Origin of the sequence: Sorangium sp. So ce131 (genome assembly GCF_051519095.1) — a bacterium.
Taxonomy (GTDB): Bacteria; Myxococcota_A; Polyangia; order Polyangiales; family Polyangiaceae; genus Sorangium.
In genome coordinates, this window is the sequence record NZ_CP150455.1 from 11,221,396 (window position 1) to 11,336,461 (window position 115,066).

Below are 115,066 nucleotides of genomic sequence, written 5' to 3' on the forward strand. Positions count from 1 at the left end.
GGCGATCGTCGTCCAGGACACCGGCCCCGGCATCCCGCCGGAGGAGACGACGGCGGTCTTCGAGGAGTACCGGCAGACGGGCGACGTGCGCTCGCGCCGCGCAGGAACGGGGCTCGGGCTCTCGATCGCGCGGCGCCTCGTGCTGATGCACGGCGGGACGATCCAGCTGGAGAGCGAGCTCGGCCGGGGGTCGACCTTCACGATCACCCTGCCGATCTGGGTGGAGCCGCAGGTGGCGCCGGAGCGGCCCGCGCACGACGTGACGCCGGCGCCCGACGGCGGGCGCGGCGACGCCCCGCGGGGAGGGAGGATCGCGTGATCGAGGAGCGCCCGCGGGACGACGCGCTCCACTTCGAGCGCCGCGTGCTGGTCCGCCAGGCGCTCGTCGGCGTCGCCGCCTTCGGGGCGATCGCGGCGCTCGCGCCGAAGCTGCTCATCCTGGAGCAGGACGTCGCCGCGAGCGTGCTCTCGGTCGGCGCGAAGATCGCGCTCGCCGCCGTCGTCGCGACCACCTTCCTGACCCTGCTCCGGCTGCGCACCCACCGGGAGCTCCTGCGCTCGCTCGTCGTCGGCGCGCGCGAGATCGACCACGAGGAGCTCGAGCGGTTCGCCGAGCTGCCGCCGGCCCTGGCGATGCGCTTCGTGCTGGCGAGCTCGGCGATCTCGAGCCTGACGATGATCCCGGGGATCAGGCCGGAGAAGCTCGACGACGGCCGCGCGGTCAGCCTGCTCATCCTCGCGATCACGATCCTGTGCGCGTCCGGGATCCCGCACTACGTGCTGACCCGCGCGGCGACGTTCAGCCTCTTCGAGATCAGCCCGGTCGAGGCGGTCGGCGCCCTGCTCGAGACGTCCGAGCTCTACCAGACGCCGCGCCGGCGGGTGACGTACAAGCTGCTCCTCTCGGTCGCCGCGCCGGTGCTGCTCGTCGGCGTCGGGGCGGTGCTCATCGCGAACGCGCACCTCCAGACGTTCGTCGAGCGGAGCCGGCGCACGACCGCGGGGCTCATCGCGCGCACCGCGCTCGATCCGGCGCTCGGCGCGCTCGAGGAGGCCGACCGCAACGACGTCGTGGCCGCCGCGGCGGAGTTCGGGTTCCTCGCGCGCGTGGAGGGCTGCTCCATCGCGGAGCCTTCGTTCGGCCGCGAGGCCGACGGGCAGATCGCCGTGATCACGCCGATCGACGGCGGCTGCGCGAACATCCGGTTCTCCGCCGACCTCGAGCCCTCCGTCGCGACCTGGGGCGCGCTCGTGGCGCTGCTCGCGATGCTCGTCGCCGGCGCGCTCGGCAACGTGTTCGGCCGCGTGCTCGCGGCGGACCTCGTCCACGCCACGAAGCAGGTGCGCCTGCTCGGCACCGACAGCGTGCTCCGCGGCGCGACGCAGATCGCGCGCCCGGCCCGGTTCGCCGTCGTCGCCCGGCTCGGGCTCGCGATCGAGGATCTCGCCGAGCGCTTCCGCGTCTTCGCCGCGGCGCAGGAGCGCGCGCTCGAGGCCCGCGAGGCGGCGCAGCGCATGCGCGGCCTCCTGTTCGCCAGCGTGAGCCACGACCTCAAGAGCCCGCTGAACGCCATCCTCGGGTTCGCCGAGCTCGTCGGGCAGGAGGACCTGACGGCGGCGCAGCGCGAGAGCCTGGAGCTCATCGCCACGCGCGGCCGGGAGCTCCTCGGCCTCATCGAGTCGATCCTCGACGCCGCCCGCGTCGAGGCCGGGCAGCTCACGCTCGAGCCCCAGCCGACGTCCGTCGGCGCGCTGATCGCGGGCGCGCTCCGCAAGGCGCGCGAGCTCTCGAGCGACGCCGACGGCGAGGTCGTCGTGGAGGTCGGCGACACCCTGCCGCTGATCCCGGTCGATCAGGCGTACGCGACGCGCGCGATCGCGGTCATCGTCGCGCACGCGCTCCGGACGGGCGCGGCCGATCCGTCGGCGCGCCTCGTGCGCCTCACCGCGACGCTGGGCGGAGATTTCAACAGCGAGGTCCGCATCGACATCGAGTACGGCAGCCGGGACGTGCCGCCGGACGAGCTGGAGGCCCTGTTCAGCCGGCAGACAACGGCGCGCGGGCGCGGCCTGACGCTCGGCCTGAGCCACGCCCGCTCGGTGATCGAGCTCCACGGCGGCTCGCTCGAGGTGGACGGCGCCCCCGACGGCCGCCCGGTGTGCCGCGCCCGGCTGCCGCGCATCCCGCCCCCGCGCCGCCCGCGCCTCTCCTCGGTGCCCGCGCTCGGTTGACCCCGCCCGCACCCCGCCCGCACCCCGCCCGCACCCCGCCCGCGCGGCCGCGAGCCCGCGGCCCCGCGTCCCCGCGGCGCTTCCCTTCGCCCCATGCCCGCGGTACTCCCCGACGCATGGCTGAACGGGCGCTCTCTCCTGCCGAGACAGGCGACGACGATCGCTTCGACCGCCTCTTTCGGCCCGCGTCGCTCGCCGAGTACGTCGGCCAGGCGAAGCACACCGAGAACCTCAAGGTGTTCGTCGAGGCCGCCCGCAGGCGGCGCGAGCCGCTGGATCACATGCTCTTCTGCGGCCCACCCGGGCTCGGGAAGACCACGCTCGCCCACATCATCGCCCGCGAGATGGGCGTCACGCTCCACGTCACCAGCGGCCCGGCGATCGAGCACAAGGGCGCGCTGGCCGGGCTCCTCACGAAGCTGGAGCGCAACGACGTGCTGTTCATCGACGAGATCCACCGGCTCACCCCGGCGGTCGAGGAGAGCCTCTACCCCGCGATCGAGTCGTTCAAGATCGACATCATGACCGGCGACGGCCCGTACGCGACGACGATCCAGCTCGCGCTGAAGCCCTTCACGCTGGTCGGCGCGACCACGCGCACCGGGCTGCTCACCGCGCCGCTCCTCTCGCGCTTCGGCCACGTGGTCCGCCTCGACTTCTACTCCGTGGAAGACCTCGAGCGCATCGTGCAGCGCAGCGCGGGCCTGATCGACGTGCCGATCGACGCCGGGGGGGCGCGCGAGATCGCGGCGCGCGCGCGGGGGACGCCGCGCGTGGCCAACCGCCTGCTGCGCCGCGTCCGCGACTTCGCCGAGGTGCTCGGCGACGGCGCGATCACCCAGGCGATCGCGCGGAAGACGGCGGAGCGCCTCGAGATCGACGCGGCCGGCCTCGACGAGATGGATCGCCGGCTGCTGCGCGTCATCGTCGATCACTACGACGGCGGCCCGGTGGGCATCGACACCCTGGCCGCGGCGCTCAGCGAGCCGCGCGACACGATCGAGGACGTGTACGAGCCCTTCCTTCTGCAGCAGGGCTTCCTCGGCCGCACGCCGCGGGGCCGGATCGCGACCCGCCGCGCGTACGAGCACCTCGGCCTCTCGGCTCCTGCAGCGAAGCAGGGCGATCTCTTCTCCTGAGCCCGCGCCGCGGGGGACGGCGCGCGGCCAGGCGGGCGCGGTGGCGCGCGGAGCACCCACGCGCACGGCCCCGCTCGTTGCGCCGCGGGCGAACCGCGGGCCGGCGCCGGCCGGAAATTCTCTCAGCGCCGCAGCCTGGAATCGATAAGCTCTGCACGTGGCTCGTCGCGATCCAGTGCTCGTCGTCGACGACGACGCCGTCAGCCGGCAGATGTTGCTGCACGCGCTGGCCGACGCGGGCATCGAGACCATCGCCCTGCCGTCCGGCGCGGAGGCGCTCGCGTGGCTGAAGACGGGCGTGCCTGCGCTCGTGCTGCTCGACCTCGTGATGCCGCCGCCCGACGGCTACGTCGTCCTCAGCACCGTCCGGGACGACCCGCGGACGCAGGACGTGCCCGTCGTCGTGCTCACGGCGCTCGACGCCGACGAGGACGTCGCCCGCGCCTTCGAGCTCGGCGCGGACGACTTCATCCGCAAGCCGTTCAGGCCCGCCGAGCTCATCGCCCGCATCCGCGGGCAGCTCCGGATCCGCGACTACGTCGACGCGCTCGCGCGCAAGGAGCACGACGCGAAGGTCGTCCTGGAGCTCACGCAGGCGCTCTCGTCGACGCTCGATTTCCGCAACATCCTCTTCACGGTCGTGCGCCGCATCGCCGAGGTGGCGCGCGTCGACCGCTGCAGCATCGTGCTCGTGCGCGATCAGGGCGACGTCGGCTACGTGGTCGCCGCGAGCGACGACAAGGAGCTCCGGGATCTGCCGATCGATCTCGGGAAGTACCCGGAGATCCAGCGGGTGATGCGCACGGGCGACGTGCTCGTGATCGACGACGCGAAGGCGCACCCGCTGTTCGACATCGTGCGCGCGGAGCTCCCCGAGAACGGGTTCCGCTCGCTCGCGCTGCTGCCGATCCTGTTCGAGGACAAACCGCTCGGCGTGCTCTTCTTGCGGGGGCGGCAGCCGGTGGCGCCCCACGATCACGAGCTGTCGCTCGCCCGCACCGTCGCGAGCGCCACCGCGATCGCCCTGCGCAACGCCCGCATCCTGCAGTCGCTCCGCGACCAGACCCAGCAGAGCACCTTCGCGCGCTTCGAAGCGGAGCGGCGGCTCAAGGCGCTCCAGCGCTACGCGGATTTCTTCTACTCGACCGCGGACGGGATCATCGTCGTCGATCCCGACGGCCACATCCTCTTCTCCAACCCGCGCGCGCAGACGATCACCGGCCGCACGGCGGAGGACCTCGCGAAGGCCAACCTGGCCGACCTCGTCGACCCCCGCGAGCACCCGCTGCTCGAGGAGATCCGGGCCGGCTTCGTCAAGGGCTCGTTCCCGCACCGGGTGGACTTCACCGTGAAGCGGGCGGAGCCCGAGTACGAGAAGCTCATCCTCAGCTTCAGCTTCAGCAGCGTGCTCCGGGAGGAGAGCGGCGCCGTCCTGGTCAGCTTCCGCGACGTCACCGCCGAGCGCGCGACCGAGGCCGAGCTCACGAAGACCAAGGAGTTCCTCGAGCGCGTCATCGAGAGCTCCGTCGACGCGATCGTCTCGGCCGACATGGGGGGCGTCGTCCTGCTCTTCAACCGCGCGGCCGAGCGGATCTACGGCTACGACGCGAAGGAGGTCGTCGGCGCGAAGAACGTCCGCGACCTCTACCCGGACAACAACGCCGAGCAGATCATGAGGCTCATCCACGCAAAGGAGCACGGCGGCCCCGGCCGGCTCGAGGGTTACCGGACCGAGGTGCTGGCCAAGGACGGCTCGCGCGTCCCGGTGCACCTCTCCGCGGCGCTGATCTTCGAGAACGGCGTCCCCGTCGGCTCCGTCGGCATCTTCACGGACCTCCGCGAGCGCATGCGGATGGAGGCCCGCCTCACCGAGGCCCAGGAGGAGCTCCGCGCCCGCGAGAAGCAGGCGATCGTCGCCGAGCTCGCGGGCGCGGCCGCGCACGAGCTGAACCAGCCGCTCACCAGCGTGCTCGGCTACGCGGACCTCATCTGCCGCCGCATCGACGACGCGTCCCCCATCAAGGGCGCCGCGGCCACGATCCTCAGCGAGGCCGAACGGATGGCGGAGATCGTCCGCAAGATCGGCAAGATCACCCGCTACGAGACGAAGTCCTACGTCGGCGCCGCGAAGATCATCGATCTCGATCGGTCGAGCGGCGACGACCCGAACAGGGTGATCGGGTGAAGGCCAAGACCGCGGAGCGCCTGGGAGAGCACCCGGCGTCGGAGGCCCCCGTCTCGCTCCGGAAGCCCCTCACCCGGGACATCCCGCTCGAGTGGGTCGACGATCTGCTCGTCGCGGCGAGCGAGATCGACCCCGCCTCCTCCGTCGAGCAGCGCGCCTCGGCGCTGCTCGGCGCCGCCACCCGGATGCTCGCGCGCTGCGCGCTCGGCGCCTGCCTCCCCGGCGCGGCGGGCGCGCAGGCCGTCGTCCGGGTGTCCCCGCGCCCCCGCCGCGAGGAGGGCCGCGATCCGGCGCGGCTCTTCCCCGAGTTCGCGTTCGAGCGCGTCGTGGCCATCGAGCCCGAGGGCCGCTCGACGATGCACGTCGCGGCCGACGACAGCGGGCTGCTCGAGAGCGCGCCCGTCGAGGCGCTGGTCGATCGGCTCGTGCTCCTCCTCGGCGCGTCGATCCGCGAGGCGCGCGCGCAGGAGTCGCTGCGGAGCCAGATCATCCAGGCGGAGAAGCTGGCCTCCCTCGGGAAGATCGCCGCCAGCGTCGTGCACGAGCTCAACAACCCGCTCACCTCGATCCTCGCCTACTCCGAGTACCTGCGCCGCAAGGGCGAGCGCAGCGGCGGCGACCCCTCGGATCTCGAGCGGCTCGCGAGGATCAACGAAGCGGCGGACCGCATCCTGCGCTTCTCGCGGGACCTGATCGCGTACTCGAGGCCGTCCGCGGAGAAGCCGGGCGCGGTCTCCCTGCACGACATCATCGAGCGCGCCCTCGTCTTCTGCGAGCACCTCCTCGACCAGACGGGCGTCACCGTCGAGAAGAACTTCGGCGAGATCCCCCCCGTGCGAGGCGTCATCGACCCGCTGACCCAGGTGTTCGTGAACCTGTTCACGAACGCGGCGCACGCGATGCACGAGCGCGGCGGCTGCCTCAGCATCGCCACCGCGACGTCGCCGCAGGACGGCTACATCACGGTGACCATCCAGGACGACGGGCACGGGATCGAGGACGACCACCTGCCGAGGATCTTCGACCCCTTCTTCACGACCAAGACCGACGGGACCGGCACCGGGCTCGGCCTGAGCATCGTGCGGAACATCGTCCTCTCGCACGGCGGCGCCATCCGCGCGAACACGCGCGCGCCGCGGGGGACGACGTTCCACGTCGACCTGCCGATCGCGCTGCCTTCGTCGGCGCGCCGCTGAGCGCGGCGGCGCGCCGCGGAGCGCGGCGGCCCACGTCGGCTCAGCTCAGGGCGCGACCTTGATGCCGAGCACGAGCACGCCGCCCTGGTGCTGCTGGCCCGCCACGAAGAAGTTCTCGCCGGCCTTGGCGTTCACCTCGAGCAGCGGCAGGAACGTGTTGCCGCCCGGCTTCTGGATGCTCGCGCTGACCACGAAGCGCTTCGGCTCGTCCTGCTTCTTCGCGGCCACCACGTCCTTCAGCGACACCATGAGCACGCTGCCGTTCGGCAGCTTGGTCGTGGTCGGCGCGCCCTTCTGCAGGTTGATCTTCAGCCGATCGAGCAGCTTGTAGCTGTTGTACGCCGAGAACGGCGGCTTCCCGAGCTCGGGCATCTTGCCGATCTTCGGATCGATCCCGCTCCCGTCGTTCGTCGCGTGGAGGACCACGACCTCGGTCGTGATCGCGGCCTCCGGCGACGCCGCCGGCGCGGGGGGCGCCTGCCCTTGCGCGGCAGCAGGGGCAGGGCTCAAGCCGAGCGAAAGGGCCAACACCGCGGTGATCGCACTCGCAAGGAATCTCATTGTTGTCCTCCCGGACCTTCATCGGAGAGCCAAACCACCGTGGTCGTCGGGCCTGATGCCACGGCCTCTCGCGGGACGTAGAAGATCGTGCCCATGCGCGCCCCGAAGTCGACCGCGGCGATCTCGACGCCGGGCTCGGCCTCGCCCTCGGCGCTCGGCGCGGCGGCGGGCTCGGGGCTCGGCGCGGCCGTCCGCAGGGCGGGGACCTCGACCGGAGGCGGCGCCGGCAGCGCTGCGCTGGACGTCGGCGGCGCTTCGGAGCGACCCCAGATCATCAGCGCGGCGGCGGCCGCCGCGGCGAGCGCGGTGAGCGCGAAGATCCCCCGCGCGTTGTCGTTGGCCGGCGCCCGCGCAAGGCGCGGCGCGCCCGCCGGGGAGGCCGCCGGCGACGCGGGTGATCGCAGCGCGGCGACGCCGACGTCCGGCGCGACGTCCACCTGCGCGGCCGCGATCTTCGCCATGACCCCGTCCGCGATCCCGTCGGCCGCGCTGGAGGAGAGCGCGCTGTCCCGGATCACGTCGGCCGCGGCGACGAGCCCTGCGACCTTCGCGCTGCAGCGCGGGTCGTGGAGCACATACGCCTCCACCTGGCGGTGGCGGTCCTCGTCGAGCTCGCCGTCGACGTAGAGCATCAGCTCCAGATCCGTCGGCGGGGAGCCCGCCTCCCCGTGGTTCGCCTTGCTGCTGTTGGCGGTGCTCACGCGATGTCCTCCGGCTCTTCCGCGGCGGCCTTGGCCTTGCCCTCTTCCTCGGCGTAACAGTCAGCGAGGGCGCGCTGAAGCTTCTGGCGGGCATGGAACAGGCGGCTCATGATCGTACCCTTCGAGACGCCCATGGCCTGGGCCATCTCCTCGTAGGACATCCCCTCGACCTCCCGCATCAGGATGACCCCTCGGTGGTAAGGCGGCAGCGCGTCGAGCGCCGCCTGGATGCGCCCCGCGATCTCCCGGCGCCGGACGACGTTGAGCGGGTCGGCGCCGTCGATCCGGGCGACCAGCGGGAAGTCGGCGTCCTCGTCGGCTGCCTGGTTCTCCTGGAGCTCGAGGTCGCGGCGCCCCGGCTTCCGCATGAGGTCAATCGCCAGGTTGGTGACGATCCGGTAGAGCCAGGTGAAGAACGAGGAGCCGCCCTGGAAGGATCCGAGGCCCTTGTAGACCCGGAGGAAGGCGTCCTGGACCAGCTCTCGGGCGTCGTTCTCGTCGCGGACGAGCCCCATCGCGATCGCGAACGCCCGGCGCTGGTGCCGTTCCACGAGCGCGCGAAAGGCCGCCTGGTCCCCCTTCTGCGCTCGTTCGATGAGCTCACGATCCTCCTCCGCTTCCCTGCGCCGCGCCTCGCGATTGGACGCGCGCGCCGAGGCGCTATTCAGGCGGGCGTGGAGCTGCGCGTCGCGGGGGATGCCGTCGGCGGGCGGCTCGGCGACTTCCAGGTCGCCCGGCGCATCGCCGGGACCGCCGGGAGGCGCGAGCCGCTCCAGCTCGTCCGGGTGGGAGGGTGCAGAGGCCACGGGGTCAGCTTACCTGAGGTGGTTGGAGGACGAGGATCGCCGCGCAGCCGACCGCCCCTTGCGGCGCGCGGCGCCCGGCGGGCGTGCCGGACGGGAGACGGGAGCTGGCCAGCTCACGGATCATCGGGCTCTTCGGTGGGTTCGGGGAGCTCGCCCAGCGTGAGGCGCACATCGAAGACCCGCTCGAGCCGGGCGACGCGCAGCGTAACGACCTTGTTGACGCCGGCGATGCTCGCCATCCAGCGGAGCTCGTTCGGGTCGGAAATCGGCTTGCCTTCGAAGGCGAGGATTACGTCGTCCGGCGCGATGCCCGCCCGGTCCGCGGGCCCCCCTGCCACCACCGTCTTCACCCAGGCGCCCTTCCGGTCGGGGCGCTTGAGCCGCGCCGCCTCGATCGAGTTGAGGAAATCGACGAACACCCCGACCTGGCTCCGCCGGATCTTCCCGTCGCGCAGCAGCATCGGCAGGAGCTGCCGCACCATGTTGATCGGGATCGCGAAGCCGATGTTGTTCGCGTTGGCGCGCACGGCCGCGTTGATGCCGACCACCTCGCCCTTGAGGTTCAGGAGCGGACCGCCGGAGTTGCCCGGGTTGATGCTCGCGTCGGTCTGGAGGAAGTTGAAGTAGCCGCTCGGGTCGAGCCCCTTCACGTCGTCGCGGGTGCGGCCCTTGGCGGAGAGGATGCCGGCCGAGACGGTGTGGGAGAGCCCGAAGGGGTTGCCGATCGCGACGACCCAGTCGCCGACCTCGATGTGATCCGAGTCGCCGAGCGGCAGCGACGGCAGCCCCTTCTCCTCGACCTTCAGCACGGCGATGTCCGTGTGTTTGTCGCGGCCGACCACGGTCGCCTTGATGTCGCGGCCGTCGACGAAGCTCACGAGGATGTCGGTCGCGCCCTCGATGACGTGGTTGTTCGTGAGCAGGAAGCCCTCGGGATCGTGGACGAAGGCGGTCCCGAGCCCCTCGGCGACGGTCCGGCGGCGGCCCCCGGGGTGCTGCTGCCGCTCGACGCGCGCCTTGACGGTCGCGACCGCGGGATCCGCCTTGCGCGCGAGCGGCGCGAAGGAGCCGGGCATGCCCTCGGAGCGGACGATCGGGGGCTCCGGCGCCGCAGGGGGAGGCGGCGGGGCGTTCGCCACCGCCACCACGCCCGTCGGGAGGGCGGCGCTGCCTGCGCTGGAGGGTTGGCCAGGGGTGCCGTTGCTGCACGCGGCGACCAGCCAGGAGAGGAGGACCCACGAGAGAGCCCTGGCCCCCGCGGTCACGACCGTTTCGAGACCTCGAGGTAACGCATCCGCAGGTCGTAGAGCGCCTGCTCCAGCAGCCGCTCCTCGTCCCCCGTGAGATTCCCCTTCGTCTTCTCCTGGAGCAGGCTGAGCAGATCGATGTCCTGGTGCGCGAGGACCAGGTTCTGCTCGAGCCCGCCGTCCGGGCTGGGCGCGTCGCCCAGGTGCACGTAGGCGGAGCCGATGATCGACAGCACGAACGTGGAGAAGTCGAGCGTCGGCAGCTCCGGGGCGCCCTCGTTAGGGGAATCCCCCTGTTCGTTCGTGTCGCTCACTCGGACCCTTCGTCGTCGAGCTCAGGCTCGACCCGCGGCGTGTGGGTTGAAGGGCCGAGCGCCGGCTGATCGATGGCCATCGACTCGGACTGCTCCTCCAGATCCGGCAAGCTCGAGAGGTGCCCCTCGATCGTCTCGGCGCTGAGCCGCCCGCTCGCCAGCAGGCGCTCGCGCACCCGGCGATCGAGGTCGAGCTCCGTCAGCTTGCCCTTCTCACCTACGGTCATGATGTGATCTCCTCAGACAGGCCCACCCGTCCGCGGCGGGCCTAGGACGACTTCTTCGAGAGCGTGACGAGCGCCTCGCCACCCCCGTGATGGTGGTGGCCGTGCTCGTGGTCGTGGTCATGGTCGTGGTCGCAGCACGCGCCCTCCGACTCCTCGATGCGCTCCTCCAGCTCGGCCTGGGCCTGCGCGATCTCTTCCTCGCTGGCGGCGCGGACGTCGCTGACCTGGACCTTGAAGCGCACGGTCTGCCCGGCCAGGGGGTGGTTCGTGTCGACGCGGAACCCCTCGGGGAGCACGTCGACGACCCGGAGCGCCACCGGCTCTCCGTCCGGCCCCTGGGCGATGAACTCGTCGCCGACGGCGACCGCCTCCGCGTCGGGGAAATCGGCCTTGTCCACCTCGAACACGCCGGCCTCTTCGCGCTCGCCGAAGGCCTCTTCCGGCTGGACGGTGATCTCGCGCTGCTCGCCGGCGCGCAGCCCTTCCAGGGCGCGCTCCAGGCCGGGAACGATCTGGGCGTATCCGTGCACGTAGACGAGCGGCTCGGAAGGAGTCGCCTGGTCGACCGTCTCGCCGTTTTCGTTCAGAAGGACATAGGACAGCGTGACGACCGTGTCCGTTGCGATGGGTAGCGACTCCATAGGAGTCGCTGGTCTGCCACGGCGGTTCCGCGGTTTCAAGCGAACCGCGCCTGCGCAGCGGCGTGCTATGAGGACGGTCCGATGGCCGATTCGATAGCTCGGGCGACCGGTCGCGACCCCCTCGACGCGTCGGCCTCAGCAGCGCCGATCGGGCCCGAAGGGGAGCGCGCGCAGCCGAGCGACGCGCCGCCGGGCGGGGCGCGGCCGGCCGCGGCCGCCCCCGCGCCCCGCGGCGGCGCCTCGGTCCGGTCGCCGCGCGCTGCTGGTGGACCGTCGACCGGGGCCGGACGGCAGAGCCTGGAGCAGGAGCTCTCCCGCGTCGGCGCGAAGCGCTGGCTCGGGCGGCTCGGCGCCGTGGCGGCGATCGCCGCGATCATCGCGGCCGTCGTCGTGTGGCGGATCCGGACGAGGCCGCCGCCGCCGCCCCGCTACGTCGCGGCCGAGGTCACGACCGGCGACGTGCTCGAGGTGGTCCAGTCGACGGGGCAGGTCAAGCCGCTCACCGAGGTGCAGGTCGGGGCGCAGGTCTCGGGGCGGATCACCAAGGTGTACGTGGACTTCAACAGCCTCGTGAAGGCCGGCGACGTGCTGGCCGAGATCGATCCGACCCTCTTCGGGGCGCAGATCGACTCGAACCAGGCGCAGCTCGAGGCGGCGAACGCGAGCGTCGTGCGCGCCGAGGCCTCGCTCGCGACCTCGAAGCAGCGGCTCGACCGCGCGAAGAAGCTGGTCGCGGAGGGGGTGGGCTCGCAGGCCGACCTGGACACGGCGCAGGGCGCCTACGACGTGGCGCTCGCGGATCTCGCCGCCTCGAAGGCGCAGGTCGCCCAGCTCCGGGCCGTCCTGCGCTCCTCCACGACGAACCTCCAGTACACGCGCATCTTCTCGCCCATCGACGGGGTCGTCATCAACCGGGCGATCGATCCTGGGCAGACCGTGGCGGCGAGCTTCCAGGCGCCCACGCTCTTCGTGATCGCGCAGGATCTCCGCAAGATGCGCGTGCTCGCCGACATCGACGAGGCGGACGTCGGGCGGCTCCGCGAGGGCATGGAGGCGGACGTCAGCGTCGACGCGTTCCCGGGCGAGACGTTCCGCGGGAAGGTGAGCCAGGTGCGCTACAGCCCGCTGAACCAGTCGGGCGTGGTGACGTACGCGGCGGTGGTCGAGGTCGACAACCCGGAGGTCAAGCTGCGGCCGGGGATGACGGCGACGGTGAGCGTACGGTCCGCCGAGGCCAGGGGGGTGCGGCGGCTGCCGAACGCGGCGCTCCGGTTCAAGCCGGCGCCGGAGCGGGACAAGGACGGCAAGGAGATCAAGGCGCCGCCGCTCGAGGCGCTCCCGCCGAAGAAGGGCCGCGTCTACGTGCTGACCGACGCGACGCCGGGCGCGGAGAAGATCGAGCCGCGCGTCGTCGACGTCGGGATCACCGACGGCGTCTTCACCGCGCTGACGACCGATCTCGGCCCGCTCAAGGTCGTCACCGACGAGACGGACGACCCGTCGCGGAGCGGCAGGGGGCGCGGCCCCCGGCTGTTCTGAGGCGCGATGCGCTCGGACGACGCGATGCTCCCGCAATCCCAAGGCGTCGCCGCGGTGCTCCGGGACGAGCCGCTCATCGAGCTCGCGAGCGTCGGCAAGGACTACACGACCGAGGCCGTCGTGGTGCGGGCGCTCCGCCACGTGGACCTGACCATCCAGCACGGCGATTTCGTCGCCATCGTCGGGCAGAGCGGCTCGGGCAAGAGCACCTTGATGAACATCATCGGGTGCCTGGACCGGCCGACCCGCGGCGCCTACCGGCTGGACGGGCTCGACGTCACCCGGCGCAGCAACGACGCGCGCGCGATCGTGCGAAACCGCCTGATCGGGTTCGTCTTCCAGGGCTTCAACCTGCTGCCGCGCACCACGGCGCTCGAGAACGTCGAGCTGCCGCTCGTCTACCGGGGCGTCGGCCTGGCGGAGCGGCGCAAGCGGGCGCTCGAGGCGCTCGGCGCGGTGGGGCTGGCCGATCGCCTGCACCACACGCCGAACCAGCTCTCGGGCGGCCAGCAGCAGCGCGTCGCCATCGCGCGGGCGCTCGTCACCTCCCCGCCGCTGCTCCTCGCCGACGAGCCCACGGGCAACCTCGACACCCGCACGAGCTACGAGGTGCTCGGGCTGCTCCAGCGGCTCAACCTCGAGGGGATCACCATCGTCCTCGTCACGCACGAGCCGGACATCGCCGCCTGCGCGAGCCGGGTGATCACGATGCGCGACGGCGAGGTCCGCAGCGACGTCAGGAACGAGCGCCCCGTCGACGCGGCGGCGGCCCTGGCCGCGCTGCCGCCACAGGAGACGTCCGACCCGGAGCAGGCGCCGTGAGGGGCTACCTCGCCGCCGTCCGGCTCGCGCTGCGCGCCATCGTCCGCTCGAAGCTCCGCGCCGCGCTGACCGTGCTCGGCATCCTGATCGGCGTCGCGGCCGTGGTGGTCGTGGTGGCGCTCGGGACGGGCGTGCGCAACCGGATCCTCGGGGAGATCTCGGGCCTCGGCGCGAGCTCGATCTACATCTTCCCGCAGTCGACGCAGGCCTCGGGGCTGAGGCGCCGCGAGAGCGTGAGGATGTCCGAGGCCGACGGGATGGCGATCCTGAAGGAGGCGATCAGCGTGGCCGCGCTGAGCCCCTTCAGCTCGACGTCGATGCAGGTCGTCGCCGGGGAGGCCAACGTCGCGACCCAGGTGATGGGCGTCACGCGGAGCTACCTCTCGATCCTCTCGTACAACGTCGAGAAGGGCGAGGGCTGGACCGAGGCCGACGAGCAGCTCAAGACGAAGGTCTGCGTCATCGGCGAGACCGTCCGGGAGAACCTGTTCGGCTCGGGCGAGGCCGTGGGGCAGTACATCCGGATCGGCAAGCACCCGTTCCGGGTGATCGGGGTGCTCGCCAAGAAGGGGCAGTCGCCGTTCGGCGAGGACCAGGACGACCGGCTGCTCATGCCGATCGGCAGCTTCCGGTCGCGCGTCGTGCCGAGCGCGCCGGGCCGGGTGCAGATGCTGCTCGCGGCCGCGACGAGCGAGCGGACCGTCGATCGCGCGGTGGAGCAGATCGAGCGGATCCTCCGGCAGCGGCACGAGATCGCGCCGGACGACGAGCCGGACTTCGTGATCCGCACGCAGGCGGAGTTCCGCGCGTCGCAGGAGCGGATCCTGGACACCTTGACGATGCTCCTGTCGTCGATCGCCGCGGTCTCGCTCCTCGTCGGCGGCATCGGCGTCATGAACATCATGCTGGTCAGTGTGACCGAGCGGACGCGCGAGATCGGCATCCGCATGGCGATCGGCGCCTCGGAGGGCGACATCCTGATCCAGTTCCTGGTCGAGGCGATCACCCTGTCGGTCATCGGCGGCGTGATGGGGCTCGGCGCGGGGCTCGGGCTCATCCAGATCCTCGCCGGGGCGCTCGGCTGGAACATGACGCTGCCGGCGAGCGCGATCGTCGTCGCCGTGGGGACGAGCGCGACGATCGGGGTCGTCTTCGGGTTCTTCCCGGCGCGCAGCGCGGCGCGGCTGGATCCGATCGCCGCCCTGAGGCACGAATGAGGGCGACGCTCACGCGCGTCTTCTCGGCGGTCGTCATCGCGCTGCGCGCCGTCCGCCGGAACAAGCTCCGCGCGGGGCTCACGATCCTGGGGATCACGATCGGCGTCGCCGCCGTGGTCACCGTGACCGCGCTGGCGAGCGGCGCGCGCGCCAACGTCAACGCGCAGATCTCGAACCTCGGCTCGAACTCGCTCATCGTCTTCGCGCGCTCCGCCCGCGCGTCGGGCGTCCGCAGCACCGCGGGCACGAGGCTCTCGGAGCTCGACGCCCAGGCGCTCGTGCGCGAGTCGACGAGCATCCGGCTCGCGGCGCCGTTCCTCAGGGCGAGCGCCCAGGTGATCTACGAGGGCCAGAACGCGAGCCCGACGCTCGTCGGCACGCGCCTCGGCTACTTCGAGATCCGGAACTGGAAGGTGGCGCAGGGAGAGGCGTGGAGCCCCGCCTCGGAGAACCTCTCGGAGAAGGTCGTCGTGATCGGGGCCCAGACGGCGAGGGATCTGTTCGGATCGCTCGACCCGGTCGGCCGCACGGTGCGGCTCGGGCGCCACGCCTACCGCGTGGTCGGCGTGCTGGAGGAGAAGGGAGCGTCGCCGTTCGGGCAGAGCCAGGACGAGATCGTGCTGATGCCCATCACCACGATGCGCTCGCACGTCGTCGCCACGCGCCCCGGGGAGGTGCACGCGATCCTGCTGAGCGCGACGTCCGCCGAGACGTCCGAGCGCGCCAGGCTGCAGGCGGAGGCGATCCTCCGCCAGCGGCACCGCATCGGCGAGGGCGACGAGGACGACTTCGCGGTCCGGAGCCAGGCGGAGTTCCAGGCGATGCAGGACGCGATCTTCGCGGCGCTCTCGGCGCTGCTCGTCAGCATCGCGGCGGTGTCGCTCGTCGTCGGCGGCATCGGCGTCATGAACATCATGCTCGTGTCGGTCACCGAGCGGACCCGGGAGATCGGCATCCGCATGGCGATCGGCGCGCGCGAGATCGACATCCTCTTGCAGTTCCTGCTCGAGGCGCTCGTGCTCGCCACGCTGGGCGGCCTCGTCGGCAGCGCGCTCGGGTACGGCGTCATCCTCGGGTTCGCGAGCGCCCTCGGCTGGCCCATGAAGCTCGAGCCCGTGGCCCTCGGCGTCGCGCTCGGGGTGAGCACGGCGATCGGGATCGTGTTCGGGTTCTTCCCGGCGCGGCGCGCGGCGCGCATGGATCCCGTGAACGCGCTCGGCCGCGAGTAGCGGCGTCCGGCGCGCGGCCGCCGCGGAGGCTGCACGGGAGCGCGGCCGTCTCGAAAGGAAGATGCTGTCGCTCTGGAGGGGAGACGCGACCGCCGCGGCGGAGCCGGCGCGCCGCCGCGGCGGGCGGCGCGCCTCGGGATCAGCTCTTCTTCATCAGGTCGGCGAAGGTGCCGAACTTGGCCTCGCGCGCGACGCCGGCGCGGTACTGCTGGTAGGCCTGCTTCTCGGCGTCCTCCTTGAGGGCGCGGATCGACAGCTTGGCCTCTCCCCTTCGCGGATCCACCTCGATGACCTTCGCCTCGAGCTGGGTCCCGATGGGGAACTCCTTGCGGAGATCGGTGCCGCGCTGCGTGCCGGTGTGGCCGGCCGGGATGAAGCCGCGGGCCGCCCGCCCCGTGGTGCCGAGCACCCGGACGACGAGCCCGCCGTCGGTCACCTGCGTGACCGCCACCTTCACCGACCTGCCCTGCTGCACGCGCTGGCGCGGCTCGCTCTCCTCGCCCTCGGGCGGGGCGGGGTGCAGCCCGATCCGCCGCGCCGCCGCGTCGCAGCTCGCGACCACCACGTCGACGTCCTGGCCGACCTTCACCACCTCTTCCGGGTGCTGGATCGGCTTCATCGAGAGGTCGGCCGTGTGGATGAGGCCGTCGATGCCCGGCTCGAGCTCGATGAACGCGCCGAACGGCTGCAGCCGGGCGACCTTGCCCTTGTGCCGCGTGCCCACCGCGTACTTGTCCTTCACGGCGTCCCAGGGGTCGACCGTGGCGGCCTTGCGGCTCAGCCACAGCTTGCCCTTGTCGTCGACGCGCAGGACCTTCACGTCGATCTCGGCGCCGGGCTTGAACAGGTCGGCCAGCTTGGCGCCCCGGTCGTGGCTCGCCTCGCTCATGTGGACCAGCCCCTCGACGCCGCCCGCGTCGGGCAACGCGACGAACACGCCCCACGCCACGACCTTGCGCACCACGCCCTTGTGCAGGGACCCGGGCTCGATCGACGTGAGCGCCTCGGTGCGCGCCCGGCGGCTCTCCTCCTCGAGCATCTTGCGGCGGGACACGACGATGTCGCGCCCCTTCTTCGCGAACTGCGTCACGATGAAATCGAGCCGCTGGCCCACGAGGTAGTTGAGGTCGGCGCCGTGGCGCAGATCGACGTGCGAGGCCGGCGCGAAGGCGCGGAGGCCGCCGAGGTCGACCTCGAGCCCGCCCTTGACCGCGCCGGTCACGAACCCCTCGATCGGCTCGCCGCTCTGCAGCGACGCCTCGGCGCGCGCGCGCGCCTGGTCGAGCTGCACGGGCGCCCTCGACAGGAGGAGCATGCCGCCGCGCACGCCGGTGCTCGCGACCGTCGCGATGAACTGATCGCCGTCGACCGGAGGCTCCTCGTCGAGGATCTCGCGCCGGTCGAACAGCCCCGTGGCCTTCCCGGCGATGTCGATCCAGATGGCGTGGTCGGTGATCTTGCTGACCTTTCCGAACACTTCCTCGCCGATGCTGAAGGCCGGGCGCTCGCGCGGCGGCGGCGCGCCCTGCCCCTTGCGCCGCTTGCGCTTCTCGCCGCCGGGCTGCGGCTGACCCGCAGCCTCGCCGGCCGCCTGCTCCTCGTCGCCCTCGTCGTCGGCGCCGGCCTCGTCGTCGGCGCCGGCTTCGGCGTCGGTCGCCTCGGCGGCCTCGGCCACCTCGGCGGCCTCGGCCCCGGGCTGGCCGCCCTCCTCCGCGCCCTTCTTGCGGCGGCGGCGGCGGCGCTTCTTCCCGGCGCCCCCCTCCCCCGGCGCGGCCGCGCCGGCCTCGCCGGCCTCGCCGGCCGCCGCGGGCTTCGGCCCCTGCGGGGGCTTCGGCCCCTGCGGGGGCTTCGGCCCCTGCGCGGGCTTCGGCCCCTGCGCGGGCTTCGCGGCCGCCGGGGGGTTCCGCCTGCCCGGGGCTCCCGGCTTGCGGTTGCCGATGTCGTCTCTCGGCAGGCCGGGGACGCGGTTGCCGATGTCATCACCCGGCTGCTCTTCCCACTCGTCGTCCTCGTCCGTGGCGCGCGCCGCCGCGGCGGCGGGTGCCGCCTCGGCCGGTGCCGCCTCGGCAGGTGCCGCCTCGGCGGCTGCTGCCTCGGCAGGTGCCGCCTCGGCGGCTGCTGCTTCGGCAGGTGCCGCTTCGGACGAGGTCGAGCTCGCTTGTGACGCTGTTTCTGCGCCGGCCTCGCTCGTTTCGGGCGGGGAGGTGGTCCCCGCATCATGAGCTTGTGCGGCCTGCTCGGGCGCGGCGTTCGACGCGTCGAGCGGGCCGCCCTGGTCGGCCGGAGCTGCCGGCGCGTCCGCCGGCGTGGTGGTATTTTCGTGGGTATTCATCCGCGCCTCGCGCGACTGCGCATGCCGATGGGGGCGAAACGTGCTCGCGTTCTCTCCAGCGGCCCCCTCGGTTCAATGGGGGGAAGGGGCCGGAACCATAACGTACCCGGGACGTTTACGCGAGAGCCTACCGCATGATGGGCAGGTGCTTGTTCGTCCCCCCGCTCCGGTCGATGCGGAGGCCGCCCCCGCTCGCGAGGTTGTGGGCGCTGATCTGGCTGGTCAGCCGCTCCGCCACCTCCAGGAAGGCGCGCGCGATCGGGCTCTCGGGCGCCGCCTGGACGACCGGCGTGCCGGCGTCGCCCCACTCCCGGACGGCGGGGTCCAGCGGGATCTGGCCGAGCAGCGGCGCCTCGGCGAACTCGGCGATCTTCTGCCCGCCGCCGGCGCCGAAGAGCTCGTGCCGCTTGTCGCAGCCGTCGCACACGAAGTAGCTCTCGTTCTCCACCACGCCGAGCAGGGCGATCCCGACCTTCTGGGCCATCGAGACGGACTTGTACACGTCCTGGAGGGCGACCTCCTGCGGCGTCGTCACGACGATCGCGCCCGTGGTCCTCATCTTCTGGGAGATCGTCAGCGCGATGTCGCCGGTGCCCGGCGGCAGGTCCAGCACGAGGTAGTCGAGCTCGCCCCACTCCACGTCGCGCATGAACTGGATCAGGGCGTTCTGGAGCATCGGCCCGCGCCAGACGACGGCCGACCTCGGGTCCTCGAGCAGGAAGCCGATCGACATGAGCTTCACCCCGAAGCGCTCGAGCGGCAGGAACTTCTGGCCGTCGGCGGACGTCGGGCGGCCCATCACGCCGAGCATGGTCGGGACGCTCGGCCCGTACATGTCCGCGTCGAGCAGGCCGACCTTCGCCCCGGCGCGGTTCAGGGCGAGGGTCAGGTTCGCGGCGACCGTGCTCTTGCCCACGCCGCCCTTGCCGCTCATCACGAGGACGATGTTCCGTACGCCGGGGCAGGGGTCGTCCTGGAGGATGGTGCGCGTCGGGATGTTGACGTCCCACGCGATCCGGACCTCCTTCGCGCCGGCTGCCTTGAGCGCCGCCTCGATGTCGGCCGCGAGCCGCTGCTTGAAGTAGCCGGTCAGCTCGACGGTGAGCGAGACCGCCGCCCCGTCGATCGAGAGATCCCGGACGCGCCCGAGCTCCGTGATCGGGCGCTTCACGTCGGGGCCGATGACGTTTCCTAGCGCGGCGAGCGCGGCATCCTTCGTGATGGACATAGGGCGGAGCAGTTAAAACCGCTGCAGATGCCCGTCAACGGGCGAGCGCGGGGTCGGGCTCGGGGCCGCTCGCCCGTTGCCCTCGCGCCCCCGCCGAGGCGGGCGACCGGCCGCCCCGGCCCTCTCTACGCGGAGCGCAGCGCGGAGCGCGCGTCCGAGCGCAGGCAGGGCCGGCAGCGGCCGCCGGGGCGCGTTCACCAGCAGCTCTGGACGACCGAGCCCTCGTCGCGGGGATCCCTCAGGTACAGGGGGAGGCTGCAGGTGCCGTCGGCGAGGCAGGAGCCGTGCCGCCCGCTGGGCGACTCGGGGCAGTCATCGTCGGAGGTGCACGGCTCGGGGAGCGGCGAGAAGTCCAGGCACGCGCGCTGCCCGCGGAGCGTGCTGACGCACGCCGTCAAGTCGCCGACGCCGCCGCAGTCGTTGTCGTTCCGGCACGGCTCGCAGAAGTTGCCGTCGCCCACGCAGGCGCCGAAGCGGGGGAGGCAGGCCCCTTCCGTGCACTGGTAATCGAGGTCGCAGTCTTCATCGTTGTTGCAGGTCCGCGCGCAGCGGTCCTCGCCGCCGATGGAGACGCAGCGCTGGCCGGCGATCAGCGAGCAGTCGAGATCGCTCGCGCAGGGGGCGCACTGCGCCCGCTTGATGCAGGTCGTCCGCAGGAGGCAGACGGACCCTTCGACGTACTGGTTGCCGTTCGCGTTGAACGCGGCGGGATCGACGCACTCCTCCTCGGTCTCCCCGCAAAACGCGTTGTTCCCCTTGTCCTTACCGCAGATCGCGTGAGGGTCCCGGGTGAGGGCGCACTCGTAGCCGGCCGCGCAGTCCGCGTCGCTGGCGCAATGCGGCTGCGTGCAGTAGGCCTCGGCGTCGCCCTCGCCCTGCCCCCTGCACTCCAGGCCCAGCGAGGTGCACGCCGCGGCGTCGCAGGTCGGCAGGACGCAGGGCTTCCCGTTGCTGCACTTGCCGATGGTGCAGTTGGGATCGTCCCCGCCGCACGCCTCGGTGTCGCGCCGGCAGTCGGCGAGGTTGTTGTCGCACTGCGCCAGGTTGCACGCCGAGCCGTCGGGGCAGCTTCCGTACTGGCCGCACTCGTTGCCGAACGGGCAAGGTGCGCCGTAGCCCTGGGCCTTGCCGTGCGGCTGGCACACGGAAATCGCGTCGTCCGTGTCATCTTCCGTGGCGGGCCCGCAGACCTGGTCTCGGCGGCAGTCCAGGTGGCTGCTGCACTCGAGCACGCAGCGGTTGCCCACACAGGTATTCCCAGGCAGGCAGAGCGAGGGCTCGCACTTACCCTCGCATTTCCCGTTGACGATCACCCCGCCGAAACATTCGTCCCGCGGCTCGTCCGATGAGCAGGCGCTGCCCGCGATGACTGCTCCGACCGCCAGCCAGCCGAGCGTCAGGAACGCGTGGATACGACGGAGACGGGGCTGACGGGCGCTCTGCGATGCGACGACCTGCTGCATAGAACCTCAGCGCGGGCGGTGCCCGCGGGTCGGGGCCGGCACGGCGGGCCTGCCGGGAAATTGCGGAGGGAGCCCTCCGGGAACGAGGCGGCCGCGCCAGGTTGCCCTTGACGCGTCCCGCGCCGCCCAGAAGAATGAGCTCGTACTACACCATACTTCAGGCGGTGGCATCATGCGAATCGACGCAGTTCTCGGTTGGATGGGCCTTTTCGTCGTGACGGCCCTGGGGCTCGCGGGCTGCGGGGGTGAGGATCCTATTCCGGCTCCTGAGTTTCCTGAAGGGACGGGGCAGCCTGCGGCCAATGCGGTCAGTTATCCCCCAGGACCGTATGGGATCAACCCCGGCAAGGTGATCGCGAATTACCAGTTCGTCGGGTTCGCCAACGCCGACAAGAACAACAGCGAGATGCAGGCGATTCAGCTCGCCGACTTCTACAATCCGAGCGGGGAGGATCGCTTCCCCGAGGGTTCACCGTACGGCGCCGGGGAGCTGAAGCCGAAGGTGCTGCTGATCGACGTCTCGTCCGTGTGGTGTGAGCCGTGCCAGATTGAGGCGGAGTCGGTTCTGCCCCGGCTCTACGCCGAGTATCAGCCGAAGGGCGGCGAGTTCCTGGTCCAGCTCGCGGACGGAAGGAATCGGGGCGAGGCGGCCGTGGTAGGCGACCTGTATCGCTGGACGACGCGCTACGAGGTGGCGTACCCGTCGGCGATCGACCCCTCGTACAAGCTCGGCGCGCTCTTCCAGGCGGACGCCTTCCCCGCGAACATGATCGTCAAGACCAAGGACATGACGATCATCGAGGTCGTCGCTGGCGTGCCCGAGGAGGGCAGCAGTTTCTGGCGTACCTACGAGAAGGTCATGAACGGCGAGAGGTGAACAAGCCTCCGCGCGGGCGTGTCGTCGAGCCGCTGGACGGCACGCCCACGCGAGAAACGGAGCCAGGGCGCGCCCTGAAGCGCCCGCGACATGGTGCCCTCACGCCGGCCGTCCCGCCCACGCCGGCCCAACCGATACCCACGCGGAAGCCTCTATGCCCCGAACTACCCGCTGCGCGCTCACGTTGGCGTTCACCGTCCTCGGCCTCGCGGCCGCCGGCTGCGGAGCGGCCGCCCGCCCCTCCTCGGCGAGCCCGGCGCCCGATTTCTCGCTGCCCGCCCTCGACGGCAAGACGGTCCGGCTCTCGGACTACACCGGCAAGAGCGTTGTGCTGATCGACTTCTGGTCGACCACCTGCGACCCCTGCCTCGCGGAGATGCCGCACCTCGTCGAGCTCTACAAGAAGCACAAGGACAAAGGATTCGTGGTCCTCGCCGTGTCGCTCGACGGACCGGAGTCCCGCGCTCAGGTGAGCAGCACGGTCCACGACAGGGAGATGATCTTCCCCGTGCTGCTCGACGAGGAGACGACGGTCACCGCCAAGTACAATCCGAAGCGCGAGCTTCCGTTCTCCGTGCTCGTCGGCAAAGACGGATCGATCCTCCAGAAGCGCAGCGGCTACCAGCCCGGCGACGAGGCGGCGCTCGCGGGCGACGTCGAGAAGGCGCTCGGCCAGCAGTAGCCGGACGGACCGGCGCGCGGCCGAGGGCGACAGGGCGCTCCACGGGCCGGAAGTCCGTGGTAGGAACGCGAGGTGCGCTCACCTCTCCACGCCTCCTGCGCTTGCCTGTCCGCAGCGGTGCTCCTCGCCGCGCTCCCGGCCGCGGCGGTCGACCTCCCGAACGTCGGCGGCGAACCGATGGCGGTCGACGTCGTGAACACCGCCGCCGCGGTGTATCACTTCGACAACCGGAACGACAATCCCAACATCCCGTCGCGACACCTCGACGACAATTACGGGGAGCTCCTCGAGCGGCTGGACGCCCAGATCAACTGGTGGCGCCTGCAGCTCGGGGCGCGGATCAACGCCTCTTTCTATCCGATCAGCCCCTCGGCGACGGACATCGATCTGCAGCGGAAGGTGCTGCGCGATGAGGTCAATTTCGGCTTGGACGACGCCGCGCGGGAGCTTCACTCCCGCTACCGGACGACGGTCTATCCGGCGAAGCTCTGGCTCACCTACACGCAGCCGGGCGTCGAGGCCACGGTGGGCGACTTCTACGCCCAGCTCGGGCGCGGGCTCGTCTTCAGCGTGCGCAAGCTGGACGAGCTGGCCATCGACACGACCGTGAGGGGCGGCAGGCTCGTGCTCGACAAGGATTTCCAGCTGCTGCGCCTCGAGGCGACCGCCTTCGCGGGACAGATGAACCCGCTCCGCCTGGACGAGGCGAGCGGGAGGCGGCTCCACGGCGACGGATCGCCGCTCTTCTTCCTGTTCCCCGGCCGGGACGGCGCCGGCGACCTGAGGGATCCGCGCACCCAGGAGGTCACGGCGAAGGCGCGCCCGAACTACCTCGAGGACACCGCGCTCGGCGGGCGCCTCGAGGTGGGGGTGAAGGGCGTGGAGATCGCGGCGAACGGATCGCTGCTCCTGCGGAAATCGTACACCGAGGAGCTCCGCCGCTGCGAGCTCGAGCACGTCGGGGACGAGGGGGACGCGGCGGGCGTATGCGCGGCGGAGTACCCCGAGTTCGAGCTCACCGGCGCGCCTCACGCGCAGCGATTCAACGAGATCCGCACGTTCAGCGGCTCGGTGAGCGTGCCGTCCGTCGCGAACCACGGGGACGTGTATGTCGAGGTGGCCGGGCAACAGCTCCGCGAGCGCCATCGCGACAGCGCGGGCAACGGCCAGGGAGATCTGTCGGGGTACGCGGTCTACGCGGCGGCGAACGCGCGCGGCGGCCCGGTCGCCGTCCTGCTTGAAGGCAAGCACTACCGGCGGTTCTTCTCGCTCGCCTCCAACATCGACACCAACGCGCTGTCGAACGTGGGATTCAACGCGCCGGAGTTCGCGGGAGTCGCCTACAGCCAGCCCCCGACGGCAGAGCCCATCTACACGAAGCCGCTCGGCGCGCCCAACGTCTGCGTCACGGGCGGGCGCGGGCGCGTCGACTATCGCTTCAACCGGACCACGGCCGTTTACGCCTGGCTCGGGCGCTACGTGAGCTTCTCGGAGCGCGAGGAGAACAACGACTGCAACACCGAGGACAGGTACCGGACCAGCACCTGGGACACCGCGGTAGGCGCCGAGATCGATCTCGACTCCGGCCGCTCCCACGTGCGCGCGTGGGCCGGCGGGCGGCAGGTCGACGCGGCCGCCACCGACGGCATTTTCTACAGCGAGAGCTACGTCCGCTACGACGTCGTGAAGCACCTCGCCGGCCCCTTCTCCCTCCAGGTGCAGGGCAACAACCAGCGCCAGTACAAGATCGACGCGTACGGGTTCGAGGGGGAGAACTACATCGCGCTCCAGTGGTCGCCTCACCTGACCGCGATCCTCGGGCACGAGTACACGTCGCCGGAGCTGGGCGGGTGCGAGGCGCCCGAGGGCGGCGGGATCTGCCACTACTTCAACGGAGGGCTGCAGTGGAAATCAGGAGGGAGCGCCACGGCCCTCCAGCGGGTCTTCGATACGGCGCAGCTCTTCGTGGGCCAGCGGCGCGGCGGGTTGCGCTGCGTCTCCGGCGTGTGCCGGGTCTTTCCCTCGTTCGAGGGCGCGCGGCTCGAGCTCGTCTCGAGGTTCTGAGGCGACCGCGCGCCTCACGCGGAGCGCCGTCTCCGTTCAGGACGCGCGGAGCATGGCGCAGGCGATCGCGAGCCTGACGCGGGGCTCGGCGTCGGCGAGGAGCAAGGCCGCGCGGGGCAGCTCGCCCAGCTCGACCAGGCCCACCCCCGCCGCCTCGCGCACCGGGTGTTCCCGGGATCGGAGATCGCGCTCCAGGAGCGGCACGGCCTGCCGGACCCCTGCGCGGGCGAGGACGCCGCGCGCGAGGACCGCGCGGGTCGACGCCCCTCCGACGAGCTTCATCATCCAGGCGACCGCGGCGGCGCGCTCGCGCGGGGGCAGGGCGACGACGTCCGGCGAGGCCTCGACGTAGCGGGCGTTGGCGGCGAAGGCGACCGCGTCCTCGGGGTCGACCTGCGCCTTGGCGAGCGCGGCCCGCACGGCTGCGTCCTCGATCGGCGCAGAGAGGATCGCGTAGACGCGGTCTCTCCCGGGGCCGGAGTCGATCGCCCGCACGAGGACCGAGACGGCCTCGCCGGCGTCGGCGCCGCCAGCGCGCGCCAGCGCGCGCGCGGCGGCGATCGCGGGCGCGCCGCGCTGGGTGGAGATGGCCCAGCGGAGCTGCGCGCGCCCGCCGGCGTCGAGCGCGCGCGGCGCTGCCCACGCCTCGGCGATCGCCTCACGCCGGGGCTCGTCCGAGAGGACCCAGAGATCCCGCAGCGCCAGCGCGATCCCCTCGCCGCCGAGCGCGCCGCTCGCTCGGATCGCGAGCGTCCGCGCGAGCGGGTACGGGTCGAGCCGCGCCGCCTCCAGCAGCGCGCCCCGGTCGCCGGGGTCCGCGGCCGCGATCGCGGCGCGGAGCGCCGAGGCGCGCACCTCCTGATCTCCGTCGAGCATCCGCGCGCGGCGCGCCGCGCCGTCCCCGGGCGCGACGAGGGCGCGCGCCGCGAGCGCGCGGAGCGCCGCGCGCTCTCCAGGCCGCTTCGCCGCGGCCGACTCCGCCGCGTACCGCTTCACGCTCTCGGCATCGGTGAGCCCTGCCTCGAACAGGATCAGCTCGGCGGCGACCGCGACCCCGTCCGAGCCTGCGGCGCGCTCGGCGAGCGCGTCCTCGACGTGGCGCGCGCACGTCCGGATCTCGCCCAGCCGCTCGCCCCCGAGCGGCGGCGCAGCGCGCGCGATCTCTCCCTCGGCGACCGCTCGCGCGATCGCTCGAGCCTCGTCGCTGTCGAGCGAGCCGCGGCGGAGCTCCTCGGCCAAGGCGCGGCGGAGCTCCTCGTAGCTGCCCGCCTCGGCGGCGCGCACCGACGCCGATCGCGCGCAGCCCGCGGCCGCGGCCAGCGAGAGGAGGGCGGCGAGCAGCGACCCGGAGAGCGCGCGGAGCATGAGACGCGTCTTACCGCGCCGAAGTTCGCGCTCGAAGCCCCTTCGGCTCGACCACCCAGGTAATCCGTTCTATACGGGCCGCGCACGCGTCTGTACGGGCGCGCACGCGTTCCGGCACCATGCGTATCGACGTCATCGTCAACACCACAGCGCGTCGGTACCGGGCGAGCCCTTCGCTCATCGACCGCATGGCGGCCGCCTGCGCCGGCGCGGCGGAGCTCCACCCGACCTCGAGCGTCGCGGAGCTCGACGCCGCCTGCGCCCGGATCGCCGAGCGCGGCACCGATCTCGTCGCGCTCTCCGGCGGCGACGGCAGCTTCATGGCGGGCGTCACCGCCCTCGTCCGCGCGTTCGGCGAGGGCGCCTTGCCGGCGCTCGCCTTGTTGCCGGGCGGAACCGTGGCGACCGTCGCTCGGAACTGGGGCATGACGGGCGATCCAGCCGTGCTCCTCGCGCGGATCGTGCGCGACCTCCGCGCCCGCCAGCGCGGCGCCGGCGTCCCGGGGACCCTCCGGCGGCCCACCCTGCGCGTGCGCGCGACGACGCGCGGCGGCGTGGAGGAGCGCATCGGCTTCATCTTCGGCACCGGGCTCGTGGCCAGCTTCTTCGACGTCTACTACGAGCGCGGCGGCGACGGGTACGGCGCCGCCGCGCGCATCGTCGCGCGGGTGTTCCTCGAGTCCTTCTACGGCGGCGCCTGCGCGCGTCGGGTCCTCGACCCGCTGCCTTGCACGATCGACGTGGAGGGCCGGCGGCTCGCCCCCCGCGCCTGGTCGCTGGTCTGCGCGTCCGTGGTACGCGACCTCGGCATTCACATGCAGGTCACCTACCGGGCTGGGGAGGATCTCGACCGCCCGCACCTCGTCGCCAGCGCCCTGCCCCCGCGCGAGCTTGGCCCGCGTGCGCCGCTGGTCCTCGCGGGCCGTCGCATTGGCGGCAGGGACCATTTCGACGACCTCGTCCGCGAGTTCACCGTCCGATTCGGCGGCGCGTCCGGCGCCATGTCGGCCGACGACTTCGGCGCCGCGCCCAGCGCGACGCCGGGCGGCGACGGCCCCTACATCCTTGATGGAGACCCGCTCCGGGCTTGCGAGGTCCGGGTCTCGGCCGGACCGCCCATCGACGTCCTGTCCCTGCGCCGCTGAGCCTTCGCCCGCGGCGTGCCCGGGAGCGCCCGAGCGCCACGCCGCATGACGGAAACATGACCGGCGTCGTGAGCCTCAGTGACGGGCGTGTCCGATGCTCCATCCACCTTGGAAACCATGACGCAAGCTCCCGCATCGAGCCCCACCCGAGTCGTCGTACCGAAGCAGCGGCTTGGCATCGGTCAGTACTTCAACGCGCTGGGGATCATCGCCATCCACATCGGCACCGTGGTCGCCATCGTCCGCGGCGCCACGTGGAAGCTCGCAGCGCTCGCTGCGGCCACGTACTTCGTCCGGATGTTCGCGATCACGGCGGTCTACCACCGGTACTTCTCGCACCGGAGCTACAAGACGAGCCGCGGCCTCCAGTTCCTGCTCGCGCTGCTCGGGACCACGGCGACCCAGAAGGGCCCGCTGTGGTGGGGAGGGACGCACCGCGTTCATCACAAGTACTCGGACACAGAGCGCGACGTCCACAGCCCGCTCCGCAGGGGGTTCTGGTACGCGCACATGGGCTGGTGGCTCGGCCGCGAGCACGAGGAGCTCGATCTGAAGCGCATCCCCGACTTCGCGGGGTTCCCCGAGCTCCGCTGGCTGGATCGCTTCCACGTGGTCGGGCCGCTCGGCATGATCGCGCTGCTCTTCGTGTTCGGCGGCTACGACGCGTTCCTGTGGGGCTACGTCGTCTCGACGTGCGCGCTCATGCACGGGACGTTCACCATCAACTCGCTGGCGCACGTCTTCGGCTCGCGGCGTTACGCGACCACCGACACGAGCCGCAACAATTTCTGGCTCGCGCTCATCACCCTCGGCGAGGGCTGGCACAACAACCACCACCACTACATGAGCAGCGCGAACCAGGGCTTCTTCTGGTGGGAGATCGACGTCAGCTTCTACATCCTGCGCGCGATGGAGAAGCTCGGCCTGATCTGGGAGCTCCGGATCGCGCCCGCGCACGTGATGCAGCGAAACCTGATCAAGGAGGTCGGCGAGCGCTCGCCGCTCCTCGCCCCTCAGACCGCGCCCGTCGAGCCGCGCGACGCTCCGCCGCTGGGTGAGCCCAGCCTCGGCGACGTCTGAGCTGAAGCTCCCCGCCACGGGACCTGCGGACGAACGCTGCCCTGCAGCGCTCGTCCGCGCGCGTTTGTCACGAGCAGCACCGCAACCAGCGCCTGGCTGCGCGCAGAACCTCGTCGGCTCCACGCAGCCAGCGGCCGACGCCGGGCCCCCTCGAGGCTCGCGGAATCGCCGGCCGCCGTTCGCCGTGTAGGGCCGCTCGCCGGGCCTCTCGGACCGCGATCAGTTGACGGACGAAGCTGCCTGCTGGCTGTGCGCGGCGGCGGAGTCGCCGGGCTTCGATTTCTCGGCCTTGTTGCGCTCTCGCTGGCGCTCCAGGCCCGCGCGGACGAAGCGCGCAAAGAGCGGGTGCGCGTTGTGGGGTCGGCTCTTGAACTCGGGGTGGAACTGACAGCCGACGAAATACGGGTGTTCGCGCAGCTCGATCATCTCGACGAGGCGCTGGTCCGGCGACGTCCCGGAGAGCACGAGCCCCTTCTGCACCATCGACTCGCGGTACTTGTTGGCCACCTCGTAGCGATGCCGGTGCCGCTCGCTGATGCTCGTCTGCCCGTACGCCTCTGCGGCGAGCGTCCCCTTGTCCAGCACGCACGGGTACGCGCCGAGGCGCATCGTACCACCCTTCTCCACGACCCCCTTCTGATCGGGCATCAGATCGATCACCGGGTAGGCGGCGTTCCGATCGAACTCCACGGAGTTCGCGCCCGCCATGCCGCACACGTGCCGCGCGAACTCGACCACCGCGAGCTGCATGCCGAGGCAGATCCCGAAGAACGGGATCTTCTCCTCGCGCGCGTAGCGGATCGCCTCGATCTTCCCCTCGGTCCCCCGGTCGCCGAAGCCGCCGGGCACGAGGATCGCATCGAGGTTCGCCAGCAGCTCGGCCGCGCCGCGCGCCTCGATCTGCTCGGAGTCGATGTACTCGAGCTCGACCCGCACGTCGTTGTGGAGCCCGCCGTGGACGAGCGCCTCGTGGAGCGACTTGTACGAGTCGCGCAGGTGCACGTACTTGCCGACGACGCCGATCTTCACGATGCCGCGGGACGGCTTCTTGAAGCGCTCGACGATGCGCTGCCACGCGGACAGATCCGGCTGCCTCGCCCAGATGTTGAGCAGCTCCGTGATCTTCTCGTCGATCCCCTCGGCGTGGAGGACCAGGGGCAGCTCGTAGATGCAGTCGACGTCGACGGCCGCGATCACGCAGTCGACGGCGACGTTCGAGAAGAGCGAGATCTTCTCCTTCATGTTCCGCGGGAGCGGCCGGTCGCAGCGGCACAGGAGGATGTCCGGCTGGATGCCGATCTCGCGCATCTCCTTCACCGAGTGCTGGGTGGGCTTCGTCTTGAGCTCGCCCGCCGTCGCGATGAACGGGACGAGCGTGACATGCACGGAGATCGCGTTCTGCGCGCCCGACTCCACCTTGAGCTGGCGGATCGCCTCGATGAACGGGAGCGACTCGATGTCGCCCACCGTGCCGCCGACCTCGACGATCGCCACGTCGGCACCGTCCGCGGCGGAGCGGATGCGCAGCTTGATCTCGTCGGTGACGTGCGGGATCACCTGCACCGTCGCCCCGAGGTACTCGCCCCGGCGCTCCTTCGAGATGACCGCCTCGTAGATCCGGCCGGTCGTGAAGTTGTGCTGCCGGGTCATGCGGGCGAGCGTGAACCGCTCGTAATGCCCGAGATCCAGATCGGTCTCCGCGCCGTCGTCCGTGACGAAGACCTCGCCGTGCTGGTACGGCGACATCGTGCCGGGATCGACATTGATGTACGGGTCCAGCTTGACGTGGGTGACCTTCAGCCCACGAGACTCCATCAGCGCCCCGATCGAGGCCGCCGCCAGTCCCTTGCCGATCGACGACACGACCCCGCCTGTAACGAAGACGAATTTGGTCCGCTTGCTCATGACCCGTCGCTCCGCTGCGCCGTGTGCGCGCCTGTAACCAGTTCCTCGATCGGCGCTCAAGAGGGAGAGGCCGCCAAGGTTCGGCTGTCCACGGCAAATGCCTTGCCCGGCTTACAAGCCGCACGGCCCCGTCAACAAGACCGAAGCCGGAGGAAACCTCACGAGGAGGGATCCCACACCGGCAACAGAACCTGACCTGCCGTGCGAGCCCGTCAGCAACCGGACGAGCTCACGGCAAGCCTGCGCGACGTGATGCCGCTCTGAATCCGCCGGCATTCTAGGCCGCTCTTCAGGCGCGTCAATGCAAAGGGCAATCCGATTTCCAGGCGGGCCGCGTCCCCTGGGCTCAGGGCCTCGGGGTGGCCACCGCGCCGGGGCCAGGGTCCGCCGACCCGAGAGCTCCGCCGGATCGGGATGGTACGCTCCGGCGGCTCCCCGCGCGACCTCGCCGTGCCATGCGCATCGCTCACGTGTTCCAGCTCGCGACGTCAACCCCGATCGTCGCGCTGGAGCGCGACAGCGCGCTCTACGACGTCGCGGAGCTCGAGCGCCGCTTCGGAACGAGGCTCGCCGACATCCCTGGCGTGTCCGACTTTCACACGCGCGTGGTGGCGCTTCGTTGCGCCGGCCTCCACGCGCTGGACGACCGGCTGCTCAGCGGGGATCGGCCGGCGTCGGCGCAGCTCCTTCCGGGCACCTTCCTCTGGCTTGCTCCGTGCGCCACCGATCGCGCGGCGTACGTCCAGCTCGGCCCCTGCGCGCGCGACGCCGAGCGCCCCTGGTACCGGTTCGGCAACAGCCGCGCGCTGCAGGGGCACGCCGCGGCGATCCCCTTCCCCGCGCTCGAGGACGAGCCCGACTACGAGCTGAACCTGGCGGCGCTCCTCTGCGAGGATCTGCGCCGCGCCACCCCGGAAGAAGCGGAGCGCGCGATCGCGGGCTACGCCGTGCTGAACGACTGGACGGCGCGCGGGCTGGAGGCGCAGGCGCTGGCGAAGGGCATGCCGCCTTCCGATGCGAAGGACTTCGCGACGCAGCTCGGCCCGGTGCTCGTCACGCCGGACGAGCTTGGCCCGATCGACGTGCTGCGGACGCAGGTCCGCGTCGACGCCGAGGTGCGCCTCTGCTCCCGCATCGGCGAGTGGGCGTTCTCGCTCGCGGAGGCGATCGCGTGCGTCAGCGACCGGATCGAGCTGCGCGCCGGCGACGTGATCGGAGCGGGACGGGTCGTCGGCGGGAGCGCCAGGTGCGCTGGCCGGCGCGTGCCGTACGGCGCGCGCGTGGAGCTGATGATCGAGCGGATCGGATGGCTGGCCGGCAAGCCGGTCTGCGGCCCCGAGCCGCTGCCGTGGCGCCGCCGCTGAGCGGCGCCCACGCGCCAGCCCCCCGGCCCGCTCAGAACGTCCCGACGACGCCGAAGGCCACGCCGCTCGCGGTGACGACCGGCGCCGGCCGCACCGTCACCGCCGTGGGCTTCGGCGGCTGCGCCGAGCGCGCCTCGGTGGTCATGAAGATGCCTTCTCCGATGAGGGCGAGCCCCGCGATCTGCGCGAGCCCGTCGATGACCGTGAGCGCCCCGCGAACGTACAGCCGGTACCCGCAGTCCGGGTCGTCCGCGGCGCAGCCGTTCTTGGCGAGCGCCATCCAGGGGCCCGCGATCGGGATCTTCAGCTCGCCCGCCCCGGGGACCTCGGGCCACGACGATGCGGCGACGAACGCTGCGCCGTAGGCGAGCGCCGTCACGGCCGCCCCGCCGACGATGACCTTCACGCGAGCCGATGACGGCGGATACCGCGGCGGCGACGGCTCCTCCGCGCCCGCAGAAGCGGCGGTCAGCGCGAGCGCGGCGGCGACGGCGAGGGCGGCGCTCTTCATGGCGTCTTCGCGCCGGCCGCCGCGGAGCCGCCCTTCTTGGCCGGCAGCTTCACGGTGTACGGGACCTCGAGGGGCTCCCCCTCGAACGGCAGCACGATCTCCCCGACGAAGGCCCGCTTCACGCACGCCTCGGCGGGCGTCCCCGCGAACGGCGGCCCGACCAGCACGTCGGTCACGCGCCCCTTCTGCCCGTCGAAGACGACCTTGACCTCTCCCTCGCCGGTCGGCGCGTTGGCCACGACCTCCGCGCAGTTCGCCGCCTTGTCGCCGCCGCGCCGCAGCGCGATCTCCATCTGCTTCTTCTGATCCTCGTTGAGCGCGCTGCCGCTGTCCTTCGACCCGCTCGCCTCCGCGCCGGAGCTCTCCGCCTCGGCGGGTGGAGCCTCGTCGGAGTACGCCTGGTCGAAGTTGTAGTCTTCCCCTGCCTGCTTGGGTTTGGCGCCCGAGCATGCTGCAGCCGCGAGGATGAAGAGCGGCACGAGCACGCGGGCCGGATGCTGCTGGGACACGGTGTCCTCCCTTCGAACAGAGCGTGAAGAACTGCTTGCGCGCACCGTAGCAAGCTCTCCTTTGCGAGGACAACTCCGTACACGCCCCGTCGAACCGGACTTCACCGGCAGCGGCCGCGCTGCACCGATCGGAGCGCTCAGGGGGAGGCGCCCGTCGCAGAGACATTGTACAGCCGGGGAGCCGCCATGCCTCGATTCCCTCGCGCTGTCTCCGTGGTCGCGCTCGCGCTCCTGTCGACCCTCGCCCGCCCGGGCGGCTCGCAGCCGATCGAGAGCGGCAGCGGCCCCGCGGAGCGCTCGACCGGCGCCGCGAGCTCGACGCAGGGAGCGGGGGGAGCGGCGCCCCCCTCCGGGCCGCCCCTCGCTGCGCCTGGCCCCCGAGGCTTCGACCCGACGCGCGCGCGGGAGCAGCTCGAGAAGCTCACCGCCGACGTGCGCCGCTGGGGAGGGCGCGTCGGCGTGCTCGCGCTCGACGTGGCCACCGGCGCGACGCTCGCCGCGTTCGACGAGCGCGGTCTGTACAATCCCGCGTCGAACGCGAAGCTGTTCACGGCCGCGGCGGCGCTGCGCTTGCTCGGCCCGAGCTACCGCTACCTGACCGGCCTCTACGGCGAGGCGTCGAACGGAGCCGTCCCGGAGCTGGTGTTCCGGGGCTCGGGCGACCCGTCGCTCAGGACGCGGGATCTCTGGGAGATGGCGCGCGATCTGCGCGCGGCCGGCGTCCGGAAGGTCGCTGCGATCGCCGTCGATCAGGGCTACTTCGACGGGCGTTACGTCCCTCCCGCCTTCGAGCAGCAGCCGGAGGAATGGGCGGCCTTCCGCGCCCCGGTCGCCGCAGCCTCGCTGAACGCGAACACCGTGCTCTTCACGATGCGCCCAGCGAAGGCGGGCCAGGCTGCCTCCGTCGCGATCGATCCCCCAGGCTTCGCGGTGCTCCGCGGCAGCGTGACCACCGCGAAGCGCGGCACACCGGAGAAGATCGGGATCCGCCTCGAGCCGAGCGGGCAACGGATCCTCGTGCACCTCAGCGGGCAGATCCCCGAGGGCGGCCGCGCGGTGAGCCTGGCGAGGCGGGTCGACGACCCTCGCTTGGTCGTGGCCTACGCGCTCAAGGAGGTGCTGCAGGAGGTCGGCGTCGAGGTCGGCGGCGAGGTGCGGCTGGGCGGCGAGCACCAGAAGCAGCTCCTCGTGGCCCACCGCTCGGCGCCGCTCGGCGAGCTGCTCTCTGCGCTCGGGAAGGACAGCGACAACTTCTACGCCGAGACGATCTTCAAGACGCTCGCCGCCGAGAGGCGCGGGCGCCCCGGCACGGCCGAGGCCGCGGCGGAGCTGGTCGGCGAGGCGCTCCGTGAGCTCGACGTCTTCGAGGAGGGCACCTTTCTCAGGAACGGCTCCGGCCTGTTCGACGCCGCGCGCGCGTCTCCACGGTCGGTGGTCCGGCTGTTGCGCGCCGCCCTCCTCGACCCGGCGCTCGGCGCTGACTTCACCGCGCAGCTCGCGATCGGCGGCGTGGACGGCACCTTGCGCGGCCGCTTCCGCGCCTGGTCCAAGGAGCGCGCCATCCGCGCGAAGACGGGGACGCTCGCGTCGGTCACCGCCCTCTCCGGCTACATCCTGCCGCCGAGAGGCCGATCCCCGATCGCCTTCTCCGTGCTGGCCTCCGACCTCCCCGGGAAGATCGAGCCGGCGCGGAGGGCCATCGACGGTTTCGTCGGAGCGCTCGCCGAGGAGCTCTGGAAAGGGGCGCGCGCGCCGTGAGGGCGCGCGCTGGAAGATCGAGCGCTCGAGCGACACGGCCGCGCAGCGTGGGCGCTGCGCGGCCGCATCACGGTGGTCGCCGGATCGTCGCTCAGTAGTCGCGCATCTGCTTGCGGATCTTGCCGAGCGCCTGCTCCTGGAGCTGACGGATGCGCTCGCGCGACAGGTTGTACTTGTCGCCGATCTCCTTCAGCGTGAGCTCGTCCTCATCGTCGAGACCGAAGCGCCAGCGGATGATCCGCGACTCGATCGGCGTGAGGGTGGTGAGGAGCCGCCGGACCTCGTCGCTCCACTTCCTGTTCGCCAGGTGATCGAACGGCGACAGCGCGTTCTCCTCCTGGAGGAAGTCGATGAACTTGCGCCCGTCCTCATCGCCCACCGGCCGATCGAGGGAGAACGGCGTCTCCGCGTAGAAGTCCTTCACCTTGTCGAGCTTCTCGCGCGGGACCCCCGTCTCCTTCTCGAGCTCCTCGATGGTCGGCTCATGCCCCGTGCGCGCGATGATGGCCTGCGTCGCGCGCGCCACGCGGTTGTACGTGTCGAGCATGTGCACCGGGATGCGGACGGCGCGCCCCTTGTCGGCGAGGGCGCGGCTGATCGCGTGCCGGATCCACCAGGAGGCGTACGTCGAGAAGCGGTACCCACGGCTGTGATCGAAGCGCTCGACCGCCTTCATCAGGCCGATGTTGCCCTCCTGGATCAGGTCGATGAGCGGCAGGCGCCCGCGGTTGTAGCGGCGCGCGATCGACACGACGAGCCGCAGGTTGGCCTTCACGAAGCGGTTCTTCGCGTCGTGCTGCGCCTGAAAGGTCCGCTCGACCCGATCGAGGTAGCGGCGGTACGAGCTGGACATCGGGAGCCTCGGCCGGGTCGGGCGCGTCTCCTCGGGATCGCTCACGTCGTCCTCGAAGTCGGGCTCGCGCACGAGGTCGCGCGCGATGGTGAAGGCGCGCGCCATCCAGAGGCGGTCCGAGTCCGGCAGGCGGACAGCTGCGGCGAGCTCCTCGGAGAGCTGGTTCCACGGCTTCTCCTGCTCGGGCAGGAGCTTCCCCTTCTGCTTCTTCGCGAGGCGGACGAGCTTCTGCATCTCCGCGATCTGCGGCGCCTTCACCTCGTCCTCGCCGGCCTTCGCGACGTCCTCCTCGAGCGCCGTGAGGATGTACTCGGCCGCCGGCAGGTACGAGAGCAGGGCCACCCAGTGCTCCACCTCGGTGCGCTCGACCGCCCGCGCCGTGTCGAGCTCCTCGTCCGGCCCCATGACGGGGTGCAGCGCCATGTCGCGGAAGTAGCGCGCGAGCATGGAGTCGCCGCCGCCATCCTCGACGTCCTTCAGCTCCCGATCCTGGTTCCTCGCGCGCTCGGGCTGGGGCAGCCGGTCGAGGGGTCCGAGGTCCAGATCGATGAAGTCGGCTGCCCGGTCCTCGTCGAGGATCTCCGTCGGGCGGGGTCGCACGACGGTCTCCTCGCTCTGGTCGTCCTCCATAAGGCTGAGGGCGGCGATTTCCGGCGTCGCCGTCCCACCCTGAGCGAGCGGGTCGCCCTTCACGACAGTGGCGTTGCTCTTGGTCGACCTCATGGCGGCTCCCTCCACGGTGGTGGCTCCTTGCAAGTGCGAGCGCGGCGTCAGGCTGTCCTCGTGCTCTTCGAGCTCGGGGACCCCTGAATCGATGGTCTGCGATGCCGCCCGCCGGGGACCCGGTGCTGTCCCGACCCCCTGCGAGCTCTTGGATGCCGCGGGCCGCGCAGAGGTACCTACACCGGAAGACTTGGTGTTCCTCCGGGTGGTTTCTGGACGGCGGGCGGTCGACGTGCTCATCTTCGTCTTTGTTTCAGCGTTCACTTCTAAACGGCGGTCGTTGCGAAATTGAAAGGCATCGCCACCATTTGACGGCGGGCGAGACGCTTTTGTGCCAAACAAGGAACTGGAGCTGACCGAAGAAGCTCCTGTTGGAGCTGGCAACCGGCGACGCTCTCGTTTGATTCCGGGCGAAATCTTCCCACCAGGGGCGGACTTGCTCTTGCAGAGCGCCCCTCTTGAGTCTGCTCCCTGTGGCAGCCCAACTCGGGAAGCAAAAACAGTGCCTTTTTTGGTGCCCGTTTCGTGTTCTCCCGTTTGAGAGCCCGCGCTGGGTGCGGTATGTAGAGGCAGAGGCGCGGTCCGTGTCGCATCGAGCGAGATGGTTGGCCGTGATCGAGCCGAACGGCTTGGCTGGGTACGCTTTCGGGGACGCAACAGCATCGGCAACCTGTCCTTCTTAGGGAGACACCTCGAGCTCGCCAGCCTCGGGGAATTGGTGGGGCCGTTCCTGCCGTACGGGCAGGGGGGATCCGCTGCCTTTCCGGCAGGTGGAGGCTGGACCGCGCCGCAGAGGCCGTCCTCTCAGTGAGCTTCGATGTTTCCTGAACCTGGGCCTCCCGATGGCGATGTCGAGCCCTCGCCCGACGTCGAAAGGCGGAGAACATTATTTTTCGCGAGAGATCGCCTGGAAATTCAGAAGTTCCAGAAATCGATCGGTAGGGCGGCGGCGGAGAGGACGAAGGGGAACCCCGAGCTGGGAACCGGGAATTCCCGCAGATCCGTAGGTCTGAGGGTGTGCGAGGTGGATCCCAGCGTGACACATTCAGCGCGCTGGCTGTGGCAGGCGGCCTCAGCTTGAGCCAGGGCTTGCCCTGATCGCTCGATCATAGCGTGCCGCCAAAGATGCACAGCTCTCCGTGCAGCATGTGCACACTGCGCGTCTGAGTGGTTCAAAATTGCCCCACCCGCGGTCCGAAGCCCCTCGAGCACCGCTCGGAGCTGAGCGGTTCCCCGGTGATCTCGACGGCTGCTCGGGCGTTCAAGATCCGAGGACGACCTCTGAAGCGCGCTCAACGCGGACGAGTGGGCTTCATGACCTGATGAAAAGTTTGCGGCCCCTCCCCGGAGGGAGCGGCAAGGCGGCTCTGGCCAAACTTGACCGAGCCGCCCTGGGACGTCGCGCGGGGCGAGAAATTCCGCCCCCGGGCGCTCACGTGCGGGCGGGAGACGCAGCGAGCTTGGCTACAGCACCGAAAGAAGCCGGATCGTGGATCGCGATCTCGGACAGGACCTTCCGGTCCAGCGCGATGCCGGCCTTCTTGAGCCCGCTGACGAGCCGGGAGTAGGTCGTGCCGTTGATGCGTGCGGCGGCGTTGATCCTGGTGATCCAGAGGCGGCGGAAATCCCGCTTCTTCAGCTTCCGGCTGATGTAGCCGTACTCCCAGGCGTGGCGGAGGACCTCGACGGCCTGGCGGAAGCGGTTCTTTCGGCCGAGGAAGTAGCCCTCGGTCTGGTTGAGGACGCGGTTACGACGGCGACGGGCTTTGAACCCTCTTTTGACGCGCGGCATCGGAGCTCTACCTCACTGGTTCCAGGGTCAGCCGTAGGGCAGAAGCAGCTTCACGCGCTTCTCCATCGCCGAGTCGACCATGTCGTTCTTGCGGAGGCGACGCAGGCGCTTCTTGCTCTTCTCCTGCATGCAGTGGTTGAGCCCGCCTTTGCTGCGGCGAATCCGGCCGGAGCCGGTCACCTTGAACCGCTTGGCCGCAGCGCGGTTCGTCTTCATCTTCGGCATGACGCCCTCGATCCGAGTGCCTACCGCTCCCGGCGGCCACCCCTCCGAACCACCGGAGAGGCTGTTCTGCGCCGCAGGGATGCGTAGAGGGGGCGCTTTATGGCGAGCCGGCGGGTGGTTGTCAAGCGCGGCGCAGGGCGCAGGCCCCGGCGCACGGCCGCGCCAGGGCGCCCGGCGGCCTCCGGTCACTTGCCGAGCACGACCCGCTGGCCGAAGGCGCGGTCCGCCGTCTCGCAGAACGTCCTGAAGGCCATGTACTCGGACGGCTTGATCCGGGACTTCTTGAGGGCGATGCGGCTGCGGACCACGACCTTGCCGGCGGACTGCTCGACCGAGATGGAGAAGCTGCCGAAGGGGGTGTCCTCATCCTGGGGGAGCGGCGCCCGGGTGACGCGCCATCCCGCGGGGATGTGGAGGGTCCACTCGTCCTCGCTCGTGGTGAGCGCAGGGACGACGACGGCGCGCGTGCGCGTCGAGAGGGAGGCGAACTCGGTCGCGAGGCGCTGCGTGCCCACGGCCGGGACCGACAGGTTGTCGCCCTCCCTGCGCGCGAGGGCGGCGGCCTTCCCGCGGGCCCGGAGCTTCACGGGCTGCTCGATGTCCTCGAGATCGTTCACCTCGACCCCCGCCTTGCCGGGCGCGAGCTCGACAGCGCCGAAGTCCGTGGCGAGATCGCGGCTCGCCCGATCGCGGCGCGTCCCCTCGGCCATGTAGCGGGTGCGCCACTCCGGGGCCAGCGCGCCGGCCACCTGGATCTCGGCGCCGAGCTGAGCGGAGCCATCGGCGCCGAGCGCGATGTCGAAGGTCCGGCGCACGACGGACGCCTCCGGCCCCGGCTCCGGGAGGTGGACGAGCTTCGGCTTGCCCTCGTTGATCTGAAGCGCCATCGCGCCGCGATCCATGATGGGCAGCTCGGTCGAGCCGGAGTGCTCCGCCGTCCCGTCGAGGTAGAGGTCGAGCGACGGCACGTAGGCGATCGCGTGATCGAACGGCGCGAGGCTCGCGGGCTCCGGCTCGATGCCGCCGCGCATGCGCGAGCGCACGAGCACGATCGTCGCCGGGATGCGGAGCTCGCGGAGCATCGTGACGATCAGCGTCGCCTTGTCCTTGCAGTCGCCCCAGCCGCGCGCGAGCGTCTGGGCGCACCTCCTCGGCCGGATGCCCTCGATGCCGAACTCGAGCGCCACGTAGCGCGTCTCGGTCGCGTACTTGTAAATCGCGCGGACCTTGCTCAGGTCGTCGGTGAGGTTCTTCGTGATCTCGCGCACCCGCTTGCGCACCTCGTCGTCCACGTCGAACTGCTCTCGCGCGAGGCCCCAGTACCAGGATCCCACCTCGTCCCAGCTCTTGAAGGTCGAGACGTGGACGTGCGCGAGCATCTCGGCCCACGGCGGCATCGCCGGCTCGGGCGCCACGGGCGGGACGGCGGTCGCGGCGAAGCGGTAGATGCGCCGCTCGGCGTCCTCCTTCGTCTCCCGCACGAGGCCGGGGAGGCTCGACGCGAAGACGTGGAACTGCTTCGTCTTGGGGGTGATCAGCACGTACTCGCTGCTGGCGATCGGCTCGTCGCCCTGGAGGTACTCGATCTCGCCGAAGTGATCGGCGATCTCGTTGCGGGGGCTGACGTCGTCGATCCGGTAGCGCAGCTCCACCACGTCGCCGGCGTTGAGCCGCGGGAAGCTGACGTAGAACGTGCGGGCTGACGTGTACATCGCGAGCGCCGGGTTGTTCGCGCCCGCCTCCCCGCTCTCGATCGCCCCGTCGACCTTGCCGTCGGCGCGGTAGACCTTCGCGGCCCGGAGGCTCACCGTCTGGCGATCGGCCTGGTACTCGAACGCGTACTGCCGGGCGCTCGCCGCGGCCTCGTCCGTGAGCGGCTGGAAGACGATCTGCCGGAACCGGCTGGCGAGGCCGTTCGGGAAGACGGTGGTGACCGTCAGGCTGCGGAGCGTGCGCCGCGGGTACTGCCGGTCCGCGCCGCGCCGCATCGGCAGGAAGCGCTCGGGCGCCCACGCGTACGCCTCGTCCGCGCGCGGCTTCGGCGGCTCGATGTGCTCGATGTACTCGCGCACGTCCTTCACCTGGGGGCTGATGGCCAGGATCTGCTGCAGCATCTCGAGCTGCGCCTCCCGGTTGCCCTCCTCGCCGTACAGATCCGAGAGCGCGCGCAGCGTGCCGATGTCCTCGGGCGCCATGGCGAGGGCGCGCTGGTGAGCGGCGAAGGCGCGGTCGCTCTCGCCGAGCGCGCGGTACGTGCGCGCCGCGACGGAGCGGGCCCACACGGAGTCCGGCTCGCTGCGGAGGAAGCGCTCGAGCCATCGCTCCGCGCCGGCGCGATCGCGGCGCGCGACCGCGAGGTCGAGCTGCTGGTGCAGGAAGCTCGAGTCGTCGAAGCGCAGCGCCGCGTAGCGCGCCTCCATCTCGGCGGCCTCCGTGTCGCGGCCGAGGGCGCGCAGCTGCGCCGCGGTGGCCCGGAGCAGCGAGACGCTGCTCGGCTGGCGCGAGAGCGCGCGCTCCAGCGTGGAGAGCGCGGTCCGCTTCAGCCCGGCCTCCAGGTAGAGATCGACGAGGCCGAGGGTGGCCGCGACGTGATCGGGATCGGAGGCCAGGATGCGCTCGTAGATCGGCGCGGCCTCCCGCCAGCTCGGGCTCGTCTGCGCGAGCCGCGCCTCGGCGAGCAGGACGTCGATGTCGTCGCGGCGAGGCCCCGCGAGCGCGGCGGCGCGCTCGATCCACGCGCGCTGCTGGTTCCGATCCTCGGAGAGCTGGCCGGCGAGCAGGTGACGACGCACGGTCGGCTCGGCCTCGGCGGAGCGGCGCGCAAGATCGCGCGCCCTGTGCTCGCCTTCGGCGTCGCCGCCGGTGAGCGTCAGGTACCGCGCGAACGCCTCCAGGACGGCGGGCAACGGCCTCGCGGCGCCCGCGGCGCGCTCGAACGCCTGCATCGGCCCCTCGACGGACGGCGCCCGCGCGGCGGGCTTCGCCGCGGAGGCGGGCCGCTCGGCCGCCGCCCCTGCGTCGCCCGCGCGCCGCGCGCCGCCCTGCGACGCCGTCACCTGCGTCCCGATGTCGGAGGTCACGTCCAGGTCGAGATCCGGCGCCCCCTTCGCGTCGCCGATGCGCAGCGCGAACTTGGGGGCCGACGCGCCGCCGCAGACCTTGATCGTCAGGCGGTTGTAACCGGAGCTCAACGACACCGACGCGGCGAAGCGATCGATGTCGAGCTCGCGGTACCCCGGGTCGGCGAGGACCTTCTCGCCGTTCCAGAACAGCTTGAACGCGCCGTCCGCCCCGACCCAGATCGAGATCGGCCGGGGCGCGCGTGTGCCTTCCTTCGCGCGGACGAACGTGGTCGCGTAGCCGCAGACCCCCTCCACCGGGCGGATGAAGTCGCCGAAGTCGAACCACCCGTACTGCGGCGCTTCGGGCGGCACGCGCCAGCGGACCGCCCGCGCCTTGCCGTCGTACGTCCTCCCGGCAGCGATCGGCTGATCGAGCTCTTCCTCGGGTCCGAACGCGCGGTCGAAGCCGCCCTTGTTCTCGTTGTCGAACGGACCGATCGTCGCCCAGCGGCCGATGAACCCGAGCTTCTGGACCTTCGCGACCGCTCCGTCGAGATCGCCGCGCCGCCTGCGCGCGTACGCGGAGAGCAGCTCCGCGTAAACACGGGCGGGCGCGCTGGTCGTGCGCGCCTCCGCGATCGACGAGATCGCCTCCTCGACCTGCGTCGGATCCGCGCGGTCCCACGTGCGCCAGAGCTCGCGCAGCGCGCCGTAGACCTCCGGCCCCCTCGCCGCACGGACGGCCGCGTGCGCCGAGAGCACCTCGGGGTGAACCGCGCCGAGCTCGGCGCGCGCATCCGGGCCGATCGACGTCGTGCACACGAGCGCCGTCGCCCACGCGACGATCACGCAAGGGAAGCGCTTCCTCAGCGTCCCCGGGTTGAGCTCGATCCCACGGGGCCCGGTCCGGCTGAGCACGTCGCGCATCCAGGGCGCTATCCCGTGACCGAAGCCGTCGGTCAAGCGCAAGGCACGCGCGATCGCCGCGGCGCAGCTGACCCGGAAGATGGCCTCGGGGCCGGCGCATCGAGCCACGCCTTCATGAGCTCGGCGCCCTGGTCGACGGTGTCCCTCGCCGCTCGTTCTTTTCTGCCCGGCACACAGGCAGCGACATGCGGATGGCTCCGCCCGCGGTCCACGCCGGAGGGGACATCCCGGCGGATGCCTTCTCCAAAAAAGCAAGTTCTTTCCTGCTATTACATCATCCACCGCGCCCGCGCGCCGGTCGCGGACAGCCGGCGGTGGGCCAGCCGTGCCGCCAGCTCGGGCGGGCAGAAACAGGGGGAACCGCGGCCTGGGAGCCTGAACGGGCGCGCGGGCGAGCCGGCCCGAAGGCCAGCGCAGACGCCGGCCCGGAATGCCGGTGCCGGGGGTGGGAGCCGCGCGCCGTCGAGCTCAGGCAGGGTGCGGAGGGGCCCCGGCGCGCGATCCTCCATCTTCCCGAAAGGGCCGCCCTTGCTCCGCCGTACCAGCTTCGGATAGAAACGTCCCAAGATGTACGGGCGCACGGTCGAGGAGCAGTCGCACTGCGCGCCCCGGACCGGTCATGCAAGTCTCCAGGCAGCGAGCATGGCGCCGCGAACGTGGTACCGGTGGTGAAGGAAGGCCCGCACAGCGCGGAGCCGGACGATGACGATGGTCGGGGACCGCACGTGCGGCGCCCGGTGATGACAAGGGCCGCAGAGCCCGCAATGCCCAGGGCCCCATCGCGAGAGCGCTGGCGGAGGAACGATGGTCAACCCTCAGATGGTGATGTACGAGGAGGAATTCAACCAGATCCAGAGCGTGGTGGATCGCCTCGTCAAGGACGCCAATGCGAAGGTCGTCTTCATCGTTGACAAAAACGGGCAACTGATCGCCGCGAGCGGAGACGTCGACAACCTCGACACCACGTCGCTCGCCTCGCTGACGGCGGGGAACATCGCCGCCACCGGCGGAATGGCGAAGCTCCTCAAGGAAAACGAGTTCGCCACTCAGTTCCACGAGGGTGAGAAGGCGAACATCCACATCCAGCTGGTCGGCAACCGCGTCATCCTCGTGGTGATCTTCGACTCAAAGTCGAGCCTCGGGTTGGTGAGGCTCCGGGTGCGAAAAGCGAGCGAGGAGCTCAACCACATCTTCGAATTGCTGCTCAAGAAGGTGCAGGAGCCGGGCGCTGACTCGCCGTTCGCCGAGATCACCGACGAGGACATCGACAACCTCTTCAACGACTAGGAGCGCGGTCGATGAGCTTCATCAATTACATGGCGCGCGAGATCAACTGCAAGATCGTCTATTACGGCCCGGGTCTCTGCGGCAAGACGACGAACCTGCAGTACATCTACGAGCGCACCAATCCGGACGCGAAGGGGAAGATGATCTCCCTCGCCACGGAGACCGACCGGACACTCTTCTTCGACTTCCTCCCGCTCGCGCTGGGCGAGATCCGCGGCTTCAAGACGCGGTTCCACCTGTACACGGTGCCGGGGCAGGTCTTCTACGACGCGAGCCGCAAGCTCATCCTGAAGGGCGTCGACGGCGTGGTCTTCGTGGCCGACTCACAGCTCGGCCGCATCGAGGCGAACCAGGAGTCGGTGGAGAACCTCCGCACGAACCTGGCCGAGCAGGGCTACTCGCTCGACAAGATCCCGTACGTCATCCAGTACAACAAGCGGGATCTGCCGGAGATCGGCACGGTCGAGGAGCTCCGGGCGCTGCTCAACCCGACCAATGTTCCCGATTTCGAAGGGGTCGCGCGGACAGGCGTCGGGGTGTTCGACACACTCAAGGCCGTCGCGAAGCTCGTGCTGACCGAGCTGAAGAAGGGCGGACCCTAGGTCCAAGGGCGACGCAGCGAGCGGGCTAGAGCACCGCTCGCGCTCGCTGCATCCATCAGGCGCGCTGGTAGATACGGTTCCGCCGGTTGCGGTTCTTCGCCTTCAGCTTGGACCGATAGCGCTTCGACTTGGAGCGCGTGGTCTTGCGCGGACCTTTCGACAGCATGAGGAACATGGACAGGCTCCGTTGAGGCGCCCGGCGCGGAGGCGTCGTGCCGCCGCTGCCGGTGCGAAGGGGCGGCAACCTACGGCATCGCGGGGAAAAGTTCAACCCGAGACCATCTCGCCCCGAGGATCGCCCGCTTTCTGCGGCGAATGGCCGGGCGAGACACCCGGGACGAGCTTTTCTGCTATCGGTGGTCGTACCTCGTGCGGTTCAGGATCCTCCTCTGCCTAGCCGCCGCTTCGGCGACCGCGACCGCGTGCGGCGCGAGCATCAACGCCGTCTACGAAGGGGACGTACGCTTCGAGCACTGCATGGCGCTCGATGCGCAGCACGACGTGAAGCCGACGCTGCGGCGCGCGTGCTGGGAGGAGTGGCTGCAGTTCTACACGTTCGGCCAGACGCGCGACCGCGTGGAGTACGCGACCCTCCGGCAGCGGCAGCTCAGCAGGGCGAGCGACTTCGACGAAGGCGACTGGAACCCGCCCAGCAGCCGCGCGGCTGCCGCCGTGCCCGATCCGACCAGCGCGCTCGCGCCGCCGCCGATGCTGCTGACCGCGGGCACCGCCGCGCCGGTGGCGGAGGCGGACGCTGGCGCCGCGGACGCAGGCGACGCCGGGCAGCCTGCGGAGGCCGCAGACGCAGCGCCGCCGGGCGCCGAGTGCAGCGCGGACTGCCAGAAGAGCTGGAGCGAGTGCAAGGTGGGCTGCACGTCCCCCGCCTGCGAGAAAGACTGCTCCGGCAAGTACAAGCGGTGCATGCGCCGCTGCTTCTGACCGGCGCGCGACGCGCGGCGAGCATGCCTCACCTTGTCGCACCAAGTTGGGCTGGAATCTTGACCCGCGATCGAGCGTAGGGCTATCCGCGTACACGATGTCCGCTTCGCACGCGCCCGCAGAGCTGAGCAGCACGACGCCCGATCGCAACGGCAACGCATCGGCCCTCGACGGGCTCGGCTCGATCGCCGGCCCGGTGCGGGTGCTGCGGCCACGGCGCGCGGCGCCAGCGGACGCGGTGCGCCCGACCCGCGCGGAGGTGAACCTCGCGAACCTGCGGCACAACCTGCGGGTGCTCGAGCGAGCGATGAGCGGCGCGAGCAAGCCGCAGATCTGGGGCGTGCTCAAGGCCGACGCGTACGGGCACGGGGCGCCGGCCGTCGCGCGGACGCTCGAGCGGACCGGCATCCCCGGCCTGTGCGTCGCGCTGCTCGAGGAGGCCGTCGAGCTGCGCGACGCAGGGATCCGGGTGCCGATCCTCGTCATGGGCGGCTACTACGGGCCGCGCCGCGAAGGCTTCGAGGAGATCCTCGCGCGCGATCTCGTGCCCGTCGTCTACGACGCGGGGCAGATCGAGCGGCTCGCGAACCTGCTGCGGCTCGAGCAGCGCGGCCGCGTCGGCGTCCACCTCAAGGTCGACACCGGCATGGGGCGGCTCGGCGCCGCGCCCTCGGAGCTCGACGCCGTGCTCGCGACGCTCGCGAAGCACCCCGAGGTGCGGCTCGACGGGCTCATGACCCACCTGGCCTGCGCCGACGCCGACGACCTCGGCGTGACGCTCGATCAGATGCGGCGCTTCGAGGAGATCGAGCAGCGGGCGCGGCGCTTCGGCCTCACGCCGCGGCTGCGGCACGCCTCGAACAGCGCCGCCATGCTCCGCCTGCCCGCCGCGCGGCTCGACGTCGTCCGACCCGGGGTCGCGCTCTTCGGCATCTCGCCGTGCCCGGGGCTCGCGCCCGACCTCAAGCCCGTCATCCGGGTGCGCAGCGAGGTCGTCGCGCTCCGTACGGTCGAGAAGGGAGAGAGGATCGGCTACGGCCACACGTGGGAGGCCGCGCGGCAGAGCGTCGTGGCCACCGTGCCGATGGGGTACGCCGACGGCCTGAGCCGCCAGCTCTCGAACCGCGGGGCCGCGCTCATGCGCGGCCAGCGCGCGCCGATCGCGGGCACCGTGTCGATGGACCTCACCATGCTCGACGTGACGGACATCCCGGGAGCGCGCGTGGGGGACGAGGTCGTGTTCCTCGGAACGCAGGACGGCCCGCTCGGGCGCGCCACGATCAGCGCAGAAGAGATCGCCGGCCTCACGGGGACGATCCCGTGGGAGGTCCTGACGAGCATCTCGCGCCGCGTGCCCAGGTTCTACCGCGAGCCCTGAGCGCGCCCGGCGCCGCCTGCGTGGACGAGGCGCCGGCGCCGCCGGCGCGAGCCGCCGTGGTACGCTGCTCCGGATGGTGACCGCCGCGAAGCAGGGGGCCAGGATCCGCGGCGCGCTCTGCTGCCTCGGGGCCACGCTCGCGATCAGCGCGGCGCCGGCGGCGTGCGAGGAGGACAGCGCGAAGCCGCCGCCGCGCAGCGGCAGCGGTCACAGCGCCGAGGAGCCGGACGACGACGAGCTGAACCCGGGGCCCGACGACCCGAGCGGACCTCCACCCGCCGACGCGGGGGGGCTCTGCGGCAACCGGATCCACGAGGTGGAGATCGCCGACGCGCCGAACCTCTACTTCGTCCTCGACGCCTCCGGCAGCATGCTGAGCCCGGTCTCGTCGCGCGCGACCCGCTACGATCGGGTGCGCGAGGCCGCGGTCGACCTGGTCCGCAACCTGGGTCCGCTGATCAACGTCGGCGCCGCCGTGTTCCCCCTGGACGCGACCGACGGCGCGCCGTGCCGGGCGGGCGGCGAGGTGTTTCCGGTGACGCCCGGGGACCCCTTCGCGGATCGCCAGGAAGGCAGCACGACGACCTCGAGGTTCCGCGCGGCGACGCACGTCACGCCGCTCGGCGGGACGCCGACCGCGGCGACGCTCACGGCGCTCACGCCGAAGCTCGTGGCGCTCGAGGGCAAGACGGTCGTCGTGCTCGCGACCGACGGCGGGCCGAACTGCAACAGCTCCGCGGGGTGCGACGCCGAGGGGTGCATCGCCAACATCGAGCAGCAGTGCCCCGAGGAGAACTGCTGCGCGCCCTCGGGCCCCTCGGGGCCAGAAGGCTGCCTCGACCGCGACGACACCGTCGCCGCGATCGAGCGGCTCGCGTCGAGCGGCGTCGTCGTCTACGTCATCGGCATCCCCGGGAGCGAGTTCTACGGCGACGTCCTCGACGAGATGGCGCTCGCCGGGGGCGCGGCGCAGTTCGTCAGCCCCTTCTATTTCAAGGTCGACGACCTCGACACGCTGGGGAACGTCCTCTCGAGGATCGCCAGCATCGTCGTGTCCTGCGAGCTCGACCTCGTCGACCCGCCCCCCGAGGAAGGGCAGACCAACGTCTACCTGGACGAGGAGCTGGTCCCGTACGACGCGGAGGACGGCTGGCGCTGGAAGTCACCCTCGGTCGTCGAGCTCGTCGGAGGAGCGTGCCAGAAGCTCAAGAGCGGGCGCGTGGGGCAGGTGCAGATCGTCTCCGGGTGCGCGACGGAGGTGGCGCGGTGACGCGTGAAGCGAAGGCGAGCTCGGCCTCGGTTCTCCAGCTGGCGGCCGACGCCGCCGACGGCGTCACGCTCGACGAGATCGACGCGATCGCGTCCGCGGCCTTCGGCCTCTCGCAGTTCTCGGCGCGCGAAGAGCTGCGCCGCCCCTGGACGCGCTGCTGGGTCGCGCGCGAGGGGCAGCGCGCGCTCGCCTTCCTCATCGCGTGGCACGTGGTCGACGAGCTGCACGTGCTCAACATCGCGACGTGCCCGACCGCGCTCCGCCGCGGGCTCGCGACGGCGCTGATGAGCCGGTCCCTCGAGTATGCGCGGCAGGAGCGCGTGCGGCTCGTCCTGCTCGAGGTGCGCCGCTCGAACCGCGCGGCCATCGGGCTCTACCGGAAGCTCGGCTTCACCGTGACGGGCGTACGCCCGCGCTACTACAGCGACAACGATGAGGACGCGGTCGAGATGGCGCTCGCGCTCGACCCGGAGACGGGCGCGGCGCAGCCGGGCCGCGACGAGGTCCACATCGAGCTCTGAGCCCGCTCAGCGCGCGCCGGCGGCAGGCGCGGTCGCGCGAGCGAGCGACGCGAGCGGCGGCAGCCGCGCCGCCACGACCTGCAGCGGGTTCAGCAAGAGCGGGCGCAGGAGCGTCTTGGCTCGCTCGTCGTAAGGCTGGAGCAGCGCCTCGGTCTGCCGTACCGCGTCGACCAGGCGGTCGGTCATGAAGCGCGCGTCGACGTTCGGGTTCTGATCCTCGAGCCGCTGGATCTCGTCGCGCAGGGAGTTGAGCAGCGACACGTACCTCGACAGGGACGTGTCGGTGATCGGGGCCGAGCCGCTCGGGGCGGTGGGGATGCCGAACTCGACGGTCCGCTTGAACTCGATCGAGATCGCGTTCAGCCGATCGCCCACCTTGGACATGTCGATGTTGACCTGGAACCCCGTGTGCTGCTTGACCTTCTGGCTGATCTGCTCGTTCAGACGCTTGTTCAATTTCGGGTTGTTGAACGCGTCACGATCCCGCTTCCACTGGGTGTTGTCCTCGAGCGCGCGGAGGATGCGGAGGTACGGGTAGTCCGACTTGGCGAGCTCCAGGTAGAGCGCCTTCGCCTCCTTCAGGTTGGCCGGGGGCCGCACGTGGATGTCCGCCATCCAGTCGACCCACTGCGCGATGTAACGGCCGTTGTACTCGGCGGCGACGCCCTCGAGGTGCGTCGCGATCGCGGCCTCCTCCCCGGGCGCGAGCGGGACGACCCACGCCTCGCTCTTCAAGAGCCCGGCGCTGCTCGCGAAGTTCCCGACCACCTCGAAGTGACCCTTCTCGGTGTACGGGCCCTCCACCTCTTTCCAGAGCTTCTTCTCGTTGTACAGCTTGCTCCCGATGACCTTCAGCACATCGGGGCGGTCGCTGAACATGTCGCCCAGCGTGTGGGGAGGGAACTTCCGGTTCGCCCGGCTGTTGTCGCCGGTCGGGTCGTACTTCTCCTTGCTGAGCGAGGTGACGAAGAGATCGTAGTAGCGCTTCCGCACCGGAACCGCCTGGAGCGTCGTGCGCGCGCTCGCGACCAGCTCCTCCTGCAGGGGGATCGGCGTGATCTTCCGCTCCTTGATGAGCGACAGGTAGTAGCTCACGTGCCCCGCGAGCTGGGTCGTCAGCTCGGTCTCGGGGATGTTCGACGTCGTCTGGAGCACCTCGGCCCAGAGCTTCGTGAACCTCCCGGCGGCCCACGCGACGTCGAGGTGCTCGACGTCGCTCAGCATCAGGTACAGCTTGAGGTCGTTCCGCTCGTCCAGGTAGTTCTCGCCCTTCACGGCCTTGAGGCGGGCCTCGAGCCGCGCCTTGCAGGGCTTCACGAAGCCCTCCTGGAGGCTCGAGACGTAGACGCTCACCAGGGCGGGGTAGACCGCGTGGCCCTGGTACATCGTCCAGCCCATCCCGTCGGGGGCGCCCTCCTCCCGGGCCTCGTCGATGCTGCGGAGCCGCAGGAGCGCGGGCCGCAGCGCGGCCAGCTTGTCCGAGAGGAGCCGGGAGTCGCCCCACTGGATCGCGCTGACGTTGCGCGCCTCCACCTCGACCTCGCGCAGGAGCTGGCGGTTGTTGCTGAACGAGACGACGCTCGGGATCGCGAGGATGATCCCGAGCGCCGCGGCCGCCGCGCTGATCGCGCTGCGCACGATCCGTTGCCGCCGGACCTCGCTGGCGCTCCTCGCGGCGATGTCGCCGTCCGGGAAGACGACGTTCATGAACACGTCGTGGAGGAAGTAGCTCTTCGACTCCACGTTCTGCTGCGCCACGGCCTCCTGCGGGCGGATCCCCATCGCCTGGCCCATCCGCTGGAGGACCCGGTCGAGCGGCTTGCCCTCCTGCGTGCCGCTCGTGAAGTAGAAGCCGCGGAAGATGGGCGTGCCCTGGAACGCGTTGACCATGAAGATGGTCGAGACGAGATCGGAGAGGTTGCGGCGGATGCCCGAGAACTCGAGCGGGAACTGGTAGACGCGCTCGCGCACCTCGCGGCTGCGCTCCATCACGAGCCGCTTCAGCGCGCGGCCGTGGATCTGCTTCGTGAGGGCGTCGAACTCGGCGTCGAAGAGCCTGCCGGGGGTGCTCTTGTCCGCGGTGAGCTTGAGCGTCGCCCCCCACGCCTGGGCGCGGTCGCTCTTGCGCATGTCGCCGAAGAACTCGGAGAAGCCCGCGATGAGATCGCACTTCGTGAACAGGAGGTAGACGGGCAGGACCATGTGGAGCTGCGTCATCACCTCGTCGATGCGCGCCCGGATCTTCTTCCCCATCTGCTCGATGCTCTGCTCGCTCGCGTCGATGAGGTCCGCCACGCTCACGGCGACGAGGATGCCGTTGAGCGGGCGCCGGGCCCGGTACCTCAGGAGCATCTGCAGGAACGCGATCCACTCGTCGTGATCGTCCTGCTCCGTCGTGTAGCGCCCCGCGGTGTCGAGGAGGATCGCCTCGTTGGTGAACCACCAGTCGCAGTTCCGCGTGCCGCCGACGCCGCGGACGCCGCCGCCGCTGCTCGGGTGCGCGTAGGGGAAGACGAGGCCGGAGTGCTTCAGCGCCGTCGTCTTCCCTGCCCCCGGCGGGCCGATGATGACGTACCAGGGCAGCGAGTAGAGCGCGGCGCTGCCGTTCTTCTTCCCCTTGCCGAGCTTCGAGCTCTTCAGCGCGCTGATGCCGCCCTGGACCTGCCGCTGGAGCTCCTGGATCTCGGCGCGGCGCTCGGGCCGCGCGTTGAGCGCCTGCTGTGCCCCCTGCTGGACGATGGCCCGCTCGAGCGCGGTCGCGGCGCGGCGCGCCCCGACGCGGCGGTACACGAAGAGCGCGACCGCGGCGAGCGCGATGACGACGCTCGCCGCGATCGGGATCGCGGTGGACAGCTGGAACGTGAAGTACGCCGCCCACGTGATGAGGAGCAACAGCCCGAAGAGGACCCACAGCACGCCCGCGACGATATCACCGCTCGCCGCCGCCGGAGCACGTCGCACGCGCCACGCGGCGGAGCGGCGCCGCGCGCTCGGGCGACGATCGCGCGCGCCCCGACGCCCGCGCGCGGCCGCTGCGTCAGTCGTCGCCGCGGTCGTAGTCGCCCGGCTCGAGCGCGGCGTCGGCCTCCTCGCCCGCCGCGAGCCGGCGGGAGCGGATCGCGTCGACGGCGATGTCGATCACCTCGAGCCGCGTCGACGGCGCGTAGTACTCGTCCTCGGAGACCGGCGGCAGCTCCGCCAGCCTGGCCGCGACCGCCTCGCGGTCGTCGTCTTGCAGCTCCAGCCCCGCCGGGTCGCCGCTCGGGGCCTCCTCCGCGAGATCTCGCGCGGGCTCGGCGGCGCCGCCGCGCGTGAGCGCCTCGCGGACGAAGAGCACCGGGCTGAACGCGAGGTAGACCGACTCGAGCTCGATCTGCCAGTACGTCGGATCGTCGCCCTCCATGCGCCACCACGAGGGGTAGCGGCGCCGGATGACCTCGCCGAAGTAGACGCCCGCCATGTGCGCGACCACCGGCAACGTCTCCACCCGCTCCGACGTCGCCCTACGCGCCTGGTCGAGGTAATGATCGAGCAAAGGCAGCGTTTCCGGCCGATAGTCAAGGCGCACGCCGAGGGCGCGCTCCACGAACCGGACGCACCCTTCGGCGAGATCCTCGACGGCCGGCGGCGGAGGCGGCGCGCCGACCCCGGCCGCTTCGACCGGGCGCGTCGGGGAAATCGGTGGGGATCCTGCTCCGTTCTGTTTGGTATTCATGGGCTCCACGCTATTCTCCTCCGATGCGGATGGCCGCTCGTCATCATCGCGCCGGGAACGTCCCAGAAGGACGCCCCAGAGCAGAGAGCGGCCGGCCTCGAGCCCCCTCCAACCGGGGGGCCTGGGGCGCAGCGGCGGGCTGGGTCGGTGTCGTAGCTCCAAGGAACCGACGCGCCCAGCCTGGTCCAGGGCAGATCCTCGGCCAGGCCGAGACCAGGCCGAGACCAGGCCGGGCCAGACCAGGCCAGGCGACAGACGAGACCAGCCGGCTGTGAATCCGCGAAACTGGGGTTGAATTACTAACGTAGCTTCGAGGCCTTCGTGCTAAGCTCCGCCCTCGCGTCGAAATGAGACTCGGGATCTTCAGCGATACGCACGCCAACTACGAGGCGCTCAGCGCTGTGCTCGAGTCGTATCGACACGAACGCATCGACGTCTATTACTGCCTCGGGGACACGGTCGGCTACGGCGGCTCGCCGAACGAGTGCGCCGATCTCGTCCGCAAGGTCGCCAGGAAGACGATCCTCGGCAACCACGACGCGGCCGTCGCAGGTCGGATGGACTACTCGTACTACTACGAGGCCGCCCGGCAGGCGCTGGACACCCACGCCGCGATGCTCTCCCCCGAGAACGCGGCGTGGCTCCGGAGCCTGACGTACCAGGAGAAGTTGACCGACATCAACGTCGACCTGTGCCATGGCTCGCCCGTCCGCCTCGAGGAGTTCGAGTACATCTTCGCCCCGGAGCAGGCGCGCGAGTGCCTCCCGATGTGGAACGAGCTCGGTCACATCACGCTGATCGGCCACTCCCACCTGTGCAAGGTGTTCGCGCTCACGCCGACGAGCGTCGAGGAGCTCCCCGCGGTGGATTTCCACCTCGAGCCGGGGCGCAAGTACATCGTGAGCGTCGGCTCGGTGGGGCAGCCGCGGGACTACGACAACCGCGCGAGCTACACGATCTACGACAGCGACACGAAGCGCTTCGAGTTCAAGCGCGTCGAGTACGACATCGAGACGGCGGCCGAGAAGGTGCTGCGGGCCAAGCTCGAGCGCAACTTCGCCCACCGGCTCTACATCGGCGTCTGAGCCTCGCCGGGCCGTGGCCTGCGGTCGGACGCAGGCCTGGAGGGCGCGCAGCGCGCGTTCGCGGCGACGCTGGCCGCGGCTCCGGCCGCCGCGGCAGGCAGCCGCGAGCCCTGGGCGCGTGCGGCGGACAGCCGGGGGCCGCGCGCCTAGGTGCGGCGGCTGCCTGCCCGAGCGGAGCGCCGGGGCCGGCAGCGGTAGAGCAGCATGCTGGTCTGGTTGTCGGGCGGCGCCGCGGAAAAATCGCTGCGGAGCTCCGCGATCTCGAAGCCGTTGTAGTGGAGCAGGGCTTCGAGCTCCTGCGGATAGAACTGGCGATGGGCGAGCGGCGTCATCCAGCGCTCGCCGCCGCCGACCGGCGAGAACTCCATGGACACGAACAGGATCTGCCGGACCTTGTCGTAGTCGAACCGCTCCGTGTACCGGACGACCTCGCCCGGACCGTCCTTCGCTGGATACCGGAAGCGCGGCGTGGCGTACGCTCGGTCCGGGTCGCGCGCGAGCTCGGCCGGCTCGGGCATCGAGACGTCGAAGACGAGCTCGCCCCGAGGTGCCAGGTGCGCGAGCGCACGCGCGAGAAAGCGCTCGACGTCCGCTCGCGTGTAGAGGTGCAGGAAGGCGTTGAACGGGCAGATCACGAGCGGGAAGCGGCGTCCCAGCCGCAGCGCCCGCATGTCGCCCCGGCGGAGGCTCACGCGCGAGTGGACCTCGCGCGGCTCACGCCCGAGCTGCGCGCGCAGATCGTCCAGCATCGGCGCCGCCAGGTCCACGCCCGTGATCCGGATCCCTGCCCTCGCGACCGGCAACGTGATCCGTCCGTTGCCGCAGCCGTACTCGAGCACCGGCCCGCCGGACGCCACGGCGAGCTCGACGTAGTAACGGACGTCGTCCGTCCGCCGCGCGTACGTCTTCGTGTAATACGCCGGGTCCTCGTAGTGGGCCGACGTTCCCGCTTCGAGCTCCAGGTCGCGACGCAGGCCGGAGCCTGGAGCGCGCCCTGACCGCGTCGTGGTTGCCCCTTTCATGCGAGGCGACCGATCCCGTGCAGCGCGAGCGCGGCGGCGGGCGCGAGCCCCGGAGAGAAAGCCCCTCGGAGAGGCATCACCAGGGCGCGATCACCCGCTGGACGCTCAGCGCTGGCCGCCGGCGTTCATCTGCTGGAGCCACTCGGACACGACCTCGTGGGAGCTCCGGTGGAAGTGCACCTTGCCCGCCGCGATCTCCCGGAGGCTGGTCACGGCGGGTTTGTTCTTTGTCTTCACGAGGGCGTCCGAGCCCTTCATGAGCTGCCGCGTCCGGTTGGCCGCAAGCACGACGAGAGCGAAACGGTTTTCCTCGCGCTCGAGGCAGTCTTCCACAGTCACACGCGCCATAGGGGCGCCGAGAGTAGCGCCAGGCGCCGCCAAACGCAACGTACATGCCGCTCGGCCGGCGCATCCGCTCGAGCGCTGGCGGGCCCGAACGGCCGAGACGCACGTTGCTCGTTGCCCTCCCGGCAGGTCCCGACTACGAGGTGCGACCGTGGCCGCTGAGCAGGATTCCCTCCTTCCCCCTCCCCCCCGCCCGGCCCCCGGGCTGAAGTACCGCCGCATCGTGCTCAAGCTGAGCGGCGAGGCGCTCTGCGGCGAAGAAGGCGGGTTCGGCATCCGCCCCGAGACGCTCCACCACGTCGCCGGCGAGATCGCCGAGCTGCAGCGCATGGGGGTGCAGATCGGGGTCGTGGTGGGCGGCGGCAACATCTTCCGCGGCCTGAAGGGCGCGAGCGCGGGGATGGATCGCTCTCAGAGCGACTACATGGGCATGCTCGCCACCGTGATCAACGCGCTGGCCCTGCAGGACGCCCTCGAGAAGGCCGGCGTTCCGACGCGCGTCATGACCGCGATCGAGATCCGGCAGGTCGCCGAGCCGTACATCCGCCGCCGGGCGATGCGCCACCTGGAGAAGGGCAGCGTCGTCATCTTCGCCGCGGGCACCGGCAACCCGTTCTTCTCGACGGACACGGCCGCCGCGCTGCGGGCCATGGAGATCCAGGCGCAGGCGCTGTTCAAGGCCACCAAGGTCGAGGGCATCTACGACCGCGACCCGGTGCGCCACGAGGGCGCGCAGATGTTCGCGCACCTGAGCTACGACCGCTTCCTCGCGGACAGGATCGGGGTGATGGACTCGACGGCCGTCACGCTCTGCCGCGAGAACAAAATGCCGATCCGGGTGTTCAAGCTGATGACCCGCGGCAACATCCTCCGCGTCTGCAGGGGCGAGGAGATCGGCACGATCGTCGACTGAGCCGGCGCGCCGCGCGGCGCCGCTCGCGGACGCGCGCGCCGCCGCCGCGAGGGCCGCCCGCGCCCCCCTCGAGCCGCGATGAAACCGTGCTACACCCCGAGCCTGCGATGATCCGAGCCACGGCGCGACGATCCCTGCTCGCCCTCTCGCTCGCCGCGCTGGCCGCGTGTGATGAGCCCGCCCTCCAGGTCCCCGCGGACGCAGGCGAGCCGGTGCTCGGGCTCTCCGCGGAGCAGTCGGCGCGCGCGCTCGCGAAGGTCGGGGACAAGGTGATCACCCTGGGCGACTTCGGCAGGACGCTGGAGCGGATGGACCAGTTCGATCGGCTCCGGTACCAGACGAAGGAGCGTCGCCGCGAGCTGCTCAGCGAGATCGTCGACGCGGAGCTGCTCGCGCTCGAGGCGCGGCGGCGGGGCCTCGACAAGGACGCCGCCGTCGAGGACGCGACCCGGCAGATCCTCCGCGACGCGATGATCGCCCAGGCACGCAAGGGGCTGCCCGCGCCGGCCGACATCCCTGCGGCGCAGGTGCGCGCGTACTACGAGGCCAACGCCGACAAGTTCACCGAGCCCGAGCGGCGGCGCGTCGCCGCGATCGTGGTCGGCGACAGGGCGCTCGGGGAGAAGGTCCTCAAGGAGGCGCAGAAGGCCGCGAGCGGCAGCGCGTGGGGCGAGCTCTTCCTCAAGCACTCGCTCTCCGCGCCCAAGGACAAGGCCGCGAGCGCGCCGCTCGACCTCGCGGGGGAGCTCGGCATCGTCAGCGCGCCCGGCGACGAGCGCGGAGGCCACCCTCAAGTGCCAGAGCCGGTGCGCGCGGCCGCGTTCCGCATCGGCAGCGTCGGCGCTGTCGCCGACGAGCTCGTCGAGGCCGACGGCCGGTTCTACATCGTCCGCCTGAGCGGGCTCACGGCCGGGCACCGCCGCGAGCTCGCCGAGGCCGAGCGCTCCATCCGGGTCGCGATCCTCCAGCAGATGATGCAGGACCAGGAGCGCGCGCTCGACGAGGAGCTGCGGAAGAAGTTCCCCGTCGAGATCAACGACGCGGCGCTCGCCTCGGTGAAGCTGCCGGGGCAGCTCCCGGGGCCCGGGAGCGCGCCGCAGGCCGAAACCGCGAAGCCGCCCGCGCCGCAACCGGCGCAGGCGAGCGACGCCGGGACACCGTCGACCGATGCCAGCAAGTAGCGAGCTCGTCACCGCCGCGCAGCTCACCCGGCGGCCCGGCAATCCAGGCGCGGACGCCCGCGCCGCAGCGAGCCCCGAGCGCCCCGCCGCGCCGGCGGCGGACGCCCAGGAGGCGGCGCGCCCGGCCCGCGCGAGGCCGCGAAAGAACGACTGGACCTGGCAGCTGCGCCACGCGCTGTCGAGCGCCGACGAGCTCCACCGGGCGCTCTCGCTGACGCCCGAGGAGCTCGCGGGCGCGCGGCGCGCCGAGAAGGCCGGGCTGCCCATCCGCATCACCCCGTACTACCTCAGCCTCTGCGACAAGGCCGATCCGGCGTGCCCGATCCGCCGGCAGTGCGTGCCGCTCGCCGACGAGGCCGCCGAGGTGCCCGGGGATCTCGTCGACCCGCTCGGCGAGGTCGCGCACGAGGTCGCGCCCCACCTGGTGCAGCGGTACTCGGATCGCGCGCTCTTGCTCGCGACCGATCGCTGCGCGGTCTACTGCCGCTTCTGCACTCGCTCGCGCATGGTCGGCGACGGCGGCGGCACGGTGGCGCTCGAGCGCCTCGCGCCGGCGATGGCCTACCTCGAGGCGCACCCCGAGGTGCGCGACGTGATCGTGAGCGGCGGCGATCCGCTGACCGTCTCGACGGACCGCCTCGTGCGGCTGATCGCCCGGCTGCGCGAGATCCCGAGCGTCGAGACGATCCGCCTCGCCACGCGCGTGCCGGTGACCCTGCCGCAGCGGATCACCGCGGAGCTCGTGCGCGCGCTCAGGCCGTACCATCCGATCTGGGTGATGACGCACTTCAACCACCCGAAGGAGCTCACGCCCGCGGCCGGCCGCGCGTGCCAGCGGCTCGCCGATCACGGCTTCCCCGTCATGAACCAGACCGTGCTGCTGCGCGGGATCAACGACGACGCCGCGACGCTCGCCGCGCTCTTCCGGGGCCTCGTGCGCTGGCGCGTGCGCCCCTACTACCTCCTCCAGATGGACCCGGTGCGCGGCACCGGGCACCTGCGCACGCCGCTCGCGAGCGGCGTCTCCCTCATGGAGCAGCTGCAGGGCCGGCTCACCGGCATCGCGCTGCCGAAGCTGATCGTCGATACGCCCGGCGGGATGGGCAAGGTGCCCATCGGCCCCGAGTACATCGTCGAGCGCCGGCCGGGGCGCACCGTCCTGCGCACGCACCGCGGCGTCGAGGTCGAGTACGTCGATCCCCCGGCCGAGCCCCGCGGCTGAGCCGGCGGCTCAGCGGCCCGCGCCGCGCGAGAGCGGCTTCGCGACCCGGAACGACAGGTTCAAGGCCCGCGCTACGCCGAAGAAGCGGGTGCGCGACGCGCTCCTGCATTGCTGCGAGTCGGCGGCCCAGTTGCCCGACCGGGAGATGCGCCACGGCGGCGCGTCCCCGCCGGCGTCCGCGGCGGCCTCGGGCTCCCCCGACGTCTCCGACCAGGTTCGCTCCCCGTACACGTCGGCGACCCACTCGCGCACGCCGCCGGCCATGTCGCGCACGCCGTAGGGCGACGTGTCGATGGGGAAGGTCCCGACCGGCTCCGGCTGCGACAGGAACGGGCGCGAGGAGCGCATCAGGCAGAACGTCGGATCGAAATGATCGCCCCACGGGTAGAACCGCCCGTCGGTCCCGCGCGCTGCCTTCTCCCACTCCAGCTCGGTGGGGAGCCGGAGCTCGATGCCGTCGCGCTCGCTCCGGTACCGGCAATACGCCGCGGCGTCGAACCAGTCGATGAGGACGACGGGGAGGTTCCAGAGGTGCCCCTCCTCGGCCGGGAACAGCTTCTGCGCGTCGCCCTCGACCACGGTGGGCAAGGGTTCCCAGCCGCCGCCGCTCGCGGGCCGCGCGACGTAGCCCTCGGAGCCGCGCGTCCCGTGCGGCGCGCGCCGGAGCGCGAGGTCGAGATCGCGCGTCTCGATCTCGTTCAGGAACTCGCAGTAGTCGCGGAACGTGACGGGGAACTTCGCGATCGCGAAGTCGGGGACGTGGAGCTCGGCGCGGCGGAGCGGGTCGTACGCCTGCGCGTCGCCGCCCGCGATGAAGGTGCCCCCCGGGATGTAGACGAACCCCTCGCCGATCTCGGCGTCGGTGTAGAGGTTCACCTCGACGCGGTGGTGGGTGCCCCGCTTGAGCAGCAGCGGGTAACGCACGTCCCGGTAGCCGGCGCGCTTCAGGATGAACAGGTAGCTGCCGGGCTTGAGGTGCACCTCGCGGAGCGGGGTGCGGCCGAGGGGGCGCTCGTCGCTCGCGACCAGGATGCGATCCTTCTCGACGTAACGGTACGCGACGACGCTGGCGCCCGGCGGCGACGAGTCGACCGAGACGACCGAGTCGGCGGTGAGCAGCGCGGCGTAGCGCCCCACGTCGAACTCCGCCACGAGCGCCTCGTGGTAGATGCGCGCCGCGTGCTGGTGCTCCTGGTCCGCGCGCACCGCGCGCGACCAGTAGAGATCCGCGAGCCCGGCGCGCGCCTCGACCAGATCCGGGTCGTACGCCAGCGCCTTCGTGTAGAGATCGATCGCCTCCGCCGCGGCCCGCGCCTGCTCGCGCTCCACCTCGGCGGCCTTGTCCTCGAGCTGCCAGCCGGCGCGCTTGCGCTCGATCGGCTCGTACGCCTTCACATCCTTGAGCAGCTGCCGCGCCTCCTCCACGAGCCGCTCGCGCTCGCCGTCGAGCCGCCGATCGCGCTCGAGCGGGGCCTTGGCGAGCTCGCACAGCTTGATCGCCTCCTCGCGCCGCCGCATCCGCTCCTTGGCGCCCTCGAGGAACGCCTCGGCCTCGGCCGCGACGCGGTCGGCGGTCGGCGGTCGCTTGCCGGGATCCTTCGCGAGCATCGCCAGGCAGAGGTCCTCGAGCAGGAGCGGGCAGCTCGGCGAGATCGAGCGCGGCGGCTTCGGGTCGCGCGTCTGCGTCGCGAGGATCACGGCGAGCACGGTCGGCGCGTCGAACGGGTGCTCGCCGGTGAGGATCTCGTAGAGCACCACGCCGAGCGCGAAGATGTCCGCGCGGTGATCGATCCGCGCTTGATCGCCCCGGATCTGCTCCGGCGCGATGTACCCGGGCGTGCCCGAGAGCGCGCTCGCGAGCGCCTCGTGCCGCTTCCGGCCGAAGTCCTGCCCGGCGGGATCGACCGTGATCGGCTCGACCACCTCCGCCCGCGCGAGCAGCTTCGCGTTGCCCCAGTCGCCCAGGTACACCTCGCCGTAGTCGCCGAGGAGCACGTTCTCGGGCTTGATGTCGCGGTGGGCGACGCCCCGCCGGTGGGCGTAGGCCAGCGCCCGCGAGATCTGCACGAACGCGCCGATGAGGCGGACGAGGGGCCACTGCTTGCGGAGCTCGGGGTTCGTCAGCACGTTCTGCAGGCTCTGCCGCTTGACGACCCGCATGGAGTAGTAGGGCTGCCCGTTCGGGAGCGTGCCCAGGTCGTAGACCGGGATGATGTTCGGGTGCTCGAGCTGCGCCGTGATGCGCGCCTCCGTCAGGAAGCGGTTGCCGACCGCGGAGTCCGCCTCGGCCCCGGGCTTCAGGGTCTTCAGCGCCACGACGCGCCCGATCTCCCGGTCGCGCGCCTTCACCACCTTCCCGGCGCCGCCGGCCCCGAGCGCCTCGCCGACCTCGTAGCGGCTGCCGCCGGCGTTCACGGCGCGCGTGGACGCGGTCGCGAGCGTCGGGAAATCGGCCACGACCTCCTCGCCAGGCAGATCGATGTCCCGCTGCGTGTCGAAGCGCAGCGCGTCCGGATCGTCGATCGACGGATCCTGCGGCGCGAGGGCGCGCCCCGCGGGCGACAGCTCATGCGGCGCGAGGGCGCGCGCCGCGGGCGACAGCTCATGCGGCGCGAGGGCGCGCCCCGCGGGCGACACGTCATGCGGCGCGAGGGCGCGCCCCGCGGGCGACACGTCATGCGGCGCGAGGGCGCGCCCCGCGGGCGCGCTGCGCCCCTCCGGCGCGAGCAGCACCGAGAGCTGCTCGGGCGAGAGGAGCCCTTCGAAGAGCTCCTGCGGGGTCGACACGCCGCCGAGGGTCCATCGGCAGGCCATGTCCCAAAGGGCGTTGGGCTCGATGAGCCCTCGCGCCACGGCGGCGACGGCCAGGGCACGAGCCTCACGAGTCTGAGCGAGCTTCACTCGAGCGACCTCTCGTCCGAAACGATCTCACCCTGCAACGCGAGGCGGAAGGCCACGATGGGGCCGCGGATCTTCAGGCCCCGCGAGGCGGGTGGGCGGCGCGCTCCCGCCCCGACGGAGACGCTGGCCTGCGCGCATCTCACGAGGCGCCGCACATCAGCCGCCGCGATCGGCGGCCGCCCTGCTGCCACGCCGGCCCGAGCTGCCCTGCTCGGAGCCGCCGTGCGCCAGGGATGCAGCGGCGCTCGCAGCCCCGGCGTTCCAGCCCGCAGACGGTCTACGTGTCGGAAATTCCTGCATTTCTCAGCGAAAATCGAGCGTCGACCAGGTTACGTTGTGTCCCCCAGCCCGCGCAAGAGATAGGGATCACGTCGCCGCCGAGCACGGTCATTTTTTGTCGTTGCCCTCGTCGTTGCCTCTCGTCTTCGCCCCTCGTCTTCAAGCGTCGCACGTTTCTGCCGGTTGCGTCCCGCTGTCGCACCTGGCCGGCCGCGCCGGGGCGCGGGCCGGGATTTCGATCCCAGCGGGGTTCATGGTAGGGCGCGGGGATGGCTGAACCGACGGCCCCGAGACCTACGGCGCTCGCTCGCCTCGACGACATGAACCGCCGCGCGATCGAGGGGGGCGGGCAAGAGCGCGTCGCCAAGCAGCACGAGGCGGGCAAGCTGACGGCGCGGGAGCGCATCGATCTGCTGCTCGACCCGGGCTCGTTCGTCGAGATCGACCGGTTCGTCGTCCACCGGTGCGCCGACTTCGGCATGGACAAGCAGAAGGTCCTCGGCGACGGCGTCGTGACCGGCTGGGGGCTCATCGACGGGCGCAAGGTCGTGGTGTTCGCCCAGGACTTCACCGTGATCGGCGGCTCGCTCTCCGGCGCGTACGCGTCGAAGATCTGCAAGGTGATGGACCTCGCGATGAAGATCGGCGCCCCGGTCGTCGGGCTGAACGACTCGGGCGGCGCGCGGATCCAGGAGGGGGTCGAGTCGCTCGCCGGCTACGCCGACATCTTCCTCCGCAACACGCTCGCCAGCGGGGTCGTCCCCCAGATCAGCGCGATCCTCGGGCCCTGCGCAGGCGGCGCGGTCTACTCGCCCGCCATCACGGACTTCATCCTGATGGTGGAGCGCACGAGCTACATGTTCATCACCGGGCCCGAGGTCATCAAGACGGTGACGAACGAGGACGTCACCAAGGAAGACCTCGGCGGCGCCGCCACCCACGCGTCCCGGAGCGGAGTATGCCACCTCACGGCCCCCGACGACCGGGCGTCGCTGGCGCAGGTCCGCGAGCTGCTCTCGTTCCTCCCCTCGAACAACACCGAGGACCCGCCGCGCCGCGCCGCGACCGACCCGGTGGACCGGGAGGTGCCGGAGCTCGACGCCATGATCCCGACCGAGTCGTCGAAGCCGTACGACATCAAGCAGGTCGTGCGCGCCGTGGTCGATGACGGCCACCTGATCGAGATCCACGAGCGCTTCGCGCAGAACATCGTGGTCGGGTTCGCCCGGATCGGGGGCGCGCCCATCGGGGTGGTCGCCAACCAGCCCCAGGTGCTCGCAGGCTGCTTGGACATCAAGGCCAGCATCAAGGCGGCGCGCTTCGTCCGCTTCTGCGATTGCTTCAACATACCGCTCGTCACGCTCGTCGACGTGCCCGGGTTTCTGCCGGGGATCGACCAGGAATACGGCGGGATCATCGCGCACGGCGCCAAGCTCCTCTACGCGTTCGCCGAGGCCACCGTGCCCAAGGTGACGGTGATCACCCGCAAGGCGTACGGCGGCGCCTACGACGTCATGGCCTCGAAGCACATCCGCGCCGATTACAACCTCGCCTTCCCGACGGCCGAGATCGCGGTCATGGGCCCGGAAGGCGCGGTGAACATCGTGTACCGCAGGGAGATCCAGCAGGCGGCGGATCCGGCCGCCGCCCGCGCACGCTTCGTCGAGGACTACAAGACGAAATTCGCCAACCCGTACAAGGCGGCCGAGCTCGGCTTCATCGACGAGGTGATCTACCCGCGCATGCTCCGCATTCGCCTCGCCCGAGCGCTCGACCTCTTGCGCGACAAGCGGGACAAGAACCCGCCGAAGAAACACGGAAACATCCCGCTTTAGCAGAATTTTCGGACAGCACGTCGGCGACGTGGCCCCCTGCGCAACGCGAGATCCGCCCACAAACGCCGCGTAGTCCGCCAGGGAAGGCGCGCGCGGGGCCGAGCGACGCCGTTGCGCGGCCGATCCCGAACGTGTAAAAACGCCTTGCGTGGCTGGTTTTCTGTGTTCTCCACGCGCGATGCTTCTCTCTGACCAACGATCTGCACAGGTGCACCCGGGGGCCAGTCGCAGGAAACCGGGTGGTGTGGCGGGCATGCCGAGCGTTGGGGGGTCGCCGAGTCTACGAATGAAGGGTCGGTTGGGTTCTGTGGAGGTATTGAGCATGAAATCTTGGGGATTCGCTGCGTTTTTGATTTCCGTCTGCGCCCTCGCAGCGTGCGGAGACGACGAGAACGGCTCGGCGGGCAGCACGACCAGCGGGGGCGGCGCCACCGGCGGCTCGGGCGGCGGCGGCGGCGGCGCGACCGGCTCGGGCGGCAACGGCGGCGCAGGCGGTGATGCAGGCGGCGGGAGCCCCACGAGCTCTAGCTCTTCGGGGCCCGTGACCTGCGATGAGATGGCGGACGAGTGCGGCATCGAGACGGCCACGGGCTGCTACGAGTGTGCCTTGGCCGGGGCGTGCAACGACGCCAGAAACGCCTGCGGGGACAACGGCGAATGTGTCGATCTGGTGGAGTGTCTCGACGACTGCCCCGAGGCCGAGGATCCGGCCGCGTGCGCGGAAGCGTGCCGCGCGAGCGCCCCGGAGGACGCGGTCGCAGCCTACGACGCCCTCAGCAAGTGCGTTATTTGCGACGAGTGCCCCACGAGCTGCGGTGCAGACGACGAGCCGCTGTGCGAGGCGCAGTGAGGCGCTGACCAACAGCAGGTCACCGCAGAAGGGGGCGCCGGACGGCTGCCCCCTTTGACCATTTGGGCGCCCCGCAGCAGGGGTGTCGGCCCCGCCCGCGCGACGTCCACGGAATCTGCTGAGGCTGCATCCACGAGGCGCACCTCCCGTACGGCTCGCCCGCGCCGGCGCCGGAGGCGCCGTGGGGAGAGCGCGGCGGCGTACGGAGCAGGGTACGGGCGAGGGCGCGCCGGCCGAGGCCGAGGGGCCTGAGCCGAGCACGCCCTGGGGCCCGAGGCGACCCAGGGAGGGCCGGCAGCGCGGCTCGGGGGGGCCGCCGGCGCAGGAGGCCGCCCGGGGACAGCGCGCGCGCCGGGGCGGGCGCATCGGCCTGGAGCGCCCTGAACCAGGCTGGTCAGGTCGCCGGAGGGGGCCGCGCCTGGCCCGGCCGCGGCGGCCGATGCGCGAGGTAGCTCACGGGCTGACGGCCGGCCTGCCTCGGCGTCCTGCCCGCCCGGCGCCCTCAATCGCGCAGCGCGAGCCGGGTTGCGCCTTCATGGCTCGCGCAACCCGTGGTAACGCTTGGCGGCGCCGCCGATGTGCGGCATCCGACATGGGAAAGAACCTTCTCGTCATCAATGTGGACATCCGCGAGACTCGGGTCGCGCTGATCGAAAACGGGATCATCGCTGAGCTGCATCTCGAGCGGGAGAGCTCCAAGGGGACGCTCGGAAACATCTACCTCGGCAAGGTGAGCCGCGTATTGCCCGGCATGCAGGCCGCGTTCATCGACGTGGGCCTCGAGCGAGCCGCCTTCCTGCACGTCGAGGACCTCATCCGGCCCGACGATTTCGAGGCGTACCTGGCCGGGCACCGCCGCCCAGCCGAGGAGGAACGCGCCTCCTCGCGGGGGCGCGCCGCGCGCGGCAGCGAGGCGCCCGGGCCCGAGCCTGAAGAGCACGAAGCCCACGAGATCTCCCACGCAGAAGCCGCGCCGGAGAGCCCCGACGCAGCGGCCGAGCACCATGAGCCTCGGGGCGACGCGGACTTCGGCGCCGAGGAAGAGTTCGAGGCGGAAGCCGTCGTCGAGGAGACGAGCGACGTGCCGATCGAGCTGCCCACGGCGCTCGACGTGCTCGGAAGCCCCTCCGGACAGGCGTTCGCAGGCGTGGGGACGATGGTGGCGCTCGATGACGCCGACGACGACGCGGAGCCGGAGATCGACGGCGGGCACGACCTCGCGGAGGCGGACGCGGAGGCCGACGACGACGAGGAGCTGGTCGCGCCGCCGGGCGCCGACGCCGACGCCGACGCCGAGGACGACGACGAGGAGCTGGTCGCGTCGCCGGGCGCCGACGTCGACGCCGACGAGGCCGGCTCCGAGCCCGAGGAGGACGACGATCTCGACGCGCCCGCCTACGATATCGAGCCTGTCTCGCCGCAGCCCGACGTCGCCGCATGGGGCGCTGCCGCGGAGCGCCAGCAGCCGCCGAGCGACGCCTCGGACAGCGGCGAGGCGGAGCCGGGGGCGGAGAGCGCACCGGAGGAGCCCGTCCCGCACGCCGCCGCCGGCGAATGGCCGGTCGGACAGGAGGAGAGCGCGCCGCAGGCCGCCGAGAGAGCGGCCGCGCCGGAGGCCCCAGGCGAGGAGGTCCCGCCGGCAGCGCGGGCGCGCAACGGGCGCAGCCCGCGCGGACGGCGGGAGGCGCGCGTGCGCCGCTCGGGTAGGACGCGCGACCGGCGCGCGAACCTCGAAGGCACCGGCGTTGCGCTCGAGTCGGGAACACCGGCGGAGGCGCGCGAGACGCCGCGCGAAGGGCGCGAGGGACGCGAGCCGCGCGAAGGGCGAGAAGGACGCGAGCCGCGCGAAGGGCGCGAGGGACGTGAGCCGCGCCAAGGGCGCGAGGGACGTGAGCCGCGCCAAGGACGCGAAGGACGCGAGCCGCGCGAAGGGCGAGAAGGACGCGAGCCGCGCGAAGGGCGCGAGGGGCGCGAGGCGCCGCGCGAGGGGCGCGAGGCGCCGCGCGAGGGGCGCGAGGCGCCGCGCGAGGGGCGCGAGGCGCCGCGCGAAGGGCGCGAGGCGCCGCGTGAAGGGCGCGACCGAGGCGGACGAGGGCAGCAAGGCGGCCGCGAGCGCGAGCAGCGCGGTCGCGACCAGCGCGCGCGCGGGCGCGACCAGGCGCGGGACGGCAAGGGCAAGAGCGCCGCGCGCGGACAGCAGAGCTCGCGCAGCTGGCAGAACGAGCCGCCGCGCATCTCCAAGTCGACCCCGATCCGCGAGGTCGTCCGCGAGGGGCAGGAGGTCATCGTCCAGATCTCGAAGGAGCCGATCGGGACGAAGGGCGCCCGCGTCACGAGCCATATCTCGCTGCCCGGCCGCTACGTCGTGTACCTGCCGACCGTCGATCACATCGGGATCTCGAAGCGGATCGGCTCCGAGAAGGAGCGCTCCCGGCTGCGCGACGCGATCGAGGCCATGAAGCCCCCGCAGGGCGGGCTCATCGTGCGCACGCTCGCCGAGGGCCTCACGAAGAAGCAGCTGAAGGCCGACGTCGGCTACCTCGTGCGCCTCTGGGGCGAGGTCGCGAAGAAGCGGGAGAGCGGCGTGAGGGCGCCGGCGGTGCTCTACACCGAGCTCGATCTGGTGCTGAAGACCGCCCGCGACCTCTTCACCGACGACATCGAGAAGATCGTGATCGACGACCGCGAGGAGTACATCCGCCTGCGGCGCTTCGTCGAGATGTTCATGCCCGAGCGCGCCGACGCGGTGGAGCTCTACGAGGGGACCGAGCCGATCTTCGACGCGTACGGCATCGAGGACGAGATCCAGCGCGCGCTCTCGCGCAAGGTCCCGCTCCCGTCGGGGGGGCACCTGATCATCGATCAGGCCGAGGCGCTCACCGCGATCGACGTGAACACGGGGCGGTTCGTCGGCAAGGGGTCGAAGGACCTCGAGGAGACGATCCTGACGACCAACCTCGAGGCGGTCGAGGAGATCGCGTATCAGCTCCGGTTCCGCAACATCGGCGGCCTGATCATCCTCGACCTCATCGACATGGAGCGGGCGCAGAACCGGGAGAAGGTGCGGCGCCGCCTCGAGGAGCTGCTCTCCAAGGACAAGGCGAAGACCACGCTGAACCGGATCTCCGATCTCGGCCTGATCGAGATGACCCGGAAGCGGACGCGCGAGAGCCTCGGGCGGACGATCCTGGAGCCGTGTTTCTACTGCGACGGGACGGGGCAGCTGCAGTCCAAGCAGACCATCGCCTACGAGATCCTGCGGCAGATTCGGCGCGAGCGGATGAACTTGCCCGGCTACTCGGTCGTGGTCAACGCGCATCCGGCGGTGATCGATCTCCTGAAGAACGACGAGCGCATCGCCGTGCAGGAGGCGGAGCGGCTGTTCCAGCGGCGGATCGATCTCGTGCCCCGAAAGGAGTACCACCTCGAGCAGTTCGATCTGCAAGGCAGGTAAGGCGCCATGGCGGACGATCAGGGTTCTCCGGAGAGCAGCGAGAAGACGGGACGCAGGGACGAGCGCGTCACCATCAACAAGGAGTTCGAGTCCTATGACGCGTTCATCAACGAGTACGTGACGAACATCTCCCGCACCGGCGTGTTCGTGCGGTCGAAGACGCCGCTCGCCGTCGGAACGAAGGTGAACCTCCGGTTCACCGTGATCATGGACGACATCGAGACGATCGAGGGCGTCGGCGAGGTCGTGCGCGTGCACGACGATCCGCAGGGGATGGGCGTCGTCTTCACCGAGCTGTCGAGCTACTCGCAGGGGCTCATCGACAAGCTCCTGACCAGCCAGGGGCACCGCGCGTCGAAGGACTAGGCGCGGAGGAGGCTTCGGCGATGTTCACCGGGCTTGTCGAGACGATCGGGGTGCTCCGCCGCCGGAGCGGCGGCGAGGTGGCCCGCGCGCTCATCGAGGCGAACCTCGGGCCGCTGTCGCTCGGCGAGTCCATCAGCGTGAACGGCGCCTGCCTCACCGTCGACCGCATCGCGCCGGGGGGGTTCGAGTGCGACATGTCCTCGGAGACCCTGAGCCGCACCACGCTCGGCGCGCTCCAGGTCGGCGCGCGGGTCCACCTCGAGCGCGCGACGCCGCTCGGCGCGCGGATGGGCGGGCACGTGGTGCTGGGCCACGTGGACGGCCTCGGGCGCGTCGCCGAGCGGTCGCGCGCCGGCGACGCGATCCGCCTCCGGGTGAGCGCCCCGCCCGAGCTCGCGGCGTACCTGGCCGCGAAGGGCTCGATCGCCGTGGACGGCGCGAGCCTCACGCTCAACGCCGTGTCCGCGGCGGGCGCCGCGGAGGCCTGGTTCGAGGTGATGCTGGTGCCGCACACCATCGAGCGGACGCTGCTCGGCGAGCTCCGTCCGGGCACGACCGTCAACCTTGAAGTTGACGTGCTCGCGCGCTACGTGGCGCGGCAGCTCGAGGTCGCATCGCTCGCCAGCCTGCGGAGCCGCTCGAGCGGGGACGCTCGCGAGGGCGACGACGAGCGTGGAAATACGGGAGAGCATGCGGATCACGACGAACGACTCCTCGCAAAGCTGCGCGCGGGGGGATTCTGGTGAGGCTCTGTCAGCCTCGAGCGGCAAGCTCGGCCACGACATGACCTCCGGGGGTCCGATGCCGCATCGGCTGACCATCGACAAGGCGGTGCTCGACCGCGTGAACACCGCGCTCGATCACATCCGCGCCGGCAAGATGGTGATCCTCGTCGACGACGAGGACCGCGAGAACGAGGGGGACCTCTGCATGGCGGCGGAGGCGGTGACCCCCGAGGCGATCAACTTCATGGCGATGCACGGGCGCGGCCTCATCTGCCTCGCCCTCGACGAGGAGCAGGTCGCGCGCCTCGAGCTGCCGATGATGTCGGCGCCGGGGCGGAACGGGCCGCCGCTCGGCACCGCCTTCACGGTGAGCATCGAGGCCCGCACGGGGGTGACGACGGGGATCAGCGCCGCCGACCGGGCGCACACGATCCGGGTGGCGATCGCGCGCGACGCCAAGCCGGAGGACCTCGTCACGCCGGGGCACGTCTTCCCGCTCAAGGCGCGGCGCGGGGGCGTGCTCGTGCGGACGGGGCAGACCGAGGGGTCCGTGGACCTCGCGCGCCTCGCCGGGATGCGGCCCGCGGGCGTCATCTGCGAGATCATGAACGACGACGGCAGCATGGCGCGCATGCCGGACCTCGAGGTGTTCGCCGCGAAGCACGGGCTCCTGATCGTGACGGTCGCGGACCTCATCCAGTACCGGCTCCAGACCGAGCGGATGGTCCGGCGCGTCAGCGAGCGGACGCTGCGGCTGGATCTCACCGGCACGGAGTGGTCGGCCTACATCTACGAGGTCATCAACGAGCCGCGGCAGTTCATCGCGCTGACCAAGGGCGCGGTCGCGACGCCGGAGCCGATCCTCTGCCGGGTGCACTCCGGCTCGATCATCGCGGATCTGTTCAGCTCGACGCCCTTCGACGGCGGCTCGAACCTGCGCGAGGCGCTGCTCGCGATCGAGAACGCGGGCGTCGGGGTGGTCGTCTACATCCCCTCGCGGGGGGAGCTGAGCCGCGAGCTGGAGCAGCTGAAGGGCCCGCTGCCCGACGAGAACGCCCCCGTGCTCCAGGCGCAGCAGCCGTGGACGCTGCGGGAGTTCGGGCTCGGCGCGCAGGTCCTGGCGGACCTCGGGGTGCACCAGATCCGGCTGCTCACGAACAGCCAGCCGAAGATCGTGGGCCTCACCGGGTTCGGGCTCACGGTGGCCGAGCGGGTGCCGCTCGTGTCGATGAAGGCCGAGGCCTGAAGCGCCGAGGCGCTGAGGAACGAGGGCGCTGCGAGAGGATCGCGAGCGCCGCGACCGCGCACCGCGCGCGGACAAGGAAGAGAGAGGACGGCGGATGGCACAGCAAGCGGCCGGGCAAGCTCAGCCGAGGGTGATCGAAGGGAACCTGGTGGTCCCGCCGGGGGCGCGCTTCGCGCTCGTGGCGAGCCGGTTCAACCATTTCATCGTCGACCGCCTGGTCGACGGCGCGCTCGACGCCATCGCGCGGCACGGCGGCTCGCTCGAGCGGACGTCGATCGTGCGCGTCCCAGGGGCGTGGGAGGTGCCGACCGTCGTCGGGAGGCTCGCGAACCGCAAGAGCGTCGACGCGATCATCGCGCTCGGCGCCGTGATCCGCGGCTCGACCCCGCATTTCGACTACGTGGCCGCCGAGGTGACGAAGGGGATCGCGACCGTGTCGCTCCAGACGGGGCTGCCGGTCACGTTCGGCGTCCTCACGACCGACTCGATCGAGCAGGCGATCGAGCGGGCGGGGACGAAACATGGCAATAAGGGGTGGGAGGCCGCGGTCAGCGCGATCGAGATGCTCGCGCTCGGCGCGGCGCTGGACGCCGCTGGCCTGTAGACAAAAGGTTCCGAGAGATGGGTGCGCGTTCGACCGGCCGCGAGGCGGCCTTGCAGATGCTGTTCGCGGTGGAGGCCGGCGGGAACTCGGCGCCGCGCGTCGTCGCGACCTACTGGCGCGAGACGCCGGGCGATCCGGAGGGGCGCGCGTACGCGGACGAGGTGGTGACGGGCGTCGCCAGCGACCTCGCGGCCGTGGACGAGGCGATCCGCAAGGCGAGCACCAACTGGCGCCTGGAGCGGATGGCGCGGGTCGACCGGAACGTCCTCCGGCTCGGCGCGTGGGAGCTCATGAACCACCCGGAGGTGCCGCGCGCGGTCATCCTCGACGAGGCGGTCGAGCTCGCCAAGCGCTACGGCAGCGAGGAGAGCGGCGCGTTCGTGAACGGCGTGCTCGACCGGATCGCCGAGAACCTCGGGCGCGTCGACCGGGACCGCTGAGCGCGCCGCGCGCGGCCGCTCACCACGTCGGCCGCATGACCGGGACCGCTGAGCGCGCCGCGCGGCCGCTCACCACTTCAGCCACGCGACCGTGACGCCGTCGCCGCCCTCGCCGGGGCCGCCCGGGCGGAGGCGCGCGACGTAGGGGCTCGCGCGCAGCGCCTCGCGGACCGCGTCGCGCAGCGCGCCCGTGCCGTGCCCGTGCACGAAGAACGTGACCTTGCGGCCGGCGCCGAGCGCGCGATCGAGGAACTGCTCGGCCATGGCGACGGCCTCGTGCGCGCGCAGGCCGCGCAGATCGACGGTGTTGTCCTGCGTCTGGATCGGGACGTCAGGATCCGCGGCCGCGTCGAGGTCGACGCGGCGCTGCGGCGCGCCGGCGGCCGGGGCGCCCGCGCCGGGCGGCGCGCCGGTGCCGCGCAGCTCGGCGATCGAGGTCGTGAGCTTGAGCGCCCCGGCGGCGACCCGCAGCTGGCCGCCGGAGAGGACCTCGACCACCTCGGCCTCGGCCCGCAGCCGGGGCACGTAGACGCGCGCGCCCACGCGGATCGCCGCCGGGTCCACCGCAGGCCGCGCCGGCGGCTCGTCCTTCGGGCGCAGCTCGAGCTCGCCGCCGAGCGACATCTTCTGCCCCACCGCGTCCATGGCGCGCGCGGCCGCCCGCACGTCCTCCTCGGTGGGCTTGCCGCGCAGGCGCGCCTGCGCCGCCCTGAGATCCTCGCGCGCGCGCCTGAGGCTCGCGAGCAGCGCCTCGCTCTCGCGCGTGATCACGCCGCGCTCCTTCTCGCGGAGCCGCTCGATCTCGTGATCGAGCTCCCGCCGCTTCGCGCGCGAGGCGGCCGCCTCGCGCTCGGCGTCCTCGCGCGCGAGCTCGAGCGCGCGCCGCTCGGCGGCGAGCTTCTCGACCATCTGCTCGAAGGTGACCGCCTCCTTCGTGAGGAAGCGCTCGGCCCGCTCGAGCACGGTGCCCGGGATCCCGAACTGCCGCGCGACGGCGAGCGCGCTCGAGGCGCCGGGCACGCCGACGATGAGCCGGAACGTCGGGCTCATCGTGCCGAGGTCGAAGCCGACCGAGGCGTTCTCGAACCGCGGATCGCCCAGCGCGAGCGCCTTGAGGCCCTCGTAGTGCGTCGTGCACGCGACGGTGCCGCCGCGCGCGCAGAGCGAGTCGAGCACGGCCGCGGCGAGCGCCTCGCCCTCGCGCGGGTCGGTGCCGCCGGCCAGCTCGTCGAGCAGGACGAGGGCGCCGGGCCGCGTCTCGCCGAGGATCCGCCCCAGGTTCTTCACGTGGGCGCTGAAGGTCGACAGGTTCTTGTGGAGGTTCTGGTCGTCGCCGACGTCGGTCAGCACGACGTCGAAGAGCGCGACGCGGGACCCCTCCCTGGCCGCGACCGGCAGGCCCGCGCGGACCATCAGCGCCGCGAGCCCGAGCGTCTTCAGGGCCACCGTCTTGCCGCCGGCGTTCGGGCCGGAGACGATCATCGCGCGGCCCGCGCTCACCGCGACGTCGCTCGGGACCACCTTCACGCCGTCGAGCGCGAGCAGCGGGTGGCGGCCGCCGAGGAGCTCGATCGAGACCCGCGCCGCCGCGCCCTCGGGCGCCCCCCGGCCCGCGTCGAACGCGTCCTCCGGGACCTCCGGGAAGGTGAGGTCGAGGTCCCGCGCGAGCCGCGCGGCGGCGGCGCGCACGTCGGCGTGGGCCAGCGCGCGCGCGGCGGCCGCGACGCTCTCGACGTCCTCGGCCACGCGGGCGGTGAGCGCGGCGTAGATCGCGTGCTCCTCGCGCGCGACCTCCGCGTCGACCATCTTCATCCGGTTGCCCGTCTCGACGAGCACCCGCGGCTCGACGAACACGGTGGCGCCGCTCGCGCTCGTCGCGTGCACGATCCCGGGGAAGCGCTCGTGCGCGTCGGAGCGCACCGGCAGCACGTAGCGCCCGTCGCGCTCGGTCCAGTAGCGGTCCTGGAGAATGTCCTCGTGCTTCTGGATGAGGTCCTCGAGGCGGCGGACGAGCCGATCGCGCACCGCCCGCCGCTCCGCGCGCAGCGCCTCCAGCCGGGGCGAGGCGCGGTCCGAGAGCGTGCCGTCCGGATCGAAGGCCGCCGCGAGCTCGCGCGCGACGCTGTCGAGCTCCGGGTTGATCGCGCAGGCCGCGTAGAGCGCGGGCGCGATCTGCCGGCGGCCCTGGAGGTACTGCCGCGACGTGCGCGCGGCCTCGAGCAGGCCGAGCACGGCGCGGAGCTCCTCGTTCGCGAGCGCGGCGCCAATGCGCGCCCGATCGAGCGCGTCGTCGATCTCGGCGACGTCGCGCGCGGGCACCGGCTCGCCGGTCCGGGCGAGCTCGACGGCCTCGCGCACCTCCGCGAGGGTGGCGAGCGCCTCGGCGCGCGTCTGGGCGAACGGGAGGGCCCGGGCGAGGCGCTTGCCGGCGCGGGACGCGCAGCGCTCCGCGAGCGCCTCGAGGAGGCGGTCCCACTCCAGGTCGGCGCGGGTCTTGGTCGGACAGGGGTCCGCGAAGGGCCCCGCAGGATCGTGTTCCATCACGCTTCGGTCGGATCGCGGGCCACGCCGCCGGCCCCGCTCGGCATCGGGTTCTGCTCCTTCTCGAGGTAGCGGAAGATGGTGCGCGGGTCGACGCCGAGATCGCGCGCGGTCTGCGTCCGGTTGCCGTTGTTGCGCTCGAGCGCCTCCAGCACGTACCGCCGCTGGAACTCCTCCTTCGCCTTCTCCAGCGGCATGACGGCCGTCTCGGCGCCGGGGCCGAGGTCGAGGTCCTCCACGGAGAGCAGCGCCTGATCGCAGAGGACCAGCGCCTTCTTGATGCGGTTCTCGAGCTGCCGGATGTTGCCCGGCCACGAGTACTTCTTGATCGCGGCGAGCGCGGCGGGGCTGAAGCCGCGCACCGGGCTGCCGAGCTCGTCCGCGTACTTCGAGAGCAGCACCTTGGCGATGATGAGCACGTCGTCGCCGCGCTCGCGGAGCGGGGGGAGCCACAGGTTCACGACGTTGAGCCGGTAGTAGAGGTCCTCCCGGAAGTTGCCGGTGCGGATCTCCTCCTCGAGGTTCCGGTTCGTGGCCGCGACGATGCGGATGTCGACCTTCTCGGGCTTCGAGTCGCCGACGCGGAAGACGACCCGCTCCTGGAGGGCGCGGAGCAGCTTCACCTGGAGGTTCAGCGGGAGCTCGCCGATCTCGTCGAGGAACAGCGTGCCCTTGTCGGCGACCTGGAACTTGCCCGGGCGGCTGGCGATGGCGCCGGTGAAGGCCCCCTTCACGTGGCCGAAGAGCTCGCTCTCGATGAGGTTCTCGGGGATCGCGCCGCAGTTGATCGTGACGAAGGGGCCGCCCTCGCGCTGGCTCCGCCGGTGGAGCTCCCGCGCGATGAGCTCCTTGCCCGTGCCCGTCTCGCCGGTGATGAGCACGCTGATGTCCGTCGCCGCGACCTTCTGCAGCTTGCGGAACACCTCGAGCATCGACGGGCAGGCGCCGATGATCTCGCCGAACTTCTTGTCGTGCAGCTCGGCGACGAGCTTGGCCTTGTCGGCCCGGAGGGCGTTCAGGAGCATCGCGTTCTGCAGGATGAGCGAGGCCTGCGACGCGAAGATGCTGAGCAGGTCGAGCTGCGCGCGGTCGAAGAGGTGCTTGATCTTGTCGTTGCCGACGTAGAGGGCGCCGATGATCTGCCCCTGCGACAGGAGCGGCGCGCACATCACGCTGGAGAGCTTCATCGCGATGACGCTGTCGCTCCGGCCGAACTGCGTGTCGGCGAGCGCGTCGGAGACGATCACGGGGCGGCCCGACGCGATGACCTGCCGCACGATGCTGTCCGAGATCCCCCCGGCCGCGTCGGTGATCGCCTCCTTGCGGACGTTGCGGGACGCGCGCACCGCGAGCTTGCGCTCGCCGCCGACGTGGGCCAGCGTCGGGGCGCCCTCGCGGGCCGCCGAGTCGGCCGCCGCCTCGGCGCCCTCGAGGAGCAGCAGGAAGCCCTTGTCGGCGTGCGTCAGCTCGATCACGTCGTCGAGCATCGCCTCGAGGAGCTCGTCGACGCTGCGCCGGTTGATGAGCTTCTCGCTGAACGCGAACAGCTTGCGGACGCCGGCGAGCTCCGACGAGCCCTGGAGCGGGACGGGCCGCTCCGCGCCTCCGTCGTCGGGGAGCCGCGCTTGCTGGACGCTCGGCGCCTCGGCGAACATCGAGAAGCCGACCTCCACGCCGCCGAGCTGGAGCCGGTCGCCGTGCACCAGGCGGGCGCGCCGCTTCTTCTTGCCGTTGATCGCGATCTCGCCGTCGCGCTCGCACTCCTCCAGCACGAAGTCTCGCCCGTCGAACACGATCTGGGCGTGATGCTCCAGCACCCCTGCCCCCGCGATCGCGACGTCGTTTCCGAGCGCCTTGCCGATCGTCGTGACCGGCTTGTGGACGCTGTAGAGTCGTGGCGCGCCCTCGGTGGCGAAATACTTCAGGGTCGGCATTGAGAGGAGCATAGCAGGCGCGCCGCGGCCTCACGCAGCCGTGTTGTCCGGCGCACCGCGGCCTCGGCTACCAGAGCTCTCCGAGGACACACGCCCCCATGCCGCCCTGGTAGGGCACCAGACCTCCGCCGAGCACACGCGCGAACGGGGGTCTCCCGCGGTCCTCCGGCTCGGTCAGGGCGACGTCGGCGCTGGGGTCCGGGCGCCCGAGGAACAGCGCCCCCGCCACGATGCCGAGGGCGCCCGCGGCCCCCTGCGCGATGAGGCCGCGGCGGGGGTCGTGATCGCTGCCGATGTACGCGAAGTAGATGGGCAACGACACCACCGTGCCGATGCCGAGGCCGCCCCACATCCACGCGAGCTGGTTCCACGACGGCGTCCAGGCGATGGACAGACCGACGGCGCCCGCGGTCGCGACGTTGAACCCGATCAGCCCGCCCAGCGAGATGCTGTCGTTGGCCTCGCTCCAGCCGCCGCTGCTCGCGGCGGCCCCGAACTCGCTGCCGATGAGGGTGCCCCACACCGCGCCCGAGGCGAGGAACATGTTCGTCTGGGGCCTCGGCCGGAAGAGCTCATAAAAGGCCCAGCCCGCGGCGCCGCCCACGGTGGAGCCGATGACCTCCGAGGTCGCGAGGCCGAGGAACCCCCACTCCTTGCCCTTCCTCGCCGTGACGTACTGGTACGAGGCGATGCCGAGCCCCTCGCCGGCGCCGATCACCATGCCGGTGGCGATCGCGGAGGGCATGCCGCGCGGCATCGGTGGCTTGTCGAGGAAGTAGACGCCGACCGGCGCGGCGACGCCGAGGACCGCGGGCGCGATGAACTGCACGCCGGGGTCCTCGATGCCGGCGAGCGCGTCGATCCAGACGCCGGTCCCCATGCCGTAGGCGACCGACGTCGCGTAGAGGTAGCCGACCTCGAGCGGCGTCGACTTCGGCTGGCTCTTTTTCTGCGGCGGCGCGTAGCCATACCCGCCGTAGGGCGCGCCGTACGGACCGCCGACCTGGCCGCCGACCTGGATGTCGTACGACCCGCCCTGCGGGGCGCCGTAAGGCGCGCCGTACTGGGCGGAGGCCGTAGCGCTGACGCCCGACAGGAGGAGAAGCGCGGAGGTGAAGCTCACGAGAGGGCGCGTGTTCATCGCGGCGCCACTTTACACGCTGGCGCCGGGCGACGCGCGGGCGCAGCGCGAGAAAGCGCGCGCGGCGACGACGACGGCGCGGCTCACTCCCGCGTGAGGGCGCGGGTCATGAGGTCGACGACGGCCTGCGGCGGCGGCTTCCCCTCGTAGAGCATGCGGTACACCTCGACGGCGATCGGCGCGACCACGCCCAGCTTGCTCGCGAGGTCGTACGCGCTCTTCGCCGTCCTCACCCCCTCGGCGACGTGGCCGAGGCCGGCGAGGATCTCGTCGAGCTTCCGGCCCCTGCCCATCTCGAGCCCGACGGTGCGGTTGCGCGAGAGCTCGCCCGTGCACGTGAGCACCAGGTCGCCCATCCCGGAGAGCCCCGCCAGGGTGAGCGGGTTCGCCCCCTTCGCGGCGGCCATGCGGCCGATCTCCGCGAGGCCGCGCGTGATGAGGCCGGCGCGCGCGTTGTGCCCGAGGCCGAGGCCGTCGCAGATGCCGGCCGCGATGGCGACGACGTTCTTGAGGGCGCCGCCCACCTCGACGCCCACGACGTCGTCGGACGAGTAGACCCGGAACCGATCCGTCGCGAGCATGCGCTGCACCTCGTGCGTCTCGCGCGGGCTCCTGCCCGCGACCACCACCGCGGTCGGCTGGCCGGCCGCGACCTCGCGCGCGAAGCTCGGGCCCGACAGGTACGAGAGCCGCGGCTCGATCTCCGGCCCGAGCTCGTCGACGAGCACCTCGCTCATCAGCATCAGCGAGTCGTTCTCGATGCCCTTCGTCGCGCTGCAGACGAGCGCGTCCGGCGGGATGTGGCGGCCCGCCTCGCGGATCACCTCGCGCAGGGCGTGGGACGGCACGACGACGACGACGAGCTCGGCGCCGCGGAGCGCGCCCTCGAGATCGCCCGTCGCGCGCAGGCTCGCGGGCAGCTCCACGCCCGGCAGGTAGCGGTGGTTCTGGCGGTCGCGGCCGATCTGCTCGGCCAGCTCGCCGCGGTGCGCCCAGAGCGCGGTGGGGTTGCCCTTGTCGGCCAGCAGCTTCGCCAGCGCCGTCCCCCAGGCGCCGGCCCCGATCACTGCGACGTTCGCCATGCCAGCGACCCTACCACCACCCGGGCGCCGGGCGGATCGCCGCGCGCCGTCCGGACCGCGCGCCGGCGATCGCCGGCGGCGCTCGATCCGTTGCTCTTTCGACTATGCTGCGCCCATGTTCCTCCGCACCGCCGCGCTGCGCGCGCTCGGCCTCGCGCTCTGCCTCGCCCTGCTCGGGGCGGCGTGCGGCGCGTGCGGCGCCTCCGGTCAAGGCGCGCTCGGCGTCATGCCCGGCGTCGTGAACGATCCGGGCAACCTCTCGCTCCGCCGCGCCATCCTCGCCTTCGCCACGAGCCAGCTCTGCACCGAGATGCAGAAGCGGAGCGTGCCGCTGCGCCTCCGCGACGACGATCCGGTGACCGGCCGGTTCTACCCGAGCTCGTGCGTGGCCCAGGAGCTCGCGAACGGGAACCTGTTCCTGCAGTTCGGCGGCAGCGGCGTGATCTGGACGAACCTGACGAAGCGCATGGGCTTCGACGCGAGCGCCGCCGTCGAGTACGACCACGACTTCCTGATGGATGGCGACACGATGTACGTGTACTTCCGTCAGCGCTCGACCACGGCGGCGAGCTTCACGACCCGGCTCATCGAGCAGCCCGCCGCCGTCTCGCTCGGCGGCGTCTCGCTCGCCCAGGGCAGCGCCTACGCCAACGCGCTCGGCGCGCAGCTCGTGAAGACCGAGATCGCCCGCGGGTTCACCGTCATCCGCGACGACGACGGCGCGGTGCAGTTCGGCCTCGGCGTCATCGAGAAGGGGAAGCGGCCCCGCGCCCCGTACGAGCGCCGCGACAACGGCAAGCTGCTGCTGGCGAACGAGCGGACCGAGGTGCACCAGAACCAGCGCGACTACATCGGCCCGCTGGAGATCACGGACAGCGGCCAGGCCGTGACGCTCACGATCGCCCTCGAGGGAGCGCCCGGCGTGGACGTGATCCTCGTCCCCCGGATCCTCGCCGAGCAGTGGCTCCAGGTGTACCTGACCCAGCCGGCGCCGACGCCGCCGCCGGCGCCGCCCCTGTACGACGAGCCCGTGTACTCGGGCGCCCCCTGGCGGCGCACGTTGCCGCTCCCCAAGGGGCAGTACTACCTGGTCGTGGACAACACGGGCGCGGCTGGGCGGACGCAGCCGACGACGTATGCCCTCGACGACCGGGCCGCCCTGGTGAGCTACGCCGTCGAGGTCGGCGATGCCCCGTGACGCGCCGCGCGCGGCGCGCGCAACGTACGCAGCCGCCGGGGACAGGCGCGGCGGGCGTGACCAGCGTGACGGGAACACACGCGGAACGAACGGCAGAACGCGCAGCAGAACGCACAGCAGAACGCACAGCAGAACGCACAGCAGAACGCACACAACGATGCCGCCGACGGACCTCGTGTCGCCCCCCGCGCGTGTGCACTTGCCGCAGCGGAGGGCGCCGTATACATAAGCTCTCTCTTGCCGCCGCGACCCGATGAACAACCCAGCAGCGTACCGTCGGTCGCGGCCAATCGGTCCGCGAGCGCAGATGTCCGATCCTCGATGAGGGGCGGCGCCACCGCGGAGCCCCGCGCCAGCGCGGCCAAGCCGGCGCCGCCGCCGAGCGGGAGCTCGCCGGAGCCGCGCTCGACCGGCGGCTCGCCTCCGCCGGGGGGCAGGGACGGCCGGCTGCTGCGGTTCCTGTTCCACTTCGTGTGGATCTGCCTCGTGCCGTTCGCGCTCGCGGTCCTGAACGTCTGGCTGCTCACCCCGCCGTCCCAGGGCGGGAGCGCCCAGCCGCTCCGCGTCTTCGTCGGCGAGCAGCAGATCCCGGCGGGCATCGTGCTCTTCACGATCTTCGCGATGCTCCTCTGGCGCTTCCGCCACGACCTGCCCTTCGCGTCGACGATCGGCGTCGGCGGGCGGCGGGACATCCCGCCCAAGGCGCGCGCCCGCTTCGAGGACGCCGCCGCGCTCCTCGACGAGGCGCACCGGATCCTGCGCAGCCGCAAGCGCGAGGTCGAGCGCGAGCTGACGAGCGGCGAGCGCGAGCAGGTCGCGCAGGCGATCCAGGCGCTCGAGCGCACGATGACGGCCGAGACGTTCGACGCGGACGAGTTCGACACAGCCCACGGCCGCGCCGACCGGGTGATCGGCGAGCACCTCGGCCGCTGGCGCAAGGGCGAGATGCGCGAGTACGCGGAGTCGATCGGCATCGCCGTCGCGGTGGCGCTCCTCCTGCGCGCCTTCGTCGTCGAGGCGTTCAAGATCCCGAGCGGCTCGATGATCCCGACCTTGATGGTCGGCGACCACATCTTCGTCAACAAGTTCACCTACGGCCCGCTCATCCCCTGGACCGACCAGCGCCTGTTCCCGCGCCTGCCGCCGGCGCGCGGCGACGTGATGGTGTTCAAGTTCCCCGAGAACAAGGAGCAGGACTTCATCAAGCGGACGATCGCCGTCTCGGGCGACACGCTGGAGGCCATCAACGGCCGCCCCATCCTCAACGGCTGGCTCGTCCCGCACTGTCACGTCGGCCCGTACCGCTACGAGGGCCGGCAGGCGGAGCTGTTCGTCGAGTTCCTCGGGGACAAGTCGTACTTCACGCTCTACGACACGAACCCCGACGAGACGATGTGCGTGGCGAACGAGGACTGCGGCCCGGGCCTCACCTGCCGGGCCGGCGTCTGCGGGATGCAGCAGGGCCCGTTCAAGGTGGCCGCGAACGAGGTGTGGGTGATGGGCGACAACCGCAACAACAGCCACGACTCGCGCAGCTGGCGCGGCGGGCTCGGCGCGGGCGTGCCGTTCGAGAACATCAAGGGCCGCGCGATGTTCGTGTGGATGAGCTTCGGCCCCGGCGGCGGCATCGCGCAGGATCGCCTCTTCGTGAACGTGATGGGCCGCCCGAAGCTCCCCGGAGCCCACGAGGCCAGCCTCCAGGATGGCCTGGACAAATGCATGCGCGAGCGTCCGCCGATCGCCGAGACGACGCCGCCTCCGGCGTCCGCGCGCCCTCAATCCAAGCGCTGAGCCCGCCAAAATGAGCGCGTGTGGGGAGCTGCGCTCCCCGTGGCGCTCGTGTACGGTTCGCGGGCCTCATGGCCGACGCAGCGAGTCACCCGGCCCGAGGCGACGGAGGATTGAGGATGGCACGTACGGTCGAGATGTGGAGCCTGGTGCTCGCGGGCAGCTTGTTCGCCGGAGCAGGATGCAACAGGGAGGAGCCCTCGACGACGAACGGCGCGGCCGCGGACGCGGCGCCCACGGCGGCGCCGGCCACGGCGGACCTCCCGGCGGGCTACGTGGCGACGTACCCGACCATGACGCCCCAGCCCGGGAGCCGGCGCCTGCTGCAAGCGTTCCCCGTGTACCAGTCGGCGGACATCACCTCGAAGGAGCTCGCGCGGCTCGACAACGGCGCCATCGTGGAGCTCAAGGCGAGTCACCAGGACTGGATGCTCGTCGCCTTCCAGAACGCAGGCCAGCCCACGCTCGGGTGGATCCAGCTCAAGGTGAACGACACCCGCGCGTCGGTCGCGACCGACGCCGACGTCCGCTCCGCGGCCGGAGCCGCCAAGCCGGCTGCCGGCGCGGGCACGGGCGCGGGCACGGCCGCGGGAGGTGACGCGGGCGCGGCCGCCGGCGGCGACGCGGGCGCGGGCACCGCCGCGGGCGGCGATGCGGGCGCGGGCACCGCCGCGGGCGGCGACGCGGGCACGGCCGCCGGCGGCGACGCGGGCGCGGGCACGGCCGCGGGCGGCGACGCGGGCGCGGCGGACGGCGGCGCGGCGCGGCCGCGGATCGACCTGAAGAAGATCCTCGAGAAGAAGAAGTGAACAGGCTGAGCGCAATTTTCTGATGGGCGCTCGGCCGTCCGCGCGCCACGCTAGACGCGCCTGAGGTGCCCGGGCGCCAGCTTCGTGCGCCTCGAGCCCCGACCAGGAGCCAGGTGCATGAGCGACAGGATGTGGGCGCTGACGTACGACCGCGAGAAGTCCCCGTGGGAGTCCACGGTCGGGCTGTCCAAGGCCGAGGTCGAGCGCCCGGCGATCAACGAGGGCAAGGACTACCACGACCGCGCGAGCGTCCTGATCAAGCCGATCATGACGGGCTTCTGCGGCTCCGATCGCGGCATCTGGTTCCGCAGCGCCTTCAAGGACATGATCTTCCGGTCGCTCGATCGCGACCGGAAGTCGACGCGCACGATCGGCCACGAGCTGCTCGGCCGCGTCGTCGACCTCGGGACCGACGCGCGCCGGACCTTCGGGCTGGAGGTCGGCGACATCGTGTCGACCGAGAGCCACATCGCCTGCGGCGCCTGTTACCAGTGCCGCATCGGCGACACCCACGTGTGCGCCGACGACAAGATCATCGGCATCAGCGAGGACGGCTGCTTCGCCGAGCTCGTGAAGCTGCCGGCGAAGAACCTCTGGCGGACCGACATCACCCGGATCCGCCCCGAGGTGGCCGCGGTGCAGGAGCCGTTCGGCAACGCCGTGCACGCGTGCACCAAGGTGAACCTGCGCGGCAAGCGCGTGGCCATCTTCGGCTGCGGCACCATCGGGCTCTTCGCGGTCGCGATCGCCCGCGCGATGGGGGCGATCTACGTCATCGGCGTGGAGCCGGCCGAGCGGAACGCCGAGATGGCCCGCCGCCTGGGCGCCGACGTGGTGCTGCGGCCGCACCGGGCGAGCCCGGAGCGGCCCCACGCGAGCGACCCCGAGCTGACCGAGCGGGTGAGGAAGTTGACCGACGGCGTCGGCGTCGACGTCGTTCTCGAGATGAGCGGCGTGAACAGCAGCGTCAACAACGCGATCCACGCGGCGCGGCGCGGCGGCGACGTCATCCTCTTCGGCCTGAAGAGCGGCGACGCGGTGATCGAGAACTTCGACCGGCTCATCGTGGACGGCATCAGCCTGCACAGCGTGATCGGCCGCCGCATCTTCGAGACGTGGCACATCACGCGGCACCTGCTCGAGTCGCGCGATCCGAACATCCACGACCTCATCTGGGAGGTGATCCTGAACCGGGGCGAAGGGACGGTGTTCGACTTCGAGGGCTACGACCCGGCGAGCTTCCAGGAGGCGATCTCGAACCACCCGAAGGTGATCCTCCGGTACTGAGGCTCGAACCACCCGAGGGTGATCCTCCGGTGCTGAGGATCAGCCGACGATCCCGAGCTGCTTGCCCACCTTGCGGAACGCCTCGAGCGCCTGGTCGATGTGGGCGGGCTCGTGCGCGGCGGAGAGCTGCACCCGGATGCGGGCCTCGCCCTTCGGGACGACCGGGTACGAGAAGCCGATGACGTAGATGCCCTCGGCGAGCAGCGCCTTCGCCATCTCGTTCGCGAGGCGCGCCTCGCCCAGCATGATGGGCACGATCGGGTGGATGCCCGGCTTGATCGTGAACCCGGCCTGGGTCATTCCCTGCCGGAACCGCCGCGCGTTCTCCATCACCTGCTGGCGCAGCGAGGCGTTCTGGTCGATGAGGTCGAACACGGCGATCGACGCGCCGGCGATCGCGGGGGCGAGGGTGTTCGAGAACAGGTACGGCCGCGAGCGCTGCCGGAGCAGATCGACGATCTCCTGCCGGCCGGTCGTGAAGCCGCCGCTCGCCCCGCCCAGCGCCTTGCCGAGCGTCGAGGTGATGACGTCCACGCGGTGCATGACGTCGCAGAGCTCCGCGGTCCCGCGCCCGGTCGGCCCGATGAACCCGGTCGCGTGCGAGTCGTCGACCATCACCAGCGCGCGGTACTTGTCGGCGAGCTCGCAGATGGTGTCGAGCTTCGCGAGGTACCCGTCCATCGAGAACACGCCGTCGGTGGCGATCATGCGGAGGCGCTTGCCGGTCGTCTTGCGGAGGATGTCCTCGAGCGCGGCCATGTCCCCGTTCGGGTAGCGGTGCCGCTCGGCCTTGCAGAGGCGGATGCCGTCGATGATCGACGCGTGGTTCAGCGCGTCCGAGATGATGGCGTCCTCCTCGCCGAGCAGCGTCTCGAACAGGCCGCCGTTCGCGTCGAAGCAGGACGAGTAGAGGATCGTGTCCTCGGTGCCGAAGAAGCGGGCGATCCTGGACTCCAGCCGCCGGTGCAGGTCCTGCGTGCCGCAGATGAACCGGACGCTGGAGAGGCCGAAGCCATGCGAGTCGAGCGCCTGCTTCGCGGCGCCGAGCACCGCCGGATGCGTCGACAGGCCCAGGTAGTTGTTCGCGCAGAAGTTGAGGACCTCGCGCCCGCCCTCGGTCCGGATCGCCGGCCCCTGCGGCGTCGTGAGGGTCCGCTCTTCCTTGTAGAGGCCCGCCGCACGGATGTCCTCCAACGCCCGCGCGTACACTGACCGAGCGACATCGAACATGAGATCTTTATAAAACGACGGTGAGAGCGGGTCGACGGGGGAACGCCGTCCGGCGCCCCCGCGCGGCGCCGCGCCTCGGCCCGAGCGACGGCGGGCGCTCCCGGACCCGCGAGGCAGGATGCGCGCGGCTTTCTCGCGCGCGGCGCGGCCGAGGCCTACTCGGCGCGCGAGGGCCGTGGCAGAACCGTCGCGCTGGGGCCGCGCGCGACGTGGATTATTGATTCGCGGTCGCGCGCCGCGGACGGGCGTGCGCCGCGGAGCGGGCGCGCCGCGAGGCGGGCGCGCGAGCGGCGAGGCGGACGCGTGCTCCGCGAGGCGGACACACGGCCCGAGCCGCCGGGAGGAGAAGGCATGACGGAAGCCAGGGGCGACCTCCGGCGAAGCGCCGGTGTGCTGTGCGCGGTCGCGTCGCTCGCGACCGCCGCGGGCAACCCGGGGTGCAGCCGCGCGGAGGAGACGCCTGGACGGACCAGCGCGGGCTCGACCGGAGGGACGGAAGCAGGGCCCCCCGTCGGCAGCGGCACGGGCGGAGAGGGCGGAGCGGGCGGTGGCGGGTCGTATGTGATCGCGCCGCTCGCCCCCGCGCTGCCGTTCGACGCGACGCCGGATCCCGGCGGGGCGTACGTCTACTTCACCGGGATCGACGAGAACGGGACGGCCGGGGTCTTCAAGGCCAGCACCCACGGCGAGGTGAGATCGACCGAGGTTGCGGTCGGCGCCCCCTTCGTCGCGCCGCTCGGGATCGCGACGAGCACGGACGGCGGCCGCCTCTTCGTGGCGGATCCCGGCGCGGGCAGCGCGCCCTCCGCCGACGCCGGCGGCCTCTTCGCGATCGACCTGGCCGGCGGCGCCGTCGCGCCCGTACCCGGCGGCGAGGGGCTGCTCGCGCGCGGCCTCGAGGTCACCCGCGGCCCGTCCGGCGAGGACCGGATCGTCGTGGCCGGGCGCGACCCCGAGGACGGCCAGCCCGGCGTGTTCGCGCTGCCGGCGCGCGGCGGGGTCGCCGCGGCGCTCGCCAAGGGGAGCCCGCTCGTCGACCCGAGCGGCGTCGCCGTCGCCGACGACGGCGACGTCTTCGTCTGCGACACCCTCGCGAGCCCCGACGGGACGGCGACGATCTTCAGGATCGACGACGGCTTCGTGAGCCCGGTCGTCGCGGGGCTCCACGCCGGTTATCCCTGCGGGATCGCGCTGACGCTCGACGGCGCGGCGCTGCTCGTGCTCGCGCGCGACGTGGTCCGAGGCGCCGGCGAGATCGCGCGGATCGCGCTCCCGTCCGGCGCGCGCTCGCGGCTCGACGCCGGCGCCCTGGGGCACGACGAGCCCGGCGGGATGCACCGGGCGAAGGGCGCCGACGTCTTCGCGTTCGCGGATCGCGAGGCCCAGGGGAAGGGCTCGGTGTTCCTGCTCCGGCGGTGAGCCCGAGCAGTGCCATGGGAGGACCTGCACGCATGATCCACCGACCGTCGCGCGCCGGCGCCGTCTTCGCGGCGTCCGTCGCGCTCAGCGCACCCGGCCTCGCCGCGGCGTCGAGCCACCGCGAGGCGCCCGCGATCGCGCGGGACCCGGCCGCCGACAACACCGACCTGTACGCGTGGGTGGAGGGCGGAAACCTCGTGATCCTGGCGAGCTACGCCCCGCACCAGGAGCGCGCCGGCGGGCCGGGCTTCCACGGCCTCTCGGACGACGTGCTCTACGAGGTGCACATCGCCCGCGGCCCGTCGAGCCTCGAGGACGCGCTGACGTACCAGTTCCGGCTCTCGACCGCGCCGTACCGCGCGTCGGATCCGGCGGCGCTCGCCCCGGCCCCGAGCGGCGGCGAGGAGCTCTTCGCGCAGCTCGCGGGCGGCGCGCAGACGTACACGCTCACGAAGATCGAGGGCGGGTCGGCGACGGTCATCCTGGCCGACGCGCCGGTCGTGCCGCCGAACATCGGGCGGCGGACGAACGAGCTCGCCTACCGGATCGCCGGCGGGGGCTACCCGGCCTTCGCGACGTCCTCGAAGTTCCTCAAGCAGATGGCGGGCGGCGAGGGGCGCGCCTGGGTCGGCCCGCGCGACGACGGCTTCTACGCCGATCTCGGCCGCGGGTCCGACCTCGCGGGGCTGTGCCCGCTGCTCTCGGCGCCTCACCCGGCGTGCGCCGCCCGCGATGGCCTCGCGGGCTTCAACGTGCACACGCTCGCGCTCGAGATCCCGCTGGCCAAGGTCAACGGCGGGTCGGCGCCGACGCCGGGGGCGAGCGACCGGCAGACGCTCGGCATCTGGGCCTCGGCGAGCCGCCGCAAGGTGCGGATCCTGCGCGCGAACGGCAAGGAGGACGGCCTCGGGCCGTGGGTCCAGGTGTCGCGGGTCGGCCTGCCGCTCGTCAACACCTGGATCATCGGCCTTCAGGACAGGGACAAGTACAACCGCGCGCACCCGCGCGACGATCTCGCCAACTTCGGCGCGTACTTCCTGAACCCGATGCTGGTGCGCGACGCCGAGTTCGCGGGCCTCTACCGGGCCGGCCAGCCCCTCGCGGCCTTCGATCCCGAGGCGCTGAAGCAGGGCCGGACCGACCTCATCGACACGTTCAACCTGAAGCCCGCGGCGCTCGGGGGGCACGCCATCGAGACGTTCGGCGACGTGCTGCGGATCGATCTCGGCATGCCGTCGGGCTTCCCGAACGGCCGCGCGCTGACGGTCGGCGCCGACCACGAGCAGACCGACGTCACCGACGCCGTGCTCTCGCTGCTCCTGACGGGCGCGCTCGGCGGGGCCGCGGGCGACGGCGTCGCCGCGAACGACGCGCCGTTTCTCCCGGCGTTCCCCTACCTCGCGACGCCCTGGGAGGGCGCGACGCAGGGCCACCTCCGGCCCTGATCCGGCGCGGCGCGGCGGACATCGCGCGTCAAGGCGCCGCCGCGCACCGCTTCCCACACACGCCGCCTGCGCCCGCGGCGCGGCCGTCCGGGCGAACACACGCGGCGCGGCACTCGGCGTCGCGTGCGCACGCCTCGCCCTCGGCCCGCGACGCCGCGCAGCGCCCCTCCACGCAGCGCGCGCCGGGCGCGCAAAGGCCGCCGAGGCAGGCGGCGCCGGCGGGAGGGAGCGGCGCGTCGCTGCAGCGCCCGTCGACGCAGCGGCGCCCTCGCCCGCAGGCGGCGTGGCCCTCGCAGCGGCCGCCGAGCGGGACGTCGGGCGCGCAGGCGCGCCCGGCGCAGTGGCCGCGGCATTCAGGGTGCGCCTCCGCGTAGCGGGTCTGGCGGGTGACCGCGGCGAGCGCGTCGACGGCGAGGCCGCAAGGCCCCGCGGCGGCCGGGGCGCGGCAGACGCCCGCGTCGGTGGGGCCGGCGCCGTCGCAGCGCAGCCCATCCGCGCACTCGAGCGACGACCGGCACCGCGCGCCGTCGCCGAGCGCGCCCCGCACGATGCCCTCGCACGCGGCCGGGACCGGCGCGGCGAGCGGAGTGACCCAGTCGCACCCATCGATCGAGCGCGCCATCGCCTCGACGCAGCGGCCGACCTCGCCGGGCGAGAGCGTCACCGCCTGCGCGCGCACCGCGAAGCTCAGCGCGCGCGTGCACTCCGCCGCGGCGTGGAATCCTGCGCCGCCGCTGCAGCACGCCGCCTTGCGCCGCGCGGGCAGCGCGTGCAGCGCCTCGCACAGCTGCGCCGCGAGCGGATCCGGCGCGCCGTCGGTCTTCGGATAGACCGGGGCGATCTCGTCAACCACCGTGCCGACGGCGGGCGGCCCCGCGCCGACTGCGGGCGCGCCGACTGCGGGCGTCGCCGCATCGACCGTGAGCGGCGCCGCCGAAGGCGCCGCGGTCGCGCTGGCGTCGGGCGCGCTGCGCTGAGCGCACGCGGCGCCGAGCTGCACGACCAGCGCTGCGGCGCAGAGCCGCCGCAGGCGGTCGCCATCCGTCGAGACAGGCACCGCGATCTCCCCCCCCGGCCGCGCGCCGCTGGTGGACCCAGCGAGGCGCCGGAGCCGCGAGCTTGCCGGCGCATCGCGGCGAGGCAACCCCTTTCGCCGTCGGATCAGGCGCGCTTCGCCGCGGCGCTCGGCGCGGCGCGCCCCGGGCGGAGGCCCAGCGAGCGCCCCTGCGGCATATCTAGGGTGTCTCTCGGGACAGGTGCGCTCACCGGCTGTGCTCGCAGGCGACGGCTGTGCTCGCAGGCGACGGCTGAGCTCGTAGGGCAGCGGCTGAGCTCGCAGCCTGCGCGGTGATCGCGTGGTCTAGGGCTCGTATTTCACCGTCGATGGGACCACGAGGGGCGGCGGCTCGATCGCGGGCTGCAACGAGGCGGGGATGAGCGGCTCGACGCCTGGCTGGCTCTTCGGCGGCTGGCCGTGGAGCTCCCGGAGCCTGGCGGGCGCAGGCTCGATCGCGGTCGGGGGCTCCTCGACGGCCTCCGGCGTCGCGCTCGGGGGGATGCTCACCGCGGGCGGCGGGGGGACGAACATCCTCGGCACCTGGATGGAGCGAGCGATCGAGGCGACCTCCGGGAAGCTCGCGGCCATCCGCTCGACAAATGCCGCGCGGGCCGCATCATCGGGGGCGCTCGCCGAGGCCTTCGCGACGCGCAGCGCCGACCAGAGCTCGTAGTACCAGGCGGAGAGGGAGGCATGCGCTTCCAGCAGGTCACGAATGGTATCCTCGGAAACGATGATGTTCTTGCCCATGGGCGAGAGGATACATGACCGAGCGGCGCCTCCCACCTGGTTCGAGCGGATCACCCCCCGACGTCACGGCCCTGGACGACCCCTCCACGAGCGCGGCGCAGCGCGATCGCGACGGCGCTGCGCTGCCCCGCGACGGCATAACGCCGCTGCGGATCATCACCTATAACGTCCGCTACTTCGGCCACGGCACGCGGGGCATCGCCTCGACCAGCGCCGCGATCACCCGCATCGCGGCGACGCTCGCGCGGCTCTCTCCGCTGCCCGATCTCGTGTGTCTCCAGGAGGTGGAGACCCAGTCGCTGCGCTCGTCGACGATGAACCCGCGGTGGCACCCGGAGGAGACGCAGCTCGACCGGCTGATGACCGAGCTGCACGCGGCGCTGGCGCGCGAGGAGCGGCGCGAGCGGTACGTGGCGTATTACTTCCCCGCGCACGCGTACCGGCTCACCTCGCGGACGAACATCTACACGACGGGGCTCGCGGTGATCGCGCGCGACACGTTCCGCATCGGGCACCACAACGCGGAGCGCCCGCACGACATCACCCACCGGCGGGGGGTGAAGAGCCTGAAGCAGACGCGCATCTGCGCGCACGTGTCGTTCGAGCACGAGAGCGGGCAGAGCTTCGACGTGTTCAACACCCACCTCAGCTTGCCGAGCGTGTTCTCGCGGGAGTTCTGGACGGGCGAGGCGCGGATGGGGTTCGGGCCGAATCAGCTCGAGGAGGCGCGGGTGCTCGCCGACTTCGTCCGCCGCGAGCGGCGGAGCGACAACTTCATCGTGGTCGGCGACTTCAACTCGCTGCCTGGCTCGCCGGTGGATCGCTTCCTGCGCGAGGAGGGCGGCTTCGTCGACGCCTTCGCCAAGGTCCGCTGCCTGTCGGAGAGCGAGGCGCGGGCCTTCCCCACGGCCGGCTTCATGAACCTGCGCATGCACCTCGACCACGTGTATTCGTGCGAGGGGCTCGAGTGGATCGACTTCGCGGGCACGCACCCTTTCGGGCACAAGGGCGCGTTCGCCGGGCTGTCGGACCACGTGCCCCTGATCGCGCGCTGCCGGCTGCCATCCGCCTCCGGCTGATCGCCGCCCCGGGCCGCGCGGCCCGTTCGACGCCGGCCGCTCACCCCGGCAGCCAGAGCAGGTCATCCATGACCGGCTCGAGGCACGCGGAGATCTGGACTCCGAGGTCGCCGCCGCACGCGAGCTTGCCGAAGCAGGCGCGGACCTCTCGTCGGCCGCGGCTGTTCATCGCCCCGATCGCCCGCTCGAGCTGCGGCCCGATGCCTTCGTCCAGGCTCTGCCGGCACGCGTGGTAATCTAGATCTCCGCACCCGGCGGCGCGGCTGCAGAGGACGGCCATGAACGGGGCGAGCTCGGCGCGGCGCAGCGAGGTGGCCGTCATCGCCTCCGAGCCGCAGCGGCTCACCTCCGCCGCGTACGCCGCGGTGAATGGATCGCCGTCGAACCGCCGCAGCGCCGCCAGCGAGCACTCCGCGGTCGCGCGGAGCATCCTCGGCGAGGCCGTCGTCGTCCTCCCGGTGCACTCCTCGAACTTCGGCCAGCCCGTCGCCCGGTCGGTGGCCCGCTCGTAGAGCGCCTGGAGGTACACGCACCACGCGTGCTGGGCCTCGCGCTGCTCGCGCTGCTCGGAGGCCCCCTGCTGCTCGTCCGGCGCCTGCGGCGCGGGCCGCGCAGGGGCCGCCGCGACGGCGGGCCGCGCGGTCGCCGCGGGCGGCGCGCCGCCGCCGCAGCCCGCGGCGAGGAGGGCGGAGACGAGCGACGCAGCGCCGAGCGCGGCGATGGCAGAGCGGAGCCCGCGACCACGGGGTGTGCCTTTCACAAGAGCCTCCCTTCCTGGCCGCTGCGGCGACGCGCGTGCAGAACCGGCCCAGCGACGGTGGACGTGCACGGCCCAGGCCAGATCCGGCGCCGTCGACCAGGCGAGGTCGCGGCAGCGCCGGTCCAACCCCGGTCGCGGCAGCGTCGAGCCCGCGGCGGATCCGTCGGCGAAGCGGCGGCGCGCCGGCGCGGCGCGGTCAGCGGCCGGCCCGGCAGCCCGCCCGCTGGCCGATGAGCAGCTTGAGCTTGAAGAGCGCGCCGACCTGGCCGCGGTCCATGGCGACCCGCGGGAAATTCAAAGGGTCGAAGGACGAGAGCATACAAAGCCCGGAGTTGTTGGTGAAGCCGAGCTCGAAGCCGGCCTCCCGCACGGCGCGCTGGAAGGCGCCGTGGAGGCGGTATCCGACGGGGTACGCGACCGCGTGCACGGCCTCGCCGAGGGCCTCGGAGAGCACGCGGCGGGAGCGCGCGAGATCGCGCGTGGCCTCCTCGGGCGAGAGCGTCTGGAGGACGCGGTGGCTGTGCGAGTGCGACTGCACGTCCATGCCCGCCCGCCGAAGCGCCTGGATCTGCTTCCAGTCCATGATCGTGCGCGCCGCGAGCGCGCGCTCCTCGCGGCGCTCGATCGAGGCCCCCGTGGCGCGCTCGAGCTCCTCCCACAGGCGCTCGATGTCGAGGCCGGACGTGCGCTTGATGGCCCGGCACACGCGCGTCGCCGCGGCGATCGGATCGCGCCGCGGCTCGAGCACGAGCGCCGCGGGGTACGCGACCTCGACGCGCGCGCGCCGGCAGCGGTGCATGAGGAGCGCGACGCGATCCCACCAGAAGAGGCGCCCCATGTCGGGGTACTCGGTGGCGATGAAGAACGTGGCCGTGACCCCGGCCCGCTCCAGGAGGGGCAGCGCGACGTCGTGGTTGTCCCGGTAGCCGTCGTCGAAGGCGACCATGACGGGGTTCGGCGGCAGCTTCCGCCCCTTCGCGAAGAGCCGCACGTCCCGCAGCGACACCATCGTGCAGTGTGTCCTGATGACCGCGAGCTGCTCCTCGAGCTCTCGCGCGTTCACCTCGGCGACGCCCGGATCGAGCTCGACGACGTCGGAGAGCTCCGCGATGCGGTGGTAGGTGAACACCGAGAGCACGGGCAGCCGGAGCTTCGCGCGCAACCACAGGAAACGATCCAGGAGCCCGAGGGTGTCGAGCGCCCCGGCGACCAGCGCACGGCGGCCGAGGGGTACGCCCCTGTGAACCCACGTCGGTGATGGTGCGACGACGTACACGAATGTAGTTCAGCACACAAACCCTGCGCGTGCCCGTACCGGGAGCGGATTCGACGGGAACACACCTGCGCCATCCTGGCCGGGCAGACGTCGTTCGGGCTGGGAGAGCTCGGCTCGGCCGCGTGGGATCCCGCTAGACTGCGCGTCGATGTTCTCGACGGACGCGCCGTCATCTGTTCCGGCTGAGGGCCGCTCGTCGAGGCCGCTTTCGCCGATCGCGGCGAGCGGGATCGCGCTCACGACGGCGATCTTCGTGTTTGTGCTGGGCATTTACACGGTGGAGAGGGGCCTGCCGGAGCTGGCCGGAGGCCGCCGAGAGGCGCCGCCGAGCGAGGCGGCGTCCAGTTCCACGAGATCGCCAGGTGCAGCATCGACGCGTGCGGCCGTGCCTGCGCCCGAAGCGGCACCGCCCGGGGCGAGCGAGGCCGAAGACGCAGCCCGAGCGGCGCAGTCCGCGCGCTCGTCGCGAATCGCCGAGGCGGCGGCGCCTCCGCAACCACCGCCCAGCGCCGAGCCGGCGGCTCCTCCGCAGCCACCGCCCGGCGCCGAGCCGGCGGCTCCTCCGCAACCGCCGCCCAGCGCCGAGCCGGCGGCGCCGGCGGGCGCCGCGCGGGTCCCGCGGAGCGGTCATGGCCTGCTCCAGCTCAACGCCGCGCGGGATGCGACCGTCTACGTGACGGGCGTGGCGGTGGGACCCAGCAATCAGCCCATCGAGGTGCGCTGCGGGCGGTTCTTCGTGCGGCTCGGCGAGCCGACACGCAACGGGACGCGGTGGCTCGCCGAGGGAAGGACCGTCATCGTCAAGTGCGGCGCGCTGACGGAAGTGAGCTTCTGATGTCGTCTGCGCCGCCCTCGGCAGACGCGAGGACGAGGCAGGTGACCGACAGCGCTCCCGCCCCGAGGAGCGCATCGCGGCACGCGGCGAGCGTGGCGCCTGTGGTCGCCACGTCATCGATGAGCGCGATCCCCCGGCCCCGGACCCGCTCCATCTCGCGGACGCGGAACGCCCCCGCCACGTTCTGCAGGCGGAGGTCGCGCGAGAGCTGCGCCTGCTGCGCGGTGGTGCGCACGCGGCAGAGCGCCCGCGGGGCGATCGACGCCGCGAGGCCGGAAGCGACGTGCGCGGCCAGCAGGGCCGCCTGGTTGTAGCCGCGCTCCGCGAGTCGGCGCGGATGAAGCGGGACCGGGATCACCAGGAGGTCGGCGTTCATCCCGGCGTCTCGCGCCGCGCAGAGCAGCAAGCGACCGAGGGGCCGCGCGAGGTCCGGGCGATCCTCGTACTTGAAACGCCGAATTCCGTCCGCGAGCGCTCCCGCGAAGGGAGCGTATGCGACGAGGCCGGCGCCGGCGACGCCGGAGCCCGCCGCTGCTCGCGGCGGAGGCGCCGCGCGATGGAGGCGCGACGGCTGCACGGTACGCGCACAGTCGTCGCAGAACACAGCGGTGTCCGCGAGGCGGGCGTCGCAGCCCGCGCAGGCCGGTGGGCTGAGCGCGCGCGCAGCGGCGGCGACGAGGGCGCGGCCCGCTGCGGCCAGGAGGGTGCGAGGGGAGCTCATGGGGACGTGCGCGATCCTCGTCGGGAACGGGCGCGCGGTTGCGCGGGCGGACGAAAGAAGATCGTTTTGCAAAGGACGCGCGGTACGATCCCGTCGTCGTGGATCACGTCGTGAAGCTCCGGCGCTCCTGCGGTTGGAGGAGAGGGCCCCGTTGAACACGTGGAGGTGGACGGACGAGCGCGGCGTCCAGCGGCGCGTGAGCACCGCGGAGCTGCGCACCGCGCTCGCTGCCGGCGTCATTCCTGGCTCCACGCTGGTGTGGCGCCAGGGCATGGAGGCGTGGATGCCGGCATCCCAGCTGCCGGAGCTCGCCGACGCCGCCCGGGTGGGGCGCGAGCCGGAGTCGGGGGCCAGCGGGGCTGAGGGTCCAGCGGACACCTCGAGCAGGGGAGCCGCTCGCGAGAGCGGCGTCATGGATCTGGATTTCGAGCTCCTCGAGGAGCTCGGTCCGGAGCCCGCCCGTGGCGGTCAGCGCGCCGGCGCGACCGCTGCGAACCGACCCGTGAACGACCGGAAGCCGGCGGCGCAGGCCAGCCGCGCAGAGACGCGGCCGCCGCCGCCGCCCCCGCGCAAGCGCGAGTCGATGAGGACCCTCACGGGCGTCGAGGCGCCGGAGAACGCGCCGGCGAGCGGGCAAAGCGCGCCGATCGTCGTGCCCGCGGCGGGCGGGACGTTCGACGCAGGGGTCGCCCGGGCCATCACGCAGCTGCCCCGCTACGAAGGCGCGCCGACGGGCGACGAGGGCGCGACCGTGATCCCCCGCGCGCCGAAGCTCCCCTCGGAATCGGAAGGGCAAGACGACCCCCTGGCGAGCCCGCTCCCCGCCATCGCTGGGTTCACGGCCGCGGGCGGCGCGAGCGCAAAAGCCGATGGCAACACGCCTGGGGTGCCGAGGCGGCCGCCGGGCGCCGCGCCCAGCAGGCCGGCGACGGCCGCGCCCAGCAGGCCGGCGACGGCCGCGCCCAGCAGGCCGGCGACGGCCGCGCCCAGCAGGCCGGCGACGGCCGCGCCCAGCAGGCCGGGCGCCGCGCCGAGAGCAGCCGGCGAGCCGGTCGCCGGCGCAACGGCGAGACCTCCCCAGCCGCTGCCGCGCCCCCCCGGTCGCGACGCCACACCGGCCACCGCCGCAGCGCAGGACCAGGGGCGCGGCGCCGCGGCGGGCGGCGCCGGTCAGGGCCCCGGCAGGCCTCTCCCAGCAGTCCCGCCAGCGCCGACCGGCTCCAGCCCAGGAGCGAGAGGTCCGGCGCGCGCAGCAGGACGCTCGGCGCCGCCGCACCCGGTCCCGGTGCGCATCTCCACGACCCCGCCGAGGCGGCTCGGGGACGCACGGGCGCCCGAGGCGCCGGCTCAGGCAGCGGCAGGCGCGAAGGCCCTCGTCCGTCTCGGAGCGCTCCCTGCGCCGCCGCCGCGCCCTCCTGCGGAGGCTCCCCGCGCAACGCCGCCAGCAACGCCGCGCCCTCCGGCGCCCGCAGCCGACGCAGCGCTCACCTCGAGCGCCGCCGCCGCGGCGAGCACGGCCCCCGTCCCCCGTCCGCCGAGCCCGCTGATCCCCGGCGACGGTCCCCTGCCCCGCAGCGCAGCCGCCGCGCCGGCGAGCGACGGCAGGGATGCGCCGGCGAACCGCGCGCGCGGCGAGTCGATCCATCCTTCCGCCGCGGCGCCGAGCAGCGACACCAAGGAGCCTTCCGCGGCGAGCTTTCCTGCGCCCAACGAGACGACGAAGCGCTCGCCCCTGGTCGAAGCGCCGCCAGGGCGCCCCGCGCCCGCGACGACCCCTTCGGCCAGCGCCGCGCCGATCGGCGCCGCCAGCGCCGCACCGGCCGGCGCCGCCACCAGCGCCGCGCCTACCGGCGCCGCCGCCAGCACCGCACCGGCCGGCGCCGCGGCCAGCGCCGCACCGGCCGGCGCCGCCCCCGCGGCCAGCCCCGCACCGGGGTTACCGCTGTCGCCGCTGGCGGCACGTCCGTGGTCAGGCCCTGCCCCCGCGCCCCCGGGCGCGCAGCGCAACGCGGCTGCCGCCGACGCGCGGCTCGGGTCGGGGACCCTGGCGTCGGACCAGCGAGCCGACAGCGGCTCGGCCGCGAGCTCGAGCAACGGCCCCGCAGCCCTCCCCCCGCGGGCGCTCGCGGCGCGGCGCGGTCAGCCGCCGCGCGCGGGCCGGCTCGGCGCCATGGCCGAGGGCGCCGGGAACCTCTTCTCCACCCCGGTTCCCGTGCGGGTGTCGTCGCTCCTCGGCCTCGGCGGGGCGGCGCTGCTCGTGAGCGTCGGCGCCTTCTTCGCGGGCCGCCTCTCCGCCGCGAGCCCGCGGCGCGCGCCGATCGAGCCGGCGCGCAGCGCGCTCGGCGCCGCGCAGGAGATCGCGCGCGCGGCGCTCCCCGCGCCGCCTGCTCCGCCGAAGCCCTGCTGGGTGGCGCGCCAGCCCCAGCAGTGGGCGCCGCTCGTCGCGAAGAGCATCCCCTTCGAGGTCACGACCACGAAGCAGGGCAAGCTCGTGGTCGGTTACGCCAAGAGCCCGATGGAGGCCGTCGGCCTCGAGATCGATCCCGCGACCGGGGAGCGGAACGAGCGGTTCTCGAACACGGAGACCGCTGACATCGTCAGCATCTCGCCGATCGAGGACGGGTTCACCGTCCTCACGGCGGCGCAGCAGGCCATCCGCTCGCCCGTGAACGTTCCGGGACCGACGCCGTTCGTCGTCGGGCTCGCCGGCGGCGCCGTGGTCGCGGCCGACAGCCCCGACGCCGCGCCCTCCCGGCTCTGGCCGGTGCAGGGCGACGAGCCGCTCGAGGCGCCGCGCGCGCTCGCGGCCGGGTCGCGGGGGTACGCGGTCGCCTTCCGCCGCGAGAAGGCCGTCTGGGCGGGCTGGCTCGACGCCGAGCGCAAGCCCGCCGGCGAGCTGACCCGGGTGGCGGGCTCCGGGGGTTCGGTCGGCAAGCCGTCGATCGGCTGGAACGGGCGCGACCTCGCCGTCGTCTTCGCCGACCGCCCGACGGATGGCCGCTGGGAGATCCGCGCTGGTCGCGCCGCTTCGAGCACCCCGCCCGCCTCCACCCAGGTGATCCCGCTCCCCACCGGCGGCCCGGGGGGAGACGCGTTCGCGCCGGACATCGCGGGGCTCGGCGACGGGCGCTGGCTCCTCGTGTGGACCGAAGGCCCGCCAGGGAGCCGCGCCATGCGCGCGCAGACCCTGGCCGCCGACTTCACCCCGGTCGGAGACCCGATCGCGCTCTCGCCCCCGGCCGGGAACTTCGGGCAGGGCCTGCTCGGCGTCTCCGCCCGATCGGGCTACGTGGGCGTGGTGTTCCTCTCGAAGCCCGCCGCGAGCTACGAGCTCTGGGGGGTCATCCTCCAATGCGGGTGACGAGCCGCTCGGGCCCCGCGCGCGGGCTCCGCGCAGCGGCGCTCGCGCTGCTGCTCGCCGCGCCGCAGGCGCCGTTGCTCGGCGCGTGCGCCGCGCAGACCTCGCAGCTCGAGCAGGGGCGGGCCCTCCGCACGGGCAACCCGCCGTACGACGAGTTCTTCGAGGCCGCGCGGGCGCTCCGCGAGGAATCGCTGAAGGCGGAGGAGCACGCGGGAGCGGCGCGCGCGGAGCTCGCGCGCGCGCTGGGGCTCGATCCCGGGGCGGCCGGCGACGCGGCGGCGCTCGAGGTCACGCGCGCGCGCGCGGCCGACCTCCGCGCGTCGGGCGTGGCGCTCCACGTCGAGCTCGTGCCGGAAGCGCGGCTCGTGAGCGCCCGGGGCGGGCGCGCGCTCGGCGCGGAGGACCGGAGCCTCATCGAGGCGATCGAGGCGTGCCTGAAGAGCTCGCTCGCGGCATCGAAGCGGCTCGGCGAGCTCTCGATGCGCGCCGTGGAGCTCGAGAAGAAGCGGGCGGCGCTCGCGGCCGAGTCGACCAAGGCGCTGGCGGACGATCCGCGACGCCGTCAGGTGAAGCGCGAGATCGAGGCGGCCGAGCAGGTGCTCGCGGAGTCGGGGGCGCTCGCGGATCGGCACGCGGGCAAGGCCTCGAAGCTCGTGCTCGACCTGGTCCTCGCGGTCGACACGGGCGCGGGCGCCGCCCCGGCGCGACGGAGCGCGGCGAGCCGGGCGCCGGCGAGGCCGTCGGCGCCCGGCGCGAAGGCGCCCTCGCGGCGCGGGAGCGGCGCCGGGGCCGCGCCGAAGCCGCCGCCGCCGCGCGGGGGCGACGACTTCGACCCCTGACGCCGGCGCGGCGCGATGGCCCCTGGCGCCGGCGCGGCCCGATGGCCCGCCTGGCCGGGGCCCGCCTGGTCGAAATCGGGCGGTGTCGGGCAGGCGTGGCGCCGCTTCCCCACTTGTCCGAGGAGCGGCGGGACGCCTATCCTCCGCGAGCGATCCATGAGCGCGATCCGGCCCGAGCGCCGCGCGCCAGGCCGCCTCGTGCCGTTCGACGACCCCGCGCTCCGGCCCTCCTCGCTGATGATCCGATCCCTGACGTTCGCCTCCATCGCTCTGGGATCGGCGATCCTGGCGCTCGCGCCCCGCAGGGCGGCGGCGCAGGTGCCGCCGCAGTCGGAGGGCGTGACCCTCGGCGGGTTCACGTTCCGCCCCTCGATGGAGCTCCGGCTCCGCGGCGAGTTTCGCCGGTACCCCGTGGACACCGGGGGCGACATCTACACGTCGAACGCCGTGCTCGCCGAGGGCTTCGGGGGCGCGCTGCCGCCGCTGCTCGACACCGCGGAGGCCGTGAGGACCCAGTGGTTCCTCGCCCAGCGCGCCCGCCTCGGGCTGGCCGTCGATCACGGGCCGATCACGGGCGTCCTCACGCTGCAGGACGCGCGGCTCTGGGGGAGCGACGACGCCATCTTCCTCGGCGCGGGTGAGCCGTCCCTCCCGGCGACGGCGCCTTACGAGGCCTACGTCGACGTGCACACGCGCGCGGGGCGGCGCGCGTTCGTCCGGGTGGGCCGGCAGCGCATCCAGTGGGGCGATGGCCGCCTGATCGGGGCGAACGACGAGACGCTCACCGCGCGCTCGCTCGACGCGGCCCGCGCAGGGGTGCAGCTCGGCAACGTCGATCTGGAGGCCATGGCCGCGCTGCTCGCGGCGCCGGGCGGCGCCCCGCCCGAGGTGGCCGGGACGCAGAAGCCCGTCCCCGCCGGCACCGGGACTCAGCTCTACGGCCTGAACGCGATCTGGCACCTCGCGCCCCTCCTCCAGCTCGAGGCCACGGCGCTCGCGCGCGTCGCCCGGGAGCCGCGCCCGAGCTGGCTCACGCCGGGGGACACCTTCGTGCTCGACGCGCGCATCTCCGGCGACCGCCGGGGCTTCCGTTACGCGCTCGAGGGCGCCTACGAGCTCGGCCGCGTCGCCACGATCGGCGGGGACCGCCCCCTCGGCGCGTTCGCGGTCGCTGCCCGGGCCGAGCTCGCGACCGCCCTCCCCGGCCGCCTCACCTGGAGCGCCCGCGGCGCCTACGCGACGGGCGACGACGGCGCGCTCGACGCCGCCGAGACGCAGCGCCGCTTCGATCCGATCCTGCCCGACGCGCAGGGCAACCGCGGGCTCATGGGGCTCTACGCGTGGTCCAACGTGATCGAAGCGGGCGGCGGCGTCAGCGCCTCCCCCTGGGACGCGCTGACCGCCTCCGCCGGGTACACGTTCGTCGGCCTCGCTTCTCCCGGGGGCAGGTGGGTGACCGCGCGCCTCCTCCCCGTCGGCGCCGCCCCCGACAACGAGGACCGGACGCTCGGCCACGAGATCGACGTCTCGGTCGCCCTGCACCCCTGGGAGCCGCTGCGCCTCGCGCTCGGCTACGGCCTGTTCTTCTTCGGCGAAGGCGCCCAGGCGATCTTCACGCGGGCGAACCGCGCGCTCGACGCGGACCGCCGCCCCGCGGACCTGCAGCAGTGGGCGTTCCTGCAGGCGACCCTGAGCGCCCCCTGAAAAGCGAGCGGCCCGGGCGCATCGCGCCGGAACGGCGGATGGCCCGGGCCAGGCCCACGCGCTACGGGGGCGTCCCGCGCTGCTTGGGCGCCCCGCGCTGCTTGGGCGCCCCGCGCTGCTTGGGCGCCCCGCGCTGCTTGGGCGCCCCGCGCGGCTTGGTCACGTGCTCGGGGCGGGCTTCGGCGTGCCGAAGATGCTCGCCGCGCGGCGCTTCTCCTTGGCGGCGCGCTCGCGGTCGCTGTAGCTCGGGATCACGACGCGCTGGCGCTGCGGCAGCTCGCGGCCCGAGACGATGGCGTCGACCTCCTCGGCGTCCAGCGTCTCGCGCTCGAGCAGCGCCGTGGCGAGCCGCTCGAGGATCTCGCGGTTGTCCGTGAGCAGCCGCCGCGCCTCGGCGTGCGCGTCGAGGATGAACCGCCGCACCTCGTCGTCGATCTGGTTCGCGATCGTCTCCGAGTAGTCGCGGCGCCGGCTCGTGAAGTCGCGCCCGAGGAAGACGCTCTCCTCGTCCGCGCCGTACGAGATCGGCCCGATGACGTCGCTCATGCCGAACTCGGTCACCATGCGGCGCGCGAGGTTCGACGCCTGCTTGATGTCGTTGCCCGCGCCCGTCGTGAACTGGCCGAACACGATCTCCTCCGCGACGCGGCCGCCCATCAGCACGGAGAGCCGCGCCTTGGCGAAGTCGCGCGACATGCTGAGCCGATCCTCCTTCGGCAGCTGCTGCGTCAGGCCGAGCGCCGGCCCGCGCGGGATGATCGTCACCTTGTGGACCGGATCCGAGAACTTCTCCAGGAGCTTCGCCACCAGCGCGTGGCCGGCCTCGTGGTAGGCCGTCGTCCGCTTCTCCTCGTCGCTGATGACCATGCTGCGGCGCTCGGCGCCCATCAGCACCTTGTCCTTGGCCATCTCGAAGTCGACCATCGTGACGACGTCCTTGTCCTGCCGCGCCGCGAGCAGGGCCGCCTCGTTGACCAGGTTCTCGATGTCGGCGCCGACGAAGCCGGGCGTGCCGCGCGCCAGGATCTCCATGTCGACGTCCGGGCCGAGCGGGACCTTCTTCGTGTGCACCCGGAGGATGCCCTCGCGGCCGCGCACGTCGGGGCGGTTCACCACGATGCGCCGGTCGAAGCGGCCGGGGCGCAGGATCGCGGGGTCGAGGACGTCGGGGCGGTTCGTCGCGGCGACGATGATCACGCCCTCGTTCGACTCGAAGCCGTCCATCTCGACGAGCAGCTGGTTCAGCGTCTGCTCGCGCTCGTCGTGACCGCCGCCGAGGCCCGCGCCGCGGTGGCGGCCGACCGCGTCGATCTCGTCGATGAAGATGATGCACGGCGCGTGCTTCTTGCCCTGCTCGAACAGGTCGCGCACCCGGCTCGCGCCGACGCCGACGAACATCTCGACGAAATCCGAGCCGGAGATCGAGAAGAACGGCACCCCCGCCTCACCCGCGATCGCGCGCGCGAGGAGCGTCTTGCCCGTCCCGGGGGGCCCCATCATGAGGACGCCCTTCGGGATGCGGCCGCCGAGCTTCTGGAACTTCTTCGGGTCCTTGAGGAACGCGATGATCTCCTCGAGCTCGTCCTTCGCCTCGTCGATCCCCGCGACGTCCGCGAACGTCACCTTGTTCTGCGCCTCGCTGAGCAGCCGGGCGCGCGACTTGCCGAAGCTCATCGCCTTGCCGCCGCCGGCCTGCAGCTGGCGCATGAACAGGTAGAACATCACGAGCAGGAAGACCATCGGCAGGATGGTCAGGATCGCCCCCCAGCCGAACGGCGAGGTGTCGTCCTTCTCGAAGCTCACGGCGACCTTGTTGTTGACGAGCACCTGCGTGATCTCGTCGGCGTTGTCAGGGCCGATCGTGACCATCTTGGTCTTCTGCCCGCTCTTCGGGTCCTTGACCGAGAAGGTGTACTCGCGGTCCTTGATCGTGACCGACTCGACGTGCGGATTTTGGTCCTTGGCCTCGACCTGGACCTTGCTCATGAAATCGCTGAACGGGACCTGCGTTGCGAGGGAGCGATCCGGGCTCAAGAACTGCCAGATCGCCAAGAACATCATGATCAGCAGAACCCAGAGCAGCAGCGTCTTGTGCGATTGCTTCACGAGGACCCTCTAGGCTCGCGCGGCGAGCCGGCGTGTACTGAAATTCTACGCGTGTTCCAGCCAGCATGCCACCCGTGAGCCCGGTCGTCGACCGCGCGCCCGCCCTCGCGGTGGCGCGGGGGAACGGCATCTGGCGAGGGGGCGCGGGCGGGGTGCATGCGGTCAGGTCCCGCGACCCACGGTCTCGTCCTCGATAAGCACGCTGGACTCCTCTGGAAAGCCCAGGGCGAGCTCTCTGCCGCCCTGCACCCGCACGCGCACCGGGCGGCCGAGCTTGCGGGCGCGCTCGATCGCGAAGCGCTGCGCCCGACCGAGCGGCGCCGCGGGGGAGCCGCCAACGTCGAGGACGGTCGCATCGCCGGCGTCGGGGCGCTCCTGCGCGGCGACGAGCATGTCCGAGAGCGCACAGAGGTGCTCGACGATCGCCGGCGAGAGGTCCTCGAGCAGCGGGAGCAGCTCGCGGCGGACACGCACGCGGGTGAAGCGGGGGTCCACGTTGCTGGGATCGTCCGCGAACGCCAGCTGATGTCGGCTGAGGTGGGCGAGGACATCGGCGCGGCGGGCCAGGAGCAAGGGGCGGATGAGCTCGACCCGCACCGCCGCGCCGGGCGCAGCGCCGCCCGCGCCGCCCGCGTCGAGCGAGCGCGACGCGCGCGGCGGCAGCACGGCGAGGCCCCTCGGGCCGGCTCCCCGCAAGAGGCGCAGGAGCAGCGTCTCGGCCCGATCGTCGGCGGTGTGGCCGGTCGCGATCGCGCGGGCGCCGTGTGCTGCCGAGGCCGCCGCCAGCGCGGCGAAGCGGGCGGCGCGCGCCCTCGCCTGGAGGTTCGCGCCGGGCGCGACGTCCACGCGGGTGCTGGAGAAGGGGACGCCGAGCCGCGCGGCGAGGTCGCGCGCGATCGAAAGCTCGGCCGCGGCGGCGGCGCGGAGGCCGTGGTCGACGCCGTGCGCAACGACCTCGTGGCCGATCCGCCGCCGGAGCATCGCCAGGACGTGCAGCAGCGCGGTCGAGTCGGGGCCGCCGGAGCAGGCGCAGAGGACCACGTCGCCGCGCGCGAGCAGCCGCTCGTCGCGGATCAGCCGCTCGGCGAGGCGGAGCAGCGACGGAGGGTGCGACCGGCCCCGCCTGGGCGGCGGGGGAGGTCCGGGCGCCGGGCTCATCGGAGCTCGAACGCCTTGCAGAAGACGATCTCGTCGCGGCCGTCGAGGTCCTGGCTCAGGTGCGGCGCGACCGGGTAGCCGAGCGAGCAGCGCGGCGCGCCGCCCGCAGGCGCGGCGCCGTCGCGGTCGGGCTCGCCCGGATCGAACGAGGCGCAGTCCGGGCACGCGAACACGAGCCGATAACGCCGCGCCTCCTCGCGGAGGCGATCGTCGAGGTGCTGGATCATCGACGCCAGCGTAGCGCAAGCCGCAGGGCGCCGGCCGCGAGCTCGGTCGCGCGAGAGGGCAGGCCCTCGCGGCGCCGTGGAGCCGGTCGGTCCAGGGGCGCGCTCGGCCCGCCGCTGCCAGGTCAGCGCGCGGGCGCGCGCGGCCCGCTGCCGAGAGATCAGCGCGCGGGCGCGCTGCCGCCGGGGTCGGCGCGCGGGCGGCGCGACCGCGAGAGGCGGACGATCGACTCGATGTGGCTCGTCTGCGGGAAGAGCTCGACCACCTCGATGTCCGTGATCTCGAAGCCGCCGCGGAGGATGACGCCGAGGTCCCGCGCCAGCGTGGCCGGGTCGCACGAGACGTAGACGACCACACGCGCGCCCGAGGCCGCGATCGCGCGCGCCGCGCCGGGCGCCCCGCCGCGAGGCGGGTCGAGCACCACGACGTCGGCGCGCGGCGGGATCGGCGCCTCGTCGGCGTCCGCCTCGATCACCTTGCCGGCGAGGCCGCGCGCGGCGAGGTTCTGGCGCAGGCAGGCGACCGCCTCGGGCACGAGCTCCACCGCCGTGAACGACGCGAGCCCCCCGGGGGCCGCCGGGGGAGCGCCCTCGGCGGGCCCGGGCGGCCGCTGCGCGCCGCGGGCGAGCAGCACGGAGAGCGTCCCGCTCCCGGCGAACAGCTCCACGAGGTGCGGCGACCGCGAGGAGTCGAGGTGCGCGAGCTCGGCGGCGCGGCGGGCAAGGACGGCGGCGCCCTCCTCGGACGGCTGCCCGAAGCCGCCCGGCGCGAGCAGCAGCGGCGCGCCGTCCGCGCCCTGGATCACCGGCCGCGGGTCGCCGAACGACGCGGCCTGCCGCGCGCCGTCCAGCGTGACGCGGGCGCCGGCCCACGCGCCGCTCGCCGTGCGCTGGTCGAGCAGCTGCCACACGGCCGGCGGGAGCGCCCCGCGCCAGAGGATCTCGACCACCGGGCGGCGCGAGGCGCCCTGCGCGATCAGGATGTCGCCCTCGCCGGCCGCGCCGCGGAGCAGGCCGGGCAGCTCGCCGGCGAGCGGCGCGATCTCGTCGGCCAGCACGAGGCAGCGGTCGACCGCCACGACGTCGTGGGTCCTCGGCGCGCGGTAGCCCACGCGCACCTCGCCGCGCTCCGCGCGCGCGAACAGCCTCGCCCGCGACCGGTAGCCGAGCGCCTGGGGCGCCGGATGGACGCGGACCTCCGGCAGCTCGGCGAGCGAGGTCGCCCGCGCGATCGCCTGCCGGACGATCTGCTCGTGCGCGGCCTGCTGCGCCTCGACGCGGACGTGCATCCAGTCGCAGCCGCCGCAGGCGTCCGCGAAGCTGCAGGGCGGAGCGACGCGCTCGGCGCTCGGCTCGATCACGCGGAGGAGCCGGCCTCGCGCCGGGCGCGCGCTGCGGTCGAGCTCGACCTCGACGAGGTCCCCCGGCGCGGTCGCGGGGACGAAGACGACCTCGCCCGCGAGCCTCCCGACGCCGGCGCCGCCCGCGGCGAGCGCGTCGATGCGCAGCTCGGCCCGCTCGCCGGCGCGGGCTCGCGTCTTGGCGCCGCTCGCGCGGCGGTGAACGGACTTCATCGCTGCATCGTGACGTGCGGGAGGTCCGGCCGCCCGGGGAGGGTGGCCGCGCCGGCGGGCGCAGGCGTCGCGCCGGCCGGCGCAGGCGTCGCGGGGGCGTCGACGCTGCCGGCAGGCGTGCGCGGCACCGTCTGGGTCTTCATGTAGACCAGCGCGCCGATGCCGACGACGCACAGCGCGGTGAGCGCGATGACGGCGATGAGCACGACCGTGTTCCGGCGCTGGCCGACCTCCACCGCGTCCTGCGTCGCCGCCCAGATCGCCGCTGGATCGGGCCGCGGCAGGGAGAGCGCGGTCTCGATCTGCGACTGCGGAGGCTGCCCGGACCCGGCGGCCGGCGGCTGGGACGGCCCCACGCTCGCCGGCGGGGGCTGCGGGAACTGCGGCGCCGGCGCGGCGGCCGGGGGCTGCGGGGCGGGCCGATACCCCTGGCCGTTGAACGGGAGCGCGTACGGCACGGCGGCCTGCCCCTGCGCGCCGCCGGCGCCGGCGAGCGGGGACACGGCGGCCTGCGTCTGGATCATCGCCTCGTCGGCGCGGCGGGGCGCCGGGGGTGGAGGCTGCAGCGTCGGCGGGAGCGCGAGGGTGGAGGCGAGCGGGCTGCTCGGATCGCCGCCCTGGAAGCTGCCGGCCTGAGCCGGCGTGAGGTCGTCCGTGTCGAAGTCGAGCGGCGCGTACGGGGCTGCACGGAACGGAGCTGGCGCCTGAGGGCTGTGGCCGGCGGGCGCCCGCGGCGCGCTCGCGTACGGCGGCGAGGCGCCCGGCCGCCCCAGGGGAAGGGCGGGCTGGGCGGCGAGCGGCGGCTGCGGCGCGGGCGCCGGGGCGGGCCCCATGCCGGCCGCGGGGCGCACCATCGGCCGCTCGCCGTACGCCATCGGCCGCATCGGCTCGGCTTGCTCTCGCGTCGCGACCGTCGTCGGGACGTCCTCGTCGTCGTCCATCAGCGACGACGCGACCATCTGCTTCGAGGCCGCCCCGCCGGGCGGCGTCCGCCCGATCGGCGCGATCCCGCTCACCGGGGCGGCGTTCTGCCGCAACGCCTGCGGCGCCGCTTGCCGCTGCTGCGGCTCGGGCTCCCGGCCGCGGAGCCCGACGGAATCGGTGGCCGTGACCCGCCCGCGCACCTGCTCGACGTTGATGGTGGACGTCACCTCCGCCGCCCACGCGAGGTGCGCCTCGCGCTTCTGGATGCGATCGGCGAAGACCTGCTGCACGAACTGGGCGACCTCCTCGGAGCCGACGAACACGCCGCTCCTCATCAGGAAGTTCTGCAAGGCCCTGGAGAACTCGCGCGCCGTCTGGAAGCGGTCCTGCCGGTGCTTGGCGAGCGCCTTCATGACGACGCTCTCCAGCTCGATCGGGTAGTCCGGCACGATGGTCGACGGCGGCGGGACCACACAGGCCTGCACCTTCTCGAGCGTGTCGAGATCCGTGTCCATCCGGAAGAGACGCTGGTTCGTCGTCAGCTCCCACAGGACGACCCCGAGCGCGAACACGTCGGTCGTGCGATCGATCTCGATGCCGCGCACCTGCTCGGGGGACATGTACGCCAGCTTGCCCTTCAACGTGCCTGCGCGGGTGGACGACAGCCGATCGGCCACCTTGGCGATGCCGAAATCGACGACCTTCGTATACCCGTCATAGGTCAGGAACAGGTTGTGCGGCGTCACGTCGCGGTGCACCAGCCCGAGCAGCTGGCCGTTCTTTCCGCGGAGCTCGTGCGCGGCGTGGAGCCCCTCGGCGGCGTCGGAGCAGATGCGCGCGGCGAGCTCAGGCGAGATGCGCAGCCGGCGCTCCTCGGCGCGGCGCATCACCTCCCGGAGCGGCTCGCCGTGGAGGTACTCCATGGCGATCCAGTAGGTGTTGTCGTCCTTCCCGAGATCGAAGACCTGCGCGACATTGGCGTGGTTGATGCCCGCCGCGATGCGCGCCTCGTCGAGGAACATGTCGACGAACTGGTCGTCCTCGACGAGGTGCGGGTGGATCCGCTTGATCGCGACCCACTTCTGAAAGCCGCCCGGACCATCCATGCGGGCCAGGTGGACGCTCGCCATTCCGCCCACCCCGATCTCGTCGACGACGCGGTAGCGGCCCAGGAAGTAGGTCCCCTGCTGCTTCTCGGACTCCCTCGTGCGCGCGTCAGACGGTGAATTGGTCGACCCGGGGCTTGGAGGTCCGCCCATTCGTGATGCGGGTCGAGGCGGGGGTTGGGGCATGAGCGGTCACTACTTTACCGCGAGTTCGCGGCACTTTGCCATGTCGTCTGGGCCGAGCGACCGGGGAGATGGTCATCTTTGATCCACCGGCGCGCATCCACCGGCGCGCTGAAGGTTGTTGTCCTGACAGGTGGGACATTCACCGGGGCGCGCGGCGGAGAGTCGCCGCGCTAGGGGAAAGGCTGCCCCGGCTGACCCCGCTCGAAGTAGAAGCGGAAATACCCTCGCACCCGCGAGAGGAGCTCCGGCGGAATAGCGTCTGCTGGATCACCGAGCGCGGCGTCGCGTGGATCGCCGACCATGACATCGAACTCGGCGTCCGTGTACTTGTCGGCCGCGTCCGTCTCGTTCGGATCACCGCTGAACAGCGCCTGGAACTTGATGGTCCCGCTCACAGCGTAGAGCACGGTGTTCTGGTTGTGGCAGGACCGCTGGAGATAAAGCGCCATGTGAACGAGCGGGGCAAGCTCCTCCGGCTTCGACTCGGGCGGAGGCGAGCCCGGCGGTTCTACGCCGGGCGGAAGGGCGACGCTCAGATCGACGTCGAGCTTCTCGGCGCGGATGATGTCGACGTCGTCGATCAGGACCGAGAGGCCGTCCGAGACCTCCTGGAGGTCGCTGCCCCGCTGCACCCGGATCTGCAGCGTGGATCGGTAGGGGACCGCGGCGAAGAAGTCGGGCCGCATCGAGTAGTCGGCATTCCAGCAGTCGGTCGCGCGGAGCGGGCCGTCGCTGTAGACCGCGCCGTCCCCCTGCCCGAGCGAGCAGCCCAGCGAGAGCGCCGCGCAGGCGCCGAGCACGACGAGGCGGGCGCTCACGGCAGCGCCTCCGGGCGGAGCGCAGCCGTGATGCGGCCTCCGCCGATCACGCGGTCGCCCCGGTACGCCACGGCCATCTGGCCGGGGGAGACGGCCCGCACGGGGCTCGCGAACCGCGCCACGAAGCGCTCGGCTCCCGTCGCTGGATCGCGCCGCCGCTCGATCACGCCGGGCGCCGCCTCGTGCCGCGCGCGGATCCGCACCTCGGCCTCCAGGGGGAAGGCCGCGTCGTCGGACCAGACCGCGTCGGTGATCTCGGCGCCCGTGGCGTAGAGATCGCCCTCGTCGCCGAGGCGCACGGCCCCGGACGCCGCGTCGAGGCCCACGACGAACGCCGGGCGGCCGAGCGAGACGCCGATGCCCTTGCGCTGGCCCACCGTGAAGGCGTGCACGCCGCCGTGCGCGCCGACCACGCGGCCGTCCCGATCGACGATGGGGCCGGGCCGGAGCCGGTCGCGGGCGCGCTCGGCCACGAAGGACGAGTAGCTGCCCGACGGGATGAAGCAGAGCTCCTGGCTCTCGCCCTTCTCCGCGCCCGGGAGCCCGCGGGCGATCGCCTCGGCGCGCACCTCCTCCTTCGTCGAGTCGCCCAGCGGGAAGAGCAGCCGCTCCAGCTCGTCCGACCGGAGCATGTGGAGGAAGTAGCTCTGATCCTTGTGCCGATCGCGGCCGCGGTAGAGGCGGGCGCCGCCCTCCTCCCGGACGACCCGCGCGTAATGGCCCGTCGCGATCCGGGAGACGCCCAGCCGCTCGGCGAGCGGGAACAGCTCCCGGAGCTTGACCGAGCGGTTGCAGGCCACGCAGGGGCTCGGCGTCTCGCCCGAGAGGTAGGCGTCGACGAACGGGTCGACGACGTGCTCGCGGAACAGCGCGCGGCGGTCGAACGTGTAGTGCGGGATGCCGAGGTGGTCGGCGACCCGGCGGGCGTCGTGCTGGTCCTCGGGCGCGCAGCAGCGGCTCTTGACGCTGCCGTCGTCGGGGTAGTCCCAGAGGTGGAGCGTCACGCCGACGACATCGTAGCCAGCGTCGCAGAGGCGCGCGGCGGCGACGGAGGAGTCGACGCCGCCGCTCATCGCGATGAAGACGCGGGTCCCCGGGGGGGGCTGCTCTCCGGGCCGCCCCTCGCCGCCGGCCTCTCGGACAGGGGTTTCCATTTCCGTTCTTATAGCGTGAATCTCGCGCCGCGACGGCCCGGCGGGGCGCCGGCAGGGCAATTGTGCGCAACCACGCGCAACCACGCGCAACCCACGCGCCACCGTGCGTCACCGCGCCGAACCGTGCGCAACCACGCGCTACCACGCGCTACCGGCCCAACCCGCGCTACCCACGCGCAAGCACGGCCGGCGGGCGCTCGGGCCGGGCGCCGCCGTTCGCCCTTGGCCGCACCCGCGGCGCGCGTGTACCGTCTGCCGGATGCCGAGCGGGGTCGTGCTCGTGATCGAGGACGAGGAGTACGTCGCGGACCTGCTTGCCACCGCGATCCGCGAGGAGGGCTACGAGGTCATCCTCTGCGACACCGCAGAGGCCGGTCTCCAGACCGCCTGCTCGCTGGAGCCCGAGTGCATCGTCTGCGACATCGGCCTGCCGGATCACGACGGCTACTGGGTCGCGCGCAACGTGCGCACCCACCCGTCGCGGGTGTCCGTCACGCCCTTCCTGTTCCTCTCCGCGCTCGACGATCAGCAGTCGCGCCTCGAGGGCTTCCACGTGGGCGCCGACGTCTACATGACGAAGCCGTTCCGCGCGAGCGAGGTCGTCGCCCAGATCGGGGCGCTCGTGCAGATGGCGTCCCGCCTGCGCCAGCGGCGGGACAGCCTGCTCTCCATCCCGACCGCCGCCGACCAGACCGCGATCGAGGGAGACCTCAGCCAGATGTCCATCGCCACGGTCCTCACCGTGCTCGAGATGGAGCGGCGGTCGGGGGTGTTCGAGGTGACCAGCAAGAAGCGGCGCGCTCAGCTCGACATCGCCGAGGGGTGCATCCTCCAGGGGACCGTGGGCGGCACGCGCGTCTCGGCGCTCGCGGCGCTCCGCACCATGCTCGGCTGGAAGGTGGGGAGGTTCGCGTTCACGCCGGGCGCGCGCCCGGCGCCGGCGGAGCGGAAGTCGATCGCCGCCTACCTGCTCGAGGCGACCCGGCTCGAGGACGAGAGCACCCGCGTCGAGCTGCCGATCCCGCCGACGCGGCGCCGGCCGGAGCCCCGGATCGCGACGACGGCGCTCGGCGGGCCGTCCTCCATCCCGGACGACATCGCGCCGCCGTCGTCGCGCGCGCCGCTCGAGGGGCGGATGCGCCGCGGGGGCGGGGCCGCGTCGCGGAAGGGGGCCGAGGCGCGCGTGTCGATCTCCAACGCGCCGCCGTCGCTCGAGCTGAACCTCGAGTTCGAGTCGTCGCCCCCGTCCAGCACTTCGGGGACGCCGCCCACGCTGCGGTCGCTGGCGCGCATGACGAAGCCGCCGTCGAGCCGAAACGGCGCCGAGAGCGAGCCGCCGACGGTCCCGCGCGGGCAAGGGAAGAGCTCGGGGTCGCGGCCGCCGGGGCGGCGGCAGAGCGCGCAGCCGCCGGCGGCGGGGCCGGGGCGCGACGAGGGACAGGCGGAGCGGAGCGTGAGGTCGCGCGGGACGATGGCGCCGCCGGCGACACAGCCGGCGAGCCGGGATGCGGCGCCGCGGACTAGCCCGGTTCCGCAGGGGCCGCCGCGGCCGGTGCCGGTGCGGCCGCCGCGGCCCGACTCGAAGAAGCGGTGATCCGGAGGCACGCGCCGGCGGGGGCTGTGCGCGGCAGGGGGCGGGCGGGCGCTGGCCATCCGCCGAGGCGGGCGGCGAGGGAGCTGAAGCAGAGAACACCGCCCGGCATGTCTCCCTTCGGGCCTCGCCAGCTGGGACGTTTCGTTGCGCGCCACACAAGGCGCGCCTGAGACCTCGAGCCTACTGAAGCCTTATGGTACCTCGGTCGGTGCTCGACGCGCCCGCCCGCCCCCTGCCGCGCACAGCCCCCGCCGGCGCTCACCGCCTCGGAACGGAAGAGAAGAAGGGGCGCGACGACTATCTTGCCACGGGCTCGAAGCGCCATCGCGTATCGCTCTCGCCCGGAGACGAACGCGTGCGGCACAGGACGGTGGCACGGCCGGACTCGTCCGCGCGGATGCGCCTGTGCTCGACATCCCGGTCGAAGATCGCCATCCGGATGCGGTCGCGCTCCCAGGAGCGCCGCGCGTCCGCCCAGCGATGGGCGGACGCCTCGCTGGTGACGGGGGCGGGAGGACCGAGGGGGATCTTCATGGCGGCGGGGTTCGTGGAGCCCTCGCGCGCGAGCTTGTCGTTGCAGAACGCCGTGTAGGCGACCACACCGTGAAGCCGGATGTCGAGGATGCCCGCGATGGCGACGAGCCGCACGGCAGCCCACTCGAGCTGCTCTTGAACATGAGCCCAGTTGCGCTCCTTGACGGACCGCTTGAGCTCGACGATGTGGGCCTCGAACACGTCGTCGCCGCGGGCCAAGAGCAGCGCGAAGTCGGCGCATACGTCCTTCTGGAGGAACTGAACGTCCTGCGGTCTCAGGCTAAGCTGGATGCACGACGCGGCGCCGGCGAGCGAGCAGTCCACACGAACGCCCTCGTCCTCGAGCTCGGCAATGTCGGTCTCGCGAAGCAGCCGCCAGCGGTCCGCCTTGACCACCTTCTTGAGGCGCTCCTCGATGGTCCCAGGCAGCCTCATCCCTCGCCGTCGAGCCGCTCGAGATCCATCGCCTCGTCGGTCAGCTTCGCGAGCTCGCGGTTGAACGTCGGCATCACCAGGCCCGACTCCGTCTTCTTGATCTCGGTGACCGCGGTGCGCCCACCGGACGACGGGTCCGCCTCGAACTGGTAGCCCGCCACGTCGTCCACCTCGAGGTAGTCGATCTCTTCGTAGCCGTACTTGCGCTGCATGTCGGCCCGCCGGGGATGCGCGCCGAGCTTCATGAAGTTGTTGATCTGCTGGCAGAAGTTCTCGCTGTGCGTCGTGATCCAGACGCAGAGCCCCTTGCGGACGAGGCGTACGATGACCTGCGCCAGCCGGCGCTGGAGCCTCGGATGGAGGTGCGCTTCGGGCTCCTCGATGATGAGCACGCGGTAGCCGCGCACATGGCGGAGCGTGACGACCACCGGGGCGAGCTCGGTGACGAGCGACGACGAGAGCTCCATCGGCAGCGCCGGTTCGCCCGCGGTGTGCTCGTAGACCACCTCATCGAGGCCGGCGCCCGATCGAAGCGCGAGCCGGCCTCCTATCGCTCGCTCGAGGAGGGCCGCCTCCTCGGGGTAGGCGCCTTCGTCGAGCCGAAGGCCGACGAGCAGGTTGACGAAGTCGATGACCGGTCGGGTCAGGTCTGGCACGAGCCTGCGAGTGGTGCCCGTCTTGACGAGGACGTCATCGACTAGCTGCCGCGCAAGGCTGCGATAGAGGAGCATGAACCCCGTCCGCGATGCGGGAAGGTACACGGGGCCCATGTGGGGCAAGCCGAAAACATCGCCCGCGTAGCGTGCTCCGTTACCTCCAAGCGCGTCGACGACGTGCTCCTTCGCCAGAAGCCCGACGATAGAGGCCCGTCGATGGGCGTCCTCGGCCCCGGAGGCGCGCCAGCCCATGTTGTCCTGACGAAAGGTCGAGAGCGTGACGGAAGGCTGTTCCTCGTTCTGAGAAGCTTCCCAGCGGTACGATCTCTCCTTCGGGAGGGCGACGTCGTGCAGCTCAATCTTGCCGAGCTTGAAGACCGGCCGGTTGAACGTCCGCTCGGCAAGCGCAGCGCCTTGCTCTCGCAGAACGTCGTTCACGATCTGCACGAGAGCGGCGTGAATCTCGGGTGTGATCTCGAAGGTCGGCTCCTGCTCGCGCCGAGCGAAGCGCTCCTCGATCCACGCGACGCAGCGCTGGTAGGCGCCCCCCCGCGCGACGGGCAACTCCCCCATCAGCGACAGCAACCCCCACATCAGCGAGGCGAGGTAGGTCTTGCCGGTGTTGTTCCCGCCCACGAAGAGGAGCAACGGTCGGACTTCGATCTCCGCGCGGGCGATGCGGCCGAGGTCCTCGACGAGGAGCTTCCAGGGGGGCAGCATGCGGATGCGACGCTTGTGCCATGTCCGGTTCGCCGAGACCACATTCCCGCCTGGAGACTGGCGGCACCGCACCGGCTCTGCTGGACCTCCCTCGCCCCTCCCCCTCGGCCACCTCCGACGGGGGTCGACCCCCCTCGCCCCTCCCCCTCGGCCACCTCCGACGGGGGTCGACCCCCCTCGCCCCTCCCCCTCGGCCACCTCCGACGGGGGTCGACCCCCCTCGCCCCTCCCCCTCGGCCACCTCCGACGGGGGTCGACCCCCCTTCGCCCCTCCCCCTCGGCCACCTCCGCCGAGGGTCGACCCCCCCTCGCCCCTCCCCGTCGGCCACCTCCGCCGGGGGTCGACCCCCCCTCACCCCTCCCCGTCGGCCACCTCCGCCGGGGGTCGACCGCGAGCCGAGCGGGCGGCTGGCCACCTCGGCCGGGCCTAGAGCGTGGGCTGCTGCTCCGCGTCGTCCGGATCGTGATCGCGCAGGTAGCTCAGGTTGACGGCGTTCACGACGGCGTGCGCCAGGAAAGGGCCGACGAGCGAGCCCGTCGCGGCGAAGATGGCGCCGAGGCCGAGGCCGACCACCAAGGCCCAGGCGACCCAGACCCAGCGGCTCGGGCCGCGGATCTGGTGCGCCAGGCCGAAGAGGAGCGCGCTCAAAGGGACGCCGAGGAGCGGGGTCAGGAGGCCGCGGAAGAGGAGCTCCTCGCCGAGGCTCGAGAGGCCGGCGAGCAGCAGGACCTGGCCGAACGAGAGGTCGCGCGCGACCGGACGGAGCTCGGCGTGCAGGCGCCGCGCCCAGGTGAAACGGGCCGCAACACGGGTCATCAGGACCACGACGGCCGCGAGCGTCAGACCGAGCACGGCGCTCGACAGGAGCGCTGGCCAGAACGGCATCGGGAGCCAGGGGCTCGGGTGGATCCAGGGGGCTCCATCCCGCAGGACCAGCGCCAGCGACGTCGCGAGCACCGCGAGGACCAGATAGCCGGACGCAGCCCGCAGCGTCGCGTCGGCTCGACCGGTCCGCGCCCATCGCGAAGCCATGCCGCATCATGGCACGCCGACCGGGGGCGGTGAAGCAGAGCGCACCGTCAGGACCCCTGGCCGAGCGACGGCAATCGGGCTACGTCGACGCCATGCACGCGACCGTGGTCATCTTTCCGGGCTCCAACGCCGATGCCGAAATGATCCATACGCTCCGCGACGTGCTGCAAGTCCGCACGTCGACCGCCTGGCACCGCGACGCCGAGCTCCCCGCTGGCACCGACCTCGTCGCGATCCCCGGCGGGTTCTCCTACGGAGACTACCTGCGCTGCGGGGCCATCGCCCGCACGAGCCCCATCGTGCCCGCAATCCGGCGCCACGCGGAGCGCGGCGGCCTGGTGCTCGGCGTCTGCAACGGATTCCAGATCCTCACCGAGGCCGGGCTGCTCCCGGGAGCCCTCACCCGCAACGCACACCTCCGCTTCGAATGCCGCGACGTCTTCGTGACGCCACGCGCGGACGGGCCGTTCACGAGCGGACTGCCCCAGGTGCTCCGCCTGCCCATCGCCCACGCCGAAGGACGGTACCAGGCCGACCCGGAGACGCTGCGCAAGCTCGTCGAGGAACGCGCCATCGCCCTCCAGTACTGCAGCCGCGATGGGGTGGTCGGCGGAGACGCGAACCCGAACGGATCGGCCATGGACATCGCCGGCATCTACGGCGGGCCCCGGCGCAACGTGCTCGGGCTCATGCCCCACCCCGAACGGATGAGCGAGCCGTTCCAGGGCTGCGCCGACGGGCGCGCCCTCTTCGACGCCGTGCTGCGGAGCATGAGGAGCAACGGCTCGGCGTCCGCCGCCGCGAGCGCGCCGTGAACCAGGGGCCGCAAGGCGCAGCCCGCTGCCGCGTGTGCGCCGCGACGCTCGCGCCAGGGAGCGACCGCTGCCCGCAGTGCGGCGCGGATCAAGGCGCCGAGCCCTGCCCCCACTGCGGCGCCGTGGCGGGCGTCTCGGCGAACGGCGAGCTGCGCTTCCGGTGCGACGTCTGCGGCGGGCCGCGCATCCCCGTCGCCGACGCCCGCGTCAAGCGCTCCGGCCGGGAGGTGCCGCTGCTCCAGAAGGCGCGCGCGGCGGCGTCCGCACGCTCCGTCTGGCGCGCCGCCGGCGTCGCGGCCAGCGTGCTGCTCGGCTTCGAGCTGCTCCTGCTCGCCGTGCTCCTGCTCCTCTTCAGCGCGAGCGTCGGGCTCTTCACCGCCGGCCTGCTGACCATGGCGCCGATCGCCGTCTTCGCGCTCTGGGCGCTGCGCCGGGCCAAGGCGCGGGGCCGGGACATCGCGCCCGCGCTCGACGCCGCCTGGGTCGCCGTCGCCACCGACGTCGCCCGGCAAGCCGAGCGCCCGCTCACCGCCGGCACGCTCGCCCGGACCCTCCGCGTCACCGAACCCCAGGCCGAGGAGCTGCTCGCGCTGCTCGAGGTCAACGACCTCGTGCGCGGCGCGGCGAGCGCCGCGCACGCGAGCGGCGAGCCGAAGCTGCGCATCGGCGGCTCGCCAGCGGAAGAGATCGCGGCGAACGCCCTCGCCGCCGAGGAGGAAGCCTTCGCCGCCGGGCAGGCCGAGCGCCTGCCGCAACAGACCGCCCATGTCGACCCCACGAAGCGCTGACCCCAAACCGAAGCCGGCCGCGCCGCGGCCGACGAGCCGCGCGGCCGACCCCGGACCGAAGCCGACGGCCCCGCGGCAGAAGACCCCCGCGGCCACGCCGGCGCCGCAGGAGCGCCGCGCCCTGACCAACGTCGGCGGCGAGACGCTGCTCGAGGGCGACCCGGCGGACGCCGCGCTGCTCGCCCGCGCGCTCGACGTGCCGAGCTCGAGCGCGGCGGAAGAGGCGGCCCGCGCCCACGTGCACGGGTTCCACAGCTACCCGGCACGGATGCACCCGGACACGGCCCGCCGGCTCATCGAGGGGCTCTCCAGGCCGGGCGAGCGCGTGCTCGACCCGTTCTGCGGCAGCGGCACCGTGCTCGTCGAGGCCCGGCTGGCCGGGCGCGCGGCGATCGGCGTCGACGCCAACCCGCTCGCCGTGCGCCTGGCCCGGCTCAAGGTGCAGGGGAGCACCCCCGGCGAGCGCGAGCGGCTCGTCGCCGGCGCCCGCGAGGTCGCGGCCGTGGCCGACGAGCGTCGCAAGGGGCGCGCCGGCCCGAGCCGCCGGTACGGCCCCGAGGACGTCGCCCTGTTCGAGCCCCACGTGCTGCTGGAGCTCGACGGGCTCCGCGTTGGCCTCGATCGGCTCGCGGGCCGCGGCGCGGAGGCGTTGCGCGAGGATCTCGAGCTCGTGCTGTCGGCCATCCTCACGAAGCTCAGCCGCCGCGCCTCGGACACGTCCGAGCACGAGCTGCCACGGCGGATCGCCGCCGGGTACCCCGCGCGGCTCTTCGTCCGCAAGGCCGAGGAGCTCGCCCAGCGGCTCGAGGCCGTCGCCGCGCCGCTCGCCGCGAGCCCGCCCGCGCAGGTCGACGAGGGCGACGCCCGCGTGCTCCGGGGCGTCG

92 protein-coding genes (2 of these 92 running past the window's edge) are annotated in these 115,066 nt (G+C 72.4%); 49 read left to right on the forward strand and 43 right to left on the reverse strand.

All coding sequences use genetic code 11. The features are described from left to right. The 5 genes from WMF43_RS40650 to WMF43_RS40670 form a co-directional block, all read left to right on the forward strand. Positions 1-319, forward strand: partial view of a sensor histidine kinase gene (locus tag WMF43_RS40650; RefSeq protein WP_437673264.1) — the final stretch only. It extends 1,238 nt beyond the left edge of the window; only the last 319 of its 1,557 coding nucleotides appear in the window; the start codon falls outside the window, past its left edge; the stop codon is at positions 317-319. Next, entirely contained in the window at positions 316-2,232 is a 1,917-nt protein-coding gene (locus tag WMF43_RS40655) for a sensor histidine kinase (RefSeq protein ID WP_437673265.1), read from the forward strand. Before WMF43_RS40650 ends, WMF43_RS40655 begins: the two co-directional genes overlap by 4 nt. A gap of 116 nt (positions 2,233-2,348) precedes the next feature. Then, positions 2,349-3,371, forward strand: a complete 1,023-nt coding sequence (gene ruvB, locus WMF43_RS40660; protein ID WP_437673266.1) for a Holliday junction branch migration DNA helicase RuvB — start codon at positions 2,349-2,351, stop codon at positions 3,369-3,371. Positions 3,372-3,528: 157 nt separating this feature from the next. Further along, on the forward strand, positions 3,529-5,556 hold the full coding sequence (locus WMF43_RS40665) for a PAS domain S-box protein (protein ID WP_437673267.1): 2,028 nt from the start codon (positions 3,529-3,531) through the stop codon (positions 5,554-5,556). Beyond that, a complete protein-coding gene (locus WMF43_RS40670) occupies positions 5,553-6,752 on the forward strand; it encodes a sensor histidine kinase (protein WP_437673268.1) in 1,200 nt (399 codons plus the stop codon). Before WMF43_RS40665 ends, WMF43_RS40670 begins: the two co-directional genes overlap by 4 nt. 45 nt (positions 6,753-6,797) lie before the next feature. On the opposite strand, the gene WMF43_RS40675 is transcribed toward WMF43_RS40670, so the two are convergent. From WMF43_RS40675 to WMF43_RS40705, 7 genes are all read right to left on the reverse strand, one after another. Next, the gene (locus WMF43_RS40675; RefSeq protein ID WP_437673269.1) at positions 6,798-7,283 is read right to left on the reverse strand and encodes a hypothetical protein; all 486 of its coding nucleotides are present in this window, start codon (positions 7,281-7,283) and stop codon (positions 6,798-6,800) included. A gap of 26 nt (positions 7,284-7,309) precedes the next feature. Then, positions 7,310-8,014, reverse strand: a complete 705-nt coding sequence (locus tag WMF43_RS40680; protein WP_437673270.1) for an anti-sigma factor family protein — start codon at positions 8,012-8,014, stop codon at positions 7,310-7,312. After that, positions 8,011-8,820: a sigma-70 family RNA polymerase sigma factor gene (locus WMF43_RS40685; protein ID WP_437673271.1), complete on the reverse strand. Its 810-nt coding sequence runs from the start codon at positions 8,818-8,820 to the stop codon at positions 8,011-8,013. Before WMF43_RS40685 ends, WMF43_RS40680 begins: the two co-directional genes overlap by 4 nt. A 113-nt stretch (positions 8,821-8,933) precedes the next feature. Next, positions 8,934-10,085 (reverse strand): S1C family serine protease, encoded by a 1,152-nt coding sequence (locus WMF43_RS40690; RefSeq protein WP_437673272.1) that lies wholly within the window; start codon positions 10,083-10,085, stop codon positions 8,934-8,936. Further along, positions 10,082-10,381 (reverse strand): DUF1844 domain-containing protein, encoded by a 300-nt coding sequence (locus WMF43_RS40695; protein WP_437673273.1) that lies wholly within the window; start codon positions 10,379-10,381, stop codon positions 10,082-10,084. Before WMF43_RS40695 ends, WMF43_RS40690 begins: the two co-directional genes overlap by 4 nt. Then, the gene (locus WMF43_RS40700) at positions 10,378-10,608 is read right to left on the reverse strand and encodes a hypothetical protein (protein WP_437673274.1); all 231 of its coding nucleotides are present in this window, start codon (positions 10,606-10,608) and stop codon (positions 10,378-10,380) included. The genes WMF43_RS40695 and WMF43_RS40700 overlap by 4 nt, the downstream gene beginning before the upstream one ends. Before the next feature lie 41 nt (positions 10,609-10,649). Next, on the reverse strand, positions 10,650-11,249 hold the full coding sequence (locus WMF43_RS40705; protein WP_437673275.1) for an FKBP-type peptidyl-prolyl cis-trans isomerase: 600 nt from the start codon (positions 11,247-11,249) through the stop codon (positions 10,650-10,652). Positions 11,250-11,330: 81 nt separating this feature from the next. Between WMF43_RS40705 and WMF43_RS40710 the strand changes: the two genes are divergently transcribed. From WMF43_RS40710 to WMF43_RS40725, 4 genes are read left to right on the forward strand one after another with little or no spacing between them, the layout of a single operon-like run. Then, on the forward strand, positions 11,331-12,788 hold the full coding sequence (locus WMF43_RS40710) for an efflux RND transporter periplasmic adaptor subunit (RefSeq protein WP_437673276.1): 1,458 nt from the start codon (positions 11,331-11,333) through the stop codon (positions 12,786-12,788). A 24-nt stretch (positions 12,789-12,812) separates the two neighbouring features. Further along, positions 12,813-13,610 carry an ABC transporter ATP-binding protein gene (locus WMF43_RS40715; RefSeq protein WP_437673277.1) on the forward strand — a complete coding sequence of 266 codons (798 nt, stop codon included), beginning with the start codon at positions 12,813-12,815 and terminating at the stop codon, positions 13,608-13,610. Next, complete coding sequence (locus tag WMF43_RS40720; protein ID WP_437673278.1) at positions 13,607-14,827, forward strand: ABC transporter permease; 1,221 nt, start codon at positions 13,607-13,609, stop codon at positions 14,825-14,827. Before WMF43_RS40715 ends, WMF43_RS40720 begins: the two co-directional genes overlap by 4 nt. Beyond that, the gene (locus WMF43_RS40725; RefSeq protein ID WP_437673279.1) at positions 14,824-16,056 is read left to right on the forward strand and encodes an ABC transporter permease; all 1,233 of its coding nucleotides are present in this window, start codon (positions 14,824-14,826) and stop codon (positions 16,054-16,056) included. Before WMF43_RS40720 ends, WMF43_RS40725 begins: the two co-directional genes overlap by 4 nt. 139 nt (positions 16,057-16,195) lie before the next feature. On the opposite strand, the gene WMF43_RS40730 is transcribed toward WMF43_RS40725, so the two are convergent. The 3 genes from WMF43_RS40730 to WMF43_RS40740 all read right to left on the reverse strand — a co-directional run bounded on the left by WMF43_RS40730 (position 16,196) and on the right by WMF43_RS40740 (position 20,863). Next, the gene (locus tag WMF43_RS40730; protein WP_437673280.1) at positions 16,196-18,388 is read right to left on the reverse strand and encodes a S1 RNA-binding domain-containing protein; all 2,193 of its coding nucleotides are present in this window, start codon (positions 18,386-18,388) and stop codon (positions 16,196-16,198) included. 127 nt (positions 18,389-18,515) lie between these two features. After that, a complete protein-coding gene (locus WMF43_RS40735) occupies positions 18,516-19,616 on the reverse strand; it encodes an Mrp/NBP35 family ATP-binding protein (RefSeq protein WP_437673281.1) in 1,101 nt (366 codons plus the stop codon). Between the two features lie 194 nt (positions 19,617-19,810). After that, the gene (locus WMF43_RS40740; protein ID WP_437673282.1) at positions 19,811-20,863 is read right to left on the reverse strand and encodes a hypothetical protein; all 1,053 of its coding nucleotides are present in this window, start codon (positions 20,861-20,863) and stop codon (positions 19,811-19,813) included. A gap of 388 nt (positions 20,864-21,251) precedes the next feature. Between WMF43_RS40740 and WMF43_RS40745 the strand changes: the two genes are divergently transcribed. The 3 genes from WMF43_RS40745 to WMF43_RS40755 all read left to right on the forward strand — a co-directional run bounded on the left by WMF43_RS40745 (position 21,252) and on the right by WMF43_RS40755 (position 24,702). After that, positions 21,252-21,956: a TlpA disulfide reductase family protein gene (locus WMF43_RS40745; protein ID WP_437673283.1), complete on the forward strand. Its 705-nt coding sequence runs from the start codon at positions 21,252-21,254 to the stop codon at positions 21,954-21,956. 154 nt (positions 21,957-22,110) lie between these two features. Continuing rightward, on the forward strand, positions 22,111-22,638 hold the full coding sequence (locus WMF43_RS40750; RefSeq protein WP_437673284.1) for a peroxiredoxin family protein: 528 nt from the start codon (positions 22,111-22,113) through the stop codon (positions 22,636-22,638). Between the two features lie 72 nt (positions 22,639-22,710). Continuing rightward, the gene (locus WMF43_RS40755; protein ID WP_437673285.1) at positions 22,711-24,702 is read left to right on the forward strand and encodes a hypothetical protein; all 1,992 of its coding nucleotides are present in this window, start codon (positions 22,711-22,713) and stop codon (positions 24,700-24,702) included. Between the two features lie 36 nt (positions 24,703-24,738). Here the strand turns inward: WMF43_RS40755 and WMF43_RS40760 are convergent, their stop codons facing one another. Next, the gene (locus WMF43_RS40760; protein WP_437673286.1) at positions 24,739-26,067 is read right to left on the reverse strand and encodes a hypothetical protein; all 1,329 of its coding nucleotides are present in this window, start codon (positions 26,065-26,067) and stop codon (positions 24,739-24,741) included. Between the two features lie 119 nt (positions 26,068-26,186). Here WMF43_RS40760 and WMF43_RS40765 point away from each other — a divergent pair, with 119 nt between their 5' ends. Further along, positions 26,187-27,212: a diacylglycerol kinase family protein gene (locus tag WMF43_RS40765; protein WP_437673287.1), complete on the forward strand. Its 1,026-nt coding sequence runs from the start codon at positions 26,187-26,189 to the stop codon at positions 27,210-27,212. Between the two features lie 117 nt (positions 27,213-27,329). Beyond that, positions 27,330-28,292, forward strand: a complete 963-nt coding sequence (locus WMF43_RS40770) for an acyl-CoA desaturase (RefSeq protein ID WP_437673288.1) — start codon at positions 27,330-27,332, stop codon at positions 28,290-28,292. A 219-nt stretch (positions 28,293-28,511) separates the two neighbouring features. Here the strand turns inward: WMF43_RS40770 and WMF43_RS40775 are convergent, their stop codons facing one another. After that, positions 28,512-30,197: a CTP synthase gene (locus tag WMF43_RS40775; protein ID WP_437673289.1), complete on the reverse strand. Its 1,686-nt coding sequence runs from the start codon at positions 30,195-30,197 to the stop codon at positions 28,512-28,514. A gap of 455 nt (positions 30,198-30,652) precedes the next feature. On the opposite strand from WMF43_RS40775, the gene WMF43_RS40780 reads away from it, so the two are divergent. Continuing rightward, positions 30,653-31,561 (forward strand): fumarylacetoacetate hydrolase family protein, encoded by a 909-nt coding sequence (locus tag WMF43_RS40780; RefSeq protein WP_437673290.1) that lies wholly within the window; start codon positions 30,653-30,655, stop codon positions 31,559-31,561. Between the two features lie 31 nt (positions 31,562-31,592). On the opposite strand, the gene WMF43_RS40785 is transcribed toward WMF43_RS40780, so the two are convergent. Both WMF43_RS40785 and WMF43_RS40790 read right to left on the reverse strand, forming a co-directional pair. After that, entirely contained in the window at positions 31,593-32,072 is a 480-nt protein-coding gene (locus WMF43_RS40785) for a hypothetical protein (RefSeq protein ID WP_437673291.1), read from the reverse strand. Continuing rightward, complete coding sequence (locus WMF43_RS40790) at positions 32,069-32,581, reverse strand: hypothetical protein (RefSeq protein WP_437673292.1); 513 nt, start codon at positions 32,579-32,581, stop codon at positions 32,069-32,071. Before WMF43_RS40790 ends, WMF43_RS40785 begins: the two co-directional genes overlap by 4 nt. A gap of 186 nt (positions 32,582-32,767) precedes the next feature. Between WMF43_RS40790 and dacB the strand changes: the two genes are divergently transcribed. Next, on the forward strand, positions 32,768-34,339 hold the full coding sequence (dacB, locus tag WMF43_RS40795) for a D-alanyl-D-alanine carboxypeptidase/D-alanyl-D-alanine endopeptidase (protein WP_437673293.1): 1,572 nt from the start codon (positions 32,768-32,770) through the stop codon (positions 34,337-34,339). Positions 34,340-34,430: 91 nt separating this feature from the next. Here dacB and WMF43_RS40800 read toward each other — a convergent pair whose 3' ends face one another. The 4 genes from WMF43_RS40800 to WMF43_RS40815 form a co-directional block, all read right to left on the reverse strand. Then, positions 34,431-35,915, reverse strand: a complete 1,485-nt coding sequence (locus tag WMF43_RS40800; RefSeq protein WP_437673294.1) for a sigma-70 family RNA polymerase sigma factor — start codon at positions 35,913-35,915, stop codon at positions 34,431-34,433. Positions 35,916-37,347: 1,432 nt separating this feature from the next. Continuing rightward, positions 37,348-37,707 (reverse strand): 50S ribosomal protein L20, encoded by a 360-nt coding sequence (gene rplT / locus WMF43_RS40805; protein WP_437673295.1) that lies wholly within the window; start codon positions 37,705-37,707, stop codon positions 37,348-37,350. 27 nt (positions 37,708-37,734) lie between these two features. Continuing rightward, the gene (gene rpmI, locus WMF43_RS40810; protein ID WP_012239854.1) at positions 37,735-37,932 is read right to left on the reverse strand and encodes a 50S ribosomal protein L35; all 198 of its coding nucleotides are present in this window, start codon (positions 37,930-37,932) and stop codon (positions 37,735-37,737) included. Between the two features lie 185 nt (positions 37,933-38,117). Beyond that, the gene (locus WMF43_RS40815) at positions 38,118-42,029 is read right to left on the reverse strand and encodes a DUF3857 domain-containing protein (RefSeq protein ID WP_437673296.1); all 3,912 of its coding nucleotides are present in this window, start codon (positions 42,027-42,029) and stop codon (positions 38,118-38,120) included. Positions 42,030-42,725: 696 nt separating this feature from the next. Between WMF43_RS40815 and WMF43_RS40820 the strand changes: the two genes are divergently transcribed. From WMF43_RS40820 to rimI, 6 genes are all read left to right on the forward strand, one after another. Further along, positions 42,726-43,208, forward strand: coding sequence for a roadblock/LC7 domain-containing protein (locus WMF43_RS40820; protein ID WP_104985169.1), 483 nt, complete (start codon positions 42,726-42,728; stop codon positions 43,206-43,208). A gap of 11 nt (positions 43,209-43,219) precedes the next feature. Next, positions 43,220-43,810: a GTP-binding protein gene (locus tag WMF43_RS40825; protein ID WP_020740311.1), complete on the forward strand. Its 591-nt coding sequence runs from the start codon at positions 43,220-43,222 to the stop codon at positions 43,808-43,810. Positions 43,811-44,125: 315 nt separating this feature from the next. Further along, positions 44,126-44,749, forward strand: coding sequence for a hypothetical protein (locus WMF43_RS40830; RefSeq protein ID WP_437673297.1), 624 nt, complete (start codon positions 44,126-44,128; stop codon positions 44,747-44,749). A 97-nt stretch (positions 44,750-44,846) separates the two neighbouring features. Continuing rightward, positions 44,847-46,127, forward strand: coding sequence for an alanine racemase (gene alr, locus WMF43_RS40835; protein ID WP_437673298.1), 1,281 nt, complete (start codon positions 44,847-44,849; stop codon positions 46,125-46,127). A gap of 73 nt (positions 46,128-46,200) precedes the next feature. Next, a complete protein-coding gene (locus WMF43_RS40840; protein WP_437673299.1) occupies positions 46,201-47,397 on the forward strand; it encodes a vWA domain-containing protein in 1,197 nt (398 codons plus the stop codon). After that, positions 47,394-47,918, forward strand: coding sequence for a ribosomal protein S18-alanine N-acetyltransferase (gene rimI / locus WMF43_RS40845; RefSeq protein ID WP_437673300.1), 525 nt, complete (start codon positions 47,394-47,396; stop codon positions 47,916-47,918). The genes WMF43_RS40840 and rimI overlap by 4 nt, the downstream gene beginning before the upstream one ends. Before the next feature lie 6 nt (positions 47,919-47,924). On the opposite strand, the gene tssM is transcribed toward rimI, so the two are convergent. Both tssM and WMF43_RS40855 read right to left on the reverse strand, forming a co-directional pair. Further along, positions 47,925-50,879 carry a type VI secretion system membrane subunit TssM gene (tssM, locus tag WMF43_RS40850; RefSeq protein ID WP_437673301.1) on the reverse strand — a complete coding sequence of 985 codons (2,955 nt, stop codon included), beginning with the start codon at positions 50,877-50,879 and terminating at the stop codon, positions 47,925-47,927. A 76-nt stretch (positions 50,880-50,955) separates the two neighbouring features. Then, positions 50,956-51,633 (reverse strand): hypothetical protein, encoded by a 678-nt coding sequence (locus WMF43_RS40855; protein WP_437673302.1) that lies wholly within the window; start codon positions 51,631-51,633, stop codon positions 50,956-50,958. Between the two features lie 347 nt (positions 51,634-51,980). Here WMF43_RS40855 and WMF43_RS40860 point away from each other — a divergent pair, with 347 nt between their 5' ends. Continuing rightward, positions 51,981-52,718 carry a metallophosphoesterase family protein gene (locus WMF43_RS40860; protein WP_437673303.1) on the forward strand — a complete coding sequence of 246 codons (738 nt, stop codon included), beginning with the start codon at positions 51,981-51,983 and terminating at the stop codon, positions 52,716-52,718. A 146-nt stretch (positions 52,719-52,864) separates the two neighbouring features. Here the strand turns inward: WMF43_RS40860 and WMF43_RS40865 are convergent, their stop codons facing one another. Beyond that, the gene (locus tag WMF43_RS40865; RefSeq protein ID WP_437673304.1) at positions 52,865-53,740 is read right to left on the reverse strand and encodes a class I SAM-dependent methyltransferase; all 876 of its coding nucleotides are present in this window, start codon (positions 53,738-53,740) and stop codon (positions 52,865-52,867) included. Between the two features lie 105 nt (positions 53,741-53,845). Next, positions 53,846-54,088, reverse strand: coding sequence for a DNA-directed RNA polymerase subunit omega (rpoZ, locus tag WMF43_RS40870; RefSeq protein WP_044966694.1), 243 nt, complete (start codon positions 54,086-54,088; stop codon positions 53,846-53,848). A gap of 148 nt (positions 54,089-54,236) precedes the next feature. On the opposite strand from rpoZ, the gene pyrH reads away from it, so the two are divergent. The 3 genes from pyrH to WMF43_RS40885 all read left to right on the forward strand — a co-directional run bounded on the left by pyrH (position 54,237) and on the right by WMF43_RS40885 (position 57,401). Next, the gene (gene pyrH / locus WMF43_RS40875) at positions 54,237-54,998 is read left to right on the forward strand and encodes a UMP kinase (RefSeq protein ID WP_437673305.1); all 762 of its coding nucleotides are present in this window, start codon (positions 54,237-54,239) and stop codon (positions 54,996-54,998) included. Positions 54,999-55,105: 107 nt separating this feature from the next. Next, positions 55,106-56,179, forward strand: a complete 1,074-nt coding sequence (locus tag WMF43_RS40880; RefSeq protein WP_437673306.1) for a peptidylprolyl isomerase — start codon at positions 55,106-55,108, stop codon at positions 56,177-56,179. Further along, positions 56,166-57,401 carry a KamA family radical SAM protein gene (locus WMF43_RS40885; protein WP_437673307.1) on the forward strand — a complete coding sequence of 412 codons (1,236 nt, stop codon included), beginning with the start codon at positions 56,166-56,168 and terminating at the stop codon, positions 57,399-57,401. The genes WMF43_RS40880 and WMF43_RS40885 overlap by 14 nt, the downstream gene beginning before the upstream one ends. A gap of 9 nt (positions 57,402-57,410) precedes the next feature. On the opposite strand, the gene WMF43_RS40890 is transcribed toward WMF43_RS40885, so the two are convergent. Continuing rightward, positions 57,411-60,215 (reverse strand): protein kinase domain-containing protein, encoded by a 2,805-nt coding sequence (locus tag WMF43_RS40890; protein ID WP_437673308.1) that lies wholly within the window; start codon positions 60,213-60,215, stop codon positions 57,411-57,413. A 635-nt stretch (positions 60,216-60,850) separates the two neighbouring features. Between WMF43_RS40890 and WMF43_RS40895 the strand changes: the two genes are divergently transcribed. The 8 genes from WMF43_RS40895 (at position 60,851) to nusB (ending at position 70,101) form a co-directional block, all read left to right on the forward strand. Next, the gene (locus tag WMF43_RS40895) at positions 60,851-62,416 is read left to right on the forward strand and encodes an acyl-CoA carboxylase subunit beta (RefSeq protein ID WP_437673309.1); all 1,566 of its coding nucleotides are present in this window, start codon (positions 60,851-60,853) and stop codon (positions 62,414-62,416) included. Positions 62,417-62,738: 322 nt separating this feature from the next. Next, positions 62,739-63,266, forward strand: a complete 528-nt coding sequence (locus WMF43_RS40900) for a hypothetical protein (RefSeq protein ID WP_437673310.1) — start codon at positions 62,739-62,741, stop codon at positions 63,264-63,266. 592 nt (positions 63,267-63,858) lie between these two features. After that, positions 63,859-66,720 carry an Rne/Rng family ribonuclease gene (locus WMF43_RS40905; protein ID WP_437673311.1) on the forward strand — a complete coding sequence of 954 codons (2,862 nt, stop codon included), beginning with the start codon at positions 63,859-63,861 and terminating at the stop codon, positions 66,718-66,720. Positions 66,721-66,726: 6 nt separating this feature from the next. After that, a complete protein-coding gene (locus WMF43_RS40910; protein WP_437673312.1) occupies positions 66,727-67,086 on the forward strand; it encodes a PilZ domain-containing protein in 360 nt (119 codons plus the stop codon). 20 nt (positions 67,087-67,106) lie between these two features. Next, the gene (locus tag WMF43_RS40915; RefSeq protein ID WP_437673313.1) at positions 67,107-67,832 is read left to right on the forward strand and encodes a riboflavin synthase; all 726 of its coding nucleotides are present in this window, start codon (positions 67,107-67,109) and stop codon (positions 67,830-67,832) included. A gap of 37 nt (positions 67,833-67,869) precedes the next feature. Next, positions 67,870-69,057, forward strand: a complete 1,188-nt coding sequence (gene ribB / locus WMF43_RS40920) for a 3,4-dihydroxy-2-butanone-4-phosphate synthase (RefSeq protein ID WP_437673314.1) — start codon at positions 67,870-67,872, stop codon at positions 69,055-69,057. Between the two features lie 94 nt (positions 69,058-69,151). After that, on the forward strand, positions 69,152-69,661 hold the full coding sequence (ribH, locus tag WMF43_RS40925) for a 6,7-dimethyl-8-ribityllumazine synthase (RefSeq protein ID WP_437673315.1): 510 nt from the start codon (positions 69,152-69,154) through the stop codon (positions 69,659-69,661). Between the two features lie 17 nt (positions 69,662-69,678). Then, complete coding sequence (gene nusB / locus WMF43_RS40930) at positions 69,679-70,101, forward strand: transcription antitermination factor NusB (protein WP_437673316.1); 423 nt, start codon at positions 69,679-69,681, stop codon at positions 70,099-70,101. A 69-nt stretch (positions 70,102-70,170) separates the two neighbouring features. Here the strand turns inward: nusB and WMF43_RS40935 are convergent, their stop codons facing one another. The 4 genes from WMF43_RS40935 to WMF43_RS40950 form a co-directional block, all read right to left on the reverse strand. Next, positions 70,171-72,642, reverse strand: a complete 2,472-nt coding sequence (locus WMF43_RS40935) for an endonuclease MutS2 (RefSeq protein WP_437673317.1) — start codon at positions 72,640-72,642, stop codon at positions 70,171-70,173. Further along, on the reverse strand, positions 72,642-74,588 hold the full coding sequence (locus WMF43_RS40940; RefSeq protein WP_437673318.1) for a sigma 54-interacting transcriptional regulator: 1,947 nt from the start codon (positions 74,586-74,588) through the stop codon (positions 72,642-72,644). The genes WMF43_RS40935 and WMF43_RS40940 overlap by 1 nt, the downstream gene beginning before the upstream one ends. 55 nt (positions 74,589-74,643) lie before the next feature. Beyond that, positions 74,644-75,717, reverse strand: coding sequence for a hypothetical protein (locus WMF43_RS40945; protein ID WP_437673319.1), 1,074 nt, complete (start codon positions 75,715-75,717; stop codon positions 74,644-74,646). 83 nt (positions 75,718-75,800) lie between these two features. Then, positions 75,801-76,799 (reverse strand): NAD(P)H-dependent glycerol-3-phosphate dehydrogenase, encoded by a 999-nt coding sequence (locus WMF43_RS40950; RefSeq protein ID WP_437673320.1) that lies wholly within the window; start codon positions 76,797-76,799, stop codon positions 75,801-75,803. Between the two features lie 115 nt (positions 76,800-76,914). Here WMF43_RS40950 and WMF43_RS40955 point away from each other — a divergent pair, with 115 nt between their 5' ends. The 4 genes from WMF43_RS40955 to WMF43_RS40970 all read left to right on the forward strand — a co-directional run bounded on the left by WMF43_RS40955 (position 76,915) and on the right by WMF43_RS40970 (position 81,881). Next, positions 76,915-77,997, forward strand: a complete 1,083-nt coding sequence (locus tag WMF43_RS40955; RefSeq protein ID WP_437673321.1) for a hypothetical protein — start codon at positions 76,915-76,917, stop codon at positions 77,995-77,997. Positions 77,998-78,318: 321 nt separating this feature from the next. Continuing rightward, the gene (gene lepB, locus WMF43_RS40960) at positions 78,319-79,788 is read left to right on the forward strand and encodes a signal peptidase I (RefSeq protein WP_437673322.1); all 1,470 of its coding nucleotides are present in this window, start codon (positions 78,319-78,321) and stop codon (positions 79,786-79,788) included. Positions 79,789-79,904: 116 nt separating this feature from the next. Next, positions 79,905-80,594, forward strand: coding sequence for a hypothetical protein (locus WMF43_RS40965; protein ID WP_437673323.1), 690 nt, complete (start codon positions 79,905-79,907; stop codon positions 80,592-80,594). Positions 80,595-80,711: 117 nt separating this feature from the next. Further along, positions 80,712-81,881, forward strand: coding sequence for a zinc-binding dehydrogenase (locus WMF43_RS40970; protein ID WP_437673324.1), 1,170 nt, complete (start codon positions 80,712-80,714; stop codon positions 81,879-81,881). A gap of 39 nt (positions 81,882-81,920) precedes the next feature. On the opposite strand, the gene kbl is transcribed toward WMF43_RS40970, so the two are convergent. Beyond that, the gene (kbl, locus tag WMF43_RS40975; protein ID WP_437673325.1) at positions 81,921-83,111 is read right to left on the reverse strand and encodes a glycine C-acetyltransferase; all 1,191 of its coding nucleotides are present in this window, start codon (positions 83,109-83,111) and stop codon (positions 81,921-81,923) included. Positions 83,112-83,462: 351 nt separating this feature from the next. On the opposite strand from kbl, the gene WMF43_RS40980 reads away from it, so the two are divergent. Together WMF43_RS40980 and WMF43_RS40985 are read left to right on the forward strand one after the other, a co-directional pair. Next, on the forward strand, positions 83,463-84,530 hold the full coding sequence (locus WMF43_RS40980) for a hypothetical protein (protein ID WP_437673326.1): 1,068 nt from the start codon (positions 83,463-83,465) through the stop codon (positions 84,528-84,530). Between the two features lie 32 nt (positions 84,531-84,562). Continuing rightward, complete coding sequence (locus WMF43_RS40985) at positions 84,563-85,975, forward strand: DUF4331 domain-containing protein (protein WP_437673327.1); 1,413 nt, start codon at positions 84,563-84,565, stop codon at positions 85,973-85,975. 28 nt (positions 85,976-86,003) lie between these two features. Here WMF43_RS40985 and WMF43_RS40990 read toward each other — a convergent pair whose 3' ends face one another. Further along, positions 86,004-87,032, reverse strand: coding sequence for a hypothetical protein (locus WMF43_RS40990; RefSeq protein WP_437673328.1), 1,029 nt, complete (start codon positions 87,030-87,032; stop codon positions 86,004-86,006). Positions 87,033-87,335: 303 nt separating this feature from the next. Then, positions 87,336-87,782, reverse strand: coding sequence for a hypothetical protein (locus WMF43_RS40995; protein WP_437673329.1), 447 nt, complete (start codon positions 87,780-87,782; stop codon positions 87,336-87,338). A 14-nt stretch (positions 87,783-87,796) separates the two neighbouring features. Between WMF43_RS40995 and WMF43_RS41000 the strand changes: the two genes are divergently transcribed. Next, on the forward strand, positions 87,797-88,861 hold the full coding sequence (locus WMF43_RS41000) for an endonuclease/exonuclease/phosphatase family protein (RefSeq protein ID WP_437673330.1): 1,065 nt from the start codon (positions 87,797-87,799) through the stop codon (positions 88,859-88,861). Between the two features lie 40 nt (positions 88,862-88,901). Here the strand turns inward: WMF43_RS41000 and WMF43_RS41005 are convergent, their stop codons facing one another. Beyond that, on the reverse strand, positions 88,902-89,621 hold the full coding sequence (locus tag WMF43_RS41005; protein ID WP_437673331.1) for a hypothetical protein: 720 nt from the start codon (positions 89,619-89,621) through the stop codon (positions 88,902-88,904). 196 nt (positions 89,622-89,817) lie between these two features. Then, positions 89,818-90,897 carry a polysaccharide deacetylase family protein gene (locus WMF43_RS41010; protein ID WP_437673332.1) on the reverse strand — a complete coding sequence of 360 codons (1,080 nt, stop codon included), beginning with the start codon at positions 90,895-90,897 and terminating at the stop codon, positions 89,818-89,820. A gap of 385 nt (positions 90,898-91,282) precedes the next feature. On the opposite strand from WMF43_RS41010, the gene WMF43_RS41015 reads away from it, so the two are divergent. Continuing rightward, positions 91,283-91,732 (forward strand): hypothetical protein, encoded by a 450-nt coding sequence (locus WMF43_RS41015; protein WP_437673333.1) that lies wholly within the window; start codon positions 91,283-91,285, stop codon positions 91,730-91,732. On the opposite strand, the gene WMF43_RS41020 is transcribed toward WMF43_RS41015, so the two are convergent. Beyond that, positions 91,698-92,453, reverse strand: a complete 756-nt coding sequence (locus WMF43_RS41020; protein WP_437673334.1) for a ComF family protein — start codon at positions 92,451-92,453, stop codon at positions 91,698-91,700. The two genes, WMF43_RS41015 and WMF43_RS41020, sit on opposite strands and share 35 nt — an antisense overlap. Before the next feature lie 151 nt (positions 92,454-92,604). Between WMF43_RS41020 and WMF43_RS41025 the strand changes: the two genes are divergently transcribed. The 3 genes from WMF43_RS41025 to WMF43_RS41035 all read left to right on the forward strand — a co-directional run bounded on the left by WMF43_RS41025 (position 92,605) and on the right by WMF43_RS41035 (position 98,357). After that, positions 92,605-95,814 carry a GYF domain-containing protein gene (locus WMF43_RS41025; RefSeq protein WP_437673335.1) on the forward strand — a complete coding sequence of 1,070 codons (3,210 nt, stop codon included), beginning with the start codon at positions 92,605-92,607 and terminating at the stop codon, positions 95,812-95,814. Next, positions 95,811-96,653 (forward strand): hypothetical protein, encoded by an 843-nt coding sequence (locus WMF43_RS41030; protein ID WP_437673336.1) that lies wholly within the window; start codon positions 95,811-95,813, stop codon positions 96,651-96,653. Before WMF43_RS41025 ends, WMF43_RS41030 begins: the two co-directional genes overlap by 4 nt. Positions 96,654-96,809: 156 nt before the next feature. Further along, positions 96,810-98,357, forward strand: coding sequence for an alginate export family protein (locus WMF43_RS41035; protein WP_437673337.1), 1,548 nt, complete (start codon positions 96,810-96,812; stop codon positions 98,355-98,357). A 159-nt stretch (positions 98,358-98,516) separates the two neighbouring features. On the opposite strand, the gene ftsH is transcribed toward WMF43_RS41035, so the two are convergent. The 7 genes from ftsH to mnmA form a co-directional block, all read right to left on the reverse strand. Continuing rightward, a complete protein-coding gene (gene ftsH, locus WMF43_RS41040) occupies positions 98,517-100,463 on the reverse strand; it encodes an ATP-dependent zinc metalloprotease FtsH (protein ID WP_437673338.1) in 1,947 nt (648 codons plus the stop codon). A gap of 162 nt (positions 100,464-100,625) precedes the next feature. Then, positions 100,626-101,621: a tRNA lysidine(34) synthetase TilS gene (tilS, locus tag WMF43_RS41045; RefSeq protein WP_437673339.1), complete on the reverse strand. Its 996-nt coding sequence runs from the start codon at positions 101,619-101,621 to the stop codon at positions 100,626-100,628. Further along, a complete protein-coding gene (locus WMF43_RS41050; RefSeq protein WP_437673340.1) occupies positions 101,618-101,848 on the reverse strand; it encodes a hypothetical protein in 231 nt (76 codons plus the stop codon). Before WMF43_RS41050 ends, tilS begins: the two co-directional genes overlap by 4 nt. A 158-nt stretch (positions 101,849-102,006) precedes the next feature. Next, entirely contained in the window at positions 102,007-103,419 is a 1,413-nt protein-coding gene (locus tag WMF43_RS41055; RefSeq protein ID WP_437673341.1) for a class I SAM-dependent RNA methyltransferase, read from the reverse strand. Then, a complete protein-coding gene (locus tag WMF43_RS41060) occupies positions 103,416-105,602 on the reverse strand; it encodes a serine/threonine protein kinase (RefSeq protein WP_437673342.1) in 2,187 nt (728 codons plus the stop codon). Before WMF43_RS41060 ends, WMF43_RS41055 begins: the two co-directional genes overlap by 4 nt. A 203-nt stretch (positions 105,603-105,805) precedes the next feature. Continuing rightward, positions 105,806-106,453: a hypothetical protein gene (locus tag WMF43_RS41065; protein ID WP_437673343.1), complete on the reverse strand. Its 648-nt coding sequence runs from the start codon at positions 106,451-106,453 to the stop codon at positions 105,806-105,808. Continuing rightward, on the reverse strand, positions 106,450-107,607 hold the full coding sequence (mnmA, locus tag WMF43_RS41070) for a tRNA 2-thiouridine(34) synthase MnmA (RefSeq protein ID WP_437673344.1): 1,158 nt from the start codon (positions 107,605-107,607) through the stop codon (positions 106,450-106,452). The genes WMF43_RS41065 and mnmA overlap by 4 nt, the downstream gene beginning before the upstream one ends. Before the next feature lie 259 nt (positions 107,608-107,866). On the opposite strand from mnmA, the gene WMF43_RS41075 reads away from it, so the two are divergent. Then, the gene (locus WMF43_RS41075) at positions 107,867-109,201 is read left to right on the forward strand and encodes a response regulator (protein ID WP_437673345.1); all 1,335 of its coding nucleotides are present in this window, start codon (positions 107,867-107,869) and stop codon (positions 109,199-109,201) included. A gap of 297 nt (positions 109,202-109,498) precedes the next feature. On the opposite strand, the gene WMF43_RS41080 is transcribed toward WMF43_RS41075, so the two are convergent. The 3 genes from WMF43_RS41080 to WMF43_RS41090 form a co-directional block, all read right to left on the reverse strand. Beyond that, positions 109,499-110,170: a hypothetical protein gene (locus tag WMF43_RS41080; RefSeq protein ID WP_437673346.1), complete on the reverse strand. Its 672-nt coding sequence runs from the start codon at positions 110,168-110,170 to the stop codon at positions 109,499-109,501. After that, a complete protein-coding gene (locus WMF43_RS41085) occupies positions 110,167-111,546 on the reverse strand; it encodes an AAA family ATPase (RefSeq protein ID WP_437673347.1) in 1,380 nt (459 codons plus the stop codon). The genes WMF43_RS41080 and WMF43_RS41085 overlap by 4 nt, the downstream gene beginning before the upstream one ends. 427 nt (positions 111,547-111,973) lie before the next feature. Further along, a complete protein-coding gene (locus tag WMF43_RS41090; protein ID WP_437673348.1) occupies positions 111,974-112,579 on the reverse strand; it encodes a CPBP family intramembrane glutamic endopeptidase in 606 nt (201 codons plus the stop codon). 92 nt (positions 112,580-112,671) lie between these two features. Between WMF43_RS41090 and purQ the strand changes: the two genes are divergently transcribed. The 3 genes in view from purQ to WMF43_RS41105 are tightly spaced (at most 32 nt apart) and all read left to right on the forward strand, a layout consistent with a single transcriptional unit that may run on beyond the window. Then, positions 112,672-113,394: a phosphoribosylformylglycinamidine synthase subunit PurQ gene (gene purQ / locus WMF43_RS41095; RefSeq protein ID WP_437684193.1), complete on the forward strand. Its 723-nt coding sequence runs from the start codon at positions 112,672-112,674 to the stop codon at positions 113,392-113,394. Positions 113,395-113,426: 32 nt separating this feature from the next. Further along, entirely contained in the window at positions 113,427-114,182 is a 756-nt protein-coding gene (locus tag WMF43_RS41100; protein ID WP_437673349.1) for a zinc ribbon domain-containing protein, read from the forward strand. Beyond that, positions 114,160-115,066, forward strand: partial view of a DNA methyltransferase gene (locus tag WMF43_RS41105; protein WP_437673350.1) — the 5' portion only. The gene runs 443 nt beyond the window's last position; only the first 907 of its 1,350 coding nucleotides appear in the window; its start codon is at positions 114,160-114,162; its stop codon lies beyond the right edge, outside the window. Before WMF43_RS41100 ends, WMF43_RS41105 begins: the two co-directional genes overlap by 23 nt.

Bases quoted from the DNA above. Each gene is read 5' to 3' on its own strand.
- WMF43_RS41075 (WP_437673345.1), top strand. From the start codon at position 107,867: ATGCCGAGCGGGGTCGTGCTCGTGATCGAGGACGAGGAGTACGTCGCG.
- WMF43_RS40745 (WP_437673283.1), top strand. From the start codon at position 21,252: ATGCGAATCGACGCAGTTCTCGGTTGGATGGGCCTTTTCGTCGTGACG.
- WMF43_RS40730 (WP_437673280.1), bottom strand. From the start codon at position 18,388: ATGAATACCCACGAAAATACCACCACGCCGGCGGACGCGCCGGCAGCT.
- WMF43_RS40895 (WP_437673309.1), top strand. From the start codon at position 60,851: ATGGCTGAACCGACGGCCCCGAGACCTACGGCGCTCGCTCGCCTCGAC.
- rpmI (WP_012239854.1), bottom strand. From the start codon at position 37,932: ATGCCGAAGATGAAGACGAACCGCGCTGCGGCCAAGCGGTTCAAGGTG.
- WMF43_RS40880 (WP_437673306.1), top strand. From the start codon at position 55,106: ATGATCCGAGCCACGGCGCGACGATCCCTGCTCGCCCTCTCGCTCGCC.
- WMF43_RS40780 (WP_437673290.1), top strand. From the start codon at position 30,653: ATGCGCATCGCTCACGTGTTCCAGCTCGCGACGTCAACCCCGATCGTC.
- WMF43_RS40765 (WP_437673287.1), top strand. From the start codon at position 26,187: ATGCGTATCGACGTCATCGTCAACACCACAGCGCGTCGGTACCGGGCG.
- WMF43_RS40935 (WP_437673317.1), bottom strand. From the start codon at position 72,642: ATGGAACACGATCCTGCGGGGCCCTTCGCGGACCCCTGTCCGACCAAG.
- WMF43_RS40715 (WP_437673277.1), top strand. From the start codon at position 12,813: ATGCTCCCGCAATCCCAAGGCGTCGCCGCGGTGCTCCGGGACGAGCCG.
- alr (WP_437673298.1), top strand. From the start codon at position 44,847: ATGTCCGCTTCGCACGCGCCCGCAGAGCTGAGCAGCACGACGCCCGAT.
- WMF43_RS40955 (WP_437673321.1), top strand. From the start codon at position 76,915: ATGTTCCTCCGCACCGCCGCGCTGCGCGCGCTCGGCCTCGCGCTCTGC.
- tilS (WP_437673339.1), bottom strand. From the start codon at position 101,621: ATGAGCCCGGCGCCCGGACCTCCCCCGCCGCCCAGGCGGGGCCGGTCG.
- WMF43_RS40915 (WP_437673313.1), top strand. From the start codon at position 67,107: ATGTTCACCGGGCTTGTCGAGACGATCGGGGTGCTCCGCCGCCGGAGC.
- WMF43_RS40950 (WP_437673320.1), bottom strand. From the start codon at position 76,799: ATGGCGAACGTCGCAGTGATCGGGGCCGGCGCCTGGGGGACGGCGCTG.
- WMF43_RS41090 (WP_437673348.1), bottom strand. From the start codon at position 112,579: ATGGCTTCGCGATGGGCGCGGACCGGTCGAGCCGACGCGACGCTGCGG.
- WMF43_RS40770 (WP_437673288.1), top strand. From the start codon at position 27,330: ATGACGCAAGCTCCCGCATCGAGCCCCACCCGAGTCGTCGTACCGAAG.
- WMF43_RS40830 (WP_437673297.1), top strand. From the start codon at position 44,126: ATGGCCGGGCGAGACACCCGGGACGAGCTTTTCTGCTATCGGTGGTCG.
- rplT (WP_437673295.1), bottom strand. From the start codon at position 37,707: ATGCCGCGCGTCAAAAGAGGGTTCAAAGCCCGTCGCCGTCGTAACCGC.
- WMF43_RS40800 (WP_437673294.1), bottom strand. From the start codon at position 35,915: ATGAGGTCGACCAAGAGCAACGCCACTGTCGTGAAGGGCGACCCGCTC.
- nusB (WP_437673316.1), top strand. From the start codon at position 69,679: ATGGGTGCGCGTTCGACCGGCCGCGAGGCGGCCTTGCAGATGCTGTTC.
- WMF43_RS40965 (WP_437673323.1), top strand. From the start codon at position 79,905: ATGGCACGTACGGTCGAGATGTGGAGCCTGGTGCTCGCGGGCAGCTTG.
- WMF43_RS40825 (WP_020740311.1), top strand. From the start codon at position 43,220: ATGAGCTTCATCAATTACATGGCGCGCGAGATCAACTGCAAGATCGTC.
- WMF43_RS40945 (WP_437673319.1), bottom strand. From the start codon at position 75,717: ATGAACACGCGCCCTCTCGTGAGCTTCACCTCCGCGCTTCTCCTCCTG.
- WMF43_RS40735 (WP_437673281.1), bottom strand. From the start codon at position 19,616: ATGTCCATCACGAAGGATGCCGCGCTCGCCGCGCTAGGAAACGTCATC.
- WMF43_RS41050 (WP_437673340.1), bottom strand. From the start codon at position 101,848: ATGATCCAGCACCTCGACGATCGCCTCCGCGAGGAGGCGCGGCGTTAT.
- WMF43_RS41000 (WP_437673330.1), top strand. From the start codon at position 87,797: ATGACCGAGCGGCGCCTCCCACCTGGTTCGAGCGGATCACCCCCCGAC.
- WMF43_RS40910 (WP_437673312.1), top strand. From the start codon at position 66,727: ATGGCGGACGATCAGGGTTCTCCGGAGAGCAGCGAGAAGACGGGACGC.
- WMF43_RS40855 (WP_437673302.1), bottom strand. From the start codon at position 51,633: ATGAATACCAAACAGAACGGAGCAGGATCCCCACCGATTTCCCCGACG.
- WMF43_RS40940 (WP_437673318.1), bottom strand. From the start codon at position 74,588: ATGCTCCTCTCAATGCCGACCCTGAAGTATTTCGCCACCGAGGGCGCG.
- WMF43_RS40890 (WP_437673308.1), bottom strand. From the start codon at position 60,215: ATGGCCTGCCGATGGACCCTCGGCGGCGTGTCGACCCCGCAGGAGCTC.
- rpoZ (WP_044966694.1), bottom strand. From the start codon at position 54,088: ATGGCGCGTGTGACTGTGGAAGACTGCCTCGAGCGCGAGGAAAACCGT.
- purQ (WP_437684193.1), top strand. From the start codon at position 112,672: ATGCACGCGACCGTGGTCATCTTTCCGGGCTCCAACGCCGATGCCGAA.
- WMF43_RS40905 (WP_437673311.1), top strand. From the start codon at position 63,859: ATGGGAAAGAACCTTCTCGTCATCAATGTGGACATCCGCGAGACTCGG.
- WMF43_RS40865 (WP_437673304.1), bottom strand. From the start codon at position 53,740: ATGAAAGGGGCAACCACGACGCGGTCAGGGCGCGCTCCAGGCTCCGGC.
- WMF43_RS40705 (WP_437673275.1), bottom strand. From the start codon at position 11,249: ATGGAGTCGCTACCCATCGCAACGGACACGGTCGTCACGCTGTCCTAT.
- WMF43_RS40860 (WP_437673303.1), top strand. From the start codon at position 51,981: ATGAGACTCGGGATCTTCAGCGATACGCACGCCAACTACGAGGCGCTC.
- WMF43_RS40785 (WP_437673291.1), bottom strand. From the start codon at position 32,072: ATGAAGAGCGCCGCCCTCGCCGTCGCCGCCGCGCTCGCGCTGACCGCC.
- WMF43_RS40970 (WP_437673324.1), top strand. From the start codon at position 80,712: ATGAGCGACAGGATGTGGGCGCTGACGTACGACCGCGAGAAGTCCCCG.
- WMF43_RS41060 (WP_437673342.1), bottom strand. From the start codon at position 105,602: ATGGGCGGACCTCCAAGCCCCGGGTCGACCAATTCACCGTCTGACGCG.
- WMF43_RS40995 (WP_437673329.1), bottom strand. From the start codon at position 87,782: ATGGGCAAGAACATCATCGTTTCCGAGGATACCATTCGTGACCTGCTG.
- ruvB (WP_437673266.1), top strand. From the start codon at position 2,349: ATGGCTGAACGGGCGCTCTCTCCTGCCGAGACAGGCGACGACGATCGC.
- WMF43_RS41020 (WP_437673334.1), bottom strand. From the start codon at position 92,453: ATGAGCTCCCCTCGCACCCTCCTGGCCGCAGCGGGCCGCGCCCTCGTC.
- WMF43_RS40775 (WP_437673289.1), bottom strand. From the start codon at position 30,197: ATGAGCAAGCGGACCAAATTCGTCTTCGTTACAGGCGGGGTCGTGTCG.
- lepB (WP_437673322.1), top strand. From the start codon at position 78,319: ATGAGGGGCGGCGCCACCGCGGAGCCCCGCGCCAGCGCGGCCAAGCCG.
- WMF43_RS40980 (WP_437673326.1), top strand. From the start codon at position 83,463: ATGACGGAAGCCAGGGGCGACCTCCGGCGAAGCGCCGGTGTGCTGTGC.
- ribB (WP_437673314.1), top strand. From the start codon at position 67,870: ATGACCTCCGGGGGTCCGATGCCGCATCGGCTGACCATCGACAAGGCG.
- mnmA (WP_437673344.1), bottom strand. From the start codon at position 107,607: ATGGAAACCCCTGTCCGAGAGGCCGGCGGCGAGGGGCGGCCCGGAGAG.
- WMF43_RS40750 (WP_437673284.1), top strand. From the start codon at position 22,111: ATGCCCCGAACTACCCGCTGCGCGCTCACGTTGGCGTTCACCGTCCTC.
- WMF43_RS40840 (WP_437673299.1), top strand. From the start codon at position 46,201: ATGGTGACCGCCGCGAAGCAGGGGGCCAGGATCCGCGGCGCGCTCTGC.
- ribH (WP_437673315.1), top strand. From the start codon at position 69,152: ATGGCACAGCAAGCGGCCGGGCAAGCTCAGCCGAGGGTGATCGAAGGG.
- WMF43_RS41035 (WP_437673337.1), top strand. From the start codon at position 96,810: ATGAGCGCGATCCGGCCCGAGCGCCGCGCGCCAGGCCGCCTCGTGCCG.
- WMF43_RS40885 (WP_437673307.1), top strand. From the start codon at position 56,166: ATGCCAGCAAGTAGCGAGCTCGTCACCGCCGCGCAGCTCACCCGGCGG.
- WMF43_RS40710 (WP_437673276.1), top strand. From the start codon at position 11,331: ATGGCCGATTCGATAGCTCGGGCGACCGGTCGCGACCCCCTCGACGCG.
- WMF43_RS41080 (WP_437673346.1), bottom strand. From the start codon at position 110,170: ATGAGGCTGCCTGGGACCATCGAGGAGCGCCTCAAGAAGGTGGTCAAG.
- WMF43_RS40700 (WP_437673274.1), bottom strand. From the start codon at position 10,608: ATGACCGTAGGTGAGAAGGGCAAGCTGACGGAGCTCGACCTCGATCGC.
- WMF43_RS40760 (WP_437673286.1), bottom strand. From the start codon at position 26,067: ATGCTCCGCGCGCTCTCCGGGTCGCTGCTCGCCGCCCTCCTCTCGCTG.
- kbl (WP_437673325.1), bottom strand. From the start codon at position 83,111: ATGTTCGATGTCGCTCGGTCAGTGTACGCGCGGGCGTTGGAGGACATC.
- WMF43_RS40820 (WP_104985169.1), top strand. From the start codon at position 42,726: ATGGTCAACCCTCAGATGGTGATGTACGAGGAGGAATTCAACCAGATC.
- WMF43_RS40985 (WP_437673327.1), top strand. From the start codon at position 84,563: ATGATCCACCGACCGTCGCGCGCCGGCGCCGTCTTCGCGGCGTCCGTC.
- WMF43_RS40725 (WP_437673279.1), top strand. From the start codon at position 14,824: ATGAGGGCGACGCTCACGCGCGTCTTCTCGGCGGTCGTCATCGCGCTG.
- WMF43_RS40900 (WP_437673310.1), top strand. From the start codon at position 62,739: ATGAAATCTTGGGGATTCGCTGCGTTTTTGATTTCCGTCTGCGCCCTC.
- WMF43_RS41085 (WP_437673347.1), bottom strand. From the start codon at position 111,546: ATGCTGCCCCCCTGGAAGCTCCTCGTCGAGGACCTCGGCCGCATCGCC.
- dacB (WP_437673293.1), top strand. From the start codon at position 32,768: ATGCCTCGATTCCCTCGCGCTGTCTCCGTGGTCGCGCTCGCGCTCCTG.
- WMF43_RS41055 (WP_437673341.1), bottom strand. From the start codon at position 103,419: ATGAAGTCCGTTCACCGCCGCGCGAGCGGCGCCAAGACGCGAGCCCGC.